Annotated in this window: 109 protein-coding genes and 1 pseudogene (2 of these 110 cut by a window edge); 72 read left to right on the top strand and 38 right to left on the bottom strand. The window is 59.5% G+C overall.

The annotated features are described in order from the left end of the window. From sctW to JFT91_RS03450, 32 genes and pseudogenes are all read left to right on the top strand, one after another. A protein-coding gene (sctW, locus tag JFT91_RS03595; RefSeq protein WP_201231591.1) for a type III secretion system gatekeeper subunit SctW crosses the window boundary here: on the top strand, positions 1–719 show its 3' portion. The gene continues 157 nt to the left of window position 1, outside the view; the window shows 719 of its 876 coding nt (coding positions 158–876); its start codon lies off the left edge, out of view; its stop codon occupies positions 717–719. Next, positions 700–975 (top strand): TyeA family type III secretion system gatekeeper subunit, encoded by a 276-nt coding sequence (locus JFT91_RS03590; RefSeq protein WP_201231590.1) that lies wholly within the window; start codon positions 700–702, stop codon positions 973–975. Before sctW ends, JFT91_RS03590 begins: the two co-directional genes overlap by 20 nt. Positions 976–984: 9 nt before the next feature. Beyond that, on the top strand, positions 985–1,353 hold the full coding sequence (sycN, locus tag JFT91_RS03585; RefSeq protein WP_201231589.1) for a type III secretion chaperone SycN: 369 nt from the start codon (positions 985–987) through the stop codon (positions 1,351–1,353). After that, positions 1,350–1,715, top strand: a complete 366-nt coding sequence (gene sctX / locus JFT91_RS03580; RefSeq protein ID WP_201231588.1) for a type III secretion apparatus assembly protein SctX — start codon at positions 1,350–1,352, stop codon at positions 1,713–1,715. Before sycN ends, sctX begins: the two co-directional genes overlap by 4 nt. Positions 1,716–1,720: 5 nt before the next feature. Then, positions 1,721–2,062: a type III secretion apparatus assembly chaperone SctY gene (gene sctY, locus JFT91_RS03575; protein ID WP_201231587.1), complete on the top strand. Its 342-nt coding sequence runs from the start codon at positions 1,721–1,723 to the stop codon at positions 2,060–2,062. Then, positions 2,046–4,172: a type III secretion system export apparatus subunit SctV gene (gene sctV / locus JFT91_RS03570; RefSeq protein ID WP_201231586.1), complete on the top strand. Its 2,127-nt coding sequence runs from the start codon at positions 2,046–2,048 to the stop codon at positions 4,170–4,172. The genes sctY and sctV overlap by 17 nt, the downstream gene beginning before the upstream one ends. Then, positions 4,169–4,603 carry an LcrR family type III secretion system chaperone gene (locus JFT91_RS03565; RefSeq protein ID WP_201231585.1) on the top strand — a complete coding sequence of 145 codons (435 nt, stop codon included), beginning with the start codon at positions 4,169–4,171 and terminating at the stop codon, positions 4,601–4,603. Before sctV ends, JFT91_RS03565 begins: the two co-directional genes overlap by 4 nt. A 42-nt stretch (positions 4,604–4,645) precedes the next feature. Then, entirely contained in the window at positions 4,646–4,924 is a 279-nt protein-coding gene (locus JFT91_RS03560; protein ID WP_207196769.1) for an LcrG family type III secretion system chaperone, read from the top strand. Positions 4,925–4,934: 10 nt separating this feature from the next. Next, the gene (locus tag JFT91_RS03555) at positions 4,935–5,867 is read left to right on the top strand and encodes a virulence-associated V antigen (protein WP_201231584.1); all 933 of its coding nucleotides are present in this window, start codon (positions 4,935–4,937) and stop codon (positions 5,865–5,867) included. A 41-nt stretch (positions 5,868–5,908) separates the two neighbouring features. Further along, positions 5,909–6,382 (top strand): SycD/LcrH family type III secretion system chaperone, encoded by a 474-nt coding sequence (locus tag JFT91_RS03550; protein WP_347340628.1) that lies wholly within the window; start codon positions 5,909–5,911, stop codon positions 6,380–6,382. After that, positions 6,363–7,527 (top strand): annotated as a pseudogene (gene sctE / locus JFT91_RS03545) (type III secretion system translocon subunit SseC family protein). Before JFT91_RS03550 ends, sctE begins: the two are co-directional and overlap by 20 nt. A 10-nt stretch (positions 7,528–7,537) precedes the next feature. After that, the gene (locus JFT91_RS03540) at positions 7,538–8,428 is read left to right on the top strand and encodes a YopD family type III secretion system translocon subunit (protein WP_201231583.1); all 891 of its coding nucleotides are present in this window, start codon (positions 7,538–7,540) and stop codon (positions 8,426–8,428) included. A 123-nt stretch (positions 8,429–8,551) separates the two neighbouring features. Beyond that, a complete protein-coding gene (locus JFT91_RS03535) occupies positions 8,552–8,995 on the top strand; it encodes a type III secretion system chaperone (RefSeq protein WP_201231582.1) in 444 nt (147 codons plus the stop codon). Positions 8,996–9,003: 8 nt separating this feature from the next. Beyond that, positions 9,004–9,249, top strand: a complete 246-nt coding sequence (locus tag JFT91_RS03530; RefSeq protein WP_201231581.1) for a T3SS regulon translocated regulator ExsE family protein — start codon at positions 9,004–9,006, stop codon at positions 9,247–9,249. Beyond that, positions 9,246–9,662 carry a YscW family type III secretion system pilotin gene (locus tag JFT91_RS03525; RefSeq protein WP_201231580.1) on the top strand — a complete coding sequence of 139 codons (417 nt, stop codon included), beginning with the start codon at positions 9,246–9,248 and terminating at the stop codon, positions 9,660–9,662. Before JFT91_RS03530 ends, JFT91_RS03525 begins: the two co-directional genes overlap by 4 nt. 254 nt (positions 9,663–9,916) lie before the next feature. Then, entirely contained in the window at positions 9,917–10,732 is an 816-nt protein-coding gene (locus tag JFT91_RS03520; protein ID WP_201231579.1) for a helix-turn-helix transcriptional regulator, read from the top strand. A gap of 213 nt (positions 10,733–10,945) precedes the next feature. Further along, positions 10,946–11,683, top strand: coding sequence for a T3SS regulon anti-activator ExsD domain-containing protein (locus JFT91_RS03515; RefSeq protein ID WP_347340620.1), 738 nt, complete (start codon positions 10,946–10,948; stop codon positions 11,681–11,683). 22 nt (positions 11,684–11,705) lie between these two features. Next, a complete protein-coding gene (locus tag JFT91_RS03510) occupies positions 11,706–12,128 on the top strand; it encodes a YscB family type III secretion system chaperone (protein WP_201231577.1) in 423 nt (140 codons plus the stop codon). Next, positions 12,116–12,541 carry a hypothetical protein gene (locus tag JFT91_RS29850; RefSeq protein WP_277953311.1) on the top strand — a complete coding sequence of 142 codons (426 nt, stop codon included), beginning with the start codon at positions 12,116–12,118 and terminating at the stop codon, positions 12,539–12,541. Before JFT91_RS03510 ends, JFT91_RS29850 begins: the two co-directional genes overlap by 13 nt. Then, complete coding sequence (sctC, locus tag JFT91_RS03505; RefSeq protein ID WP_347340619.1) at positions 12,505–13,926, top strand: type III secretion system outer membrane ring subunit SctC; 1,422 nt, start codon at positions 12,505–12,507, stop codon at positions 13,924–13,926. The genes JFT91_RS29850 and sctC overlap by 37 nt, the downstream gene beginning before the upstream one ends. A 48-nt stretch (positions 13,927–13,974) precedes the next feature. Next, positions 13,975–15,231 (top strand): type III secretion system inner membrane ring subunit SctD, encoded by a 1,257-nt coding sequence (gene sctD / locus JFT91_RS03500; RefSeq protein ID WP_347340618.1) that lies wholly within the window; start codon positions 13,975–13,977, stop codon positions 15,229–15,231. Then, on the top strand, positions 15,197–15,400 hold the full coding sequence (locus JFT91_RS03495) for an EscE/YscE/SsaE family type III secretion system needle protein co-chaperone (protein WP_207196768.1): 204 nt from the start codon (positions 15,197–15,199) through the stop codon (positions 15,398–15,400). Before sctD ends, JFT91_RS03495 begins: the two co-directional genes overlap by 35 nt. Then, positions 15,400–15,654 carry a type III secretion system needle filament subunit SctF gene (gene sctF / locus JFT91_RS03490; RefSeq protein WP_095187057.1) on the top strand — a complete coding sequence of 85 codons (255 nt, stop codon included), beginning with the start codon at positions 15,400–15,402 and terminating at the stop codon, positions 15,652–15,654. Before JFT91_RS03495 ends, sctF begins: the two co-directional genes overlap by 1 nt. Beyond that, on the top strand, positions 15,654–16,007 hold the full coding sequence (locus JFT91_RS03485; RefSeq protein WP_347340617.1) for a YscG family type III secretion system chaperone: 354 nt from the start codon (positions 15,654–15,656) through the stop codon (positions 16,005–16,007). The genes sctF and JFT91_RS03485 overlap by 1 nt, the downstream gene beginning before the upstream one ends. Then, a complete protein-coding gene (locus JFT91_RS03480) occupies positions 16,004–16,585 on the top strand; it encodes a YopR/YscH family type III secretion effector (RefSeq protein WP_201231574.1) in 582 nt (193 codons plus the stop codon). The genes JFT91_RS03485 and JFT91_RS03480 overlap by 4 nt, the downstream gene beginning before the upstream one ends. Next, positions 16,585–16,923 (top strand): type III secretion system inner rod subunit SctI, encoded by a 339-nt coding sequence (sctI, locus tag JFT91_RS03475; protein ID WP_201231573.1) that lies wholly within the window; start codon positions 16,585–16,587, stop codon positions 16,921–16,923. Before JFT91_RS03480 ends, sctI begins: the two co-directional genes overlap by 1 nt. Then, the gene (sctJ, locus tag JFT91_RS03470) at positions 16,920–17,669 is read left to right on the top strand and encodes a type III secretion system inner membrane ring lipoprotein SctJ (RefSeq protein ID WP_201232228.1); all 750 of its coding nucleotides are present in this window, start codon (positions 16,920–16,922) and stop codon (positions 17,667–17,669) included. Before sctI ends, sctJ begins: the two co-directional genes overlap by 4 nt. Further along, positions 17,669–18,310 (top strand): Yop proteins translocation protein K, encoded by a 642-nt coding sequence (locus JFT91_RS03465; RefSeq protein WP_201231572.1) that lies wholly within the window; start codon positions 17,669–17,671, stop codon positions 18,308–18,310. The genes sctJ and JFT91_RS03465 overlap by 1 nt, the downstream gene beginning before the upstream one ends. Further along, on the top strand, positions 18,289–18,966 hold the full coding sequence (locus JFT91_RS03460; RefSeq protein WP_201231571.1) for an HrpE/YscL family type III secretion apparatus protein: 678 nt from the start codon (positions 18,289–18,291) through the stop codon (positions 18,964–18,966). Before JFT91_RS03465 ends, JFT91_RS03460 begins: the two co-directional genes overlap by 22 nt. A gap of 93 nt (positions 18,967–19,059) precedes the next feature. Beyond that, positions 19,060–20,241, top strand: coding sequence for a patatin-like phospholipase family protein (locus JFT91_RS29845; RefSeq protein WP_277953310.1), 1,182 nt, complete (start codon positions 19,060–19,062; stop codon positions 20,239–20,241). 11 nt (positions 20,242–20,252) lie between these two features. Continuing rightward, positions 20,253–21,098 carry a hypothetical protein gene (locus JFT91_RS29840; RefSeq protein ID WP_277953309.1) on the top strand — a complete coding sequence of 282 codons (846 nt, stop codon included), beginning with the start codon at positions 20,253–20,255 and terminating at the stop codon, positions 21,096–21,098. 6 nt (positions 21,099–21,104) lie between these two features. Then, positions 21,105–21,515, top strand: coding sequence for a CesT family type III secretion system chaperone (locus tag JFT91_RS03450; RefSeq protein ID WP_201231570.1), 411 nt, complete (start codon positions 21,105–21,107; stop codon positions 21,513–21,515). A 62-nt stretch (positions 21,516–21,577) separates the two neighbouring features. Here JFT91_RS03450 and JFT91_RS03445 read toward each other — a convergent pair whose 3' ends face one another. Then, positions 21,578–22,747, bottom strand: coding sequence for an MFS transporter (locus JFT91_RS03445; RefSeq protein ID WP_201231569.1), 1,170 nt, complete (start codon positions 22,745–22,747; stop codon positions 21,578–21,580). Between the two features lie 307 nt (positions 22,748–23,054). Between JFT91_RS03445 and JFT91_RS03440 the strand changes: the two genes are divergently transcribed. Together JFT91_RS03440 and JFT91_RS03435 are read left to right on the top strand one after the other, a co-directional pair. Continuing rightward, positions 23,055–23,888 carry an EamA family transporter gene (locus JFT91_RS03440; RefSeq protein WP_201231568.1) on the top strand — a complete coding sequence of 278 codons (834 nt, stop codon included), beginning with the start codon at positions 23,055–23,057 and terminating at the stop codon, positions 23,886–23,888. 39 nt (positions 23,889–23,927) lie between these two features. Continuing rightward, positions 23,928–24,311, top strand: coding sequence for an MAPEG family protein (locus JFT91_RS03435; RefSeq protein ID WP_201228958.1), 384 nt, complete (start codon positions 23,928–23,930; stop codon positions 24,309–24,311). Positions 24,312–24,433: 122 nt separating this feature from the next. Here JFT91_RS03435 and mltA read toward each other — a convergent pair whose 3' ends face one another. Then, positions 24,434–25,612, bottom strand: coding sequence for a murein transglycosylase A (gene mltA / locus JFT91_RS03430; protein ID WP_201231567.1), 1,179 nt, complete (start codon positions 25,610–25,612; stop codon positions 24,434–24,436). Between the two features lie 127 nt (positions 25,613–25,739). On the opposite strand from mltA, the gene JFT91_RS03425 reads away from it, so the two are divergent. Further along, entirely contained in the window at positions 25,740–26,189 is a 450-nt protein-coding gene (locus tag JFT91_RS03425) for a c-type cytochrome (RefSeq protein WP_201228956.1), read from the top strand. 215 nt (positions 26,190–26,404) lie between these two features. On the opposite strand, the gene JFT91_RS03420 is transcribed toward JFT91_RS03425, so the two are convergent. The 4 genes from JFT91_RS03420 to JFT91_RS03405 all read right to left on the bottom strand — a co-directional run bounded on the left by JFT91_RS03420 (position 26,405) and on the right by JFT91_RS03405 (position 30,941). Then, the gene (locus tag JFT91_RS03420) at positions 26,405–26,800 is read right to left on the bottom strand and encodes a DUF1090 domain-containing protein (RefSeq protein ID WP_201231566.1); all 396 of its coding nucleotides are present in this window, start codon (positions 26,798–26,800) and stop codon (positions 26,405–26,407) included. A gap of 97 nt (positions 26,801–26,897) precedes the next feature. After that, positions 26,898–28,565 (bottom strand): NAD-dependent DNA ligase LigB, encoded by a 1,668-nt coding sequence (ligB, locus tag JFT91_RS03415; protein ID WP_201231565.1) that lies wholly within the window; start codon positions 28,563–28,565, stop codon positions 26,898–26,900. A gap of 171 nt (positions 28,566–28,736) precedes the next feature. After that, entirely contained in the window at positions 28,737–29,927 is a 1,191-nt protein-coding gene (metK, locus tag JFT91_RS03410) for a methionine adenosyltransferase (RefSeq protein WP_016987231.1), read from the bottom strand. 18 nt (positions 29,928–29,945) lie between these two features. After that, entirely contained in the window at positions 29,946–30,941 is a 996-nt protein-coding gene (locus tag JFT91_RS03405; RefSeq protein WP_201228953.1) for an ArsR/SmtB family transcription factor, read from the bottom strand. Positions 30,942–31,199: 258 nt separating this feature from the next. Here JFT91_RS03405 and tkt point away from each other — a divergent pair, with 258 nt between their 5' ends. The 6 genes from tkt to fba all read left to right on the top strand — a co-directional run bounded on the left by tkt (position 31,200) and on the right by fba (position 37,533). Next, positions 31,200–33,197: a transketolase gene (gene tkt / locus JFT91_RS03400; RefSeq protein ID WP_201231564.1), complete on the top strand. Its 1,998-nt coding sequence runs from the start codon at positions 31,200–31,202 to the stop codon at positions 33,195–33,197. 151 nt (positions 33,198–33,348) lie between these two features. Continuing rightward, positions 33,349–34,401 (top strand): erythrose-4-phosphate dehydrogenase, encoded by a 1,053-nt coding sequence (gene epd, locus JFT91_RS03395; protein WP_201231563.1) that lies wholly within the window; start codon positions 33,349–33,351, stop codon positions 34,399–34,401. A 12-nt stretch (positions 34,402–34,413) separates the two neighbouring features. After that, entirely contained in the window at positions 34,414–35,577 is a 1,164-nt protein-coding gene (locus JFT91_RS03390; protein ID WP_201231562.1) for a phosphoglycerate kinase, read from the top strand. Positions 35,578–35,611: 34 nt separating this feature from the next. Next, complete coding sequence (locus JFT91_RS03385) at positions 35,612–35,833, top strand: hypothetical protein (RefSeq protein WP_007913756.1); 222 nt, start codon at positions 35,612–35,614, stop codon at positions 35,831–35,833. 57 nt (positions 35,834–35,890) lie between these two features. After that, the gene (locus JFT91_RS03380; protein ID WP_201228946.1) at positions 35,891–36,223 is read left to right on the top strand and encodes an MliC family protein; all 333 of its coding nucleotides are present in this window, start codon (positions 35,891–35,893) and stop codon (positions 36,221–36,223) included. Positions 36,224–36,468: 245 nt separating this feature from the next. After that, positions 36,469–37,533 carry a class II fructose-bisphosphate aldolase gene (gene fba, locus JFT91_RS03375; RefSeq protein ID WP_041063423.1) on the top strand — a complete coding sequence of 355 codons (1,065 nt, stop codon included), beginning with the start codon at positions 36,469–36,471 and terminating at the stop codon, positions 37,531–37,533. 76 nt (positions 37,534–37,609) lie between these two features. On the opposite strand, the gene JFT91_RS03370 is transcribed toward fba, so the two are convergent. The 4 genes from JFT91_RS03370 to JFT91_RS03355 all read right to left on the bottom strand — a co-directional run bounded on the left by JFT91_RS03370 (position 37,610) and on the right by JFT91_RS03355 (position 40,245). Next, positions 37,610–37,891 carry a hypothetical protein gene (locus tag JFT91_RS03370; protein WP_201231561.1) on the bottom strand — a complete coding sequence of 94 codons (282 nt, stop codon included), beginning with the start codon at positions 37,889–37,891 and terminating at the stop codon, positions 37,610–37,612. A gap of 236 nt (positions 37,892–38,127) precedes the next feature. Then, on the bottom strand, positions 38,128–38,490 hold the full coding sequence (locus JFT91_RS03365) for a DUF6124 family protein (protein ID WP_201231560.1): 363 nt from the start codon (positions 38,488–38,490) through the stop codon (positions 38,128–38,130). Between the two features lie 436 nt (positions 38,491–38,926). Continuing rightward, positions 38,927–39,352: a hypothetical protein gene (locus tag JFT91_RS03360; protein WP_201231559.1), complete on the bottom strand. Its 426-nt coding sequence runs from the start codon at positions 39,350–39,352 to the stop codon at positions 38,927–38,929. A 224-nt stretch (positions 39,353–39,576) separates the two neighbouring features. Next, entirely contained in the window at positions 39,577–40,245 is a 669-nt protein-coding gene (locus JFT91_RS03355; protein WP_201228936.1) for a polysaccharide lyase family 7 protein, read from the bottom strand. A 322-nt stretch (positions 40,246–40,567) separates the two neighbouring features. On the opposite strand from JFT91_RS03355, the gene JFT91_RS03350 reads away from it, so the two are divergent. Genes JFT91_RS03350 through JFT91_RS03340 form a run of 3 tightly spaced genes read left to right on the top strand, consistent with a single transcriptional unit; the run spans position 40,568 to position 43,549 of the window. Next, positions 40,568–42,691 carry a putative bifunctional diguanylate cyclase/phosphodiesterase gene (locus JFT91_RS03350; protein ID WP_201228934.1) on the top strand — a complete coding sequence of 708 codons (2,124 nt, stop codon included), beginning with the start codon at positions 40,568–40,570 and terminating at the stop codon, positions 42,689–42,691. A gap of 43 nt (positions 42,692–42,734) precedes the next feature. Further along, the gene (locus JFT91_RS03345) at positions 42,735–43,229 is read left to right on the top strand and encodes a M48 metallopeptidase family protein (RefSeq protein ID WP_201231558.1); all 495 of its coding nucleotides are present in this window, start codon (positions 42,735–42,737) and stop codon (positions 43,227–43,229) included. A 23-nt stretch (positions 43,230–43,252) separates the two neighbouring features. After that, positions 43,253–43,549: a winged helix-turn-helix domain-containing protein gene (locus JFT91_RS03340; RefSeq protein WP_007913779.1), complete on the top strand. Its 297-nt coding sequence runs from the start codon at positions 43,253–43,255 to the stop codon at positions 43,547–43,549. A gap of 105 nt (positions 43,550–43,654) precedes the next feature. Here JFT91_RS03340 and JFT91_RS03335 read toward each other — a convergent pair whose 3' ends face one another. Continuing rightward, positions 43,655–44,107 (bottom strand): GNAT family N-acetyltransferase, encoded by a 453-nt coding sequence (locus tag JFT91_RS03335; RefSeq protein WP_201148397.1) that lies wholly within the window; start codon positions 44,105–44,107, stop codon positions 43,655–43,657. Positions 44,108–44,362: 255 nt separating this feature from the next. On the opposite strand from JFT91_RS03335, the gene JFT91_RS03330 reads away from it, so the two are divergent. Then, entirely contained in the window at positions 44,363–45,100 is a 738-nt protein-coding gene (locus JFT91_RS03330; protein WP_201231557.1) for a substrate-binding periplasmic protein, read from the top strand. Positions 45,101–45,222: 122 nt separating this feature from the next. On the opposite strand, the gene yccS is transcribed toward JFT91_RS03330, so the two are convergent. The 9 genes from yccS to betI form a co-directional block, all read right to left on the bottom strand. Next, positions 45,223–47,415, bottom strand: a complete 2,193-nt coding sequence (gene yccS / locus JFT91_RS03325; RefSeq protein ID WP_201231556.1) for a YccS family putative transporter — start codon at positions 47,413–47,415, stop codon at positions 45,223–45,225. A gap of 220 nt (positions 47,416–47,635) precedes the next feature. Next, positions 47,636–48,814: a BaiN/RdsA family NAD(P)/FAD-dependent oxidoreductase gene (locus tag JFT91_RS03320; protein ID WP_201231555.1), complete on the bottom strand. Its 1,179-nt coding sequence runs from the start codon at positions 48,812–48,814 to the stop codon at positions 47,636–47,638. 143 nt (positions 48,815–48,957) lie between these two features. Beyond that, positions 48,958–50,295, bottom strand: coding sequence for an ATP-dependent RNA helicase DbpA (gene dbpA / locus JFT91_RS03315; RefSeq protein ID WP_242482951.1), 1,338 nt, complete (start codon positions 50,293–50,295; stop codon positions 48,958–48,960). Between the two features lie 320 nt (positions 50,296–50,615). After that, positions 50,616–52,043 (bottom strand): multidrug transporter subunit MdtD, encoded by a 1,428-nt coding sequence (mdtD, locus tag JFT91_RS03310; protein ID WP_201228924.1) that lies wholly within the window; start codon positions 52,041–52,043, stop codon positions 50,616–50,618. Between the two features lie 192 nt (positions 52,044–52,235). After that, on the bottom strand, positions 52,236–53,573 hold the full coding sequence (locus JFT91_RS03305) for a TldD/PmbA family protein (RefSeq protein WP_201231554.1): 1,338 nt from the start codon (positions 53,571–53,573) through the stop codon (positions 52,236–52,238). Further along, a complete protein-coding gene (locus tag JFT91_RS03300; RefSeq protein ID WP_201231553.1) occupies positions 53,573–55,015 on the bottom strand; it encodes a TldD/PmbA family protein in 1,443 nt (480 codons plus the stop codon). The genes JFT91_RS03305 and JFT91_RS03300 overlap by 1 nt, the downstream gene beginning before the upstream one ends. Positions 55,016–55,283: 268 nt before the next feature. Beyond that, positions 55,284–56,987 carry a choline dehydrogenase gene (gene betA, locus JFT91_RS03295; RefSeq protein ID WP_201231552.1) on the bottom strand — a complete coding sequence of 568 codons (1,704 nt, stop codon included), beginning with the start codon at positions 56,985–56,987 and terminating at the stop codon, positions 55,284–55,286. Between the two features lie 237 nt (positions 56,988–57,224). Beyond that, entirely contained in the window at positions 57,225–58,697 is a 1,473-nt protein-coding gene (betB, locus tag JFT91_RS03290) for a betaine-aldehyde dehydrogenase (RefSeq protein WP_201231551.1), read from the bottom strand. Between the two features lie 88 nt (positions 58,698–58,785). Then, positions 58,786–59,379 (bottom strand): transcriptional regulator BetI, encoded by a 594-nt coding sequence (gene betI, locus JFT91_RS03285; protein WP_201231550.1) that lies wholly within the window; start codon positions 59,377–59,379, stop codon positions 58,786–58,788. 429 nt (positions 59,380–59,808) lie between these two features. Here betI and betT point away from each other — a divergent pair, with 429 nt between their 5' ends. Further along, the gene (gene betT, locus JFT91_RS03280; RefSeq protein WP_201231549.1) at positions 59,809–61,806 is read left to right on the top strand and encodes a choline BCCT transporter BetT; all 1,998 of its coding nucleotides are present in this window, start codon (positions 59,809–59,811) and stop codon (positions 61,804–61,806) included. A gap of 252 nt (positions 61,807–62,058) precedes the next feature. Here the strand turns inward: betT and choV are convergent, their stop codons facing one another. From choV to JFT91_RS03265, 3 genes are all read right to left on the bottom strand, one after another. Then, positions 62,059–63,237: a choline ABC transporter ATP-binding protein gene (choV, locus tag JFT91_RS03275; RefSeq protein WP_201228914.1), complete on the bottom strand. Its 1,179-nt coding sequence runs from the start codon at positions 63,235–63,237 to the stop codon at positions 62,059–62,061. Then, positions 63,234–64,079 carry a choline ABC transporter permease subunit gene (gene choW, locus JFT91_RS03270; RefSeq protein WP_129395846.1) on the bottom strand — a complete coding sequence of 282 codons (846 nt, stop codon included), beginning with the start codon at positions 64,077–64,079 and terminating at the stop codon, positions 63,234–63,236. The genes choV and choW overlap by 4 nt, the downstream gene beginning before the upstream one ends. Before the next feature lie 66 nt (positions 64,080–64,145). Further along, a complete protein-coding gene (locus JFT91_RS03265; protein ID WP_201228913.1) occupies positions 64,146–65,093 on the bottom strand; it encodes a choline ABC transporter substrate-binding protein in 948 nt (315 codons plus the stop codon). Positions 65,094–65,529: 436 nt separating this feature from the next. Here JFT91_RS03265 and JFT91_RS03260 point away from each other — a divergent pair, with 436 nt between their 5' ends. Beyond that, the gene (locus JFT91_RS03260) at positions 65,530–66,906 is read left to right on the top strand and encodes an L-serine ammonia-lyase (RefSeq protein ID WP_201231548.1); all 1,377 of its coding nucleotides are present in this window, start codon (positions 65,530–65,532) and stop codon (positions 66,904–66,906) included. Positions 66,907–67,529: 623 nt separating this feature from the next. After that, complete coding sequence (gbdR, locus tag JFT91_RS03255) at positions 67,530–68,633, top strand: choline metabolism transcriptional regulator GbdR (RefSeq protein WP_007949927.1); 1,104 nt, start codon at positions 67,530–67,532, stop codon at positions 68,631–68,633. Positions 68,634–68,720: 87 nt separating this feature from the next. Here the strand turns inward: gbdR and JFT91_RS03250 are convergent, their stop codons facing one another. The 6 genes from JFT91_RS03250 to choX form a co-directional block, all read right to left on the bottom strand. Continuing rightward, the gene (locus tag JFT91_RS03250) at positions 68,721–68,984 is read right to left on the bottom strand and encodes a hypothetical protein (protein ID WP_201231547.1); all 264 of its coding nucleotides are present in this window, start codon (positions 68,982–68,984) and stop codon (positions 68,721–68,723) included. A gap of 371 nt (positions 68,985–69,355) precedes the next feature. Beyond that, complete coding sequence (locus tag JFT91_RS03245; RefSeq protein ID WP_201231546.1) at positions 69,356–70,519, bottom strand: gamma-butyrobetaine dioxygenase; 1,164 nt, start codon at positions 70,517–70,519, stop codon at positions 69,356–69,358. A 24-nt stretch (positions 70,520–70,543) separates the two neighbouring features. Further along, entirely contained in the window at positions 70,544–71,020 is a 477-nt protein-coding gene (locus tag JFT91_RS03240) for a thioesterase family protein (RefSeq protein WP_201231545.1), read from the bottom strand. Positions 71,021–71,199: 179 nt separating this feature from the next. After that, positions 71,200–72,165 carry an L-carnitine dehydrogenase gene (locus JFT91_RS03235; protein ID WP_201231544.1) on the bottom strand — a complete coding sequence of 322 codons (966 nt, stop codon included), beginning with the start codon at positions 72,163–72,165 and terminating at the stop codon, positions 71,200–71,202. A 172-nt stretch (positions 72,166–72,337) separates the two neighbouring features. Continuing rightward, positions 72,338–73,225: a 3-dehydrocarnitine:acetyl-CoA trimethylamine transferase CdhC gene (gene cdhC, locus JFT91_RS03230; RefSeq protein WP_201231543.1), complete on the bottom strand. Its 888-nt coding sequence runs from the start codon at positions 73,223–73,225 to the stop codon at positions 72,338–72,340. Positions 73,226–73,299: 74 nt separating this feature from the next. Further along, positions 73,300–74,244: a choline ABC transporter substrate-binding protein gene (choX, locus tag JFT91_RS03225; protein ID WP_201231542.1), complete on the bottom strand. Its 945-nt coding sequence runs from the start codon at positions 74,242–74,244 to the stop codon at positions 73,300–73,302. A 191-nt stretch (positions 74,245–74,435) separates the two neighbouring features. Here choX and JFT91_RS03220 point away from each other — a divergent pair, with 191 nt between their 5' ends. Together JFT91_RS03220 and JFT91_RS03215 are read left to right on the top strand one after the other, a co-directional pair. Beyond that, positions 74,436–75,383: a GlxA family transcriptional regulator gene (locus JFT91_RS03220; RefSeq protein WP_201231541.1), complete on the top strand. Its 948-nt coding sequence runs from the start codon at positions 74,436–74,438 to the stop codon at positions 75,381–75,383. A 75-nt stretch (positions 75,384–75,458) separates the two neighbouring features. After that, positions 75,459–76,442, top strand: a complete 984-nt coding sequence (locus JFT91_RS03215; RefSeq protein WP_201231540.1) for a hypothetical protein — start codon at positions 75,459–75,461, stop codon at positions 76,440–76,442. A gap of 42 nt (positions 76,443–76,484) precedes the next feature. On the opposite strand, the gene JFT91_RS03210 is transcribed toward JFT91_RS03215, so the two are convergent. Both JFT91_RS03210 and JFT91_RS03205 read right to left on the bottom strand, forming a co-directional pair. Beyond that, positions 76,485–76,907, bottom strand: a complete 423-nt coding sequence (locus tag JFT91_RS03210; RefSeq protein ID WP_201231539.1) for a DUF3010 family protein — start codon at positions 76,905–76,907, stop codon at positions 76,485–76,487. Between the two features lie 47 nt (positions 76,908–76,954). Next, positions 76,955–77,356: a lysozyme inhibitor LprI family protein gene (locus JFT91_RS03205; RefSeq protein ID WP_201231538.1), complete on the bottom strand. Its 402-nt coding sequence runs from the start codon at positions 77,354–77,356 to the stop codon at positions 76,955–76,957. A 234-nt stretch (positions 77,357–77,590) separates the two neighbouring features. Here JFT91_RS03205 and JFT91_RS03200 point away from each other — a divergent pair, with 234 nt between their 5' ends. The 10 genes from JFT91_RS03200 (at position 77,591) to JFT91_RS03155 (ending at position 93,824) form a co-directional block, all read left to right on the top strand. Continuing rightward, positions 77,591–78,568 carry a dipeptidase gene (locus JFT91_RS03200; RefSeq protein WP_194935229.1) on the top strand — a complete coding sequence of 326 codons (978 nt, stop codon included), beginning with the start codon at positions 77,591–77,593 and terminating at the stop codon, positions 78,566–78,568. 78 nt (positions 78,569–78,646) lie between these two features. Further along, a complete protein-coding gene (locus JFT91_RS03195) occupies positions 78,647–79,177 on the top strand; it encodes a DUF5943 domain-containing protein (protein WP_201149178.1) in 531 nt (176 codons plus the stop codon). A 15-nt stretch (positions 79,178–79,192) separates the two neighbouring features. Continuing rightward, positions 79,193–81,253 carry a dimethylglycine demethylation protein DgcA gene (gene dgcA / locus JFT91_RS03190; protein WP_201231537.1) on the top strand — a complete coding sequence of 687 codons (2,061 nt, stop codon included), beginning with the start codon at positions 79,193–79,195 and terminating at the stop codon, positions 81,251–81,253. 169 nt (positions 81,254–81,422) lie between these two features. After that, positions 81,423–83,372 (top strand): dimethylglycine demethylation protein DgcB, encoded by a 1,950-nt coding sequence (gene dgcB, locus JFT91_RS03185; protein ID WP_201231536.1) that lies wholly within the window; start codon positions 81,423–81,425, stop codon positions 83,370–83,372. Continuing rightward, on the top strand, positions 83,372–84,592 hold the full coding sequence (etfA, locus tag JFT91_RS03180; RefSeq protein ID WP_201231535.1) for an electron transfer flavoprotein subunit alpha: 1,221 nt from the start codon (positions 83,372–83,374) through the stop codon (positions 84,590–84,592). The genes dgcB and etfA overlap by 1 nt, the downstream gene beginning before the upstream one ends. 9 nt (positions 84,593–84,601) lie before the next feature. Further along, a complete protein-coding gene (gene etfB / locus JFT91_RS03175) occupies positions 84,602–85,372 on the top strand; it encodes an electron transfer flavoprotein subunit beta (RefSeq protein WP_201231534.1) in 771 nt (256 codons plus the stop codon). Positions 85,373–85,509: 137 nt separating this feature from the next. Beyond that, entirely contained in the window at positions 85,510–86,076 is a 567-nt protein-coding gene (locus JFT91_RS03170) for a GNAT family N-acetyltransferase (RefSeq protein WP_201231533.1), read from the top strand. A 949-nt stretch (positions 86,077–87,025) separates the two neighbouring features. Next, entirely contained in the window at positions 87,026–90,478 is a 3,453-nt protein-coding gene (locus tag JFT91_RS03165) for a GMC family oxidoreductase N-terminal domain-containing protein (protein ID WP_201231532.1), read from the top strand. Positions 90,479–90,685: 207 nt separating this feature from the next. After that, positions 90,686–92,554 (top strand): c-type cytochrome, encoded by a 1,869-nt coding sequence (locus JFT91_RS03160; protein WP_201231531.1) that lies wholly within the window; start codon positions 90,686–90,688, stop codon positions 92,552–92,554. A gap of 25 nt (positions 92,555–92,579) precedes the next feature. Further along, the gene (locus JFT91_RS03155; RefSeq protein WP_201228889.1) at positions 92,580–93,824 is read left to right on the top strand and encodes a metallophosphoesterase family protein; all 1,245 of its coding nucleotides are present in this window, start codon (positions 92,580–92,582) and stop codon (positions 93,822–93,824) included. A 116-nt stretch (positions 93,825–93,940) separates the two neighbouring features. Here the strand turns inward: JFT91_RS03155 and gbca are convergent, their stop codons facing one another. Further along, positions 93,941–95,236: a glycine betaine monooxygenase oxygenase subunit gene (gbca, locus tag JFT91_RS03150; protein ID WP_053124549.1), complete on the bottom strand. Its 1,296-nt coding sequence runs from the start codon at positions 95,234–95,236 to the stop codon at positions 93,941–93,943. A 296-nt stretch (positions 95,237–95,532) separates the two neighbouring features. Between gbca and gbcB the strand changes: the two genes are divergently transcribed. Further along, positions 95,533–96,633, top strand: a complete 1,101-nt coding sequence (gene gbcB / locus JFT91_RS03145; protein WP_160059702.1) for a glycine betaine monooxygenase reductase subunit — start codon at positions 95,533–95,535, stop codon at positions 96,631–96,633. A 119-nt stretch (positions 96,634–96,752) separates the two neighbouring features. Here gbcB and JFT91_RS03140 read toward each other — a convergent pair whose 3' ends face one another. Together JFT91_RS03140 and JFT91_RS03135 are read right to left on the bottom strand one after the other, a co-directional pair. Further along, the gene (locus JFT91_RS03140; RefSeq protein ID WP_201231530.1) at positions 96,753–97,577 is read right to left on the bottom strand and encodes an SDR family oxidoreductase; all 825 of its coding nucleotides are present in this window, start codon (positions 97,575–97,577) and stop codon (positions 96,753–96,755) included. 152 nt (positions 97,578–97,729) lie between these two features. Further along, positions 97,730–98,770, bottom strand: coding sequence for a threonine aldolase family protein (locus JFT91_RS03135; RefSeq protein WP_201228883.1), 1,041 nt, complete (start codon positions 98,768–98,770; stop codon positions 97,730–97,732). A 127-nt stretch (positions 98,771–98,897) separates the two neighbouring features. Between JFT91_RS03135 and JFT91_RS03130 the strand changes: the two genes are divergently transcribed. From JFT91_RS03130 to fdhA, 8 genes are all read left to right on the top strand, one after another. Further along, positions 98,898–99,608, top strand: a complete 711-nt coding sequence (locus JFT91_RS03130) for a TraX family protein (protein ID WP_201231529.1) — start codon at positions 98,898–98,900, stop codon at positions 99,606–99,608. A gap of 272 nt (positions 99,609–99,880) precedes the next feature. Beyond that, complete coding sequence (gene glyA / locus JFT91_RS03125) at positions 99,881–101,134, top strand: serine hydroxymethyltransferase (RefSeq protein ID WP_201231528.1); 1,254 nt, start codon at positions 99,881–99,883, stop codon at positions 101,132–101,134. Positions 101,135–101,154: 20 nt separating this feature from the next. Then, a complete protein-coding gene (locus JFT91_RS03120) occupies positions 101,155–102,405 on the top strand; it encodes a sarcosine oxidase subunit beta (protein WP_003206307.1) in 1,251 nt (416 codons plus the stop codon). A gap of 14 nt (positions 102,406–102,419) precedes the next feature. Continuing rightward, complete coding sequence (locus tag JFT91_RS03115; RefSeq protein ID WP_007913119.1) at positions 102,420–102,749, top strand: sarcosine oxidase subunit delta; 330 nt, start codon at positions 102,420–102,422, stop codon at positions 102,747–102,749. Beyond that, positions 102,746–105,763 (top strand): sarcosine oxidase subunit alpha, encoded by a 3,018-nt coding sequence (locus JFT91_RS03110; protein ID WP_201231527.1) that lies wholly within the window; start codon positions 102,746–102,748, stop codon positions 105,761–105,763. The genes JFT91_RS03115 and JFT91_RS03110 overlap by 4 nt, the downstream gene beginning before the upstream one ends. Before the next feature lie 157 nt (positions 105,764–105,920). Continuing rightward, positions 105,921–106,553, top strand: coding sequence for a sarcosine oxidase subunit gamma (locus JFT91_RS03105; protein ID WP_201231526.1), 633 nt, complete (start codon positions 105,921–105,923; stop codon positions 106,551–106,553). 223 nt (positions 106,554–106,776) lie between these two features. Then, a complete protein-coding gene (purU, locus tag JFT91_RS03100) occupies positions 106,777–107,634 on the top strand; it encodes a formyltetrahydrofolate deformylase (protein ID WP_201228875.1) in 858 nt (285 codons plus the stop codon). Between the two features lie 204 nt (positions 107,635–107,838). After that, entirely contained in the window at positions 107,839–109,038 is a 1,200-nt protein-coding gene (fdhA, locus tag JFT91_RS03095) for a formaldehyde dehydrogenase, glutathione-independent (RefSeq protein ID WP_008086916.1), read from the top strand. Positions 109,039–109,041: 3 nt separating this feature from the next. On the opposite strand, the gene JFT91_RS03090 is transcribed toward fdhA, so the two are convergent. From JFT91_RS03090 to JFT91_RS03080, 3 genes are all read right to left on the bottom strand, one after another. Then, positions 109,042–109,413, bottom strand: a complete 372-nt coding sequence (locus JFT91_RS03090) for a hypothetical protein (RefSeq protein WP_201231525.1) — start codon at positions 109,411–109,413, stop codon at positions 109,042–109,044. A gap of 209 nt (positions 109,414–109,622) precedes the next feature. Beyond that, on the bottom strand, positions 109,623–110,297 hold the full coding sequence (locus JFT91_RS03085) for an anti-sigma factor (RefSeq protein WP_201228873.1): 675 nt from the start codon (positions 110,295–110,297) through the stop codon (positions 109,623–109,625). Next, a complete protein-coding gene (locus JFT91_RS03080) occupies positions 110,294–110,929 on the bottom strand; it encodes a sigma-70 family RNA polymerase sigma factor (protein WP_201228871.1) in 636 nt (211 codons plus the stop codon). Before JFT91_RS03080 ends, JFT91_RS03085 begins: the two co-directional genes overlap by 4 nt. A gap of 149 nt (positions 110,930–111,078) precedes the next feature. On the opposite strand from JFT91_RS03080, the gene JFT91_RS03075 reads away from it, so the two are divergent. Then, positions 111,079–111,636: a DUF2780 domain-containing protein gene (locus JFT91_RS03075; protein WP_201228868.1), complete on the top strand. Its 558-nt coding sequence runs from the start codon at positions 111,079–111,081 to the stop codon at positions 111,634–111,636. A gap of 1 nt (position 111,637) precedes the next feature. Here JFT91_RS03075 and yihG read toward each other — a convergent pair whose 3' ends face one another. Beyond that, entirely contained in the window at positions 111,638–112,525 is an 888-nt protein-coding gene (gene yihG, locus JFT91_RS03070; protein ID WP_201231524.1) for a 1-acylglycerol-3-phosphate O-acyltransferase, YihG family, read from the bottom strand. A gap of 336 nt (positions 112,526–112,861) precedes the next feature. Between yihG and rloA2 the strand changes: the two genes are divergently transcribed. Beyond that, the gene (rloA2, locus tag JFT91_RS03065; RefSeq protein ID WP_201148492.1) at positions 112,862–113,365 is read left to right on the top strand and encodes a retropepsin-like aspartic peptidase RloA2; all 504 of its coding nucleotides are present in this window, start codon (positions 112,862–112,864) and stop codon (positions 113,363–113,365) included. Between the two features lie 68 nt (positions 113,366–113,433). After that, positions 113,434–113,645: the 5' portion of a two-component system response regulator CreB gene (creB, locus tag JFT91_RS03060; RefSeq protein WP_201231523.1), read on the top strand. Its footprint extends 469 nt past the window's final position; 212 of the gene's 681 nt are visible here — the first part of the coding sequence; its start codon is at positions 113,434–113,436; its stop codon lies off the right edge, out of view.

The raw sequence follows: 113,645 nt of genomic DNA, 5'->3' as shown, positions 1-113,645 counted from the left end.
TGACCTTCGCGTTCTCCGAGCGAGTGGAAAAGTCGTTGGCCAAGCGCAGCGTCAGCGACGGTCATGCGCGGCTCAGTGAAATCCTCGAAATGCTCGAAGAGCACCTCAGGAAAGTCCCGGACCTTGAGTCGCAACAAAAACTCGAAGCCCTCGTCGCGCACCTCGGCAGCGGCCAGTTGAACAACCTTGCGCAGCTCAAGGCGTACCTCAAGGGGTTTTCTCGAGAGATCAGTCATCAGTTTGTTGCCCTGACCTTTGCGCGCAAAGAGCTGGCCGACAAGACCGACGCCTGGGCGATAGTCGAGCTGATTGACCAGGCGCTGCTGGAGATGGCCCAGGAACAGGGCCACGCCATCGAGCTTGGCTTGCAGATCGGGCCGTTGGCGAAGGAGGCTGCAGAGCAGGGGATTGGAGACATCCAGTCACTGCGAGACACCTACCGCGATGCCGTCATGGACTATCGCGGCCTGAGTGCGGCGTGGGACGACATTCATGCGCGGTTCGGCAATAGCGCGCTGGAAGGCGTGACCGGATTTTTGATGAAGGCGTTGAGTGCCGACCTCGACAGTCAGCAGGCGCGGCTCGACCCGATCAAGCTCGAACGGGTAATGAGCGACATGCACAAGTTGCGGGTGCTGACGGGCCTTTCGGACCAGGTCAACGCGCTCTGGCAGGCGCTGGTAACAGGGGAGCGAGGGCATGGCATACGGGCCTTCTGACCTGATGGGAGGGTTGATCGGCCTGGTCGACAAACGCTGGGCGAACGTTCAGGACGTGCAGCGGCTGATCGTGCCGTTGGCAATCAAGGACGCGGCACGCCGGATCCATTTCTTTCGTGAGATCAAACGCCTGATCCGCCTGATCCCTACGGAAATTTTTAGCGATGAGGAGCAGCGTCAAAACCTGCTCAATGCCTGTCAGCTTGCGCTGGATCTGGCTATTGATCAGGAAGAAGACGAATGGCAGGCACAGTGAGTAAACGACATGCACTGGATTGACCAGGCATTGGCCCAGTTTTGCCAGGACCTCGGGGTGGTCGTACCCGCTCCGGCAGGGGCGCTGATTCAGCTGGAGTTCGAAGAGTCCGGCACACTGCAACTCGAGCGGCATGAGCGCAAACTTACGCTGTGGCTGGCGGTGGATCTGGCGTGGCATCAGGTTCATCAGGGGGCGATTCGTGCCTTGGCGTTGACCTTCAGCCGCACCGGGCCGGCATTGCCGATGCGATGCGCGTGGGCGAGCGGACGTCTGTTACTGCTGATCACTCTGGATGATCGGCGCGTCACCGCCCCGGTGTTGCATCAGGCGCTGCGCACATTGAGTTCGGCGCGCCGCGCGGTGCTTGAGCCGTGAGTCGGATCAGCGCCCCGCACATTGGCATTGAACAACTGACCGAGGTCGGGGAGCAGCATCGCACCAGCGTCTTGCCCGAGCGCTATGTACTGCCGCCCGATGGCCACTCAGTCGAGACTCACCTCGATAGTCTGTATCCGACGGACCTCGCCGGGCGGCGGCTGCTGGCGTTTGCCCGTCCCGACCAAAGCTTTCAGGAACTGCTGCGACCCCAGGCGTTTCGCCAGGCTCTGAAAAACCTCGAGCAGCAAATCTCTACGCCCGATGTGCCCGAGTTTCAGGCTGCGTTGGCGCTGCTCAAAGCCCGCAGCGAAGACGAGTATTTGCTGCAGATGGCCCTCCATTTGCTGCACAAGGTATGACCCCCATGATGTTGAAACCGGTACAGCAAAACCTGCTGCTACTGCTCGGCTGGTTACAGCTGCAGTGCGGCCAGCCAGGTCGGGCACGGATATTTCTTGAGGCGCTGCTGGCGGTTGATCCGACCCATCGCCAGGCGCGCAGGGCGTTGGTGGTGGCGCTGTTGCAACTGGAGGAGGGCGCATTGGCCGAACGTCAATGCGACCGGTTGCTGGCCGATGGCGAGGATGACCTGGCGCTGTGGGACTGTGTCAGTCGCGCGTGCCAGTTACAGGGACGCATGGCCGATGCCCGCGTCGCTCACGAACGGTTTCTGAGTCAGCGAGAGTCTTATGAACGCGCTGTCTGATTTCCTGAGGAAGGTGGGCGAGCGCCAGGACATCATGCTGGCCGTGATGCTGCTGGCCGTGGTGTTCATGATGATCCTGCCGCTGCCGCCGTTCCTGCTAGACATCCTGATTGCGATCAATATCACGGTGTCGGTGGTGTTGATGATGATGTCGGTCTACGTCAGCTCGCCGCTGCAATTTTCGGTATTCCCGGCGGTGTTGTTGATCACCACGTTGTTCCGGCTGGCGTTGTCGGTCAGCACCACGCGCATGATTTTGCTGGAAGCCGACGCCGGCCAGATCGTCTACACGTTTGGCAACTTCGTCGTGGGCGGCAATCTGGTGGTGGGTTGCATCATCTTCCTGATCATCACCATTGTGCAGTTTCTGGTCATCACTAAAGGTGCCGAGCGCGTGGCTGAAGTCAGCGCGCGATTCTCTCTGGATGCGATGCCCGGCAAGCAAATGAGTATCGACGGCGATATGCGCGCCGGTGTCATCGACGTCAACGAAGCGCGGGACCGGCGAGCGGTGATCGAGCGCGAGAGTCAGATGTTCGGCTCGATGGATGGCGCGATGAAATTCGTCAAAGGCGATGCGATTGCCGGCCTGATCATCATTTTCATCAACATCCTCGCGGGCATCACCATCGGCATGACCCAAAAGGGCATGACCGCCGGCGATGCCTTGCAGTTGTATTCGGTGCTGACGATTGGCGACGGCATGGTCAGCCAGGTACCGGCGCTGTTGATCGCGATCACGGCCGGGATCATCGTGACCCGGGACTCGTCAGATGGCGCCTCGGACCTGGGCAATGACATCGGCGATCAAGTCGTGGCGCAGCCCAAGGCCCTGTTGATCGGTGGTGTGCTGCTGGTGTTGTTCGGGCTTATCCCCGGATTCCCGACGGTGACGTTCATGGTGTTGGCGGCCGTGGTGGGCGGTGGCGGCTACTTCATGTTGTTGCGTCAACGCGCTCTGGTCGCCGAGAACAACCCCAAGGACTTGCCGACGCTGTTGGCGCAAGGTGCGGGCGCCGCGTCATCGGCCAGGCCCAAATCCAAGCCCTCGGGCAGCAAGCCCAAAGGCTCGCGCCTGGGTGACAAGGAAGAGTTCGCCATGACCGTACCCTTGCTGATCGATGTCGATGCGGGCATGCAGCAGGAATTTGAGGCGCTCGCCCTCAATGATGAGCTGGTGCGGGTACGACGTGCGCTCTATCTGGACTTTGGCGTTCCGTTTCCGGGTATCCATCTGCGCTTCAATGACGGCTTGAAAGACGGCGAATACCTGATTCAGTTGCAAGAGGTGCCGGTGGCACGTGGGCGCCTGCGCAGTGCGCAGTTGCTGGTGCAGGAAAGGGCCAGTCAGCTGGAGCTGATTGGCGTGCCGTTTGAAGAGGGCGAACCGGTGCTGCCGGGCCAACCGACGTTGTGGGTCGACGCCGAGCACAAAGGGCGGCTTGAGCGATCCGGATGCGCTTTCCTGACCATGGATCAGGTGCTGACCTGGCACCTGTCGCATGTGCTGCGCGAATACGCCGAAGACTTTATCGGCATCCAGGAAACCCGTTACCTGCTGGAGCAGATGGAGCACAGCTATTCGGAACTGGTGAAAGAAGCCCAACGCATCATTCCGTTGCAGCGCATGACCGAGATTCTTCAGCGCCTGGTGGGCGAGGACATCTCGATCCGCAATCTGCGGGCGATTCTCGAAGCGATGGTCGAGTGGGGGCAAAAAGAGAAAGATGTGGTGCAACTCACCGAATACATCCGCAGCAGCCTCAAACGCTACATCTGCTACAAGTATTCGAGCGGCAACAACATCCTGCCGGCCTATCTGCTCGACCAATTGGTAGAAGAGCAGATTCGTGGCGGCATCCGTCAGACCAGTGCCGGCAGCTATCTGGCACTGGACCCGGCCGTCACCCAGTCCTTCCTCGAACAAGTCCGGCAGACCGTCGGCGACCTCTCGCAAATGCAGACCAAACCAGTGTTGGTCGTGTCGATGGACATCCGCCGCTACGTGCGCAAGTTGATTGAAGGCGATTACTACGGCTTGCCGGTGCTCTCGTATCAGGAGCTGACCCAGCAAATCAATATTCAGCCCTTGGGGCGGGTTTCGTTATGAGCGGCGATCCATTGACGCACTGGCTGCAAGCGAAAGGCTATGACATTCAGCCGCATTTTCTGCGCCAGAGCTCGTTGTCGCTGGGTTGGCGATTCGTGCATGGCGGCTGTGAGCTGGCCTGGCGCTGCGAAGGTTCGCGGGTCTGGATTGTCATGCTGCGCCGCGTCGACGGGCGGCGCGGTCTGGGCAATTCCTTTGCGGCGCTTTATGTACTGGCTGAGGCGGTACTCGCGGTTCTCGGGCCGCAGGCCGGTTTGTACGGCAAGGTAGATGCGATGGCCGGAAGTCCGCTGGAGGGCCAGCGGATGGAGCGTTTCTATCGTCGCTGGACGGGCGCCGCCGAGCCGCAAGCCGGCTGGTTCGAGTTACAGGCCGGACACGTGTGTTCGCTGCAATCAATGCGAAAACGACAAAAAATCGACCGTGCCTGACAGGAAGCCAATCGCCCTGTCCCTACTATAGGAGCCATGGATATGCACGACGAAACCTACGCCAAAACGCTTCAGGCTGCCGAAAGGGCGATTGAGGACAACGAGCACCGCGAACGCTTGCTCGGTGAAATGTGGGAAGGCCTGGGGTTGTCTGCCGAGGTTCGTGATCGGGTCTTTCGATCACCGGATCAGCCGTTGGTGCAGGCCGCGGAACAAGAGCTGTTGCAGGAAGTGCAGCGGATGCGGATCAGCCGTCCGCCGGTTGCCGATGAAGGTAAACGCCTGCGTCGTCCGGCCTCGATGCGTGGACTTGTAGTGTAAGGAACCTCTTATGGATATCAGGCAATACCAGCAAGACCTTTCGGGTTTTCTGAACCAGTTGCAGACACTGCCTGCAGATGAGTTGCGGGGGCGCGGAACCGATGCGCTCGCAGAACTGCGGGCGCTGATCAGCAACCGCAAAGTCAGCTTTTCCCATGACAACCAAGCCTTGTCGTCGGCGCAGATGGACAAGCTGCTGGCCTACTTTCTGCCGCCAGTACCGATCACGAAGGGCGGCCTGTATGAGCTGCAGGTGAAGTCCGGGATCGAGTCCGTCAAGCAGCTGATCAATCAGTACGCCGATGCCAAGCCAGGCCAGCCATGGCCGCTGAAAGAATTCCTCGCCAAGACGCATTTCGGACTGACGGGTGATCGAATCGATGATGACGTTCGCGGTGTTTACGAAGAGGTTTTGCTGATACAGGACGGCAAACGCAACGAGTTGCGCGACGACCTTAAGGCGCTGACTGCCGAGCTCAATATCTTCAGCAAGATCCAGTCGCAGATCAACGCGAAGCTGGCGGCCAAAGCAGGAATCGAGATCGAACCGGGGCTCAATCTTTTTGACAAGGCCTTGTACGGCTACCCCACCGAGGAGAGCTGGCAGGCCAGCGCGGAATACAAGTTGCTGACCGGTCTCAATACCTACAGCGCGGGCAAGCCGCTGAGCATCAAGGCATTTCTGACAGGTGAACCCAAGGAAAGCGGTGCGATGAAAGACGCGGACTTGCAGAACAGCTACGCGTTCGAGAAAGAGAACAACCCCATTGCCAACTTCGCCACGACGGTGGGCGATCGCTCCCGTCCGATCAACGACCAGGTCAGTGAAAAAACCACGCTGTTGAACGATGTCAGCTCGCGCTACAACTCGGCGATCGAGGCCCTCAATCGCTTCGTCCAGAAATACGACAGCGTGATGCGCGACATTCTAAATGCCATATAGGAACGGTTGATGAGCCAGCAAGAACAAGATTTGTCTGAGGAATACGAGAAGGAACTGGAAGCTTTTTGCGCGATGGCGGCACGCTGGCCATGCTCAAAAACATCTCCGGCGACAGCCTGGAGCAGCTCTATTCCCTGGCCTTCAATCAATACCAGGCCGGCAAGTGCGAGGACGCCCACAAGATCTTTCAATCGCTGTGCATGCTCGATCACTACGACGTTCGGTTCTTCCTCGGACTGGGTGCCTGTCGCCAGTCGTTGGGGCAGCTTGAGCTGGCATTGCAGAGCTTCAGTTATGGCGCGCTGATTGACATCAACGAGCCCAGATTTCCGTTTCATGCTGGCGAGTGTCACCTGCAACTGGGTGATCTCGACGGAGCCGAGAGTGGCTTCTACTCGGCTCGGGCCTTGGCCTCGGCACAGCCGGCGCACGCGGTTTTGGCCGAGCGTGCCGGCGCCATGTTGGAAGCCGTATTAGCGAGAAAGGATCAACACAATGAATCCGATAACGTTTGATCGCGTTGCGCTTGCCACCGGGGACGTTTTTGCCAGCGACCCGGTGGCCCGTCCACGCAATGACCGAGGAGGGGACGCACTTACGGTCTCCCGGGTCGAGGCGGATGGCCGTCAGGCCCTCCACACTCAGGGTGTGCAATTGACCGCGCCTTCGGCGGCGAGTCAGCAACGACTGGATGCCAGCTCTCGGGCGGACATCAATCGTCTGGTGCAGTCGGTGCGCCAGGACACTGCGCTGGCTCAGCGCTTTATCGCTGAAACTTCTCGGCTGGGTGTGGCGCGGCTCAGCTCGGTGGAGGACTTCGAAATCGAGTTGGCCAAAGTGACCGGCGAACTGGAGTCCACGCAGAAGAAGCTCAAGATCGAAGAGATCAAGCAGGCGCGTGAGCAAAACCTGCAGAAGATAGAAGAAAACCAGAAGAAGATTCTGGAGGCGACCGAGGCGGCTAAAGAAGCGCAGAAGTCCGGTCTGATCGGCAAGATCTTTGGCTGGATCAGTGCCATTGCCTCGATCATCGTTGGCGCCATCCTGGTGGCGACGGGCGTTGGCGCGGCTGCCGGAGCACTGATGATTGCCGGCGGTGTGATGGGTGTCGTTTCCCAGGCTGTGCAACAAGCAGCGAAGGACGGATTGATCAGCAAAGAAGTGATGGAAAAGCTCGGACCGGCTCTGATGGGGATTGAAATCGCCATCGCCGTGATCGCTGCGGTAGTCAGTTTCGGGGGCTGCCGTGGGGGCGGTCGCCAAAGTGGGTGCAAAAATCGGTGGCAAGGCCGCCGAGCTCACTGCCAGCCTCGCCGGCAAAGTGGCGGATCTGGGTAGCAAGTTCGGCAACGTTGCCAGTCAGTCGCTTTCCCATGGCGCCAAACTCGGCATGCAGATTTCCGATGTGACGCTGGATGTCGCCAACGGTGCGGCGCAAACCGCCAACTCGGCGTTTCAGGCCAAGTCAGCCGTCAAACAGGCCGATGTCCTGGAGGGGCGCTCCGAGCTCACGCAGTTCCAGGCCGTCATGGACAGACTCAAGGAAGAGCTCAGTCACATGGTCGAGTCGTTTTTGCAGGTCATGGAACAGATTTTCCAGATGATCAATGCCAAGGGCGACAGCCTGCACAACCTTTCCAGCCGTCCTGCGGCTATCTGAGGAGCACATCATGATTATTGAAACAGGTTATGGCGCTCACGGGCTGAGTCAGGTTGGCAATACTCAGCCGCTGGAAAAAACTCAATCCGCCGCGCGCAGCGAAACCGTTCACGCCGCCGGCATGATGCCGCTCGGTGAAGCGAAAAAGAGCTCGGGCGTCGATCTGATCGAGCCGCGTCAAACGTTCAAGCCCGAAGGCCTGGGCAAAGTCAGCAGTGAACTCAATGGCAGTGTCGAGCTGATGGTGCTGTTGTTTCGCATCGCGCAAAAGGCTCGCGAGTTGGGCATCGTTCAGCGCGACAGCGAGAACACTTCGATCATCAACGCGCAGCAGTCCCAGGTGGATGAAATGCGCAGCGGCTCCAATTTGATGGTTGCGATGGCGGTGATTTCCGGGGTGATGGCCGTGGCATCGGCGATTACCGGTACCATCGGCGCGGTCAAGAATGGCAAGGCAATCAGCCAGGAGAAAAGCCTGGAGAAAAACATCGCCGGTCGCAACGAACTGATCGACGCGAAGATGCAGGCATTGGGTAAAACCTCGGACGCCGATCGTGTCGAAGTCGGCAAGATCTGGTCCAAGGATCAGGCAGCCGACACCAGTGCGCTCAAACTGGCCGGGCAGCGTATTGATAACCGCAATGCCAAGCTGCAAAGCATCAACGGCGTAAATCAGGCACTTGGACAGATGTCCAATAACGCGGTGCAGGTCGAGCAAACGGCGGTTCAGGCCAATGCCAAGGAAGACGAAGTCAACGCGTCGATTGCCCAGAGTGAAAAGCAGAAGGTTGAAGACAAGTTGAGCTACGACGCCAACTTCATGAAGGATATGCTGCAATTTATTGTGCAGTACACCGCGAACCACAACCAGGCATGGCGAGCGGCCGCTGGCGTAGCCTGATTTGATTTTGGTTGTAGGAAAAAAGCCGCAGTGATGTGGCTTTTTTCTTAAAAGAAAAGCCCGTCAGTGACAAAACCGCTGCATGGCCGGGTGCTAGCATTCGCCTAGCTCGAGGAGACATGCATGGATTTGAGTATCAGGGTCAATCAGCTACTTGCCGAATTTGCCAGCCGCAGTGGACTTCCCGCTTTGTCGCTGGATGAAGAAGGGGTCGCAAGCCTTCTGTTTGACGATCAGTTGGGCGTGACGCTGGTATTGCTGGCCGGACGTGACCGACTCGTCCTGGAAGCCGATGTGGCGGGGATCGAAACCTTAGGCGAAGGAATTTTCCGGCAACTGGCGAGTTTCAATCGACGTTGGTATCGCTTCGACCTGCATTTTGGTTTTGACGAGGAAGCGGGCCTGGTGCAGCTGTACGCGCAGATTCCGGCCGCCGAGCTGAACTTGTTACGTTTCGAAAGCACCTTGGCCAACCTGCTGGATCACGCCGAATTCTGGCAGAAGTTGCTGCCTGGACGGGACAGTGCCGCACTCGCGCAATCCAGACCCGCCGGCATGAGGGTTTAAGCAGAGTTATGAAAATAGACAGCGTTGGTATTCCACCCGCCGTCAAGACCGACGAGGCGCAAGTTTCCGGGAGCTTTGCCGGACGTTCGCTCAGTCAGGTGCCCAGCCGCCAGGCAGGTGTGGCCAGTGTGGCTGAACTGGGGCGCTGGCTGTCGACACAGGTGACTACCGATCATCAGATTGAGCAGCACCTGCAACGGTTGATCGATGGCGATACATCGGCCCTTTATGAGCGTCAGGTCAGGCGGCCATGATCAAAGCGCTGCTGTGCAGTGTTTTATTGGCTCTGGTCGGCTGTGTCAGTGTGTCACCCGCGCCGATAGAGCGGGTGAATGTGCAAGGCGAGGTGCGCATGCCGTCCGCTGTCACGCGCCCGGCCTATGTCAGTGTGCGTCTTTATGCGCAGGTCGAAGGGCAGCCGCGAATGATTGCCCAGGCCAGTTACCGGGTGACGGCGTTGCCTGTGCACTTTGCCTTTCGTCTGATGCCGGCGCAGGTAGCCGGCGAGGGATTGTCGTTGCGCAGTCAACTGGCCTGGTCCGAAGAGGGGCCTGTTCAAGCTAGAAGTTGGCAGCCTGTAGTGATCGATAACGACATGAAAGTACAGCTTGGACAACTACCGTGTTATCCAAAATGCACTGTCCGGCCCGCGGCGACACATCTTTGAAATGCTTTGTATTAATTTTTTGCTAATTAATTTCAGTGAGTATTCCGATACTTCGCGAGTTATACAAAAAAAGGCGTGATGCCGCTTAATAAGAGTAATTGTTCTAATTCGATAATTAACTATTACTAATGACAGCTGTCGTTGAGTTGATCATCGATCAGGGTGTCACGCCGTATTACGTCGAGGGTGAGTTTTCGTACGTTGCCTGCCTAGGCGCCGTACAAACTGTATGTGCAGGTTGGGGTCACTAAAAAATGCAAGGTGCCAGCACACGTGCTCGGAAACAGATAAAACTGTGCCGATGGGCTATTCCTACGTTTGAATTCGTATCGAACGGTGAAGCAGGAATTTATATCCTGATTGAAGGGCAGCTCACAGTTCAGGATTGTAATGCGACACTTTGCCTCATGCCGGGCGAACTAGTGTTTGCTCGCAGAGGCAACTACGTCGTCAGCACGGGCAAACATGAGTGTCGTTTACTTTGGATCCCATTATCAGTTCCGTTTTTACAAAAGTTTATTCAGCGTTTCGGCGATCTATTAAGTGAAGTCGAACGCTGGGATGAGCCCGGGGTCAGTCTTATCGCGTTTGCCAGTACGCCATTGATGGCTGACTGCATCAAGGGGCTGGAAGGCCTGATGGTGCACGAACATCCACCGATGCTGGCGCTGTTGCGGGTCGAAGAGTTGTTGATGTTGTTCGCGTTCAGCCCCCAAGGGCCGGCGCTGATGTCGGTGTTGCGCCAGCAGGGCAGTCGCCATGTCGAGCGACTGCAAGTGTTCATGGAGGAGCACTATCTCAAGGAGTGGCGGCTCTGTGAGTTTTCCCGGCAGTTTGGCATGGGGCTGACAACGTTCAAGGAATTGTTCGGTTCAGTCTATGGCGTTTCCCCTCGTGCCTGGATCAGCGAGCGGCGTATCCTCTACGCCCACCATTTATTGCTTAACAGTGAGATGAGTATTGTGGACATCGCGATGGAAAGCGGTTTTTCCAGTCAGTCCTACTTTACCCAAAGCTATCGACGCCGTTTCGGGTGTACGCCCAGTCGTTCCAGGCAAGGAAAAGAATAGCGTCGGGCTAAAAAAAATGACGTTTTTTGCAAGTTTGGTCCATTGACCCTCAGTAAGATTGGTCGCAGTGAAAGACGCTGACGGGTGTGCTACGAAACGAGATAGTCAAGGCAGAGAATGAGCCAGGAAGACCATAATCAACGCCCTCAAGCCGGTATTTTTGCTGGTCGTCGGGTCTCCGTAGTGGGACAGGATGCCCGCCGTCGAGGCAGAGTGGCAGGCTGTGTATCAGGCGGCTTGTACCGTGAATCGGGGATCATCAGCGCGCGACAGTTGAGTCTGTTACAGCGCCTGCTGCCGCGTGTGCAGCTGGAGCAGCTGTTTCAGTCCAATTGGCTGCAGCAACGCCTTGCCCGTGGAATGGCCCTTGAGCGCGGCGACATTCAACTGGTTCTGCGTCAGGCCTCCGCCCGGGGCGAGGACTGGTGCAATTGGCTGGGCGACCGAATCAACCTCGCCTCGACCCAGGCGATCATCGACTGGGTCCTGTTACCTGTTTACGGTTGGTGGGAAAGCCTGTTCGACGAAGCCATTCCCAGCTGGCGTTCTACGTTGATCGAGTATGAAACCCAGGCTCGTCAATTGCGTATCAAGGCGCAGTTCTGGCGTCAGGTGGGCTCGACCGACTCACAACTGGCGCGTCTGGAGCTGGCCAAAATCGAGCGCTGTGAGGCCAAGACCCAAGCCGATACTGCGGCGCTGGTGCGTAAGCTGAGCATGATTTCCGAGCAGGCGAGACTCGCTTGGCCCAATTGGCATCAAGGCATGGCCGTGTTGCTGGCCGATGGCAAGCTCGATGGCTTTGCACCCGTGCCGGTGGTGCTGACCTCGCTGTGGGAGCCGCTGGCCAAACTTGACGAGGACGCTGGCGCCGCGGACGCGGTGCAGCACTTCCTGCAAGAACGCAACCTGTGTCAGGCCCACGATCACTTTTACTGGCAGAGCCTCTGACTGCCAGATACGCCGAGGAATCATGGAACATTTACTGACCGGATTGGCCGCACGCACGGGCCAAGGGGCCTTTGTGGCCGATCAATCGGGCCGTTATCACCTGCGGGTCGACACGCATAGCCTGTATTTGCGCCGTCAGGGCGATGATCTGGTGCTCTCCAGTCCACTGAACTGGCAGGTTCAGGCCCAATCCCCGGCGGATCGTGAGGTGCTTCTCAACTTGCTGGGCAAGGTTACCCGCTGGAGTCGCCATCATCCGCAGGGGCTGGCGACTGACGAACAGTCCAACCTCGTCCTTGAGGCGCGGCTTGATCTGGGCACCCTCGAACTCGACGATCTGGAGCAGGCATTGACGGCTCAGGTCACCCTACTGGAAACGATCAAGCCAGACTTGCTGCTTGCAGGCCTTGAACCGCAGTGGAAACAAACGTTATGGCGTCCCTGAGTGTTTCGCGATTCTCGAGTCTGGTACTTGCGTGGCTGTTGACCACTACCGCTTATGGTCAGGATCTGGACTGGCCAGCCATCCCCTACAACTACGTCGCTCAAGGTGAAAACCTGCGCGATGTGTTGGCCAATTTCGGCGCCAACTACGACGGCTCGGTGATTGTCAGTGACAAGGTCAACGACCAGGTCAGCGGGCGCTTCGACCTCAAGGATCCGCAGTCCTTTCTGCAACTGATGGCCTCGCTTTACAACCTCATCTGGTATTACGACGGGGCTGTTCTGTATGTTTTCAAATCCACTGAAATGCAGTCGCGACTGGTCAAGCTGGAGCAAGTCAGCGAAGCCGAATTGAGGCAGGCGCTGGAAGCGGGGGTGTGTGGGAACCGCGCTTTGGCTGGCGACCGGACATGAGCGGACGGCTGGTGTATATCTCCGGCCCTTCGCGTTACCTCGACCTGGTGGAGCAAACCGCCATGGCCCTGGAGCAGCAGCACGCATTGCGCAGTGAAAAGACCGGCGACCTGGTGGTGGAAATCTTTCCGCTCAAGTACGCGGTCGCCGAAGATCGACGAATCAAGTATCGCGAGGACGACATTGAAGCCCCCGGCGTGGCGACCATCCTCGCCCGGGTGCTGGGTGACGCCAACGTGGTGGCGGTCGAAGGGCAGGACAGTCCACGTTCGCCGGTGCAGTCCGGGCGTGCGGTGGTTCAGGCCGAACCCTCGCTCAACGCCATCCTCGTGCGCGATACCAAGGAACGCATGCCGATGTACCGGCGCCTGATCACGGCGCTGGATCGGCCGTCGGCGCGCATCGAAGTCGGGTTGTCGATTGTCGACATCAACGCAGAAAACCTCGCCGAGCTGGGTGTGGACTGGCGCGTCGGGATCAGCGTCGGTCCTCGCCAGTTGGTCGACATCCGCACCAGCACAGAGAACCTCGGCGGGCCCGCGACGACCAGGGAGGCCGGTGCCAGTCTGGTGGACAGTCGAGGTCTGGATTTCCTGCTGGCGCGAATCACCTTGTTGCAGAACCAGGGTCGCGCGCAGATCGGCTCGCGGCCGACCGTGCTGACCCAGGAAAATACCCTCGCGGTGATCGATCACAGCGAAACTTATTACGTCAGACTCATCGGTGAGCGCGTGGCTGAACTCAGGCCCATCACCTACGGGACGATGCTCAAACTGACACCGCGGGTGATCCAGTTGGGTGACAAACCGGAAATCAGCCTCAGCTTGCACATCGAAGACGGCAACCAGAAACCCAATAGTTCCGGGCCTGGAGGTCTTCCGACCATCGCCCGTACCGTGGTCGATACCGTGGCGCGCGTCGGCCATGGCCAGAGTCTGTTGATCGGCGGTATCTACCGCGACGAACTCAGCGAGTCGATGCGCAAGGTGCCCTTGCTGGGCGATATCCCGTACCTGGGCGCACTGTTCCGTTTCAAGTCCAGCTTCACCCGCCGTTCGGTGCGCCTGTTTCTGATCGAGCCGCGACTGATCGACAACGGCCTCGGTCATTTCGTGGCACTGGGCAGCAAGCGTGGCTATATGGACGAATTGCTCCAGGTCGATGAGTTGTCGAACCAGAGTCTGTCGTTGCAGAAATTGCTCGGCACGACGCAGTGCCAGGCACTGGGGCAGGCCCGCGAACTGCAGCAGATACTGGCGCAGGCCGGCAAGGACTCTTCACTGACCGCCTGCGTCATGGGCAACACCACCCCGGGTTGGCGCATTTCCGAAGGTGCCTGCGTCGAAGGTGTCGATCAGTGCGTTCGCGCGCCTGAGAAGCGTTGAAATGAGTTGGAAAATCCGTTTTTACAGCGGCCTCAACCAAGGGTCGAAGTGCCGCTGGCCGAAGGGCGTGTGGTCATCGGCAGCGATCCGTTGCAAGCCGATCTGGTGCTGGTCGATGAAGGTATTGCGCCGGTTCATCTGGTCTTGGACGTCGACCCGCAAGGTGTTCGTCTGCTGGAGTGGGCCGAGGGTAATCAGCCGCTTCAGGGGGGCCAGCCGCTGGTGGGTGGCACTGCGTTGCAGGCGCTGGTCCGACAGGCTTGCGGGCCGTTGCTGTGGGCTTTTTGCGCTCAGGAGCGTCAGTTCAGCGAGCAGTTGCCCATCGCTGCCAACCCCCAGGAACGGCGGGCGAAGCTGCCTCGGGCCTATTGGGGAGGACGACTGATGCTCGCCGTCAGCGTGTTGCTGCTGGTGGGTTTCGTGGGGTTGCTTGGCGGGCCATGGTCGGGCGGCAGCGGCGGTATGACCGGCGAAGATCCGCTGGTCGCGTTGCGCAGTTTTTTACGTGATCGCCAGTTCCAGTCCGTGCAGGTCGCGGAGCCACAGGCCAATGGCAGCATCACACTCACGGGTTACCTGGAAGATAACCGCGCACGGTTGGCACTGCAGCAATACCTTGAGCGCAGCACGCTGACCTATCGGCTCGATGTACGCAGCATGGAAGAAATTCGGCAAGGAGTGGAATTCATCCTGCAGAAATTCGGTTATCGCCAGGTACGCACCGTTAATGCCGATCAACCCGGCTGGATTCGCCTGACCGGCGAGCTGGCGCTGGAAGATGATCACTGGCTACAAATCGACAGCCTGCTCAAGGCAGACGTACCCGGATTGCTGGGCGTGGAAAACCGCGTACGGCTGGCCGGCTCGCACCTCAAGCGACTCGACCAGATGCTCGCGGATTTCGGCCTTGAAACCGCATTGGCCTATGACGACAAGGGCGAGCGCATCGAGATGCGCGGGCAGCTCGATGAGGCGCAGCTCAACCAGTTTTATAAGTTGCAGCGTGAATTTCGTCAGGAGTTCGGCGCCCGCCCGGCCCTGGAACTACTCAGTCGCAACAAGCGCGCCAGTACCGATGAGCTGGAGTTCGTGGTGCGTTCGGTGTCTCTCGGCAAACTGCCTTATGTGGTACTGGGTGACGGTCAGAAATACCCGGTCGATGCGTCGACTCCGCAAGGCGTGAGGGTGTTGGCGATCAATGCCGACGCCGTGATTGTCAGTCGCGGCAAACAACAATTCATCATCAACCTGAAGGGAGAGCCACTTAGTGATGACGGCTTTGGAGGAGCGTCTGTGCGCCGCTGACGTGGATTTTGAGCGGCAGATTCGCGCGCAGTTGGAACAGGCCCAGGCCATTGGCAAGCGTCGTTTGATCAGCGGCGGTGAGCCTCGGCAATACCAGCAATGGCAGATGGAAGCCCAGGCAGTCGAGGCTGCCATCAGCATTCTCAACACCCTCAAGGGAGCTTCGTAATGGCATCGATTTTTACCAATGACAGCGCCGTCAACACCCTCGACAAAGTCGCGGACAACCTCAAGGAGCAGGCGAACAACGCCAACAAGGAAGTCGGTGATGCCATTGCGGCACTCAAGGAGGCCGCTGACAACCCGGCGCTGCTGGCCGAGCTTCAGCACAAACTCAACAAATGGTCGGTGATCTACAACATCAACTCGACCGTCACGCGTTCGATGAGAGACCTGATGCAGGGCATCCTGCAGAAAATCTGATGATGGACAGTTCATTGAAAGGGCTGATGGCAGAACTAGCCCTGGCCGGTACCGGCCACCATTGCCACGAAGAAGCGCAGCAGATTGCCAACTGGCTCGAGCAGGTTGAGGGGCAGGCGCAGGCCGCGTGCCTGATCCGTCTCTCCAGTCTGATGAATCAGGGGCATTACCAACAGGCGCTGGAGTTGGGCGAGGGTCAGCCCTGGCCGGAACTGGCACCCTGGCTGGCGTTGTGCGAATGGCGACTGGGCCTGGGCACGGCGCTGGATCGGCGTCTGGCCGAGCTGGCCGCGAGCGATGACCCGCGCCTGGTGCAGTTTGCCCAAGGCATGCGTAACCCGGAGGGGCCATGAACAAAATTGATGGGTCGTCCGCGCAGGTGCCAATGCGCAATGGACCGGACGCAAGACCCCCGGCGCCGGTCGAGCCCGCTCAGGTGCAGGCCTTCGAGGCGGCGATGAAGGGCCCTCCGGTGGCGACCCGGCCAGCGCCGGTCGATGCCGCTCAGCAACTGTGGTTGCAAGGCGCGAGCCTGACGACAGCCCTGACGGGAATGGACCGCACGCAGCAGCGCGACACCGTCTGGAAATGGTTTCGCGAGGACCTGCCGGAGTCGGCCAAGAACCGTCGTTCCGAGTTGCGTGACTGGCTCATGGACGGTCTGTCGGACCGCTTGCTGGCGCAGTTCCCGCAATCACGGGGAGGGCCTGAGCAGGATCGTCTGGCGCTCAAGGACCTGCTCAAGGAGCAGGCACCTTTTGGCAAGCAACAGGAAACGCTGTTGCTCTACGTACTGGGCGAGATCAAGGGGATTGAGGGCAGCGAGTACCTGGACACCCTGGTGCGCAGCGAGTTGCAGATCCTGATCCCGACCAACGGATTGGTCAAAAACATGATGAGCTTCACCCACTCACCCGATCTGGAGTCGTGATGGACATTAGTCAGATAAGTCAGGCCGCGGTCACCAGTCTCGATGAGCTCAAGAACCCCCAGGCCAGTGCCGGGCAAATCGCCGATTTCGAGCAGGCGATGGCCAAGGGCACCGAGAGTCTTGGGGGCAACCTGCTCAATGAAATCGGACAGATCAAAGAACGTTTCTCTCAGGCCAAGCACGACCTTGAGGTCGAGCTGTCGACCCCCGGTGATGACCCGAGCAGCCTGATGCAGATGCAGTGGTCGTTGATGCGCATCAGCATGCAGGAAGAGCTGATCGCCAAGACGGTCGGACGCATGAGTCAGAATGTCGAAACGCTGATGAAAACCCAATAAGGTGCTGCGTGAAGAGACTCAATCGAACTCTGATGTTGCTGACCGTGATGTTGCTCGCCGGTTGCAAGGTCGAACTTTATGCCGGTATCAGCCAGAAAGAAGGCAATGAAATGCTCGCGTTGCTGCGCACCGAAGGGATCGGAGCGTCCAAGCAGCCGGACAAGGATGGCAAGATCAAACTGCTGGTCGAGGAGTCGGATATTGCCGAGGCCATCGACGCGCTCAAGCGCAAGGGCTATCCGCGTGAGAGCTTTTCCACGCTGAAGGATGTGTTTCCCAAAGAAGGATTGATCTCCTCGCCGGTCGAGGAGCGTGCCAGGCTCAATTACGCCAAGGCCCAGGAGATCTCCCGGACCCTGTCGGAGATCGACGGCGTACTGGTGGCGCGCGTCCATGTGGTGCTGCCTGAAGACCGTGATGGTCTGGGCAAGAAATCTTCCCCGGCTTCGGCGTCGGTGTTTATCAAGCATGCAGCCGACATCCAGCTCGACGCCTACATTCCGCAGATCAAGCAACTGGTGAACAACGGCATTGAAGGCCTGAGTTACGACCGCATCAGCGTGGTGCTGGTGCCTTCGGCGGACGTTCGGCAAGTTCCGCTCGCACCGCGTTATGACACGGTGTTCTCGATTCAGGTGACGGAAGCATCCCGTGGACGGTTACTCGGGCTGTTCGGCTTACTGGTTGCGCTGCTGGTGGTGAGCAACCTCGGTCAGTACTTGTGGCAGCGCAGCAGGGCTTCGTAATGACGTTGTTGCTGACGCCCTATCAACTGCGATTTTGCCCGGCCCGCTACATCCACCTTACGCGTGTTCCGCCTGCGCTGATGCAATTGACGGACACACTGAGCCATTGGCGTCGGCACAGTGGAATCAACGCCTGGCTGCTGAACGAGTGTTCGCTGGACATCGACTACGAGTTACCGCCGACCCTCGCAGGCCTCGCGTTCTTTGAGCAGGCTGCGCTGGAGAAGACCCTCGGTTACTTGGGCGCACTGCTGCATGGCCACGCAATTCGCCAGGTACTGGACGCGAACAACCTGCGTCGGGTTCACGCGGTGATCGGCGAGGCAGGACATCGCTACTGCCTGGAGCAACTGGATCTGATCATAGGCGCCTGGCCGCAAGGCTGGCAGCAGCCATTGCCTGACGGTGAGCTCGGTGATTGCCTGCGCCAACGTGCACTGGCTTTCTGGTTGCAGGCCTGCATTGACGTTGCACCGGGATTTGCCCGGCGCATTGCCTTGCGCCTGGCGCTCACCGATACCGCTGCGTCCGCGCCCCCGGTGCAGTGGGCAGTGAGCAGTCACCAGCGTTCATTGGCCCAGGCGTTGTGCCTGAAAATCGCCCGACAAGTGAGCCCGCAATGCTTCCATTTATTGAAATAAAAGCCTCTGAAGTGCAGCTCGCGCCGGACCAGGTGTTGCTGCGCAGCCGCGACTATCAGGATTATCTGACAGCAGGCGAACTGGTCGAAGTGGCTCGCAAGCGCGCCGCCGAAATCGAACAGGCCGCCCATGATGTCTACGCACAACAGAAGGCATTGGGCTGGCAGGCTGGCATCGAAGAGGCACGTATTCGTCAGGCCACACTGATTCAGGAGACGCTGTTGCAGTGTCATCAGTATTACCGTGAGGTCGAACAACAGATGAGCGACGTGGTGCTACAAGCGGTGCGCAAGATTCTCCAGCACTACGACAATATCGAGTTGACGTTGCAAGTGACGCAGCAGGCGCTGTCACTGGTCAGCAACCAGAAGCAGGTGATCCTGCACGTGCAGCCGGATCAGGTGCTTGAGGTGCGCGAACAGATCTCCCGGGTGCTCAAGGATTTTCCGGAAGTGGGCTACGTCGAGGTCATTGCCGATGCCCGGCTGGATCAGGGCGGCTGCATTCTGGAGACCGAAATCGGCATTATCGACGCGAGCGTCGATGGTCAGTTGAGTGCTCTGGAGGCTGCCTTCAAGCAGGCGTGGCTGCACAAGGGCAGAGCCTCTGCGACCGCCATCGACAGTGCTGTCGATGCGCCAGCATTGACGTTCTAAATTGACAAAAATACGCCCGATATTGGAAAAGCCAAAAAAACCGTTCCCTTAGTATTGGCTCCTGTAAAGGACCAACGTTTATTGGGAGCCATTATGCTAATTCCGTCCTCAGTCAACGCGCTCGCCAGTGCCGGCAGGCAGCAGGAAGTCACCCCTCCGAAGGATTCGCAACCGGCCAAGGGCACCTTGTCCAGCCAGGTTGTGGGTCAGAGTCTGATGGCTGCGCTCAAGACCACGATTGGCATTGCCCTCAGCGCGAAAGTACCGGACATCAGCCGTGCCAGCCTGGTAACCCCACAGCCTGAAGGTACGTCGCAGTTGATCGCCGATGCGGCGGGACAGCGCAAGGTTACGCTGCGCAGTTTCGAGAACGGCGTCACCGAAGTGCAACTGGCGCGGCCGCCGTTGACCACCCTGGTCCTCAGCGGTGGTGGCGCCAAAGGCGCGGCGTATCCGGGGGCGATTTCGGCGTTGGAAAACAAGGGTGCGCTAGAGGGCATCAAGAGTATTTCCGGTTCGTCGGCCGGGGCTATCACGGCCGCGCTGCTGGCGTCGGGCATGAGCGCCGGTTCGTTCAAGACTCTGTCGGACAACATGGACCTGATCACCCTGCTCGACAGCGGTAAAAGCTGGTTGAGAAAAGTCCAGCATGTGATTTCCGGCTGCGCCTATGCAATCACCTTTGGCAGGATGGGTGTAGTCGGCAGCATTGTTCGTCTGCTGTACGACATCTTGCCACGTTCGGATTCCGAAGCGGCACCGCTGGAGAAGGTCCTGCGCGAGGAGACGAGTAAGTCGGTAATGCACCAGATCGCGGCTCATATGGACATCGCTGAGCAACCCGCCGTGAGAGCTATTGCACAGAAACTGGGGGCCGGCGGCGTGGTGACCTTCCGCGACCTGACTGTGCTCAGCCGGTATATCCCACAGATCAAGGAACTGAGCATGACCGGCACGGCCATGTACGAAGGGCGTCCGCAGTTGGTGGTGTTCAACGCCGACCTGACCCCCGACATGGACATTGCCCGTGCTGCACACATTTCCGGGTCGTTCCCGCTGGTGTTCCAGAAAGTCGCGGAAACCGCGCACCCGTTCCAGGAACAGGGCGAAGTCACGCTGTTTCAGGATGGCGGTGTCATGCTCAATGTGCCGGTTCCCGAGATGATCAATCGGCAGTTCTCGAACAGCCCGTTGCGTCAGGCCGATAACCTCATCCTCAAGTTTCCTGAGGATCCGGTGGCACAAAAAGGGCCGGGCCGGGGGCTATCAATGTGACGGAGGGTATCGTGGGTGCTCCGCTGGGAGCGCAAGCGGCACTGCAAGACCGGGGGCTTGCCGCGTTCGAAGATCAGACTGTCGTGGTGCCACTCAAGACCGAGTCGGGCGACTACAGCGGGATGCTGGGCGGAACCCTGAACTTCACCATGCCCGCCAGCGTCAAGAATTCGTTGCAGGCGTTATTGCAGAACGAAGTCGGTGACCACCTCGACAACCGTTTACAGGCCCGCGAAGCCCACACGTTTGCGACGATGGAAGGAGCGTTGCTGGCCCTTGATGACGAAATGCTTGCCAGTGTCGCGGCCCAGGATCCGGTGCGTACAGCAGACGTTGTGCAGTTCCGGCGGGAGGTTGGCGAGGCGTTATCCGGGCTGACGGTGGCGATCCTCTCGGCTGAAAACATGAAGCTGACCGATAACCTGCGTTCGGCCTTCTCGCGGCTGGATGCCTTGGCGACTACGCCGGAGCGCAAGGAATGGTTGAGCAAAACGTTGAACAACGCCGATAACACCGACCATCAACGCTTGCTCGGCGCTCTGCGCAATACACCTTTGGAGTCGCCGGTACTGAAGGCGGCGGTGGACGAAATGCGCAAGCGCGATGTAGCGGTGATTGCTGAGAACATTCGCAAGGAAGTGATCTTGCCTTCCCTGTTCCGTGTCGGACAGCCGAAATCCAACGTGGCGTTGTTGCGTCGCGTCGAGCAAAGCCTGATGCGTGCAACCACTCCGGCCGAGATCAATCGAGCGCTGGATGACCTTGCGGACAATTACGGCGCGCGTAACAAACCCTGGAGCAAGGCATTCAGTTCTACCACCGTCAACATGGCCCGAGCCTGGCGGATCAAGGAGTAAACCCTCATGACAGTTAAAGCATGGCTGGATCAATGGGATTTGGCGTTGCCGTCAGAGGCACAGCAGACCTGCCGTTTGCGCGTTGGCGACGGGCCTGAGTTGTTGCTCGAGCGCACACCCGGCGGCTGGTTGATTGCATTGCGTCTGGGCGCGCTGCCGAGGACGCTGCTGCAGGGTGTGGTCCTGCAATTGTTGCAGGTCAACAGCCCGTTCTCGCTGCTTGCTCCGGTGCGGATGACGGCAGACATTGCAGGTGATCTGGTGCTGTGGGTCGAAGCGCTTGACGGGCAGGCAGACGTTGAGCAGTTGAACACCTGGTACGGCAAATTGCTGCAAGGTCATACCTTGTTCAGCTCATTGACCGAGCCAGGAGCGACGCTGACCGATGAGCCTTTGCGAGGCGGCGTATTTGTCTGAGCTGACTGTTTGAACGACACCGGGCCTTTGCTGGCCCGGTATCATTTCAAGGTGGCGTCAACTCAGTGCGCAATGTCGGCAGCGACGTGGCGGTTGCGTTGCAGGTAGATGAAAAATACAGCGGTCAGTACCGTCAGCACACCGACCAGCGCGCCAGTCCACGGCAGATCCGCCAGATCCGCGCCGCTGGCCACCACCAGTCCGCCGATCCATGCACCGGCCGCGTTGCCGAGGTTGAAAGCGCTCTGGTTCAGCGTCGAGCCAAGATTCGGCGCTTCATGGGCCTGATCGATGATCAGCAGTTGCAGGATCGGGCACAGCGCGAAAGCAAAAATTCCCCACAGCACCAGGGTGATCGCTGCCGGCACCACCGAGCGGCTGGTCTGGCTGAATGCCGCGAGAATTACCACCACCGCCAAGGCCACGCCCACCAGTGATGGCAGCAGACGGCTGTCGGCCAGGCGTCCACCGAGCATGCTGCCGCCGGTCAGGCCAACACCGAACAACAGCAGCATCACCGTCACACCGTGCGGGCTGACCCCCGTTATGTCCTGCAGGATAGGCGCGATGTAGGTGAACACACTGAACAGACTGGTCGACGCCAACACACTCATGCCCAGAGCCAACAGCACATTGACCTTGCCCAGCACCTTGAACTCGCTGGCCAGGTTGGCCTTGTCCATCGGGATGTGTTTGGGCAGCCACAGCCACTGCGCGAGTGCCGCGATGACGCCGATCACCGAGACCGCCCAGAACGTCGAGCGCCAACCGGCGTACTGGCCGAGCGCGGTGCCCAGTGGTACGCCGAGGACGTTGGCCAGGGTCAGGCCGGTGAACATCATGGCAATCGCCTGTGCGCGTTTGTTTGGTGCGACCAGTCCGGCAGCCACCACCGAACCGATGCCGAAGAATGCACCGTGGCACAGCGCCGTGACCACCCGCGCGGCCATCAGCGTCGCGTAGTTCGGTGCGAGAGCGCAGAGTACGTTGCCGAGGATGAACATCAGCGTCATCCCCAGCAGCGTGGCTTTGCGCGGCATGTTCGCCGTGCCGATCGCCAGGATCGGGGCACCGAACACCACGCCCAAGGCATAACCGGTGATCAGCAGGCCGGCATGCGGAATGCTCACGGCGAGATCGCGGGCGACATCGGGCAGCAGGCCCATGATGACGAATTCAGTGGTGCCGATGCCGAACGCGGCAACGGCAAGTGCAAGCAAGGCGAGTGGCATGCGCAAGGTCTCTGTCGGTAGTCTTGACGCTGTGATCAGGCATACGCAGGCCAACGACCGGTCTCGGGGAGAGAGCGGGGCAGGCAGTCATTATTGGAATTTTTCTGTGCGCAACTGAGTGCGGCGTGGTCGCTTGCAGTATAAACAGCTGCTGACACATCGCGAATCAATAATCTGACTATTCGACGACTCCCTGTAGGAGCTGCCGAAGGCTGCGATCTTTTGATTTTGTTTTTTACCGGCAAGATCAAAAGATCGCAGCCTGTGGCAGCTCCTACAGGGGCTAATAAAAATAAGGAGTGTGTTTGTGCTGGCGACAGTTTTGGTATTGATGGCGGCCCTGTTGCATGCGACGTGGAATACGTTGATCAAGTTCAGCGCCGAGCGGCTGCTGGTGGTGGCGTGCATGGACACCGTGGCGCTGCTGTTCGTCGCTATCGCGCTGCCATTCGTGAATCTGCCGCCCATGGAGATCTGGCCGTGGATTCTCGCGTCGGCGGCGTTTGAGCTGCTCTATCGTTACCTGTTGATTCAGGCGTATCGGGTCGGCGATCTCGGGTTGGTCTATCCGCTGATGCGCGGTCTGTCACCGCTGGTGGTGCTGGCGTTGACCCTGATCTTCGCCGGCGAAGTGCTCACCACCCAGCAAATCTTCGGCATCATGCTGATCCCGTTCGGCATGATCTGCCTGCTTTGGCAGGGCGGCGGCGGAAAACACTTGCCGTGGTCGATGCTGCCGGTGGTGGCGCTGATCGGGCTGTGCATCGGTTGCTACACCTACATCGATGGCCAGGCATTGCGACGCTGGTCGCATCCGCTGGATTATCTGGTCTGGGTGACGTTGCTCAGCGCCTGGCCGTTTCCGCTGCTGGCGTGGGTCGCCAAGCGGCCGGCGTTCATGCTGTTCTGGCGTGAGCAATGGAAGCTGGGTTTGGCGGTGGGCTTCTGCGTGTTGGCCAGCTACGCTCTGGTGCTGTGGGCGATGCAGTTGGGCTCGATTGCAGAAGCTGCGGCGTTGCGCGAAATCAGTGTGATCCTGGTGGTGCTGTTCGGCATGCGCTATCTCAAAGAACCTTTCGGCCGACCGCGGCTCATAGCCTGTGGGCTGGTGCTGATCGGCATGCTGGTAATGAAGTTCTGAGCGCTCGCGAATTCTATAACTCGAAAAAAGGATGGCGTTATGACGGTGGCTCTGTGGTGTGTGTTGATCGCAATCTTTTTACCGTATGTCTGTACAGGCGTGGCCAAGGTCGTGGGTGGCTATCGGCTGAGTGACAACCATGATCCGCGCGACTTCATGGAAAGCCTCAACGGTCTGGCCCGACGGGCGCATGCGGCGCAGATGAACAGTTTTGAAGTGATGCCGGCGTTTGCCGCAGCGGTGATCGTTGCGCATCTGGTGGGGACGGCGCAGTTGGTGACGGTGAATGTGCTGGCGGTGCTGTTTATCACCAGTCGCCTGCTGTACATCATTTGCTATCTGGCGGACTGGGCGATCTTGCGATCGCTGGTGTGGTTTGTGGGGATGGGGTTGATCATCAGTTTCTTTGTGGTGTCGGCCTGATTATCGAGTGTCGCTGAGGGCCTCATCGCGAGCAGGCTCAATCCCGCATTTTGGAATGCGTTCCCCTGTAGGAGTGAGCCTGCTCGCGATAGCTACTTGACTGCCTCAGCAAAGCTAAAGGATTACTGCTTTACCGTGTCGGCCACCTGCGGCACTTGCGGCAGTGCTGCGCCTTTGGGCCAAAGCATCCAGATCTGCCCCTGCTGTTTCATATCTCCCGCCAGTTGCCCGGCGGCATCTCCGGTGCCCCAGAACAGATCCGCGCGAACCTCGCCGGCAATCGCGCCACCGGTGTCCTGCGCCGCAACCGGGCGCACCAGTGCCGTGCCGTCCGGGCGCGTGGTCGACAGCCACAACAGGCTGCCCAGCGGAATCACCTTGCGATCCACCGCTGCGCTATAGCCGGCCGTCAATGGCACATTCAGCGAGCCGCGCGGGCCTTCGTTGCTGTCCGGGTTACGGGTGAAGAACACGTAGCTCGGGTTGCTGCCGAGTAACTCCGGGATACGCGACGGATTGGCTTTGGCCCAATTGCTGATCGCGCCCATGGTCACGTCTTCTTTCTTCAGCTCACCTTGCTCGACCAGCCAGCGGCCAATCGGCCGGTAGGGGTGGCCGTTCTGATCGGCGTAGGCAATGCGCAGCTGTTTGCCGTCCTGAGTCTGAATACGCCCGGAACCCTGGATCTGCAGGAACTGCAAATTCATCGGATCGGTGAGGTAAGCCACTACCGGGGCTTTTACGCCTTTCGATTCGATGGTCGCTGCGTCGTCGTAAGGTTTGAGCACTCGGCCTTCGAGGCGACCGCGCAGGCGCTTGCCTTTCAATTCCGGGTAAATGCTGTCCAGCGAGACAATGATCATGTCTTCGGGTACGCCGTACACCGGCACATTGGCGGTGTTGGTGGGCGTCAGGCTGCCGGGATAAACCGGCTCGTAGTAACCCGTGATCAGACCGTTGGGATTTTCGTTTTCAGCACGCAGACCGTAGACGTCGAGGTTCTGCTTGAGGAACGCGCGAATCTCGCCGGCACTTTGCGGCACATTGGCTGCTGCGGCGCAGGTGGTGCCCCAGACTGCATCAGCCTTGAGCCGCGTGCAGGCGCTGCGCCACGAGCCGAAACCGGCAACCAGATCGCTATCGGACACCGCGGGCAATGCTTCCCACGTGGCGTTGGCATAAGTGGCCAGTGCGTGAGTTTTCGGCTTGGCGCTGTCGCCACCGGTGCAGCCAGCGAGGATTGCCAGCAGCGGAAGGGTTGCGATCAGCGGATGACGCCAGGCCTTGAAACGGCTGTTCATGGAGTGATTCCTGTGCCGGTCGCCCGAGTGCTACATGCGCTCAGGCAACCCGTATTTTTAATAGGGCTATTGGTGTTTGGCGGTGACGCGAGGATACTGGCCGCCGATTCCGTGACCTGAAGCCACCATGACTCTTAAAAGAATTGCTGTTGTATTGCTGGCCTGTCTGACCTTGTCCGCCTGTGGCGGCGTCGATCCTAATTCGCCGCTGGGGCAACGCAAGGCGATCTTCAAGCAGATGCTCAAGACTGGCGAAGACCTCGGTGGCATGTTGCGTGGGCGCATTCCGTTCGACGGGCCGAAGTTCGCCGAAGGCGCGGTCAAACTCGATGCGTTGTCTCATGAGCCGTGGAAGCATTTCCCGCAAGTTCGCGAAGAAGATCACACCAGTGCCAAGGATGATGTCTGGCAACAGCAAGCCCGTTTTCAGGAAATGGCCCGCACCCTCGAAGCCGCCACCGGTGAATTGGTGATTGCCAGTCAGGTCCAGCCGTACAAGGCCAGCAACCTCGGCCCTGCGGTGCAGAAAGTTGAAGATGCCTGCAGCGCTTGCCATAAACAGTTTCGGGATCATTGACTGGGACTGCCGTGACCGCTGAGATATTCAGGAATGCTCAGCAACTGTGGCGAGGGAGCTTGCTCCCGCTGGGTTGCGCCGCAGCCCCGAAACCATTCAACCGAGTTGTTTCAGGCGGACTCGGTTGGCCGGATTTACGACGGCTGCGCCGCCGGGCGGGAGCAAGCTCCCTCGCCACAGGGTTCTTCACCTGGCCACACTTTCAGTGCTGCTGATTACTTGTCGATTTCGTCCAGCGCGTCCTGCAGCTCTTTGCGTGACTCGGCGAGTTTGTCTTTGCGCTTGTTGATCTTCTCCGGGTCGCCCTTCTTCATCGCCTTGTCGAGATCGGCCTGGCGCTGGCTGACTTCGTGTTTGGCCTCAAGCACTTTGTTTTCGCGTTCTTTCTTAAGGCCGGCGTCGGTGCAGTGTTCGCTCACTTCGCTCAGGGCTTTTTCCAGGCCGGCTTGCTGATCGGCATTGCCGCGCGACTTGGCCTGTTCAATCTGGTTGATGATGCCCTGCTTCTTGGCCGCGCAGCCAGTCAGCCCCGGGGCGTCTTCGTCGGCCATCACAGGGGCGGCCATCATGCCGCAGAGGGTCAGCATGGCGAGCGGTGCGAGAAATTTCATAAAAGCTCCATGTGCAAAGGCATTCGGGTCGGTTGGGCACTGCGCTGTTGGAGCGCTTCGGCGGCCGTTGGGTTCCCGGCGGGCCGGGATTGCTTGTTCAGAAACCGTCGATTCCGGCGGCCTGTAGGATTTCGCTCAAGGCTAGCACCTGCGGGTCGCGAAAGAATGCGCTCAATTGCGCCGCGCGACCGGGGCCGATACCGGCTTCTGCCTGCCATTGTTCAGTGTCACGTTGTGCCAGTGCCTGCCATGAGTCAGCCAGTTGTGCCTGACCCGTCGGCGGCAAACCCAGCGCTTTGAGCCATTGTGCGAACGGCTGTTGCCGGGCGTTATGGAAGCTATGCATCAGGCGCGTGCTGCTGCGTTCGCCAAAGCCGGCAATCTTAGCAAGCTCTGGCGCGTCGAGGGTCAACCAATCCAGCAGGTTGTTCAGGTGGCCTGTTTCCAAAAGTTTCTCCCAGGTGCCTCGACCGACATGCTGCATGGCCAGCCCTTGCTTGCTACTGAGCCAGGTCAAGCGGGCGAGAAACTGGCCTTCGCAGCCGGGCGTGGGTTGCCAGCAACTCAGCGCGTGAAAGTCGTCTGCCCGGGGGATGTTGAGGTCTGTGCGTTCGGTGGCACGCAGCACCACACTGTCGAGCCGTGGAATGGTCAGGCCGGCGAGGCTGATTGCCACTTGATCACCGGGGCGAATATCCAGGTCTTGCCAGCGCTTGAAGGAGCCGGCGCTGACCCGTTTGATCTCACGGTCATCGAGCATGACGGATTTGAGCTCGAGTACTGGCGTGATGCGCCCGGTTCGACCGACTTTGAAGTTGACCCTGCGTACTTCAGCCAGCGCCTGGGCAAACGGATACTTCCAGGCAATCGCCCAATACGGCGCGCGAGCCTGCCAGCGCTCGGCAGGTGGACGCTGACTCTGACGCAACACCACGCCGTCTGTGGCGAAGTGCAGGGGGGAGCGATACCAGTGATCACGCCATTTCTGTGCGGCAGCGAAGTCGGTGACGGGATGGCTGTAGGGTTCAATTGTGGCGAAACCCAGTTTTGTCAGCGCGGCGATTCGCTCGGGCAATTGCGCTGGGCCTTGGGGCCAGTCCCAAACGAACAGTCCAATCCCGGAGGCTTGCTCTGCATCCAACGATTTTCTCCCCATCAGGCCGGCGACGATGGCGCGAGCGTTAACGCTGCCGGATCGGGCTTGCACGTGCTCGCTCAGGTGCCAGTAGAGTTCGCCCTGCACCAGCAGATCCAGCGGTTGTGTCAGGCGTTGAGGGATGGCGTCGATCTTGCGCGCCGAAGCCGTCCAGTCCTGACCACTCACCCCATCCCCGCGACTGATTGCCTGCTGCAAAACGCCCTTGCGATAAATCAGCGTCACCGCGACGCCATCGATTTTGGGTTGTATCCAGACATCCTTGCGCTCGCGTAGCCAGGTTTCCACGGCCTCGGCTTTGTGAATTTTATCCAGACCGGTGTGGGCGATGGGGTGCGCGATTGAGCCTGAAGCTGTACGCAAAGGATCGGTTGGCGAGGACAGTTTGAAACACGCTCGCCATTCGTTCAGTTGCGCAAGGGATTGGTCGTAGAGTTCATCGGCAATCAGCGAGCGGCCTTCGCGGTGGTAGGCGTTGTCCCATTGGTTGATCTGGTTTTGCAGGGCGGTGATTTCGCGCTGGGCTTGGGTGGGCGTCCAGTCCGGGCATTGAGACGCGTAGCCAGTCAGGCATAGGAGGTGCAGCAAAACAAACAAAAACCAATGCATCGTGAGCGTCCTTGCTCATGGGGGTTTTTGAAGGTTAGTCAGGATTTTGAGCGAGGTCGGGCGGGTGTTTTTCGGGGTGTTGCGGGACATTAAAATCAAAAGATCGCAGTCCATGAAAAAGCCCCGCACGGCGCGAACCGTACGGGGCTTTTGGGTAACGCCGGGGAAATATTACAGACCAGCAGCAGAACGCAGAGCGTCGGCGCGGTCGGTTTTTTCCCAGGTGAAGGTGGTGAAGGTGTCTTCGCCAACGGTTTTGGTTTCTGGAGTGCGACCGAAGTGGCCGTACGCTGCAGTTTCCTGGTACATCGGGTGCAGCAGGTCGAGCATGGTGGTGATTGCGTATGGACGCAGGTCGAACACTTCACGGACCAGTTTGACGATCTTGTCATCGCTGATCTTGCCGGTGCCGAAGGTGTTCAGCGAGATCGACGTAGGCTGGGCCACACCGATCGCGTAGGAAACCTGAATCTCGCAACGCTCGGCCAGGCCGGCAGCGACGATGTTCTTGGCAACATAACGGCCAGCGTAGGCAGCCGAACGGTCAACCTTCGATGGATCCTTGCCGGAGAACGCGCCGCCGCCGTGACGGGCCATGCCGCCGTAGCTGTCGACGATGATCTTGCGACCGGTCAGACCGCAGTCACCTACCGGGCCGCCAATGATGAACTGGCCGGTCGGGTTGATGTGGAACTGGGTGTCTTTGCTCAGCAGTTCGGCAGGCAGCACGTGCTTGACGATCAGCTCCATCACGCCTTCGCGCAGGTCTTTGTACGACACTTCAGGGTTGTGCTGGGTCGACAGAACAACCGCGTCGATACCGACAACCTTGCCGCCTTCGTAACGGCAAGTCACTTGCGACTTGGCGTCCGGGCGCAGCCACGGCAGCAGACCCGATTTGCGGGCTTCGGCCTGGCGCTGCACCAACTGGTGCGAGAAGGTGATCGGCGCTGGCATCAAAACGTCGGTTTCGTTGCTGGCGTAGCCGAACATCAGGCCCTGGTCGCCGGCGCCCTGATCTTCAGGCTTGGCACGGTCAACACCCTGGTTGATGTCCGGGGACTGCTTGCCGATGATGTTCATCACGCCGCAGGTCGCGCCGTCGAAGCCGACGTCGGAGCTGTTGTAGCCGATGTCGAGAATCACGTTACGCACGATCTCTTCCAGATCGACCCAGGCGCTGGTGGTGACTTCACCGGCAACGATGGCCACGCCAGTCTTGACCAGGGTTTCCACGGCAACACGTGCGTGTTTGTCCTGGGTAATGATGGCGTCCAGCACCGCATCGGAAATCTGGTCGGCGATTTTGTCCGGATGTCCTTCAGACACGGACTCGGAGGTGAAGAGGGAGTATTCGCTCATCTCGATGTTTTCCTGAATTTACCGATGGTGAGTGTCGCCAGCCGGTCGCTGAAAGTGGCGGACCTGGATCTGGAAACCATTACGTAAGCCTACATAGAGGCTTTCCCCGGGAACGAGTCCCGCAGCGGTGGCCCAACGGGCCAAATCGTCCTGTTCAAACCCCAACCACAGATCACCGCAGGCCTCCCTGGCCCAACTCTGGTTGTGGCTACATAACTCTGTCACGAGCAGGCTACCGCCCGGTTGCAGCAAGTCGGCCATGTGCTTGAGCGCTTCGGCCGGCGCGGCGAAATGGTGCAAGACCATATTCAGTACAACGCAATCGGCCTGAAGGCTGGTGCCGTTCAATGCATCGGCCAATTGCAGGCTGACGTTAGCCAGCTGTTCACGTTCACATACCTGACGCGCCAGTTCGAGCATCGCCGGGCTGTTGTCCAGCGCGGTTACGGTGCCAAAACGACGCGCCAGTTCCGGCAGAAAAGCACCATCGCCGGGGCCGACTTCAATGGCCGTGGCAGCACCATTGAAGTTCAGTTTGTCGAGCAGGGCCAGCACGCTTTCACGGTACTGCGGCAGGCCGGCAATCAAGTCTTGCTGGGCGCGAAATTTCTCCGCAACCCGGGCGAAAAAATCCTGGCTGGCGGCGGCTCGTTGCGCGTGAACCTGAGCGATGCGCGCCAGGACATCGGCGGGCAGGGTCAGGTTGTCGACTTCTTCAAGCAGCGCGGCATGCAGCTTGCCGCCGAGCAATTCGGTGTGCGGCAGGGCGCGGCGATAGAAGATCGCGTTGCCTTCGCGGCGCGTCGCCACCAGATCGGCCTGCGCCAACACCTTCAGGTGATGACTCATGCCGGACTGGCCGATACCGAAAATCTGCGCCAGTTCCAGTACACCAAACGAATCGTTGGCTAACGCGCGCAATACATTCAGCCGCAGCGGATCGCCGCCGGCCTTGCACAGGGCCGCCAGCTCGTCGCAATCGTCATGGCGAATGGAAGGCACGCGTAAGTTCATGGGGCAGCAGTCTAGAGACGGGGGTAAATCACCGCAAGGCCAATATCAAAAAGTTTTGATATTGCTCGATAAATGGCACTTCTCACCACGCGGTTAACTCTACAAACGAGTAGCGGAAAGGTTTCACCAACAGAAAGCGCCGCTATCCATTGGAAAAACGCCTCTGGATGACTATCTGTCATTGCCCCGAGGCGCTCCGGTGAGGGAAAATGCCCTCCTTTTTTCCGTTTCGACTTACCAGAACCCAGGAGATCAGCGATGCCTAGCCGTCGTGAGCGTGCCAACGCCATTCGTGCCCTCAGCATGGATGCCGTGCAAAAAGCCAACAGCGGCCATCCCGGTGCCCCTATGGGTATGGCAGATATCGCCGAAGTGCTTTGGCGCGACTACCTCAAGCACAACCCGAGCAACCCGTCGTTCGCCGACCGTGACCGCTTCGTGCTGTCCAACGGCCACGGCTCGATGTTGATCTACTCGCTGCTGCACCTGACCGGTTACGACCTGTCGATCGAAGACCTCAAGCAGTTCCGTCAACTGCACAGCCGTACCCCGGGTCACCCGGAATTCGGTTACACCCCGGGTGTTGAGACCACCACTGGCCCACTGGGTCAGGGTCTGGCGAACGCCGTCGGTTTCGCTCTGGCTGAAAAGGTCCTGGGCGCGCAGTTCAACCGTCCTGGCCATGACATCGTTGACCACCACACCTATGTGTTCCTGGGTGATGGCTGCATGATGGAAGGCATTTCCCACGAAGTCGCTTCCCTGGCCGGTACTCTGGGTCTGGGCAAGCTGATCGCTTTCTACGATGACAACGGCATTTCCATCGACGGCGAAGTCGAAGGCTGGTTCACCGATGACACGCCGAAGCGTTTCGAAGCCTACAACTGGCAGGTGATCCGCAACGTTGACGGTCATGACCCGGAAGAGATCAAGACTGCCATCGAAACCGCGCGCAAGAGCCCGCTGCCGACGCTGATCTGCTGCAAAACCACCATCGGTTTCGGTTCGCCGAACAAGCAGGGCAAAGAAGACTGCCACGGCGCCCCACTGGGTGACGCGGAAATCGCTCTGACCCGCAAGGCACTGAACTGGAACTACGGCCCGTTCGAAATCCCGGCCGACATCTATGCCGAGTGGGATGCCAAGGAAAAAGGTCGCGCGGCCGAAGCCGAGTGGGATCAGCGTTTCGCTGCTTACTCCGCTGCGTTCCCGACCGAAGCCAACGAACTGGTGCGTCGCTTGAGCGGTGAGCTGCCAGCCGACTTCTCCGAAAAAGCCTCGGCTTACATCGCTGAAGTCGCGGCCAAAGGCGAAACCATCGCCAGCCGTAAAGCCAGCCAGAACACCCTGAACGCGTTCGGCCCGCTGCTGCCGGAACTGCTTGGCGGCTCCGCTGACCTCGCCGGTTCCAACCTGACCCTGTGGAAAGGTTGCAAAGGCGTCAGCGCTGAAGATGCCAGCGGCAACTACATGTACTACGGCGTGCGTGAATTCGGCATGACCGCGATCATGAACGGCGTGACCCTGCACGGCGGCCTGGTGCCTTACGGCGCGACCTTCCTGATGTTCATGGAATACGCCCGCAACGCAGTGCGCATGTCCGCGCTGATGAAGAAGCAGGTGATTCACGTCTACACCCACGACTCCATCGGTCTGGGCGAAGATGGCCCGACGCACCAGCCGGTCGAGCAACTGACCAGCCTGCGCACCACCCCGAACCTCGACACCTGGCGTCCAGCCGATGCCGTTGAATCGGCAGTGGCCTGGAAAAATGCTCTGGAGCGTAAGGACGGCCCATCGGCGCTGATCTTCTCGCGTCAGAACCTGCAGCACCAGGAACGTGATGCCGGCCAGATCGCCGACATCAGCCGTGGCGGTTACGTGCTGAAGGACTGCGCAGGCGAGCCTGAGCTGATCCTGATCTCGACCGGTTCGGAAGTCGGCCTGGCTGTTCAGGCTTACGACAAACTGACCGAGCAGGGCCGCAAGGTGCGCGTGGTTTCCATGCCATGCACCAGCGTGTTCGACGCGCAGGACGCTGGCTACAAGCAAGCGGTGCTGCCGTTGCAGGTTGGCGCACGTATCGCCATCGAAGCGGCTCACGCTGACTTCTGGTTCAAGTACGTGGGCCTGGAAGGTCGCGTGATCGGCATGACCACCTACGGCGAGTCGGCTCCGGCTTCGGCACTGTTCGAAGAGTTCGGCTTCACCCTGGAAAACATCCTGGGTCAGGCTGAAGAACTGCTGGAAGACTAAGTCCGACAGTTGTGTTGTCCGGGCTGACGCCTTCGCGAGCAGGCTCGCTCCCACATCGGAATGCATTTCCCTGTGGGAGCGAGCCTGCTCGCGAAAGCGTTGGTTCGGGCAACATCGCACTGCCTGATTCACCACGGTAATCGAGAACCCCATGCCTCAACCGCGTCCCTACAAAGTTGCACTCAACGGCTACGGCCGGATTGGTCGTTGCGTCTTGCGTGCGTTGTTTGAGCGTGGCGAAAAAGCCGGGTTTGAAATTGTCGCGATCAACGATCTGGCCGACATGGCCAGCATCGAATACCTGACACGCTTCGACTCCACCCACGGCCGCTTTCCCGGCGAAGTGCGGGTTGAGGGCGATTGTCTGCATATTAATGGCGACTGCGTGAAAGTCCTGCGCAGTGCCACCCCCGAAGGCATCGATTGGACGTCGCTGGGCGTCGATCTGGTGCTCGAATGCTCCGGTGCCTATAACACCCGTGAAGATGGTCAGCGTTTCCTCAACGCCGGCGCGCCCCGCGTATTGTTCTCGCAGCCGATGGCCAGCGAGGCGGATGTCGACGCCACCATCGTTTACGGCGTCAATCAGGATTGCCTGACCGGCGATGAGCTGCTGGTGTCCAACGCGTCCTGTACCACCAACTGCGGCGTGCCGCTGTTGCGCTTGCTGGATAAGGCGATCGGCCTCGATTACGTGTCGATCACCACGATTCACTCGGCAATGAACGATCAGCCGGTGATCGATGCTTATCACCACGAAGACCTGCGCCGCACCCGTTCGGCGTTTCAGTCGGTGATCCCGGTGTCCACTGGTCTGGCGCGCGGTATCGAGCGCCTGCTGCCGGAACTTGCCGGACGAATTCAGGCCAAAGCCGTACGCGTGCCGACGGTCAACGTGTCCTGCCTCGACATCACGATGCAGACCGCCACCGCGACCGACGCCAATGAGGTCAACCGGATCCTGCGCGAGGCCGCCACCAGTGGCCCGCTCAAAGGCCTGCTGGCTTACACCGAGCTTCCCCACGCAAGCTGTGATTTTAATCATGACCCACATTCGGCCATCGTCGATGCCAGTCAGACCCGTGTTTCCGGCCCCAAGCTGGTGAACATCCTGGCCTGGTTCGACAACGAATGGGGTTTTGCCAACCGAATGCTGGACGTTGCAGAACACTATCTGCAGACAGCCATTTCAAAAAAACCGTAGGAAGTGCGACCCATGACCGTGTTGAAGATGTCCGACCTCGATCTGCAAGGTAAGCGCGTATTGATCCGCGAAGACCTCAACGTCCCAGTCAAGGACGGTGTTGTCACCAGCGACGCGCGTATCCTGGCTTCGCTGCCGACCATCAAGCTGGCCCTGGAAAAAGGTGCGGCCGTGATGGTCTGCTCGCACCTTGGCCGTCCGACCGAAGGCGAGTTCTCTGCCGAGAACAGCCTCAAGCCCGTCGCCGACTACCTGAGCAGGGCCCTGGGCCGTGAAGTGCCGCTGGTGGCCGATTACCTGGGCGGCGTTGACGTCAAGGCCGGCGACATCGTGCTGTTCGAAAACGTGCGCTTCAACAAGGGCGAAAAAAAGAACGCTGACGAACTGGCCCAGCAATACGCCGCCCTGTGCGACGTGTTCGTGATGGACGCCTTCGGCACTGCTCACCGCGCCGAAGGTTCGACCCATGGTGTCGCCAAGTTCGCCAAGGTCGCCGCTGCTGGCCCGCTGCTGGCCGCTGAACTGGATGCACTGGGCAAGGCCCTGGGCGCACCAGCTCAACCAATGGCTGCCATCGTTGCCGGCTCCAAGGTCTCGACCAAGCTCGACGTACTGAACAGCCTGAGCCAGATCTGCAATCAACTGATCGTCGGTGGCGGCATCGCCAACACCTTCCTCGCGGCGGCCGGTCACCCGGTTGGCAAATCGCTGTACGAACCAGACCTGCTCGACACCGCGCGGGCCATCGCCGCCAAAGTCAGCGTGCCGTTGCCGGTTGACGTGGTGGTAGGCAAAGAATTCGCTGAAACCGCTGAAGCCACCGTCAAGCTGATCGCTGACGTCGCCGCTGACGACATGATTCTGGACATCGGCCCGCAAACCGCAGCCAACTTCGCCGAACTGTTGAAATCGTCGAAAACCATTCTGTGGAACGGCCCGGTTGGCGTGTTCGAGTTCGATCAATTTGGTAACGGCACCAAAGTCTTGGCTCAAGCCATCGCTGAAAGCTCGGCGTTCTCCATTGCTGGCGGTGGCGATACCCTGGCGGCCATCGATAAATATGGCGTGGCTGAGCAAATCTCCTACATTTCCACCGGTGGCGGCGCGTTCCTTGAATTCGTCGAGGGCAAAGTGTTGCCAGCCGTAGAAGTCCTGGAAAGCCGGGCCAAGGCCTGAGGCCGCCCGTTTGGCCAGGCAAAGGAGTGTTTACATGGTCAAGTCGTTAGCACTGTTGTTGCTGACCGGTACGCTGGCGGCCTGCGGGAGTAACCCGAAAGCCGAAGCCACGCCCGCGCCGAGCGAGTCACAGAAGGGCTGTTATCAGGCCGACTGGCAGGCCGAAACCAACCCGGTGCTTAACAAGCGCTCGGGGCCGGACGGCCTGGACAAATACGAGACGCAAACCCCGGCCAAGGAACATGGTTGTCCTTGACGGGTCTGACTCTTTAACTCAGGGCTGGCGGTATGTGCCGTCAGTCGAGGAACACGGATGAAAGGCTTGATCGCCATTGCGGCGTTGGCATTGTTGGGCGGTTGCGCGCAGTTGAACCTGTTTCAGTCTTCCGCCCCGGCGGATAACTGGACGACCTGGACCTGCGACAGCCAGGCCAAAGTGCTGTGGCGTTACGCCGATGCCGGCCAGAAGGAAGTCGACGTTCGACTCGGTGGCGGTGATCAGGTCTATCGCCTGAAAGAAGAGCCGGGCGCCTCGGGCACGCTGTACAGCGATGGCATGCTGGCGTTTCACCTCAAGGGTGACGAAGGCCTGGTGTACTGGGTCGCCACCAATGACCTGATCGGCCGTGGCTGCAAGGCCGAGTAGTTGCAACACCTGTAGGAGCAGAGCTTGCTCGCGAAAGCGGTGGCTCAGCTTGCATCAATAGTGAATGTGCCACCGCATTCGCGAGCAAGCTTTACTCCTACAGGGGTTCTGCGCTGTTCTGAAGAATTTGCTTTATCGAATCACCAGACCGGGCCTTAACCCCCGATCTGCAATCACTTGAATAGCCGCCGCCGCTCCGGCAGGCTGGCACGATTAACGACCCTCAACCGGGAGAGACACACACAATGGCACTTATCAGCATGCGCCAGATGTTGGACCACGCAGCCGAATTCGGCTACGGCGTTCCAGCCTTCAACGTCAACAACCTTGAGCAGATGCGCGCCATCATGGAAGCCGCTGACAAGACTGACTCCCCGGTGATCGTCCAGGCTTCGGCCGGCGCTCGCAAATACGCCGGCGCGCCATTCCTGCGTCACCTGATCCTTGCCGCGATCGAAGAATTCCCGCACATCCCGGTGTGCATGCACCAGGACCACGGCACCAGCCCTGACGTCTGCCAGCGCTCGATCCAACTGGGCTTCAGCTCGGTGATGATGGACGGTTCCCTCGGCGAAGACGGCAAGACCCCGACCGACTACGACTACAACGTCCGCGTTACCCAACAAACCGTGGCCATGGCGCACGCCTGCGGCGTTTCGGTAGAAGGCGAGCTGGGCTGCCTGGGTTCGCTGGAAACCGGCATGGCCGGTGAAGAAGACGGCATCGGCGCCGAAGGCGTTCTGGATCACAGCCAGATGCTGACCGACCCGGAAGAAGCCGCTGATTTCGTCAAGAAGACTCAGGTTGATGCCCTGGCCATCGCCATCGGCACCAGCCACGGCGCCTACAAGTTCACCAAGCCACCTACTGGCGACGTGCTGGCGATCGACCGCATCAAGGAAATCCACAAGCGCATCCCGAACACCCACCTGGTGATGCACGGTTCCTCGTCGGTTCCGCAAGAGTGGCTGGCGATCATCAACCAGTACGGCGGCGACATCAAAGAAACCTACGGCGTACCGGTTGAAGAAATCGTCGAAGGCATCAAGTACGGCGTGCGCAAGGTCAACATCGACACCGACCTGCGTCTGGCCTCCACCGGCGCAATGCGTCGCCTGATGGCCACCAACCCGAGCGAATTCGATCCGCGTAAATTCTTCGGCGCGACTGTGACTGCGATGCGCGATGTGTGTATCGCTCGTTACGAAGCGTTCGGCACTGCCGGTAATGCTTCGAAGATCAAGCCGATCTCGCTGGAAGCGATGTTCCAGCGTTATCTGAAAGGTGAGTTGAACGCCAAGGTTAACTAAGCCTGAGCGTTAAGCTGCTGATTCAAAAAACCCGCCGTGAGGCGGGTTTTTTATAACTCCGGTACAACGCTGAGTGTTACTTTTGTAAATTTACAGGCGCACTATAAGGTGAGTATGTATTGAGATCATTTTTAACTACATAGGACTGGGCCTGAACTGTAACCCACTGATCAGTATTCGAGAGGTCCACGTCGATAGCCCATTGCCCATCGGGGCCTGCGATTCCTTGTCCATATTGCACGCCGGTATTGGCTTGGATAATTCTGACCGACTGATTTGGTTCTGCTGTCCCCCACAACCGGGGAGTTGGGCCACATCCGGTACCACCTTTTCCATGGATGAGTGGTGTTTGTGCCATGTCATGTACTCCTTGAAGGTTATCTAAAAATTGTTGAAGCGCCGCTAAGAAGATGGTGGCGCTTGTACACGATAATGAAAGGAGTTCTTGCTCTTGTGACCTGTCAGATATGACAGTTTTATATATTCTTTCGCGTTATTTTCTTATTTTTTATTCCAGTCCTGTATATAGGAAAAAAAGGCGGATTAATTTTTTGGTCGTGTCCACTTGGAGGGAGACGGTTTTTTTGTGGACGACTATTCCTTCAGTTCAACGTGATCCAGTGCCTGATTCACCGCCAATTCACCGAGCATCACGACCTGCGCGATGCCCAGCGCTGTCTTGCGGTGCGAGGTACCGAGCATGGCGGCGAAGTTGTTGAGCATTTCGCTGGCTGAGCCCAGGGTTTCGCTGGCGTTGGCCAGCAGGGACTCGGTGTTGTACTTCGGGTTGGCGAGGTACATGGGTTCGGGTTTGTTGGTGCTGGCCATGATGCAGGCGGCGGGATTGAGATAGTGATCGAGTGCGCGTTCAGCCGCGTCGTGCATTTTTCTGGAATCGAGTGATTCGTACGGAGAGGCCGGATCAGTGTCCGGCGGGTTCGGCGTTATTTTGAACATAAGCTGAAAACTCCTGATGGAGCCGCTTCGCCTCCTCTACTAAATGAAGGGAGGCAGCTATGCGCAGGTTAGTCGACCGGTGGAAACAAGGTTTTCCGGCGCACCCGAAGGTGCCCTGCACACAGCCACCATCAAGTCAGTAGCAATAACCGACCGATGCGCTTGGCACATAACTGAAAAACACCGCGGGCTACTAAACCCGATCACTGAGATTCAGTGACGCGAATCAAGTTACCGATGGCATGCCAGGCGCACAAGCCGGCGGATTCTGGCGTAGTCGTAGGCAACGGCGCAAGGCGTTGTAGCCTTTCGGAAATAACCGCCTACAGATCTAAACAACACCGTTTAAATGTAGGAGCTGCCGAAGGCTGCGATCTTTTGATCTTGCTTTCTATTCTGTAAAACAAAGTCAAAAGATCGCAGCCTGCAGCAGCGCCTACAGAGGCGATTTGGCGTCGATGTTCTCGCGTGTGAACTGAAGGAATAATCCTGTGCGAAGCGGTTTTGTTGCACTTGATTGAAGGGGTTTCGCTTGTGGGTGCGGCGGCTTTTGCTTCAGGTAATAACCGGTCAGGGAGTGCCGCCCATACTGTAAAACCCGCGTGCGGATGACGCTAAGGGTTGGAGAGCCTTGAAGGCTGTCGATTTCTCCCTGCCAACTGTCGATGACGGCAGCGCGTTGGGTGGTGAACCGGACGTCAATGTAGGTGTTGTCTCGCTGGGAACAGGTTCCAGTAACGGGATAACTCTGACCACCTTCCTCCCAGATACCGCCGATCTGCCCGCTCTGTTCGACGAAATGAGAGAGGGTGATGCAGAAGCTGTTGTCGTCGTTGCAGAACTTTCCGAGCGGGTTATTCATGGGGTGGGTCCAGGATCAATGGTCTTGGCCCACGCTATCGATATTCGTTGAGAGCGCCAACTGTCAGGTCTGACAGGTTTTTATACCGATTTTGCTGGCTTCCACGGTTTTTAAATCCACAAACTGTAGGAGTTGCCGGAGGCTGCGATCTTTTGATCCTGCTTTTAATTGAAAGAGTAACGTCAAAGGATCGCAGCCTGCGGCAGCTCCTACACGAGGGTGGTTTATTTGTCGTGATCGATGTCGAGTTTGCTGAAGGTTACCTGCCCACCTTCGCTGGTGTACCCGGTGTTGTCCTGCACATAAACCCCTGCCTTGAAATACAGCGGCTTGTTGCGCCACGTCGCGCTGATCTGTGAATCCCACTGATAACCCGCCGCGCTGATGCCGAGTGCGCCGCCGGGGCTCAAGTGAATGAGGTAATTGAATTCGCGATCCAGTTTGATCCCGGTCGCCAAGGTGATAACGCGGCTTTCGTCCTCGTCCGGGTGCATGCGCACTTTGATCACCAGGTTGCCGGTCTCGGTTTTGGTCTTGTATTGGTACTCGAGTTTGACCAGCGGCTTCTGGCTCTCATACGCGTGAATCTGGCCGATGACGATCTTCCCTGAGCTCGGCACTTTGTTGACCGTCACCGTCGCGCGCAGCAGGTTATCGGCGTCCGGGTAGTACCAGTTACGCAGCGTGCCGTTGCTGAAGGTCTCACGCAGTTCCGTACGTGGGTAAATCGCATTTTCGGTTTTTGACCCGGTAACCGGTGACCAGAAGAACAAGGTGCCGGTGTCGGAATGGAAGTACTGATCTTTGAAGCCCTTCACCAGTTTTGAGGTTTCGACGGTGTACGGCGGGCTGCCGACGGGAACGCTGAGGTTCCAGGTTGCGAGATCGATCATGTCGGTTCTTCCACTCAGTTCATCCTGAACGCGGGTGCCAGAAGCTCTAGTCCGCGCCTTTTAAGGGCGGCCTTTATAAGCGTAGAGGTGTTTTTTGTTAACGCCCGTTTGGCAGATGATTGGCGTCAACATCCTGTCGAAATGCCATCTATCCCGGTTTCCGGGGGTTGTAGCGGTGACCGTTAGTCGGTAAATCGAGGCTTTGGTTAAATGATGGCCTGATGACAGCTACTGCTTTTACAGATCCCGGACTAGAGTGAAGGCTCAGTATGTGTACGGTTTTTAACCGGAACCGACCTGTAGTCCCGACAAGAGAAGCAGCATGGAATGCGCGCAACCCCAGCCAGGTGAAGGCAGCTCTGTCTTATTGATCGTTGATGATTACCCTGAAAATCTGATCAGCATGCGCGCGTTGCTGCAGCGTCAGGATTGGCAGGTCATCACCGCCGCTTCCGGTTTCGAGGCGCTCAATCTTCTGCTTGAACACGACGTCGACCTGGTGCTGCTGGACGTGCAGATGCCGGGCATGGATGGCTTCGAAGTCGCGCGGTTGATGCGCGGCAGCCAGCGCACGCGGCTCACCCCGATCATTTTCCTCACCGCCAACGAGCAGTCCCAGGACGCCGTAATCAAAGGCTACGCCAGCGGTGCGGTGGATTACCTGTTCAAACCTTTCGATCCGCAGATTCTCAAGCCCAAGGTGCAGGCGTTGCTGGAGCACCAGCGTAATCGGCGCGCCTTGCAGCGACTGACTCATGATCTGGAGCTGGCCCGTGCGTTCAACGCCTCGGTGCTGGATAACGCTGCCGAGGGCATTCTGGTGGTGGGTGAGGACGGCCTGATCCGTTTCGCCAATCCGGCGATTTCGCGGTTGCTCAATGCGCCGGTAAAAGAGTTGGAGGGTCAGGAGTTTCTCGATTACTTGCAGAAACCGCATATCCCGTTGTGGGCCGATTCCGAGTTTTATACCGGTTATAAGCGTGGCGAAACGCTGCGACTGCACGATGCGTTGTTGCGCACCGCGCCCGGCCAGCAAGTGCCGGTGGCGTTGTCATGCGCCGCGTTGCCTGCAGAACAGCATGCGATGGTCGTCACCGTGCTGGACATGTCGGTTGTGCGCCATTTGCATCAGCAACTGGAGTTTCAAGCGGTCACGGATCCTTTGACCGGGTTGCTCAATCGGCGAGGCTTCTATCAGACCGTGGAAAACCTGCTGTTGCGCGGCGAACGCAGCGACAGCAGTTGGGTGTTGTTGTACCTGGATCTGGACGGCTTCAAACGCGTCAATGACTCCCTCGGCCATGATGCCGGCGACCGCGTGTTGCGCTGGGTCTCTGAGCAATTGAAAGCGTGCCTGCGGCCGTTCGACATTCTTGCGCGCATGGGCGGCGATGAATTCACCGCGTTGCTGGATCTGGAGTTCCCCGAGCAAGCGGCGAAGATTGCCGAGAAACTCATCGAGCGCGTGTCGATCTGTCAGCAAATCGAGGGGCTGGATATCGCCCTCGGTGCCAGTATCGGCATCGCGACGTTCCCGGACTGCGGTTCGAACCTCGACGGTTTGCTGCGCGCCTCCGACATCGCCATGTACGAAGCCAAGCGTGCCGGGCGTCAGCAATATCGTTTCTACGACCACGAAATGAATGGCCGCGCCCGCTCGCGCTTGATGCTCGAAGAAAGCGTGCGCACCGCCATCGAAAACCGCGATTTCAATCTGGTGTATCAGCCGCAGGTGGCTATTGATAGCGGGCAGATACGCGGTTTTGAAGCGTTGTTGCGCTGGCAGCATCCGAGCGTCGGCGACGTCCCGCCGGGGCTGTTCCTGCCATTGCTGGAAGAGGCGCGGCTGATCAGTCGGCTGGGCAGTTGGATCTATCATCGCGGCGCCGGTCAGCGCAAAGCCTGGGAAACCTTGTTTGCCGAAGATCTGGTGCTTGGCGTGAGCTTGAGCAACACCCAGTTCAGCCTGCCCAATCTGGTTACCGAGTTGCGTCAGGTGATGGAACGTCATGCCTTGCAGCCGCGGCAGCTGGAAGTCGAAGTCACCGAAGAAGCGCTGATGCAAAACCCGGATGAAACCCGCAAGCAACTGCGTTTGTTGCGCAATCTTGGGGTGCGCGTGGCGCTGGATGACTTCGGTTCCGGGCCATGCTCGTTGGCGCATCTGCGCGATCTGGAGTTGGACACGCTCAAGCTGGATCGTCACCTCATCGCCCGATTGCCGGACTCTGCCCGCGACGCCTCATTGGTCAGCAGCGTGATCAACCTGTGCAAACAATACGGTTTGCTGGTGATCGCCGAAGGGGTCGAAACCATCGAGCAATACCAATGGCTCCAAGCCCACGGCTGCGAGTACGTGCAAGGTTTCCTCGTCGCGCGGCCGTTGATCGCCGAAGACGCGGCAAGCTTCGCCGAGCCTTTCGACTGGAGCGCGCTGCCCGGTTGAATTCGCTACACTGGCGCACATTTTTTAACCGTGTCGCCCGTCCATGACTGTCTTGAAGTACCTCCAGGCCTATCCCGCGCAACTCCAGGATCAGGTACGCCAATTGATCGCCGACGGGCGTCTGGGTGAATACCTGGATCAACGTTATTCGGGGCGGCACGACGTGCAGAGCGACAAGGCGCTGTACACCTACGCGCTGGATCTGAAGCAGGAGTACCTGCGCAATGCGCCGGCCATCGACAAAGTACTGTTCGACAACCGCCTCGACCTGACCCATCGCGCGCTCGGTTTGCACACCACGGTTTCGCGGGTGCAGGGCGGCAAGCTCAAGGCCAAGAAAGAGATTCGTATCGCCTCGTTGTTCAAGGAGGCTGCGCCGGACTTTCTGAAAATGATCGTCGTGCACGAACTGGCGCACTTCAAGGAATCGGATCACAACAAGGCGTTTTATAAATTGTGCGAGCACATGCTGCCGGGGTATCACCAGATCGAATTTGATCTGCGCGTGTACCTGACATGGCGGGATATGCAGGCTTAACAGTACGCAACAAGGAAGGTGTGATGGACGTAAGCAAGACCAAAAGCAGCTTTTACCGCCGCCTCTATGTGGCGTACCTGATCGACAGCGGCCTGGCCCCCAGCGTACCGACGCTGACCGAAGTCACCGGCATGCCCCGGCGCACCGCACAGGACACGATTGCGGCGTTGGCCGATCTGGATATCGTTTGTGAATTCGAGCAGGAAGAGGGCGCGCGCAATCATGCCGGGCGCTATCGGATTCGTGAGTGGGGGGCGATTGATCGCGGGTGGATCGAGCGCAATCTGCGGCAGATCAAGGCTGTGTTGGAGTATCCATAAGAGTTGCTTCGCCTGAACTGACGCCTTCGCGAGCAGGCTCGCTCCCACATTTTGACCGCATTCACCCGATCTAATGTGGGAGCGAGCCTGCTCGCGATGAGGGCCTTAAGAGCGGCGCATGCCGATATGCGGAATGCCGTCCTCCACATATTCCTCGCCCGCCACCACGAAACCGTACTTACCGTAATACCCCTGCAAATGCGCCTGCGCCGACAGATAGATCGGCACTTGCGGCCAATGCTTCTCGGCCTGTTTCAGCGCCTGCTCCATCATTTCGTGGCCCAGCCCCTTGCCTCGCCCTTGCGGCGCGGTGATCACGCGGCCAATCACCACGTCGCCGCCCTGTAGTTCCGGATCCAGCAGGCGCAGGTACGCCATCAACTGATCATCCTCCCAACCCATCAAATGGTGGGTATCACCCTCCAGATCCTGGCCATCGAGATCGGGATACACACATTTCTGTTCGACCACGAACACTTCCGACCGCAGCTTCAGCAAGGCGTACAGCTGCTCCTTGCCCAGATCACTGTGATGTTTGCAGATCCACTCGATTGTCATTTTTCGATTCCTTGAACGTGTCGCCCGATACTAAGCGCCCACGTCAAAGATGTCTGTATGGCGTAAGAGTCTGTGACAAAGGTCAAAATGCCATCATTCCTTTCTCGCGCCGCTGTCTTCTTTGTGTAATCTGCTGGAGAGCGCTGTGCACTGGCTCTATTGAGCTAATGTTAGTGCCTGGGTTTTGCCGGTACGGGGCCTTGGGGTTTTGACTGAAAACATGCTGGGCGAACCGCCCGCTAAGGATTTTCAAGCATGCCGCGATTGCATCGAGCCTTTGCTTTGATCGGATTGCTCCTGCTGGCTCAGACCGCTGTCGCGGATAAGCTGAGGCTGGTGTTCGATATCTGGCCGCCGTTTACCGATGACACGCTGGTCAATGGTGGGTTGGCCACCGATATCGTCAGCACTGCGCTGGCCCGCGCCGGTTATGCCAGCGGCTATGAACAAGTACCGTGGGCACGGGCGTTATTGGGGGTTGGCGAAGGGCGTTACGACGTCTTGGTCAACGCCTGGTACAACGACGAGCGCACCAAACTCGGAGTTTTTTCCGGTGAGTACCTGCTCAACCGCATCCGCTTTCTCAAGCGTAAAGACACCCCGCTCGATTACAGCAACTTGCAGCAACTGCACACTTATCCGATTGCGGTGGTGCGCGGTTACGCCTATTCGGCGCCGTTCGATGCCGACACCGCGTTGCAGAAAGTCCCTGTGCATAACTTCGCCATGGCCGTGCGCATGTTGGCGGCGGATCGGGTCAAGTTGACGCTGGAGGATGAGTTCGTCGCGCGTTATTACCTGGCGCGGGAATCACCGAAAGTGCGCAATGCGGTGGAGTTTTTGCCCAAGCCGTTGAGCGAGAACAGTCTGCATATTCTGGTCAGCCTGAAGAACCCGCAGCATGAGCAGATTGTGGCGGGGTTTGATCGGGCGATTGCGGCGATGAAGGCGGATGGCAGTTATGAGCGGTTGCTGCGGCAACATGGCATGTGAGTTGCTGATGCAGAATTTTCTGTGTGGCTGATGGCCTCTTCGCGAGCAGGCTCGCTCCCACAAGGGTTGTGTGTCGTGCACAAATTCACTGTGGGAGCGAGCCTGCTCGCGAAGGCGTCCTGTCAGCCAGCGTTAACCTCACTGGTGTCCTTTATCAGGTGCGCCGCCAAGGTACGCAACGGCCCCAACTGCCGGCAAATCAACGCCAATTGCGTCTGCACCAACCGCTGCCCTTCATCGATCTCATCGGGCATCTGCTCCAGTTCGTTGGCCAGCGCCTCTTCTTCATCACTCTGAATCGCCACCGGTTGCTTGTTTGCCAGCCCTTGGGCGATTTCATCGATGCTTGCCGCGAGTTTCACCCCGGCGCCATCAATCAAATGCTCGCGCACTTCTGCCGGCAATTGGGTTTCGCGATGCGCGCCCAGGCCTGACAAGTAACTGAGCAATGTGTGCGACAGCACCAGAAAACGGAAGCCGACATCCGCTTCTTTACGGAAATGCCCCGGCTCCATGAGCATGTTCGCCAATGTGGTCGACAGCGCCGCATCGGCGTTGTGCGCGTTGCGGCGGGCCAGGCGATAGGCGAGGTCGTCGCTTTTGCCGGCGGCGTATTGCTGCATGATCTGCCGTAGATAGATGCTGTTGCAGCTCAGGGTGTTGGCCAGCACTTTGTTCAGACGTCGACCCTGCCAATCCGGCAGGAACAGGAATACCGCCAGACCGGCAATCAAACTGCCCAGCAGCGTATCGAACAGCCGAGGCAGGAACAGCCCATAACCGTCACCGACCTGGTTGAAGCAGAACAGCACCATGATGGTGATCGCGGCCGTCGCCAGGGTGTAGCGGGTCGTGCGGTTGGTAAAGAACACCACGCCGGCGGCGATGGCGAAACACGACTGCACCAGCGGGCTCGGAAACAAGTCGAACAACGCCCACGCCACGGTCAGGCCGATGGCGGTGCCGAAGATCCGCTGACCAAGCTTGCGTCGGGTTGCGCCGTAGTTCGGCTGGCAGACGAACAGCGTGGTGAGGATGATCCAGTAGCCTTGCGACGGGTGAATCAAATGCACCATGCCATAACCGATACTCAAGGCCAGCGGCAGGCGCAGGGCATGGCGGAACAGCAGGGAAGTCGGTGTCAGTTGTGTGCGCAGGCGTACCCAGACGTCTTTGAAGTTGCGCGGTGAGCGGTCGAGCAGGCTGCTGTCGGTCGCGTCGGCCAAGGCATCGGGATTGCTTGCGTCACTGAGCAAGCGGTCGAGCGTGCCGAGGTTGGCAGCCAGCGCACGCAGTGAGCGCAGCAGTCCGCGCCACGCCGGATTGCTCTGGATGCGCAGGTGTTCTAGGGAGGCGTCGAGGTCACTCAGGGCTTCGGCGAAATTCGCATCGTAGATGAACGGTTGGCGCATCTGAATCGATTCGGCCAGTGCCCGACAGGCCTTGCCTTGCTGGCGCAGCAGACGCTGGCAGCGGAACAACACATCGCTGTGGAAAAAAGCATCGGCCAGCGCGTTGTACGGATAGTGCGAGGAGCTGGCGCGTTCGTGGATGTCCTGGGCGAGGAAGTACAACTTCAGGTAGCGGCTGACTTTCGAGCCGGGGCGACCGTTGCCGACCCGGTGCAGGATGATTTCCTTGGCGCTGTTCAGCGCAGCCACGACGCGGCCGTTTTGCTGGGCCAGTTCCAACCGCCGCGCTTCGACGTCCATCTGCCGGATCGGTTCGAACAGCGAGGATTTCAACTTCAGGTAAAAACCCAGTTCACGGAACAGGCGCGCCAGACTCTGCTGCACCGGCTGATTGGAAAACATCGCCTGCCACAACACTGACAGCAAGCCATACCACGCGGCACCCGCGACCAGCAGCATCGGCTCGTGCCAGAAATCGGTGACTGCGCCGCCACGCTGATCGACGCCGATCATGGTGTAGACGGACAGAATCAAGGTCGCCGAGGCAATCGCGCCATAACGCTCGCCGAGCGCGCCGAGCATGGTCAGGCCGAAGCTTGCCAGCGCGAGCGCTATCGCAAAAACGATGGGGTAGGGGAAGAGCAATTCCACCGACAGCGCGGCGATGCTGAAACACACCAGCGTCACGGCGAGGGCGTTGAGGCGGCCCTGCCAACTGTCGTCGGTCTCGGCCAGGGCGCTGGCGATAATCCCCAGGAACAACGGGATCAGCAGGCCCATTTCATCCTGATACCAACACAGCGCCATGCTGCCGGTCAGGGCGATGAACACCCGCACGCTGTAGCTGAATTTATCCAGCGCCCACAGGCGCCGCAAAGACTGACGAAACGAGGTCGAGGACATGAAGTGCGAAGGCCTTCCGAGGCGATGCCGCTAAATTGAGCCAGTAATGACGCCGACGCAATGGCGCCGATCACATCTGACAGCAAAAAGTGTTCCTTGATCGCCCGCTACCCCTGTAGGAGCTGAGCTTGCTCGCGAAGACGGCCTCACATTCAATAAAGTTGCTGACTGTCAGATCGCTTTCGCGAGCAAGCTCAGCTCCTACAAAAGGCGGTTGTCATTAGGCGTACTGCGCGGCGGCGTAGCCGGAGGCCCAGGCCCACTGGAAGTTGAAACCGCCCAGATGGCCAGTGACGTCGAGCACTTCACCGATGAAGTACAGGCCCGGGCTTTTCAGCGATTCCATGGTCTTGGACGACACTTCGCGGGTATCGACGCCACCGAGGGTCACTTCGGCGGTGCGATAGCCTTCGGTGCCGGCCGGCACGACTTTCCAGCTGCCCAGCTTGTCGGCGATTTCCGCCAGTTCGGCGTGGGTGTATTGCTTCATCGGTTTGGAGACGAACCAGTTGTCCGCCAACAAATTGGCCATCTTCTTGGTGAAGATCTCGCCAAGCAGGGTTTTCAATTCGCTGTTCGGACGCTCGGCGACTTGTTCCTGCAGCCACGTAGCAGCGTCGTGATCGGGCAGCAGGTTGATCTCCACCGTGTCGCCAGATTCCCAAAACGAAGAGATCTGCAAAATTGCCGGGCCACTGAGGCCACGGTGAGTGAACAGGATGTTCTCGCGAAAGCTCTGATCGTTGCAGCTGACCAGGCAATCCACCGAAGTCCCCGACAGCTCGGTGCACAGTTCCTTGAGCTGGTCGGTGATGGTGAATGGCACCAGACCGGCGCGGGTCGGCAGTAATTCATGGCCGAACTGCCTGGCCACCTGATAACCAAAACCAGTGGCACCCAGCGTCGGGATCGACAAACCGCCGGTCGCGATCACCAGCGACTGGCACTGGACCTGGCCGAGAGTGGTGTCGAGCAAGTATCCGCTTTTGACTTTCTCTATGGTCTGTATCGAAGTATCCAGATGCAGCTCGACGCCGACCTGATCACACTCGGTGAGGAGCATTTCGAGGATGTCGCTGGATTTGTTATCGCAGAACAACTGGCCGAGTTTCTTCTCGTGATACGGCACGCCGTGCTTGCCGACCATGCCGATGAAATCCCACTGGGTATAACGCGCCAGCGCGGATTTGCAGAAGTGCGAGTTGTGCGAGAGGAAATTGCTCGGTTCGGTGTACATGTTGGTGAAATTGCAGCGGCCACCGCCCGACATCAGGATTTTCTTGCCGGCCTTGTTCGCATGGTCGAGCAGCAGCACCTGACGCCCACGTCCGGCGGCGGTCAGTGCACACATCAACCCAGCGGCGCCAGCGCCAATGATCACGACTTCGGTAGAGCGCAAAACGGTGTCCTCTGAAATATCACCACAAAACGAACTGTAGGAGTGAGCCTGCTCGCGATGGCGGTGTGTCATTCAACATTAGAGGTTGGCTGACAGATTGCTATCGCGAGCAGGCTCACTCCTACAGGGGAACTACGTTGTTCTTACAAAATGCGTACGCGCAGCGAACGGCCCTTGATCTTGCCGTCGTTCAGGCGCTGCAAGGCCTGCATGGCCACGGTGCGGTCAACGGCCACGTAAGCCTGGAAGTCGAAGATCGCGATCTTGCCAACCTGAGCGCCCGGAATCCCGGCATCGCCGGTCAGTGCACCGAGAATGTCGCCCGGACGCACTTTGTCTTTACGGCCAGCACCGATGCACAGCGTGGTCATCGGCGGCTGCAACGGCGCAAGGCCCTGGGACTTGAGGTTATCGACCTGATCCCAGTTCAGCGGCGATTTCTGCAGCTGTTCGATGGCCTGAGCACGGTGTGCTTCGCCCGGTGCGACCAGGCTGATCGCAATGCCTTTCTCACCAGCGCGACCGGTACGGCCGACGCGGTGAATGTGGATTTCCGAATCGCGGGCCAGTTCGACGTTGATCACCATGTCCAGCGCATCGATGTCCAGACCACGGGCGGCGACGTCGGTGGCAACCAGTACCGAAGTACTGCGGTTGGCGAACATCGCCAGCACCTGATCGCGGTCGCGCTGTTCCAGATCGCCGTGCAGGCCGACGGCGGAAATGCCCTTGGCGGTCAGGTGATCGACGGTTTCCTGCACTTGCTGCTTGGTGAAGCAGAACGCCACGCACGAAGCAGGGCGGAAGTGGTGCAGGACTTTGGTCACCACACTCATACGGTCTTCCGGGGAAATCTCGTAGAAACGCTGCTCGATCTGCGTGTCATCGTGGAACGCTTCGGCTTTTACCGTTTGCGGATCACGCATGAATTTCGACGCCAGTTGCTTGATGCCCACCGGGTAAGTGGCGGAGAACAGCAGGGTCTGACGACGCTCTGGCGTCTTGACGATGATGTCTTCGATGGCGTCGTAGAAACCCATGTCGAGCATGCGGTCGGCTTCGTCGAGGATCAGCGTGTTCAGGCCATCGAGCACCAGCGAACCTTTGCGCAGGTGCTGCTGAATGCGCCCCGGCGTGCCGACGATAATGTGCGCGCCGTGCTCCAGCGAAGCGATCTGCGGGCCGAACGACACGCCGCCACACAGGGTCAGAACCTTGATGTTGTCTTCGGCGCGGGCCAGGCGACGGATTTCCTTGGCGACCTGGTCGGCCAACTCGCGCGTCGGGCAGATCACCAGCGCCTGGCAACCGAAATAGCGCGGATTGATCGGGTTCAGCAGGCCGATGCCGAACGCGGCGGTCTTGCCGCTGCCGGTCTTGGCCTGAGCGATCAGGTCCATCCCCTTGAGGATCACCGGCAAGCTCTGCGCCTGGATCGGCGTCATCTGGGCATAACCGAGTGAGTCGAGGTTAGCCAGCATGGCGGCGGACAGCGGCAGAGTGTTAAAAGCGGTGGCGATGGTGGTCACGGGACTGGCCTGCAAAACAAAATGTCGCGCAGTGTAGCAGCCCCGTGCCACTTTCCTCGAAAGTTCTGGACGAACAGCGACTAAAACCCGTCCCCCAGGCTCGCACAGGTTGAAGATAAACCTGTGGTGAGGGGATTTATCCCCGATGGGCTGCGCAGCAGCCCCAAATAGCTTGAATACAATCAGCCTGATGCACCGGGGTGGCTGGTTTCAGGGCTGCTGCGCAACCCAACGGGGATAAATCCCCTCGCCACAAAAGCCACCATGGCAAATTAATGTTCGATGTGTTCTTCAGGACGCTTGGCGCGGCGGCCGTCTTCTTTCGACAGTTGCGAGAAGATCGTCGCCGCTAGCATCGCCATGATCCCGACGGTGACGAAGGTCAGTTGGAAGGCACCGAGCACGGTCTCGACGCCATCGTTACCGACCTCTGCGGTAAACCCGCCAAGCAGCGCACCGGCGCACGCCACGCCCAGACTCAACGACAACTGCGCCACCACCGAGAGCAAACTGTTGCCGCTGCTGGCGCTCGCATCGTCGAGGTCGATCAGCGTCACCGTGTTCATCGCCGTGAATTGCAGCGAGTTGATCGCGCCGAGCACCGCCAGCAGACACAGGAGCAGCCAGTACGGCGTCTGCTCGCTGACCAGACCCATGCTCGCCAGCATGATCCCCAGCGCCAGCGTGTTGCCGGTGAGGACGATGCGATAGCCAAGCCGTTCGATCAGCGGCCGCGCCACCCACTTGGCGATCATCGCCGCAGCCGCCAGCGGCAGCATGCTCATCCCCGCTTGCGACGGCGAATAACCCAGCGCCACTTGCAGCAGCAACGGCACCAGAAACGGCAAGGCACCGCTGCCCAGGCGCGCGAACAGGTTACCGAGGATGCCAACGGCAAAGGTCCGCGTTTTGAACAGTGATGGCGAGAACAGCGGGTTTTCAATGTGCCCGGCGCGCAGCCAGTACGCCGCCAGACAGGCCATGCCGCCGAACAACAGCAACATCACCCGCAGGTGCGGCAAGTGCAGTTCGCCGAGGCCTTCCATGGCGATGGTGATCAGGATCATCGCCGCGCCAAACAACAGGAAACCCAAACTGTCGAAACGTGTGCGCTCGGTGCCGCGCAGGTCGGGAATGAATTTCCACACCGCGTAGCACCCGATGACGCCGACCGGCAGGTTGATCAGGAAGATCCAGTGCCACGTCAGGTATTCGACCATCCAGCCGCCCATGGTCGGGCCGATCAACGGGCCGAGCAGGCCGGGGATGGTGATGAACCCCATGATCCGCACCAGTTCGGATCTCGGGTAAGCGCGCAAGACCACCAGGCGTCCGACCGGCAGCATCAATGCGCCGCCGAGGCCTTGAATCACGCGGGCACCGATCAGCATGGTCAGGCTGCTCGACAACGCGCAGAGCAGCGAGCCGAAACTGAACAGCAGGATCGCACCGAAGAAGATTTTCTTGGTGCCGAAGCGATCGGCGATCCAGCCTGAGGCGGGGATCAACAATGCCACGGTGAGCATGTAAGAAATGACCACACCCTGCATGCGCAAGGGGTCTTCGGCGAGATCACGGGCCATGGCGGGCAGGGCGGTGTTAAGAATGGTGCCGTCGAGGGACTGCATGAAGAACGCAATGGCCACGACCCACGGCAACCAGCGGGCGGTGACGGCGTCGAGAGGCGGGCGAGTGGGCATGGAACCTCTGGAGGGTGGCTAATCCGAATTCTTGTCCAAAAATGAAACCCCGTGGCGAGGGGATTTATCCCCGCTGGAGTGCGCAGCAGTCCCGTTTTTTTTTGGGGCCGCTGCGCGACCCAGCGGGGATAAATCCCCTCGCCACAGTTTCTATTCCAACAGTTGATTCCCGGTGTGCCGGGGATCTTTGTTTTACAGCGTTAGCGTGAGTCGGCTGACCAACGCGCCCGGCAGCAACGCCGACGAGGTATTGCGCTGGCTGTATGTACTCGCCGACAGCAGCAACTCGCGCTCCGCCGTCAACGCTTCCAGCTGCGAACCCAGCAGGCTATAGGCGCTGTCATCGAAACGCATGGTGCTGACCGGTGCCTGGATCTCGCCGTTCTCGACCCAGAAGGTCGCGAAACGGGTCATGCCGGTCATGCGCGCCGCCGGTTGATCCGAGAAGTTCAGGTACCACAGGTTGCTGATGTACAGCCCGGTGCCCAACTGCTTGAGGATCTCCGCTTGTGACAGATCGCCGGCCGCCATGTTCAGCGCACTTGGTGATTCACCGCCGCTGGCGCCGTTGGCCGTCAGGCCATATTCCGCCGCACTGCGCGAGCCAACCAGTTGATCGCCTGCCTTGCCTTCGACGATCAAGCGCAGATCGCTGCGCGGATAACCTTCACCGGAAAACGCGGGACTCAGCGAGTCGCTAACCTTTTCGTCCAGCGATACCAGCGGACTGAATGCCTGATCGCCGACATACAGTTTTTGCAACGGGCTGCTCTTGCTGGCAATCGACTGTGCCGAAAAACCGCCCCAGCTCAGCATGCCCATGATTTCTTCCAGCGCCGCCGGTGCCAGATAGGCACGGTACTGTCCCGGCGCCAAGGTGCGCAGTGGCCGACCGAGAAATGCCAGTTGCTCACGAGCCTGACCGAAGCGCTTGGCGAAACCCTCACTGCTCCATTCATGCCCGGCGTAGCTGGCCTTCACTGCTTCGCCGTTTTCGTGAAACAGGCTGAAGTCGAAGTTGAAGCTGTTCGCCTGATGCCAGCCAAACGCCCCCGAGGAGCTGGCGAAACCACGGCTGATCGGACCGGCAGCGTAGAAACCGACCAAATCCAGGCCTTCAGCGGCGGCGCAGATTTCATCGACTACCTGTTCAGTGTCCGGCAGCGGATGCTCCTGCACATTCCTGCTCTGCCAGCCGTTGTGGTTGAGCAGCAGATACGGATCCTGCGGCAGCAACGGCAGGGTTTCGCGCAGTTGTTGCAGACCTTCGGCGAGGCGTTGCAGGTCGGCTTCCTGATCACCGGACAGGGTGATATGCAGGTCGGCATGGCGGCCGTCGTTGATCAGCTTCAGGCCGATGTCGGCTTGCTGTACCTGTCCGGCCTGACGCACCTTGGCGTGATTGAAACGCACGAACGCCGACGATTCGGCGGCATAGCTGAGGGTGAACTGTTCCGGCTCGCGCACGGTATCGCGCAGCCAGTTGACCAGAACTTTAAAGGCCTCAGCCTGATTCTTGACCGTACTCATCAGGCGTCTCCCCCAAACACATCAACGTTGCTGAATACGCAGGCCGGCGAAGCGTGGCCGACGCGGATCACCTGGTTCGGTTCACCCTTGCCGCAGTTCGGCGTGCCCAGCACCTTGACGGTGTTGGCGTCGCCGACGGCGCGCAGGCTTTTCCAGAAATGCGCGGAAATCGCCCGGTAGTTCGGGTTTTTCACTACGCCTTTGAGTTCACCGTTTTCGATCAACTGGCCCCATTCGCAGCCAAACTGGAATTTGTTGCGCGCATCGTCGATCGACCACGAGCGGTTGGTGCTCATCAGGATGCCGTTTTCGATGCCTTCGATCAGTTGATTCAGCGGCTGATCGCCGGGCTCGATATTGAGGTTGGCCATGCGGTCGATTGGCGGACGATTCCAGCCACAGGCGCGACTGTTGGCGACGCCATCCAGGCCTGCTCGAAATTGTGACAGCGCACCGCCCAATGGGCGCAGCAACAGGCCTTCACGAATCAGAAATTGCTTGCTGGCCTTGGTGCCGTCGTCGTCATGGCCGTAGCTGGCGAGTTCTTCGGGAATGTCCGGGTCGAACGTCACGTTGAGCAGTTTCGAGCCGTATTGCAGGCTGCCGAAGTCGCTCGCCTTGACGAAACTGGTACCGGCGTAATTGCGCTCATCACCGAGGATGCGGTCGAGTTCCAGCGGGTGACCGATGGATTCGTGGATCTGCAGCATCATTTGATCGGGCATCAGCAGCAGGTCGCGCGGGCCTTGCGGGGTGTTCGGCGCGAGCAGCAGTTGCAGCGCCTGATCGGCGACTTGCGGGCCGGCGCCGACCAGGCCGCATCGGCTGATCACGTCCGCGCCGCCCTGTTGGCCGAAGTTCTCGCGGCCGAGGCTGCGGGTCTGGCTGTCGTTGCCGTCGTAGGCGGTGACGTCAAGGCCCGGGTAGACGAAACGCTGGGCCTGGCGCAACTCGGCACCGGCGCTGCTCAGGTAGATCTGTTCAACGTGGGTAATGCCGACGCTCACTTCCCAGTTCACCAGGCGCTCATCCTTTGGCACCGAGGCGGATTCCGCGCCGAGCAGGTCGAAGCATTCGCTCAGGGACGGGAAGGGTTGGTCGAGATTGGGCGAAAAGTAGTCAGCGCGGTCGCTGGAGACTCGATGATCGCGCAGATCGAGCAACGCGTGCGGCTTCAGTCGGCGGGCTTGCAATTCAGCGCGTTCAAGCGCGGCTTGCAGGCCTTGCTGCGACAGGTCGTTGGTCGCGGCATACGCCTCGACGCCATTGACGCGAACGGTGAGCATCGCCCCTTCGTCGCGGCTCAGGCTCGGCGGTTCGGCGACGTTCTTGCGCACCGACAGGTACTGGCCGGACTCGCGTACGTACCGCAGGGAAAAAAATTCAGCGCCCGTGCGCAAGGCAGCGAAGCGCTGCTTGAGCTGGGGGTGGAAATCGAACATTCGGGAACCTCCTTGTCAGGGGGAAGCGGGGTGAGGCTATTCGGCGGGGAGGGGTGAAACGGTTGCGCGAGGTCTAGAGTAGGCCTGCGTGGGGGTAGGATCAAGTGAAGAGGGGGTGTAGGAGGATTTACTGTGCAGCGGGGGAGGGGAAGTTGATTTTTAGGGCGTCATCGCGAGCAGGCTCACTCCTACAGGGGATCTGTGTTGATCACAAATCAACCGTAGGAGCGAGCCTGCTCGCGATCAGCCGTGACGCGGTGTTGCTGAATTACTGAGCAACAGGCGTGATATCACGCATCGGCTTGCCTTTGACCGGTGCATCACCCGCGACGTAGTACGGCGCGGTGCTGCGTGGCAGCGGCTGACGGCCACGGATCTTGTCGGCGATTTTCTCGGCGATCATGATCGTCGGCGCGTTCAGGTTGCCGGTGGTGATGATCGGCATGATCGACGCATCGACCACACGCAGGCTCTGCATGCCGTGTACGCGACCTTCGCCATCCACTACCGCCATCTCGTCGGTGCCCATCTTGCACGAGCAGGACGGGTGGAACGCGGTTTCGGCGTGCTCACGGATGAACTTGTCCAGTTGCTCATCGGTTTGCACTTCAATGCCCGGGCTGATTTCGCGGCCACGGAAAGCGTCCAGCGCAGGTTGTTGCATGATTTCACGGGTCAGGCGGATGCCGTCGCGGAATTCCTGCCAGTCCTGCTCGGTGGCCATGTAGTTGAACAGGATGCTCGGGTGCTGGCGCGGGTCTTTCGACTTGGCCTGGATGCGACCACGGCTTGGCGAACGCATGGAACCCATGTGCGCCTGGAAACCGTGCTCTTTCACACCGTTGCTGCCGTTGTAGTTAATCGCTACCGGCAGGAAGTGGTACTGGATGTTCGGCCATTCGAATTCCGGACGCGAACGGATGAAACCGCCGGCTTCGAACTGGTTGCTGGCGCCAATGCCAGTGCCGTTGAACAGCCACTCGGCACCAATGGCTGGCTGGTTGTACCAGAGCAGCGACGGGTACAGCGAAACCGGCTGGGTGCAGGCGTATTGCAGGTACAGCTCAAGGTGATCCTGCAGGTTTTCACCGACGCCCGGCAGATCGTGGACGACCGGAATGTCGAGGGACTTCAGCAGTTCTGCAGGACCAACACCGGAACGCTGCAGAATCTGCGGCGAAGCGATGGCGCCGGAGCACAGCAGGACTTCTTTACGGGCTTTGACTTCAACGCGCTCTTCAGCCGAACCGACCAGGTAACGAACGCCGACTGCACGCTTGCCTTCAAACAGAATCTTGTCGGTCAGGGCGTGGGTGACGATGGTCAGGGTCGAACGCTTTTTAGCGGTATCGAGGTAGCCACGGGCGGTGGAAGCACGACGGCCATTTGGCGTCACGGTGCGGTCCATCGGGCCAAAGCCTTCCTGCTGGTAGCCGTTCAGGTCTTCAGTGCGCGGGTAGCCCGCCTGTACGCCTGCTTCAACCATCGCGTGGAACAGCGGGTTGTTGCCAGCCTTCGGCGTGGTCACGCTGACCGGGCCTTCGCCACCGTGGTAGTCGTTCGGGCCGATGTCACGGGTTTCGGCTTTGCGGAAGTACGGCAGGCAGTCCAGGTAGGACCAGTTTTCCAGGCCTGGCAGTTTCGCCCAGCCGTCGTAGTCCATCGCGTTGCCACGGATGTAGCACATGCCGTTGATCAGCGAGGAACCGCCGAGGCCTTTGCCGCGACCGCATTCCATCCGGCGGCCGTCCATGTGTGGCTCGGCGTCGGTTTCGTAAGCCCAGTTGTAACGACGACCTTGCAGCGGGAACGCCAGGGCGGCCGGCATTTGCGTGCGGAAGTCGAAACGGTAGTCAGGGCCGCCTGCTTCAAGCAGCAGAACGGTGACGCCAGCGTCTTCAGTCAGACGGGTCGCCAGGGTGTTACCGGCCGAGCCGGCACCGATGATGATGTAATCGAATTCTTGGGACATTGAATGCACCCTCTTTAAATGTGGTCAGGTCGAGATCGCTGGGCCACTGCGCAATATGTGGGGAGAAGAAAATCCCCTGTGGTGAGGGGATTTATCCCCGTCCGGCTGCGCAGCAGTCGCAGAGTTAGCGACTGGGTTCTGTCTGGAGAATGGCAGTGTCTGGATGAGGGGCTGCTTTGCAGCCCAGCGGGGATAAATCCCCTCGCCACAAAGGGCCCATCCAGACTCTGGGTCAGATCAGAACACCGAGACGTAATCGCCCAGTTCGACCTGTACCGATTTGATGCGAGTGAAGTTGTTCAGCGAGCTGATGCCGTTTTCACGGCCAACACCCGACTGCTTGTAACCGCCGACCGGCATTTTTGCGTCGGACTCGCCCCAGGCGTTGATCCAGCAGATACCGGCTTCCAGTTGATGAATCACGCGGTGTGCGCGGTTCAGGTCTTTGGTGACGATACCGGCGGCCAGGCCGAAGTCGGTGTCGTTGGCGCGGCGGATCACTTCTTCTTCGGTCTCGTAGGAGAGGATCGCCATGACCGGGCCAAAGATTTCTTCACGGACGATGGTCATGTCGTCGGTGCAGTCGGTGAACACGGTCGGCGCGACGAAGGCGCCTTTGGCGAATTCGCCGTCGGTCAGACGGTCGCCGCCGCACAGGACGCGGGCACCTTGTTCTTTACCTTTGGCGATGTAGCCCAGCACGCTTTCCATGTGCGCGAAGCTGACCAGCGGGCCGAAGTTGGTGTTTTCGTCTTCCGGGTTGCCGACGCGGATGCGCGCAACGCGTTCAACGATCTTGGCTTCGAAAGCGGCTTTCAGGTGCGCCGGTACGAACACGCGAGTGCCGTTGGTGCAGACCTGACCGGAGCTGTAGAAGTTGGCCATCATCGCGGTGTCGGCCGCGCGATCGAGATCGGCGTCGTCGCAGATGATCAGCGGGGACTTGCCGCCCAGTTCCATTGTCACGTCTTTCAGCGACGAAGCCGAAGCGCTGGCCATGACCTTTTTGCCGGTGTCGGTGCCGCCGGTGAAGGAGATTTTTTCGATGCGCGGGTGCTCGGTCAGCCAGGTGCCGACTTCACGGCCGCTGCCGGTCAGCACGTTGAACACGCCGTTTGGCACGCCGGCTTCGGTGTAGATCTCGGCCAGTTTCAGGGTGGTCAGCGAGGTGACTTCGCTTGGCTTGAAGATCATCGCGTTACCGGCCGCCAGGGCTGGAGCGGATTTCCACAGAGCAATCTGGATCGGGTAGTTCCACGCGCCGATACCGGCGACAACGCCCAACGGCTCGCGACGGGTGTAAACGAAAGAAGTGTCACGCAGCGGGATCTGCTCGCCTTCGATGGCCGGCACCAGGCCTGCGTAGTATTCCAGCACGTCGGCGCCGGTAACGATGTCGACGTACTTGGTTTCGGAGAAGGATTTACCGGTGTCCAGGGTTTCCAGCGCAGCCAGTTCATCGTTGCGCTCGCGCAGGATGTCGACGGCGCGACGCAGGATGCGCGAACGCTCCATGGCGGTCATCGCAGCCCAGACCTTCTGGCCTTTTTCAGCGCTGACTACGGCGCGCTCGACGTCTTCCTTGGTCGCACGTTGCACTTGTGCGAGGACTTCGCCGTTTGCCGGGTTGATGGCTTCGAAAGTGGCATCGCTGCCAGCGTCGGAGTACGCGCCATCGATGTAGAGTTTTTGCAGTTCGAAACGGGCCATAGTGTCCTCGCAAGTGCATTAGTGGTTGGCGTTGACCGCCGCGATGAAGCTGCGGAGGCAGTGAGGGGCCGAGCGTTTTCTGTGTGCTCTAGCTCACCTTCTTGGCCAATTGGAAATCCATGTATTCGTAAGCGATCTGTTGCGCCTGCGCCGTGTCGAAAGCGTCTCCCGACAGCGCGCCGCGCAACCACAAACCGTCAATCAACGCTGCCAGTCCGCGAGCGGCGCTGCGCGCATCTTCGAGCGGCAGTACACGGCGGAACTCGCAGCACAGGTTGGAATACAGACGGTGATCGTTGATCCGCTGCAACCTGTGCAAAGACGGCTGGTGCATGCTGGTGGCCCAAAAGGCCAACCAGGTTTTCATTGCCGGGCCATTGACCTGGCTGGCGTCGAAGTTGCCTTCGATGATCACCTGCAGATGCGCCCGTGGGCTGCTGCCTGCCAACGCCTGACGGCGTGCGGTGACGTTCTCGCTGAGGACATTCATCAGATACCGCATCGTGGCGGCAATCAGGCCGTTCTTGTCCTGAAAGTAATGACTGATGATGCCGTTCGAGACACCGGCCAAACGGGCGATCAGCGCAATGCTGGCGTCCCCCATTCCGACCTGATCGACGGCCTGCAAAGTGGCTTCGATCAGTTGTTGGCGGCGGATGGGTTGCATACCGACCTTGGGCATCTTGCACATCTCCTTAGGCCTTCCGAGGGGCGAATGACGCCTATCGGATTGAGGGCCAGTCTATTTTGTTTTGATTGAACGTTCAATCAACAAAGAATAAGATCTGCGACAAATCGTCGCTGCCTACAGATTTTTCCCACGTGTAAGTGGCGATAAAACCGACATCCGAAAATGCTTGAAACCTGTATGGGGCATGGCGCGGTTCGCGATTCGATGGACGTGTTGAAAGGGCAAGACGCTCAGGGCCAGGTTTCGGATGAACGTCCGCACACCTTCGGCCACGAAAGCGATTCGCAGCGCCATTTCGGCAGGTTCGGGCTTTTTTCGGGGTGTCTTTATATCACCCGCCGGTCGGCTGCCAACTAACCGATTGGTCGGGTTCCGTGTTGCCTTGTGTTCTTCTCTCGCACTGCCTGGAGCATTTGTGCCATGAGTTCTGCCTCGCTTATAAAGACCCCGCCCGAGAAGGTGACGGTCAACGGTTGGGTGTTTTACACCTCTACCGCGCTGATTCTGTTGTTGACCGCCATTCTGATTATCGCCCCGCAAGAGGCCGGCAGACTGTTGGGTATCGCTCAGGCCTGGTTGTCGCGCAGCTTCGGCTGGTACTACATGGTGGTCATCGCCGCCTACCTGGTGTTTGTGGTGGGCCTGGCGTTTTCCTCGTACGGCAAACTCAAACTGGGCAGCAAGGATGACACCCCGGATTTCAGTTACGGCGCCTGGGCGGGGATGCTGTTCTCGTCGGGTATCGGTATTTCGCTGCTGTACTTCGGCGCATCCGAGCCACTGGATCACTACTTCAATCCGCCGGAAGGCGCATCGGCCACCAACATGGCCGCGCGTCAGGCGGTGCAACTGACGTTCCTGCACTGGGGCCTGCACGGCTGGGCGATCTATGCACTGGTCGGTCTGGCCGTTGCCTACTTTGCTTACCGTCATAACCAGCCGCTGGCACTGCGTTCGGCGCTGTATCCGCTGGTTGGCGAGCGTTGGGTCAAAGGCGCGGCCGGTCATGCGGTAGACGGCTTTGGCATGTTCGTGACCCTGCTGGGTCTGGTGACGAACCTGGGGATTGGTTCGCTGCAAGTGTCGTCGGGCCTCGAAAACCTGTTCGGCATGGAACACAGCAACACCAACCTGCTGATCGTGATCATCGTGATGAGCACCGTGGCGACCATCGCTGCCGTGTCCGGCGTGGAAAACGGCATCCGTCGTTTGTCCAACCTGAACATCGTGCTGTTCAGCGGTCTGCTGATTTTCGTGCTGTTGTTCGGCCCGACCCTGCACCTGCTCAACGGCTTCGTGCAGAACATCGGCGATTACCTCAACGGCATCGTGCTGAAAACCTTCGACCTTTATGTGTACGAAGGCAACGCCGAGAAAACCGAGCGCTGGATGGGCCTGTGGACCCTGTTCTACTGGGCCTGGTGGATTTCCTGGGCGCCATTCGTAGGCATGTTCATCGCGCGTATTTCCCGTGGTCGTACCGTGCGTGAACTGGTTGCCGGCGTGTTGTTGATTCCGTTGGGCTTCACTTTGGCCTGGCTGTCGATCTTCGGTAACTCGGCGCTGGACCTGGTGGTGAACCATGGTGCGGTGGAGCTCGGCAAGACCGCGCTCGAGCAGCCATCGATGGCGATCTACCAACTGCTTGAGCACTACCCGGCATCCAAAATTGTCATCGGTGTTTCGATTTTCGTCGGTTTCGTGCTGTTCCTGACCCCGGCTGACTCTGGCGCGGTGATGATGGCCAACCTTTCGTGCAAGGGCGGCAATGTCGACGAAGATGCGCCGCACTGGCTGCGCATTTTCTGGTCGGTGGTGATCACCCTGGTGACCATCGGTCTGCTGTTCGCCGGTAACTTCGAAGCCATGCAAACCATGGTGGTGCTGGCCGGTCTGCCGTTCTCGGTGGTGCTGGTGTTCTTCATGTTCGGCTTGCACAAGGCGATGCGCCAGGACGTGCAGATCGAACAGGAGCAGGCGCAACTGGCCGAGCGCGGTCGTCGTGGTTTCAGCGAGCGTCTGACTCAGCTGGATCTGCAGCCGAGCCAATCGGTGGTGCAGCGTTTCATGGACAAGCAGGTCAGCCCGGCGCTGGAAGATGCCACCGCGCAGATGCGTGCGCAGGGTCTGGAAGTGCAGACGCTGTTGGGTAAATCCAAGCGTTGCATGGGCGTGCGCGTCGAGATGGAAGAGGGCAACCCTTTCGTTTACGAAGTGAGCCTGGACGGCTATCTGGCGACCCCGACCGAGTCGGCCCAGTCCGATGAAGCGCGCCAGCGTTACTACCGCGCCGAGGTGTATCTGCACAACGGCAGCCAGGACTACGACCTGATGGGCTTCACGCAGGATCAGATCACGCGGGATGTGCTCGATCAGTTTGAAAGCCATCGGCAGCTCCTTGGCCGGGTGTATAGCTAAACCTTGAGGGTCGGCGGTGCAGTCAGCTGCACCGCTGAACCTTGTGGTGAGGGGATTTATCCCCGATGGGCTGCGAAGCAGCCCTGAAACCTGCGATTGCGATTTATTCGGATATCGCAGTTGCCGGCTGGGGACTGCTCCGCAGCCCATCGGGGATAAATCCCCTCACCACAGGTCCTGTGTTTACAGCTAAATAATCTGTACTAACAAAAACGCCGCGATCCTCTCGCGGCGTTTTTGTGTCTGGGGTTGTTAACCGAGGTTCTTGCCCAGCAACGCGTGATACAACTCGCTGTCGCCGAGGATCCCGACCACATGATTGTTATCGTGCAGAACCAGTTTGTTGCCGGTCTGATAACGAATCTGCAACGCATCGCGCATGCCGATATTCGAATCCACCAGCGTCGGTTTGCGCTCCAGCCCTTCCACCGCTTGTCCTGGTGCCCAGTTCTGCAGGTTCAGCACTGAACCGTTCTGCCGTGCGCCTTTGATGGTGTTGCCCTCGGCCAGATCCAGCCACGAATCGCCGCCCGGATCGAGGCACACCGAACCGTTGATGCGTTTACAGTTGTCCAGCGTGCGCATCAGGCTGCGGCCGCAGAGCACGTTGAGTGGATTGGTGTGGGCGACGAAGGTCCGCACATAGTCGTCCGCCGGGTTCAGCACGATCTCTTCCGGCACGCTGTACTGAATGATCCGGCCGTCCTTCATGATTGCGATGCGGCTACCCAATTTGAGCGCCTCGTCGAGGTCGTGACTCACGAACACAATGGTCTTGCTCAGCTTGCGTTGCAGCTCCAGCAGTTCATCTTGCAGGCCTTGGCGGATCAGCGGATCGAGTGCCGAGAACGGTTCGTCCATCAGCAGGATGTCGGCGTCCATTGCCAGCGCTCGCGCCAGGCCGACACGTTGCTGCATACCGCCAGAGAGTTCGTCAGGCTTCTTGTTGCGCCATTGCGTCAGGCCCACCAGTTCGAGTTTTTCATCGACCAGCTTGCGCCGTTCCTTCTCCGGACGGCCCTGCATTTCCAGACCGAAACTGATGTTCTCGCGCACCGTCAGCCACGGCATCAGGGCGAACTTCTGGAAGACCATGGCGATGCGTTTGGTGCGCATCATTTTCAGCTCGGCGGGTGTGCAGGACGCGATGTCGATCTGCTTGCCTTCATGCTCGACGAACAGTTTGCCGCGACTGACGGTATTGAGGCCGTTGATGCAGCGCAACAGGCTCGACTTGCCCGAACCGGACAAGCCCATCAGCACGCAGATCTCGCCTTTGTTGACGTCCAGCGTGGCTTTTTCCACGCCGACGATCTGCCCGGTCTTTTTCAGGATCTCGTTGCGGGTCATGCCCTGATCCAGCAGCTTGAGCGCCTCGCGTGGATCCTTGGAGAAGATTACGTCGACGTCTTCGAAGCGAATTATGCTCATGCGTCACCCCCTACTTTAGCGTCGGGTTGTTTGCAGATACGGTCGAGCATGATCGCCAGCAGTACGATCGCCAGGCCCGCTTCGAAGCCCAGGGCGATATCAGCAGTGTTCAGTGCGTTGACCACCGGTTTGCCGAGTCCGTCGGCGCCGACCAATGCCGCGATCACCACCATCGACAACGACAGCATGATGCACTGGGTGATGCCGGCAGCGATGCTCGGCATGGCGTGAGGCAGTTCGATCCGTGAGAGCAATTGGCGACGCGAGCAGCCGAAGGCCTTGCCGGCGTCCATCAGTTCTTGCGGGACATCGCGGATGCCCAGGTAGGTCAGGCGGATCGGCGCAGCGATGGCGAACACCACCGTGGAGATCAGGCCCGGCACCACACCCAGCCCGAAGAGGGTCAGGGTAGGAATGAGGTAAACGAAGGTCGGTACGGTCTGCATCAGATCGAGTACCGGACGCATTAGCGTGTAGAACATCGGTTTGTGCGCGGCGACGATGCCCAACGGCACGCCGATGACCACGCAGACCAGGGTCGCGAACAGCACCTGGGCGAGGGTTTCCATGGTTTCCTGCCAGTACCCAAGATTGAGGATCAGCAGAAAGGAAGCGATGACGAAAACGGTCAATCCCCATTTGCGCTGGATGAAATGCGCGAGCAGGGCGATGAGGCCGATCAAGACAAAAGGGTTGAACCAGGTGAGCGCAAACGTCACGCCGTGGATCATCGTTTCCAGCGTCACGGCGATGGCGTCGAAGGTGCTGGCGCCATGTTGCGTCAACCATTCAACGAAGCCCGCGATGTACTGGCCTAAAGGTATTTTCTGATCAATCAGCATGGTAGTGAACGTCCGCATGCAAGGAAATAAACAGCCCGGACGGCTTGCGCCGTCCGGCATAAGCGATTACTGACTCAGCTTGCTCTTCACGGCCTCCAGGCCAGGTTTACCGTCAATGGTGGTCACGCCAGCGAGCCAGGTATCGAGCACCTGTGGATTCTTTTTCAGCCAGGCCTTGGCGGCCGCGTCAGGCTTCATCTTGTCGTCGAGGATGTTGCCCATCAGTTCACTTTCCATGTCGACGTTGAACTCCAGGTTCTTCAGCAACTGACCGACGTTGCTGCATTCCTCGGCGTAACCCTTGCGGGTGTTGGTCGCCACGGTCGCAGCGCCGAAATCGGGGCCGAAGAAATCATCGCCACCGGTCAGGTACTGGATCTTGAAGCGCTTGTTCATTGGGTGCGGCGCCCAGCCGAGGAAGACCACGGCGGTGTCGCGTTTCTGTGCGCGGTCAACCTGCGAGAGCATGCCCGCTTCGGACGATTCGACGACTTTGAAACCGGCGGTTTTCAGGCCGAAGGCGTCTTTGTCGATCATGCTCTGGATCAGACGGTTGCCGTCGTTGCCCGGCTCGATGCCGTAGATCTTGCCGTCGAGTTCTTTCTTGAATTTGGCGATGTCGGCGAAGTCATGCAGACCCTTGTCATACAAGGCTTGCGGCACGGCGAGGGTGTACTTGGCGCCCTTGAGGTTGGTGCGCACGGTTTCCACGGTGCCGGCGTCGCGGTAGGCCTTGATGTCGTTCTCCATGGTCGGCATCCAGTTACCGAGGAACACGTCCATGTTCTTGCCGTCGGCTAGCGACTTGTAGGTCACGGGCACGGAGATCATGGTGGTCTTGGTCTTGTAGCCGAGGGCGTTGAGCACGACAGAGGTGGTCGCGGTGGTGGCGGTGATGTCGGTCCAGCCGACATCGGAGAAGTTAACGGTACTGCACTGCGCCGGTTCTGCAGCTTGCGCCAGTAACGGCAGACTCAGCATGGCGGCCAACAACAACGACGGGGAACCTTTCATGGATGGACTCCTTGGTGTTTTTTTTGGCAGTGTTCCGACTGTGGACCACCGCACTTATAGGTTGCGGTTGGATGGCGTTCTGGAGACAGCTCTACCACGGCGCCTTGCAATCGAGTCATAACGATCATGTACCAGTGAAAATCTGACGCCTACAGGGGGGGTCGTATCCAGTACAGGGATGGTCGTATCTAGTGTCAGTGACGTCGTTTACAGCTTTTTTCTGCCCCGAGTCACCCTCTGATCCGCATAAAAACGGCGAAAACCGGGGGTGAAAACGGCGCGGCGCTGGTGGACATGAGTGCGTCGGTGTCAGACGCCGTGCTCCCCGACAAAAGCCTGATGATGCGGGCATTCCGGCGGATTGCAGCTTGAGCGTAGCAGCTCCGCCAGCGGGCGCTTCACGCCCCGGATCGGCATCCTCAGGAGCTCTGCAGCAATGGCTATCAGCGTTTTCGACCTGTTCAAAATCGGCATCGGCCCGTCCAGTTCTCATACCGTCGGGCCGATGCGCGCCGCCGCATTGTTCGTCGAGTCGCTACGCAACAAACATCAACTGGAACAGGTGCGGCGGATCGAGGTGCAACTGTTCGGGTCACTGTCGGCCACCGGCATCGGTCACGGCAGCGACAATGCAGTGATCATGGGCCTGATGGGCGAATGGCCGGACGCGATCGACCCGTCGCAGATCGGCCCGCGTATTCAGGCGCTGCGCGAAACCCACACACTTTTATTGGATGGCCGCTGGTCGGTGCCGTTTGTCTGGGCGCGGGACATGCGCCTGATCGACGAAAACCTGCCGTTCCATCCCAATGCGATGACCCTGGTTGCCGAAGGCGATCACGGTGAACTGCATCGCGATACTTACTACTCGGTCGGCGGCGGTTTTGTCGTCGATGAAGCCCAGGCTTGCAGTGGCGTGGTCGATCTCGATCGCACCGAGTTGCCGTATGACTTTTCCAGCGCGGTCGAGCTGCTGGAACTGTGCAAAAAGAACAATCTGCGCGTCGCCGAACTGATGATGGCCAACGAAAAGGTCTGGCGCAGTGAAGACGAGATTCGCGCGGGACTGATGAAGCTGTGGCGCGCGATGCAGGATTGCGTCGAGCAGGGGCTGAAGCACGAGGGCATTCTGCCCGGCGGTTTGAATGTACGGCGGCGGGCGGCGAAGTTGCACCGCAGTCTTCAGGAACTGGGCAAGCCCAACGTGATCGGCTCGACGCTCAGCGCCATGGAGTGGGTCAACCTGTTCGCTCTCGCGGTGAATGAAGAAAACGCTGCGGGCGGGCGCATGGTGACAGCGCCGACCAATGGTGCGGCGGGGATCATCCCGGCGGTGTTGCACTACTTTATGAAGTTCAGCGAAGCGGTCACCGACGCCAACGTGGTCGACTATTTCCTCAGCGCGGCGGCAGTAGGGATTCTGTGCAAGAAGAACGCTTCGATCTCGGGGGCCGAAGTGGGCTGTCAGGGCGAAGTCGGCTCGGCGTGCGCGATGGCCGCGGCGGGGCTGGCGGAGATTCTTGGCGCTACGCCCGAGCAGTTGTGCAACGCGGCGGAGATTGGCCTTGAACATAACCTCGGGCTGACCTGCGATCCGGTCGGTGGCCTGGTGCAAGTGCCGTGCATCGAGCGCAATGCGATTGCGGCGGTGAAAGCGATCAACGCGGCGCAGATGGCATTGCGCGGGGATGGTCAGCACTTTATTTCGCTGGATCGGGTGATCCGCACCATGCGTGATACCGGCGCTGACATGCATGACAAATATAAAGAGACTTCGCGCGGTGGTCTGGCGGTCAGCGCGGTGGAGTGCTGACACATTTTTCTGTGGCGAGGGGATTTAGCGAAACGTCGCACCGCCCCGATGGGCTGCGAAGCGGCCCCAAATCCTGTAATTGAGTTTTGCCTGACACACCGCGGTGAATGGGTTTACGACTGCTGCGCAGCCGATCGGGGATAAATCCCCTCGCCACAGGATTTATGTTTGATTTGGAAAGATTGGAGCGCCTCAGACCAGTCAAAACTGCGCGTTAAGTGAACACGCGCATTCAAACACGCCACCTTTTAGCGCGTCGCAATCAGATAAGAGTCCTTCCCACCTGTTACACACCGTCAGCCCCTTCTACCGTCCGTCACCCGTGCCTGCGGTGACACTCCCTGCAAACGGCGCCCAGGCCTTTTCCCACAAGTGCTACCGATTTGCTCACACGCATCGGGGCGGAGCTTTCGCCAGCGCTGATGGCACTTCGAAATACCTTTCGTCGGACGGCTCGTATAGACACGTCGCGACGTCGTTTTCAGGAGTTATTGAACGGCCATTCAATTTTAGGCATGGCATTTGCTCTGTCATAACAAAGCCCGTCTCCCACGCGAGAATGCTGGCAATAACAAGAGCCTCCGCCTGAGGCCATCACCCGCTTTGTGTGAGGAGATACCGCGATGACGTCGTTCAACTCCGGGGCCCAACCCCAGAACCGTGCGCCTCAATCCATCGGCTTTCTGCTGCTGGACAATTTCACGCTGATTTCCCTGGCCTCCGCAGTAGAACCTCTGCGCATGGCCAACCAATTGTCCGGTCGCGAGCTGTATCGCTGGAGCACCCTCACCGTCGATGGCGGTCAGGTGTGGGCCAGTGACGGTCTGCAAATCACCCCCGACGCTTCCATGCACAAAGCCCCGCCACTGGACACCGTGATTGTCTGCGGCGGCATCGGCATTCAACGCACCGTGACCCGGGAACACGTGTCGTGGCTGCAAAGCCAGGCGCGCCAGTCGAAGCGCCTCGGCGCCGTGTGCACCGGCAGTTGGGCCCTGGCCTGCGCCGGCCTGCTCGACGGTTTCGATTGCAGCGTGCACTGGGAATGCCTGGCGGCGATGCAGGAGGCTTTCCCGCGTGTGGCCATGAGCACGCGCCTGTTTACTCTCGACCGTAACCGTTTCACCAGCTCCGGCGGCACCGCGCCACTGGACATGATGCTGCACCTGATCAGCCGTGATCATGGCCGTGAACTGTCTGCGGCGATTTCGGAGATGTTCGTCTACGAGCGCATCCGCAACGAGCAGGATCACCAGCGCGTGCCGCTCAAGCACATGCTCGGCACCAACCAGCCGAAGTTGCAGGAAATCGTTGCGCTGATGGAAGCCAACCTCGAAGAGCCGATCGACCTCGACGAACTGGCCGTTTATGTTGCCGTGTCCCGTCGACAACTGGAGCGGCTGTTCCAGAAATACCTGCACTGCTCGCCGTCGCGTTATTACTTGAAGCTGCGTTTGATCCGCGCCCGGCAGCTACTCAAGCAGACGCCGATGTCGATCATCGAAGTGGCGTCGGTGTGCGGGTTCGTGTCGACGCCGCACTTCTCCAAGTGCTATCGCGAATACTTCGGCATTCCGCCGCGTGACGAGCGCGTGGGTTCCAACACTACCCAGCAGGTGGCGATGCTGCCGCTGCCGCAGGCGATCGTGATGTCGCCGCTGTCGGGGCCGATGTCGGCGTTGAGTCAGGCGCGTAATGAGTCGACGTTTGCCAGTGTAAGGCTGTAGACCGCGTCATCGTTCTTCGCGAGCAGGCTCGCTCCCACATATGAATGCATTCCAATGTGGGAGCGAGCCTGCTCGCGAATGGATTTCTCAGGCGCTATGGCTTTGCTGGTACTGCGCCAGCGCCGGCAACAACTGCTTGTCGAACGCCTCGCGCACTGCCGGCAAAATCGTCGCGCTGCTGGTGTACATCTGCTTGACCATCGTGCGCAGGGTATTCGCCCGCACATCATCCAGACCGCGCACCGCATACTCGCAGGCCTGCTCGGCCGTGGCGCCGGACGGCACTTCGAAACCCAGTGACTTGAGCTGGCCCAACAGATCTTCCTGGTCAATCAAATCGGCGTACATCATCACGCAAATCCTTCTTCGGCATCGGAGGTCGTGGCTCGATTCTGGTAGTCACATGCGGTGACGGCAAGGGCGATTTGTCGCAGTGGCTGAGACGACTATGAACAGGTCGTTTTCGGCTAACTCGCCGGGGAGGGGAGTCGGCACACTGGGTTCAGCTCGCTTCACGAAGGTTTGGTCACCCTCGCCGCGCAAGCTCCTCAACAGTACCCTCTGCCCCGATCCTGTCACGGCTTGTATCGGGGCTTTTTTTGGCTGTGAATCAGATAGTGTGGTGGTGATTGATTTGACGCCATCGCGAGCAGGCTCACTCCTACAGTTGAAATGCATTCACCTGTGGGAGCTGGCTTGCCAGCGATGAACGATGACGCGGTCTAGCGTTGCAACACCAGAATCCGCGACAACAACTCATCCCGATCGATGTAGCAGCCCTGGAAATGCCGCGCCCCGGTCGCCGGGTCAAAGGCATTGCGCGCATGCAGCGTGCGGCGATTGTCGAAGCACCACAACTCGCCCGGATTGAGCCGCTGCATCAAGCGAAACCGTGGCTCGCGGGTCATCGCGATAAAGCGCCGGTAGGCGCGATACAGCAGTGGCATCTGCTCCACCGATGTATCAAACGCCCCACGCAGAAAATTCGCCATGCGAATCTCCGCGACCCGGCCCAATGTATCCAGCGCGATGACCGGCGCGAGACAGCGATAGTCGCTGTGACGATCCTTGTTGCGAAATTCCACCGGGATCTCGCAAAGGTCCTTGAACGACTCGGGGTCTTCCTGACGCAACGCATCGGCAATCGCAAATCCGTCGACAAAAATACTCTCGCCACCCTCGGCGTCATTCACCAGACAATGCAGAAATTGCAGCCCCGGTTGCAGCTCCCGAGTCGGCAGATCCGTGTGCAGCGGCAAATTGAAAGCGGTGTAGGCGTTGCTGTCGGCATCGGCCTTGGATTGCACGTTGAATAGCACGCCGAAATTGCTTTCGCGGATGAAGGAGATGCGTTGCGCAATCAGTTTCAACGAACCAGGTTCGGTCGGTACGCCGCGCACCTGGGTCAGACCGATATCGCGTACAGCAATCAGCCAATGCAGCAGCGCGGCGTTGTCGTTCATCAGCGCCGAGTAATCGAACACCGGCAATTGCAAATCGCTGCGCCACAGATAAGCCTTGGGTTTGGCGGCCAGGCGTTCGGCGCGGGATTCTTCGTCATAGGCATGTGCACGCAGCCAGCCCGGATCGAGGCGGCTCGAATGGCCGTCCTGCCAGTCGATGCGCAGGCAGCCGTCGCTATCGATGTGCGCGGCGGCAGGCTTGAGGTCATCAGCGGCATCCACAATCTCGAAAACCTGCTCGCGGGTGACGCTGTAGACGCACTGCTGACACGGGCAGTTGTCTCGCAACCAGACATGGTGAAACGGGCTGATGCGACCATCGGCCCATGCAATCGAAATGCGATCCGCCAACGTCTGCACGCCACCGAGCGCGCTGATCAACGGATAAGTACGGAAATCGGCAACAGCGGCAGCGGTGTTCATGGCGGCTCCTTGCGAGTGATGGATTTACCGGGCGGGTGGCAACGCGATCACGCGGCCGATGTAAGCCGGGGCAGGCAGATCGGCCTGCTTGGCGACGATGGCTTGCAGGCGGTTGAGAGTGTCAGCGCTGAACGGCGCCGAGCGCGGGCCGGCGAGGTCGACGTGGAGCAACATTTGCTCGTTGCCGGCCAGTTCCTGGTCGTCTCCGACTTTGTGCAGGCTGTGATAGAGGTGCAGGCGTTTGCTGTCGTGACCGATGATTTGCGTGCGCACTTCGACGTCGGTGTCGAGTTTCACTTCGTGCAGGTAATTGAGGTGCAGTTCGAGGGTGAACAGTGAGTGACCGCTGGCTTCGCGGTTGTTGCTGTCCATGCCGAGACGGTCCATCAGAGCGTCGGTGGCGTAGCTGAAGATCAGCAGGTAGAAAGCGTCGCGCAGATGGCCGTTGTAGTCGACCCAGTCGGGGATGATGCGGGTTTGGTAGGTGGTGAGGGTGGGCATGCTGAACTCCATAGGTCGCTGGCGAAATACACACTTGTGGCGAGGGAGCTTGCTCCCGCTGGACTGCGCAGCAGTCCCAAAACCTCTTGACGCGGTGTGTCAGTCAGGCCGCACTCGCTGGTTTTACGACCGCTTCGCGGCCGAGCGGGAGCAAGCTCCCTCGCCACAGGGAACTGCGTTTATTCGCTGAAGCTCATGCCATGCTTTTCCTTGGTGGTCTTCACCGCCTCAAGCACCGCCAGCAGGCAATCATCACGATAGCGCTCCAGCGCCGAAATGCTGTGATGACCGAGCTGTTCGCTGGTGCCATCGACCACATCATCGATCAACTTGTCAGTCAGCTCCGGTGCCGGCAGATACGTCCACGGCAACTGCAACGCCGGGCCGAATTGCGACATGAAGTGGCGCATGCCGGCATCGCCGCCGGCCAAGGTGTAAGTCAGGAACGTGCCCATGAACGACCAGCGCAGACCGGCGCCAAAGCGGATAGCATCGTCGATCTCGCCAGTGGTCGCCACGCCGTCATTCACAAGGTGCAGCGCCTCGCGCCACAGCGCTTCGAGCAAACGATCGGCGATGAACCCCGGCACTTCCTTGCGCACATGCAGCGGACGCATGCCGAGAGATTCGTAGACTTTCATCGCTGCCTGAACGGCCTCGGGCGCGGTGTTCTTGCCACCGACCACTTCCACCAGCGGCAGCAGATAAACCGGGTTGAACGGATGCCCGACCACGCAGCGTTCCGGGTGCGTTGAGCTCTCGTAGAACTCGCTGGGCAGCAGGCCAGAGGTGCTGGAGCCGATCAGTGCGTTGGGTTTGGCCGCCGCGCTGATTTTGCTGTGCAGTTCGAGTTTCAGCTCCAGCCGCTCCGGGGCGCTTTCCTGAATGAAATCGGCATCGCGCACACACTCTTCGATGGTCGCGACAAAGCGCAGACGATCCTGTGAAGCGCCGGACGCCAAACCGCTTTTCTCCAGCGCCCCCCAGGCATTGGCCACGCGTTTGCGCAGCGCCGCTTCGGCGCCCGGCGCCGGGTCCCAAGCCACGACGTCCAGCCCATGGGCCAACGCACGGGCCACCCAGCCACTGCCGATGACACCGCTGCCCAGTGCGGCGAAGGTTTTGATTTCGGTGATAAAGCTCATGGTGAATTCCTAAAAATATTCGATGATCCCGTGTGAGCCCGGTTCTTGTGGCGAGGGGATTTATCCCCGTTGGGTCGCACAGCGGCCCCAAGAATTTTGCGACTGCTGCGCAGCCGAACGGGGATAAATCCCCTCGCCACAATTGCGGTTCCCAAAGGGAATAGATGTAGGGTTAACCGCGCTGGGTCAGGCCCATTTTCTTGCGGCCTTCAGCAGGCGTGAGCACGCGGGCGCCGAGGCGACTGAGGATCTCGGTGGCGCGCTCGACCAGTTGGCCGTTGGTTGCCAGCACACCTTTGTCCAGCCACAGGTTGTCTTCCAGTCCGACCCGCACGTTGCCGCCGAGCAGCACCGCTTGCGCGGCCATCGGCATCTGCATCCGGCCAATGCCGAACCCGGCCCACACGGCATCCGCCGGCAAGTTGTCGACCATGGCTTTCATGGTGGTGGTGTCGGCCGGTGCGCCCCACGGGATGCCCAGGCACAGCTGGAACAGCGGGTTATCCAGCAGGCCTTCCTTGATCATTTGCTTGGCGAACCACAGGTGGCCGGTGTCGAAAATCTCCAGCTCGGCTTTCACACCCAACTCGGTAATGCGCTTGGCACCGGCACGCAGTTGCGCCGGGGTAGAGACATAAATGGTGTCGCCATCGCCGAAGTTCAGCGTGCCGCAATCCAGTGTGCAAATTTCCGGCAGAAGCGCCTCGACGTGGGCCAGCCGGGTCAACGGGCCGACCAGGTCGGTGTTCGGACCGAATTCCATCGGGTTCTCGCCGGCACCGATTTCCAGGTCGCCGCCCATGCCGGCGGTGAGGTTGACGATGATGTCGACGTCCGCCTCGCGGATGCGCTCCATCACCTCGCGATACAGCGCGACGTCACGGCTGAACTTGCCGGTCTGCGGATCACGGACGTGGCAGTGCACGACGGTGGCGCCAGCCTTGGCCGCCTCGACGGCAGCCGCTGCAATCTGTTTCGGGGTGACCGGCACGTGTGGGCTCCTGGCGGTCGTGTCGCCAGCACCGGTGAGTGCGCAGGTGATGATGACGTCGTGATTCATGGTGCGGTTTCCTTCAGGCGTGATGGGTCTGTCCGCAGCCCTTTTCGGGGCTGCGAAGCGTTATTCGTGGTGAGTTATTTGCTGGTCAACTGGAGGTTTTCAGCGGCCGGTTTGCCGTCGAATGTGGTGACACCGGCAAGCCAGCGCTGCTTGTCTTCAGGGTGATCCTTGAGCCATTGCTTGGCCGACTCAAAGGCATCCTTGTGATCGAGCAATGGCTGCATCATCCGGCTCTCGTCCTCGGCGGTGAACGTCAGGTTGGTCAGCAGACGGCCTACGTTCGGGCACTGCTCGGCGTATTTCGGCGCGGTCACAGTCCACACGGTGGCCATGCCTTCGTTCGGGCCGAGGGCGTCGTCGCTGCCGGTCAAATAGGTCATCTTGACGTTGACGTTCATCGGGTGCGGCGCCCAGCCGAAGAACACCACGGCCTCTTTGCGGCGCACCGCGCGGTCGACGGCGGCGAGCATGCCGGCCTCGCTGGACTCGACCAGTTGGAATTTGCCGAGGCCGAACTGGTTCTTGGCAATCATCGCCTTGATCTGTGTGTTGGCGCCCGAGCCCGGCTCGATCCCGTAGATCTTGCCGCCCAGTTCTTTTTCGAATTTGGCGATGTCTGCGAAGGTTTTCAGGCCGTTGTCGGCCAAGTAAGTCGGCACCGCCAGAGTCGCACGGGCGTCTTTCAGGCTTGGTGCTTCAAGGACTTTGACCTGATTGGCGTCGACGAACGGCGTGATGGTCTGGGTCATCAGCGGGTTCCAATAGCCGAGGAACAGGTCCAGGCGCTGATCGCGAATCCCGGCGAAGATGATTTGCTGGGACGCGCTGGTTTGTTTGGTGTTGTAGCCGAGGCCGTCGAGCAGGACCTGGGTCATGGCACTGGTGGCGATCACGTCGGTCCAGTTGACCACGCCCATGCGCACGTTCTGGCACGCTGCCGGTTCGGTCGCCATGACGCTGGCGCTCAAGAAAGCGGTACCGCTGAGTGCAAGAACACAGCTGCTGATCAGTCGTTTCATGTCGGGTTCCTCGGCAGGTCGTTATTGTGAGTTCCGGTGTCTGGTGCGCCGGTGATGCAAAGTTACGCAGCAACGCGCCGGTGAAAGCGCACTGCGGCGACTGGCATTTGCACTGTAGCGACCTGCGCGCTTGAATGCCGAAGACAACTGGCGTATCAACATCTCACGCTACCCGCCAACCGAGTGCGCCCATGTCCCAGGATTTTTACTTCTTGCTGATGCCGGGGTTCTCCGCCATCGGCTTTATTTCTGCCATTGAACCGTTGCGTGTGGCCAACCGCTTTCGCGGCGAGTTGTATCGCTGGCATGTGCTCAGTGCCGATGGTGGGGCGGTGCTGGCGAGCAATGGCATGTCGGTCAACGCTGACGCCGCGCTGGAGCCGCTGAACAAAGGTGCGACGTTGTTGGTGGTGGCCGGGTTTGAGCCGCTGAAATTTGCCACGCCAACGCTGGCGCATTGGCTGCGCCGACTGGACGTCGACGGCGTGACCCTCGGCGCCATCGACACCGGCAGCTTCGTCCTCGCCGAAGCAGGCCTGCTCGATGGCCATCGCCTGACCCTGCACTGGGAAGCTATCGACGCGTTCAAGGAATCTTATCCACAGCTCAGCGTGACGCAGGAGTTGTTCGAGATCGACCGCCGGCGCATCACCTCGGCGGGCGGTACGGCCTCCATTGATTTAATGCTCGATCTGATCGCCCAGGCCCATGGCCCGCAACTGGCGATTCAGGTCAGCGAGCAGTTTGTGTTGGGGAGGATTCGCCCGCGCAAAGACCACCAACGCATGGAAGTTGCCACGCGCTACGGGATCAATAACAAGAAACTGGTGCAGGTGATCGGCGAGATGGAACAGCACAGCGAGCCGCCGCTGACCACGCTGCAACTGGCGGAATCGATCAAGGTGACGCGTCGGCAACTGGAGCGCTTGTTCCGCCTGCACCTGAACGACACGCCGAGCAATTTCTATCTGCGCCTGCGCCTGGAAAAGGCCCGACAGCTACTGCGCCAGACCGACATGAGCGTGCTCGAAGTCAGCATCGCCTGCGGCTTCGAATCACCGTCGTACTTCACCCGCAGTTACCGCGCGAAGTTTGTTCGGTGTCCGAGGGAGGATCGAAGGGCTCTGAGTAAAATTTAAAGAAATTCCGATCGATGTCGATGAGCTGGTCTGGGTTTAAATCAAAGCTCAATGGAAGAGTAAGGTGTGTTGGATATGTTTTTTAATAGTGGAACTGAACTGAAGTATAAGAGTAGATCCCCGCTGACGAGTGAGGAGGTGCTCGAGGCTATTCATGAGGAGGTTTCCAACGATGAGAAAAAGAATAGAGGTGGAGCGATAGATAGAACGCTGAAGACTTATGTTGGGGATATTTTAGAAGTTCTTGAAGAGTTTAGGCGGGAAGAAAGGGATAAGAAAGAAGACGCTGAGTCAAGTGTTTGGCATGCGTTGCTGTTGTTGGCGATTATTGCAATTGTTCTGCTAGTAAATGGAACTCATGGTAATCCAGACTTTGATTGGCTAGATGAAAACAGTTTTGCATTTAAGATTTGGGGTACTGCACTTGCGATGCTTTATCTGGGAGTTCAGATAGAAAGGCTGTCAGTTTTCAGAAGTCTTTGGCAGTATGGGTTTACGAAGCTAATTGTATCAGTCAGTATTTCAGGGTTAGTGGTGTTTTCAACAGCGAAGGCTGCTAGCGCTATCAATAATGTATTCGCTGTCGATGCTTCGGTATTTTCATTCACATTGACATTTGTCTCTGCCTTGATAGTTTTCAAATATCTTTCATCATTTGTTATTGTGTTGGGTCTGGTTGCAGGAATTCATACGCTTAACTTTATTGGCTGGGTGAGATCTAAAAGTTGGAGTGATTGGTATGATTCGGTACCTATAAACTCATTCTTTTTAATTGTTTTCTCCATTGTTGTAATGGGTTTTTGTTGGGGGTGGTCGCATCGCTATTTGGATGATGAGTATATGCCTGAGAAGGTGTATAAGTTAGCTCGTGTGTTGGACTTCAATGATAAGCACGATTGCTCCAATGTTACGAGCGACATGCCGGTTGTTTTTATGGGGGCAAGCAAGGATATTGTTCTTGTGGATCCGAATAATACGCAAGTTGTTAGTGTGCAATCGTTCCTTGAAGATGGCGTAGAGGTTCCGTCTTCATTTGTTCGTAAAAAGTGTGATCTATAGGCATGAATAAAGCGATGTGGACCGTTTCGGTCCGCATCGTGATCATCTGGTGTTTTTTATAAGTGCCGAACACGCCGCTTTGTACGCCTCATGCTGATACTTGTTCAGCGTCCCGGGCAGCTCGAAATTATGCTTCTTCGCCTGCGCATTGATCGTCTGCGGCGACAACAACGTCACCTCACACCCATCCAGCAACTGAAACACACCCTCGATCTTGAACGTCGTCGGCCCACCGGCAAACTCACCCTTCTTGCTGCGCTTCTTGATCGCAATCCGATCAATCGAGTTCTCGCGCACAAACGACGCGACCTGCGCGGCGAAGCGCTTGACGTTAGCCGCCTCGTCGTCATCGTCGAGGGCGATTTTTTTTGTGCTGAGGGCAACGTGGCTCAGGGCCGAACCGTCGAGAGCGGCCACGGCGATGATCGCTTCGCTGCCTTTGATTTCGATGCCGCAGATGTTCATGTGATTACCTAGATTGGCTATAGACGGGCAGCTTACAGCGCAGATGCTTATTCCTGCCCAATCGACTCCAAAAATTCCGACCGCTCATCACTCATTCGCGCCACGCAGTCATTCTGCGCAATTTTGAACGCTTTGCTGCCTTCGGTAGCCGGGAACGCTTCCACCGCGCAATCGGCATCGCGTGTTTTCAGCCACTGCTGCTGAGCGGTCTTGATCTTCGCGGTGATGTCCGCCAATTGCGTGGCGTTTTTGCCGTACGCGGTCTGCATGCGTTCGTTCAGGCTGGCGTAGTTGTCCTTGAGCAGGTCTTCGGCGGTAGTGCGGCTGTAGGTCGAGCATTCCAGGGTCTGGACGTCGTTTTCCACCGCGTCGCACGGGTTGTTGTCGGACTCTTCGGCGGCGTGTACGCCGGTCGCAAGCAGGGCCAAGGCCAGGAAGATCGATTTCATTGATGTCGCCGCTCTAATCCAGTGGTGTATCCAAGATGCGGGAGATTCTGGCTCAAGCTTGGCGGCTTGAACAGGTGGCCGGTCGGGCCGCTTGGCGATGCTTTGTCGCGGATTGACGCTTTCGGCAATTCCCCTGTCGTTTTTGCACCCGGTCGCCCCGGCACCGAGGCATATGCTGGCCCCAAAGCGCCGGCAGACGATTCGGCGCATGAATCGCCAATAAGGGGACGCCTGATGAGCCCAGCCGAATTACACGCCGACAGCATCGTTATCGACGGTCTGATCATTGCCAAATGGAACCGTGAGCTGTTCGAAGACATGCGCAAGGGCGGTCTGACGGCGGCCAACTGCACTGTGTCGGTGTGGGAAGGCTTTCAGGCGACCGTGAACAACATCGCTGCCAGCCAGAAGCTGATCCGCGAAAACAGCGACCTGGTGATGCCCGTGCGCACCACCGCTGACATCCGTCGCGCCAAAGAGCAGGGCAAGACCGGCATCCTTTTCGGCTTCCAGAATGCCCACGCGTTTGAAGACCAGATCGGCTATGTCGAGGTGTTCAAGCAGCTCGGCGTTGGCATCGTGCAGATGTGCTACAACACCCAGAATCTGGTTGGCACCGGTTGCTACGAACGTGACGGCGGCCTGTCGGGTTTCGGTCGCGAGATCGTTGCCGAGATGAACCGCGTCGGCGTCATGTGCGACCTGTCCCACGTCGGTTCCAAGACTTCCGAAGAAGTCATCCTCGAATCGAAAAAACCGGTCTGCTACTCCCACTGCCTGCCGTCGGGCCTGAAAGAACACCCGCGCAACAAGTCCGATGAAGAGCTGAAGTTCATTGCCGATCACGGCGGTTTTGTCGGCGTGACCATGTTCGCGCCGTTCCTCGCCAAAGGCATCGATTCGACCATCGACGACTACGCCGAAGCCATCGAATACGTGATGAATATCGTTGGCGAAGATTCGATCGGTATCGGCACCGACTTCACCCAGGGTCACGGTCAGGACTTCTTCGAATACCTGACCCACGACAAGGGCTACGCCCGCCGTCTGACCAGCTTCGGCAAGATCATCAACCCGCTGGGTATCCGCACCGTCGGCGAGTTCCCGAACCTGACCGAAACCCTGCTCAAGCGCGGCCACTCCGAGCGCGTAGTGCGCAAGATCATGGGCGAAAACTGGGTCAACGTCCTCAAGGACGTCTGGGGCGAGTAAACCGCCGCACTTCTGAATCCTTTCCCCCGGCCGTCCGCGCCGGAGGCAACAAACCAAATTTTCTGGAGTTAAGTTTCCATGGCCAAGATCGCCCCGCAATTGCCAATCGAAGTCGACAGCGAGACCGGTGTCTGGACCTCTGACGCCCTGCCGATGCTCTACGTACCGCGGCATTTCTTCGTCAACAACCACATGGGCATCGAAGAGGTTTTGGGCGCCGAGGCCTACGCCGACATTCTCTACAAGGCCGGCTACAAATCCGCCTGGCACTGGTGCGAGAAAGAAGCTGAATGCCACGGCCTGGAAGGCGTCGCGGTGTTCGAACATTACATGAAGCGCCTGTCGCAACGCGGCTGGGGCCTGTTCAAGATTCAGGACATCGACCTCGACAAAGGCACGGCCAGCGTCAAGCTCGAACACTCGGCGTTCGTCTACGTCTACGGCAAGGTCGGGCGCAAGGTCGACTACATGTTCACCGGCTGGTTTGCCGGTGCCATGGATCAGATTCTTGAGGCACGCGGCAGCAAGATTCGCACGGTTGCCGAGCAAGTCTACGGTGGCTCTGAAGAAGGCCACGACGACGGGCTGTTCACCGTCAAGCCGTTGTAAGTCGAGGAACCCGCCATGGCTTTCGAAGCAATGTTCCAGCCGATCCAGATCGGCAAACTGACCATCCGCAACCGCGTGCTCAGCACCGCGCACGCGGAGGTCTATGCGACTGACGGTGGCATGACCACCGAGCGCTACGTCAAATATTACGAAGAGAAAGCCAAGGGCGGCATCGGCCTGGCGATCTGTGGCGGCTCCTCCGTGGTCGCCATCGACAGCCCGCAGCAATGGTGGAGTTCGGTCAACCTGTCGACCGACCGGATCATCCCGCACTTTCAGAATCTCGCCGACGCCATGCACAAGCATGGCGCCAAGATCATGATTCAGATTACCCACATGGGCCGGCGTTCGCGTTGGGACGGTTTCCACTGGCCGACCCTGATGTCGCCCTCGGGCATCCGTGAACCGGTGCACCGCGCCACCTGCAAAACCATCGAGCCGGAAGAAATCTGGCGGGTGATCGGCAACTACGCCCAGGCTGCGCGTCGGGCCAAGGCTGGGGGCCTCGACGGCGTTGAACTGTCGGCGGTGCACCAGCACATGATCGACCAGTTCTGGAGCCCGCGGGTCAACAAACGTACTGACGAATGGGGCGGCACCTTCGAAGGCCGGATGAAGTTCGGTCTGGAAGTGCTGAAGGCTGTGCGCGCCGAGGTCGGTGACGACTTCTGCGTGGGCATGCGTCTCTGCGGTGACGAGTTCCACCCGGACGGCTTGTCCCACGAGGACATGAAGCAGATCGCCAAGTATTACGACGACACGGGCATGCTCGATTTCATCGGCGTTGTCGGTTCGGGTTGCGACACCCACAACACCCTGGCCAACGTGATTCCGAACATGAGTTATCCACCGGAGCCGTTTCTTCACCTGGCGGCCGGGATCAAGGAAGTGGTCAAGGTGCCGGTGCTGCACGCACAGAACATCAAGGACCCGAACCAGGCCACGCGCATCCTTGAAGGCGGTTACGTCGACATGGTCGGCATGACTCGCGCGCACATCGCCGACCCGCACCTGATCGCCAAGATCAAGATGGGCCAGATCGACCAGATCAAACAGTGCGTTGGCGCCAACTACTGCATCGACCGCCAGTATCAAGGTCTCGACGTGCTGTGCATCCAGAACGCCGCGACCTCGCGTGAATACATGGGCGTGCCGCACATCATCGAGAAGTCCACAGGCGTCAAACGCAAAGTGGTGATCGTCGGCGCCGGCCCTGCCGGGATGGAAGCGGCCCGCGTCGCCGCCGAACGTGGCCATGACGTGACCCTGTTCGAGAAGAAAGAATTCATCGGTGGGCAGATCACTACTGCTTCGAAGGCGCCGCAGCGTGACCAGATCGCCGGTATTACTCGCTGGTTCCAGTTGGAGCTGGCGCGGCTGAAAGTCGATTTGCGTCTGGGCACAGCGGCCGATGCCGACACCATCATGGACTTGCGTCCGGACGTGGTAGTGCTGGCAGTCGGCGGTCATCCGTACCTGGAGCAGAACGAGCACTGGGGCGCCGCCGAAGGGCTGGTGGTCAGCAGTTGGGACGTGCTCGACGGCAAGGTCGCGCCGGGCAAGAACGTGCTGGTCTACGACACCATTTGCGAGTTCACCGGCATGTCGGTGGCCGACTTCCTCGCCGACAAGGGCAGCCAGGTCGAGATTGTCACTGACGACATCAAACCGGGCGTGGCCATCGGTGGTACGTCGTTCCCGACCTACTACCGCAGCATGTACCCGAAAGAAGTGATCATGACCGGCGACATGATGCTGGAGAAGGTCTACCGCGAAGGCGACAAGCTGGTCGCGGTGCTGGAGAACGAATACACCGGCGCCAAAGAGGAGCGGGTGGTCGATCAAGTGGTGGTGGAAAACGGCGTGCGTCCGGATGAGGAAATCTACTACGCGCTTAAAGAGGGTTCGCGCAACAAGGGTCAGATCGACGTCGAAGCGTTGTTCGCGATCCAGCCGCAACCGTCGCTGAGCGAAACGGGCGACGGCTACTTGCTGTTCCGCATCGGCGATTGCGTGGCGCAGCGCAACACCCACGCCGCGATTTATGACGCCCTGCGGCTCTGCAAGGATTTCTAACGGCTTGTGGATCCCTTTGTAGGAGTGAGCCTGCTCGCGATGAACGATAACGCGGTCTGCCTGATGTACCGCGGCGACTGAATCGCGAGCAGGCTCACTCCTACAGGAATCGGGCAAGGCATCCAGGTAGTTTGGCCTGCAAGACCCTGCGGTCTTTGGGAGCTTCACCATGTTGAACACCCTTCTTCCAATCCTGTTGTTCGCAGCCCTGGGCCTTGGCGTCCTCGGCGCGTTGCGGCGGGTAGCGATGTGGCGTCGGGGCCGGCCCTCGAAGGTCGATCTGATCGGCGGCCTGTTGGCTATGCCCAAGCGCTACATGGTCGATTTGCACCATGTCGTCGCGCGGGACAAATACATCGCCAACACCCACGTGGCCACGGCCGGCGGTGCGGTGGCGTCGATTGTGCTGGCGATTCTGGTGCACGGTTTCGGCCTGCATAACCGCATTCTCGGCTACGCATTACTGCTGATGACGGCAGTGATGTTCGTCGGCGCGATCTTCGTTTATCTGCGTCGGCGCAACCCGCCGGCACGACTGTCGAAAGGCCCGTGGATGCGCCTGCCGAAAAGCCTGCTGGCGTTCTCGGCGTCGTTCTTTCTGCTGACATTGCCGGTGGCCGGAATCCTCCCGGATAACTTCGGCGGTTGGCTGCTCGCGGTCATCCTCGGGATCGGTGTGCTGTGGGGCGTGTCGGAACTGTTTTTCGGCATGACCTGGGGCGGGCCGATGAAACACGCCTTCGCCGGCGCCTTGCACCTGGCCTGGCACCGTCGCGCCGAACGTTTTGGCGGCGGTCGCTCCACCGGTTTGAAGCCCTTGGACCTCAATGATCCGTCAGCGCCACTGGGCGTGGAAAAACCCAAGGATTTCACCTGGAATCAATTGCTCGGTTTCGACGCCTGCGTGCAGTGCGGCAAGTGCGAAGCAGCGTGCCCGGCGTTCGCTGCCGGCCAGCCGCTGAATCCGAAAAAGCTGATTCAGGACATGGTCGTCGGCTTCGCCGGTGGCACTGACGCCAAGTTTGCCGGCAGTCCTTATCCGGGCAAGCCTGTAGGCGAACACTCGGGCAATCCGCATCAACCGATCGTCAACGGTCTGGTCGACGCCGAAACCCTGTGGTCGTGCACCACCTGCCGGGCCTGCGTCGAGGAATGCCCGATGATGATCGAGCACGTCGACGCCATCGTCGACATGCGCCGTCACTTGACCCTGGAAAGAGGCGCGACGCCAAACAAGGGTGCCGAAGTCCTCGAAAACCTGATCGCCACCGACAACCCCGGCGGTTTCGCACCCGGCGGGCGGATGAACTGGGCGGCAGACTTGAACCTCAATCTGCTCAGCGAAAAGAAATCCACCGATGTGCTGTTCTGGGTCGGCGACGGTGCCTTCGACATGCGCAACCAGCGCACCTTGCGTGCGTTCGTCAAAGTGCTGAAAGCAGCGAAAATCGACTTTGCCGTGCTCGGTCTGGAAGAGCGTGACAGCGGCGATGTAGCCCGGCGATTGGGCGACGAAGCGACCTTCCAGTTGCTCGCCAAACGCAACATCCAGACCCTGGCCAAATACAGCTTCAACCGCATCGTCACCTGCGATCCGCACAGTTTCCATGTGCTGAAAAACGAGTACGGCGCCTTCGACGGTAACTACCTGGTGCAGCACCACAGCACCTACATGGCGGAAATCATTCAGGCCGGCGCGCTCAACCTCGGTCAGCACAAAGGCAACAGCGTGACCTATCACGATCCGTGCTACCTCGGTCGCTACAACGGTGAGTACGAAGCACCGCGCGAAGTGCTGCGGGCGCTCGGTATCGAAGTCAAAGAGATGCAACGTTCCGGCTTCCGCTCGCGCTGCTGCGGCGGCGGTGGCGGGGCGCCGATCACCGACATTCCGGGCAAACAACGGATCCCCGACATGCGCATGGAAGACATCCGCGAGACGGGTGCCGAGCTGGTGGCCGTGGGTTGTCCACAGTGCACGGCGATGCTCGAAGGCGTGGTCGAACCGCGTCCGCTGATCAAAGACATCGCCGAGCTTGTCGCCGACGCGCTGCTCGAAGACGCTGCGCCAGGCAAGCCGACTACGCCGGCCAAACGTGAACCTGCGGAGGCCCACTGATGAGCGACATTATCCGCCGCGACCCGCGCGCCGAATGGATTGCGCGCAACCGCCTGCATCCACTGCACGCGGCGATGCAACCGGCGCAACACAGCTGGATGGGCCCCAACGGCGTCATTCGCAAGAATCCGCACGGCATCGGCTTTATCGGTCCCAACGGCCTCAAGCGTATCGACCGCAGCGGCGCGCAACAGGGCGGGGCGGTCAAACGTTCGGCTACCGTGGAAGTGCAATTGCCGCTCCATCAAGTGCCGGCCCCGGCGTTCTACATCAGCGTGGTGCCGGACATGGTCGGTGGCCGCTTGAGCAGCCATGACCGTGACTTGCTTGGCCTCGCCCATCAGCTCGCCGGCCAGGACGGCGCGGTGTTGGCAGTGGTGTTTGGCGAGCACAAGGAAAGCGCTTTCGCCACCGCAGGTGTCGACCGCTTGCTGGTGCTGGAGGGCGAGGAATTCAGTGGTTATGCACCGGAGCAGCGAGTGCAAGGTTTGCGCGCTGTGGATAACCAGTTCAACCCGCGTCACTGGCTGCTGCCGGACAGTCGCAGCGGTGGCGGTGAACTCGGTCGACGCTTTGCTGCGGCATTGGGCGAGCGCCCGGCGACGAGGGTCTGGCAGGTCAAGGATCAAGCGTGCATCGGCCGCGCCGGTGCCGGGCTGCAAGACCTCGCGCGTCCACTGGCGCGATTGATTCTGGCGGCAGCGGAATGTGCCGAGCCGGTCAGCGAAACCCGTCATGAAGCACTGCCGGTGGAGTTATCCACAAGCGTGGTGCGCAGCCTGTCGCGAATCGAAGATCTCGGCGCGGTAGCGGTGGACCCGGCGGCAATTCCGATGGCCGAAGCCGAATTCATTTTCTCCGGTGGTAACGGCGTCAAGGATTGGCAGCTGTTCCACGAAACGGCGGCGGCGCTCGGTGCTACCGAAGGCGCGTCGCGGGTCGCCGTCGACGATGGCTTTATGGCGCGTGATCGCCAGGTCGGTGCGTCCGGCACCTGGGTTACGGCGCGGGTGTATGTCGCGGTGGGTATCTCCGGGGCGATCCAGCACCTGCAAGGCATTGGCGCTTGCGACAAGGTGGTGGCGATCAATCTCGATCCGGGTTGCGACATGATCAAGCGTGCCGATTTGTCGGTGATCGGCGAGAGCGCGGAAATTCTGCAAGCGTTGATCGACGCGGTCGCGGCTTACCGCAACGACGCCAAGCGCGATGCGGCTTAAGGAAACGCTATGAACACGAAGATTATCAGTCTGGTTTCAATCGGCGCCCACCCGACTTCCGGCAGGCCACGCCGCGCCGACCAGGATGCCCGCGCCGTGGAGCTTGGTCTGCAACTGGCTGGGGATAACCTGCAAGTGCTGCATGCCGGCGATGTCGCGGAACCGGCGCTGCGCGCTTATCTCGGTATGGGCCTGGAACAGATGCATGTGCTGGAACAACCGGCGGGTGCCGATGCATTGCCGGCGCTGACCGCGTATCTGCGGGATGCGGGGGCGCAGGTTGTTTTGACTGGCAGTCAGGCGGAAACCGGTGAAGGTTCGGGGATGTTGCCGTTTTTGCTGGCTGAGGGCCTGGGCTGGCCGCTGGTTGTCGGATTGGCACAAGTCGAGTCGATCAGTGACGGTTCGGCGCTGGTACTGCAAGCCTTGCCCCGTGGGCAGCGGCGACGGTTGAAGGTGAAACTGCCGTTTCTCGCGACTGTGGATAACGCCGCGCCGAAACCTCGGCAGAGCGCTTATGGCCCGGCGCGCCGTGGGGTGTTGAATGCCGATGACGTCGAAGTGCTGGACGATGAACTGCTGGCCGTCGCCACGTTGCAAGCGGCCAAGCCACGGCCCAAACGCCTGAAAGTGATCAAGGCCAAAAGCGGCGCCGACCGCATGAAAGCCGCCACCGCCAAAGCCAGTGGCGGCGGTGGACAAGTACTCAAAGGTGTCACCCCACAAGCTGGCGCTGAAGCGATTCTCAAGCTGCTGATCGAAGAAGGCGTGGTCCGCTGAAGAGCCCAGTGATCGCCGCCATAGGTGGGTGATCGACTGGCTGTCATTTGTTGACATGAAAAACCGCCCGTCTCCCGGTTGTTCCGGCTTTCAAACGCAGGTTAAAACAGCCGCTCAGACCTAGAGGAGTCAAGTGAATGACTGTTGAGTTTCGACCTGCCCGGCGCACGGATGCGCGCGACATTGCGCGTTTGTTTCAGATCTCCTCGGAGGGCGCCTCGGATTACATCTGGAGCCAATTGGCGGAGCCGGGCGAGCCATTGCTGGATGTCGGCGAGCGGCGTTATGCCCGCGACGATGTGGATTTTTCCTGGCAGAACTGCCTGATTGCCGAGGCCGAGGGCTGCGTCGTTGGCATGATGCACAGCTATGTCACACGCGAAGATCCAGACCCGACACCGCCCACCGATCCAGTGCTGGCGCCTTACGCCGATATGGAAGTGGCGGACACGCTGTACATCTCCAGCCTGGCGCTGCATGAAGGCTGGCGCAATCAAGGGTTGGGAGTACGCTTCCTCCAGCACGCCCAGACGCGCGCCGATCAACTCGCGCTTAAAGGCCTGAGCCTGATCGACTACGCCGCCAATACCGGTGCGCGTCGGTTCTATGAGCGACACGGCTTCAGCATCGTCAAAACCTGTCAGGTGACGCCGCATCCGATGATCCGGGTGACAGGTGAGGCGTATCTGATGCACCGCGCCTGATTTTGGTTATCCACTGACAGGGTTTTACGCACAATCCCTGTTGGCCAGTCTGTGGATAACGTGTTCGCCCTTCACTACAAGTCACGTCAACCGTGGCTTACAGACCGCAGATCAAAAAACAACCAACCTAAGTTGCGGTTTTTACGGGATTTTTCCACAGAGGGACAACGCCAGTTGCCCCCAATCTCTGTTGGCGCTTCTGTGGATAAGATGTTTGCTATCCGCTGCGGTCCTTATAAAACAAGGCTTTCGGAGGGTTGATCAATAACTGATCAAATCAGCCATTTGAATGCGCAATGCTGTTGAAACCTTCGAATTTTCACAGCCTCGGGCGTTTTTCCACAGCGCCTGTAAAGTTACCCCCGATCTCTGTTGGTGCTTCTGTGGATAACGTGTTCGCCATCCTCCGCAGACCATGTAAACCGTGGCTTTAAAAGGATTGATTAAAAAACACCCAATCGATATCGCAAAGTGTACTTCTGGATAAGTCACGGTTTTTCTTCACAAATCAGCCCGTTATTTTTCCACTCATCCACAGTTACCCCCATTTGCTGTGGGTGGCTATGTGGATAACTTGTTCGCCAAACCTCGCAAGCCCCGCTGCACATAGTCCAAACAGTAATTGGTCAGATTTCATACAGTTCTAAGTGGTTGCCTTGACTTCGATTCCTGCGCTGTCTTCACTGCAATGGCACAAGGACAGCCGTCACTTATCCACATCTGGTTCTGGGAGAACGCATGATGGATAGCCGCCGACATCGCCCAACCCCCTCGCCACGCAAGCGCACGTTACGTCGTGCGGCCAATCAACACGCTCGCCTGTAGCGCGTAAGTCCTGCCCCAACCGCTGTGCTGTCGCCGGGTTTGCCCCGGAGGCCAGGTGCTCGTTCGCCCATTGATTGCAGGCAACCGCAGAGTTGCCCCATCAGCCTGAGAAAGGATCAGTCTCATGACACGCATCGCAACGCCCATCAGCGAGATCAAGGAACATTACGACGTCATCGTCATTGGCTCCGGTTATGGCGGCGGCATTGCTGCCTCGCGCCTGTCCCGGGCCGGCAAACGTGTGTGTTTGCTGGAGCGCGGCCGAGAGATTCAGCCCGGCGAATACCCCAACACCATGATTGCCGCGACTGAAGAGTTGCAGGTGCACGATCCCGACGGCCATATCGGTTCGCGCACCGGGTTGTTCGATCTGCACGTCAACGCCCAGCAGAACGTGGTGGTCGGTTGCGGCCTCGGCGGTACATCGCTGATCAATGCCAACGTCGCCCTGGAACCTGAGCCAGGCGTGTTTGACGACCCACGCTGGCCGCAAGCCGTGCGTGAGCATCGCGACACGTTGCTCAAGGACGGTTACGCCCGCGCTCGGGAGATGCTCAAACCCAATCCCTACCCGAACACTGCACCCAACCTGCCCAAGCTCGATGCCAACAAGAAGTCCGCGGATTACCTCAAGCAAGGCGCGCATTTCTACAAACCGCCGATCAACGTGAACTTCGACAAACTGCCGAACAACCTCAACCATGTCGGCGTCGAGCAACTGCCGTGCAATCAGTGCGGCGACTGCGTGTCGGGCTGTAACAACAAGGCCAAGAACACCACGTTGATGAACTATCTGCCGGACGCCTGGAACCATGGCGCGGAGATTTTCTGTCAGGCCGAAGTGCGGCATCTGGAGCGCGACGGCGACGGCTGGATCGTGCACTTCCAGACCCTGGACAGTGGTCGCGAACTGTTCTCGGCGCCGACCTTGTTTGTCAAAGCCGACATCGTCGTGGTCTCCGCCGGCACCCTCGGCTCCACCGAAATTCTCCTGCGTTCACGGGACAAAGGCCTGGTGATGTCCGGTCAGCTCGGCGAGAACATGAGCGGCAACGGCGACATTCTCGGCTTCGGTCACAACTGCGAGCAGACCATCAACGGTATCGGTTTCGGCGCGCACCCGGCCAAGGAACTGCACCCGGTCGGGCCATGCATCACTTCGGTTATCGACATGCGCACCGAAGGTGATTGGCGTAGCCGCATGGTTATTGAAGAAGGCTCGATCCCTGGCGCGCTCGGCCGGCCGATGGTGCCGAGCATGGCCGGATTCGCCGAGATGATCGGCGTAGCCAGCGACGACAGTTTCAGCGGCAAAGTGAAATACAAGGAACGCGAAGCGGAAAGCTTTCTGCGCGGCCCGTATTACGGCGCGCTGCACAACATGCAGACCTACCTGATCATGAGCCACGACAGCGGCCAAGGGCGCATGGTGCTGGATGGCAAGGATCAGTTGCGCATCGACTGGCCGGGTGTCGGCGATCAGGAGAATTTCAAGCTCGGCAATGATCGCCTGCACCAGAGCACCAAGGCGCTCGGCGGCGTGTGGGTCGAGAATCCGATCTGGACCAAGCTGCTCAAGCACAGCATCGTCTCCGTGCATCCGTTAGGCGGTTGCGTGATGGGTGAAGACGCCGCGCAAGGCGTGGTCAATCACAAGGGCCAGGTGTTCAGTGGCGCTGCCGGCACCGATGTCTACGCCAATCTTTACGTGACCGACGGCGCGGTGATTCCGACGTCGCTGGCGGTCAATCCGCTGCTGACAATCTCTGCCGTGAGCGAACGCAACATGGGCCTGCTCGCCGCCGACCGGGGCTGGCAGATCGACTACACGCTACCGTCGGCGCCACGCAAACCGGTGGCGCCGCCAACCCTCGGCGTGCAGTTCACCGAGACCATGAAGGGCTATTTCTCCCGGGCCTTCACTGCTGCGCAAAGTACTGATCTGCAGGTTTACGAAGCGGCGGCCAAGCGCGGCGAGGCGGACAACTCGCCGATCGACTTCACCCTGACCATTACCGCCAACGACCTCAACCGCATGATCAAAGAGCCGGAGCACGCCGCAACCATCGTCGGCACGGTGAACGCCCCGGCGCTGTCGCCACAACCGCTGACCGCCAGCAACGGCGTGTTCAACCTGTTCGAGCAATTCGAGCAGCAGGTTGATACGCGCCACATGAAATACGACATGAAACTGACCGCCGAGGACGGCAACGACTACTTTTTCAGCGCCTTCAAAACCGTGCCGGAAGACGACGGCGTGCTGAACATCTGGCACGACACCAGCACTTTGTACGTGACGCTGTATCGCGGGCCGGACAAGTCTGGCGAGGTCATCGGCTCGGGGGTGATGCACATTCATCCGACCGATTTCGCCAAGCAGATGACCACCATGAAAGTGCTCAATGCGCGTAACGAACGTGAGCGCATCGAAGGGCTGGCGCGCTTCGGCAAGTTCTTCGCCGGGATCCTCTGGGAGAGTTATGGCGGGGTGTTTGCCGGCGATATCTACTTCAACCCCGACGCGCCGCCACGGCTGAAACGGCCGCTGGATGCGCCCACCCCGGCGGTGCATTTCTTCCCCACCGAGGACGACGTAGAACTGCGCCTGACTCGTTATCAGGCCGGCAGTAAAGGTCCGGTGATGCTCGTGCATGGCTTGGGCGTCGGTTCGAATATCTTCTCCACCGACACCATCCAGACCAATCTGCTCGAATACCTGTGCAAGCACGATTACGACGTCTGGCTGCTGGATTTTCGCGTGAGCATTCTGCTGCCGGCGAGCAAGAAGGAGTGGAACGGCGACCAGATCGCTCAGTACGACTTCAAGGCCGCCATCGCGCAGATTCAGCAGGAAACTCAGGCGAAAGACGTGCAGTGCGTGGTGCATTGCTACGGCGCGACGACGTTCTTCATGTCGCTGCTCGCCGGTTTGCAGGGCGTGCGTTCGGTGGTCTGCTCGCAGATTGCAGCGGATACGGTGGTTGCCACCGCCACCGGATTGAAGGCCGGGCTGCACCTGCCGGGGATGCTCGATGCCATCGGCATCAAATCGATGACCGCATACGCAGACAGCAAGGAAAACTGGTTCAACAAGCTCTACGACAAGGCCCTCAACGGCTACGCGCGGATCGAAGCGCAAGGCTATTGCACCAACCCGGTGTGCCACCGCATCACCTTCATGTACGCCTCGCTATATCGCCACGACACCCTCAACGAAACCCTGCACGACAATCTGCATGAGTTGTTCGGCGAGTCGAACATCGAGACCTTCGAGCACCTGGCACTGATCGTGCGCAAAGGGCATCTGGTGGATTTCAAAGGCAACGATGTGTACATGCCGCACTTTGATCGGCTGACCATGCCGATCTGCTTTATCAGCGGCGCCGATAACCAGTGTTATCTGCCGGAAAGCACCCTAAAGACCTACCAGCGTTTGTGCGACATGCACGGGCCGGAGCGCTATAGCCGGCAGGTGGTGCCGGGCTACGGCCATATCGACTGCATGTTCGGCAAGAACGCGGTGGTCGATGTCTACCCGATCATCCTTGAGCACCTGGAGAAAACCGCCCTGGGCTGACAGGCGTTACTGAACTTCGTGCTGAGGAGATCCCCTGTGGTGAGGGGATTTATCCCCGTTGGGTCGCGAAGCGGCCCCAAAACCAGCCAATGCGGTGCATCTGGAAAACCGTAAGTGGTGTTTTGCGACTGCTGCGCAGCCGAACGGGGATAAATCCCCTCGCCACGGGAGGAATTGCAGGTTGGTGATTAGAAGGAAATGGATGATATGGACACCTACATCCGCTGGTTTCAACGCTTCATCTGGATAGGCATTGCGATGAACATGGTGTTCGCCATCCCCGCGCTGTTCGCGCCGGGATTGCTGACATCGGTCGTCGGGTTGCCGCCGCAACTCTCCGACCCATGGCTGGAAAACGCCGGGATGCTGCTGGTCGGCATCAGCGTGTTTTACATGCCGTCGGGCTTCAACGCGCCGCGCTACGTGGTGCATTCCTGGCTGTGCGTGCTGACGCGTTTGATCGCCGTGATCTTCTGGATTTACCTGATCAACACCAGCATTCAGGGTTCGGTGTTCGTACCGATGCTAATGGGTGATCTGAGCTTCTTTCTCATCCTCGGTATTCTACTGTACCTCGGCACCACGCCCGAGAACCGGCCATGGGCGCTGCTCTGTAATGGCTGGCGCGAATGGCGCGCGGCGTGGCAGCGGCAATGGCAGAGTCACGCCTTCAAGGTCGGCACGCTGGTGGTGGTCGCGGTGCTCGGTTTCATCGGTTACGAAACCTGGTATCAGATGCTTCGTGTCGTTCCTGAGCAGGAATACGCCTCCGACGAAGACCACTACAAGTACGCCGCCATTGGCCTCGGTATCGAAGCGCGTATCCCGTATTACCTGTTCGCCGTGTTGCCGCAGATGTGCCCGGAGAAAATGCCCAAGCCCGGGGGTTGGGAAGTCTTCGGCTTTCTCTTCGAGAACGGCAAGGATCTGCCGATCGGTATGGCCAAACGGCAGATCGGCTACCCGACCGTCGAGCCCAACTGCGCGCTGTGCCACACCGGTTCCTACCGCGCGAACGCCAGTGACGTTGCCGTCAACGTGCCGAGTGCACCGGCCAACACCCTGCAACTGCAAGCCTTCCAGTGGTTCGCCTACGATTGCGCCAGCGATCCGAAATTCACCACCGATGCGGTGATGACGGCGATCAACGCCAAGTTCCAGTTGGGTTTCTTTGAAAAGATCTACAACCGCTACCTGATCATGCCGATGGCGAAAAGCGCTTTGCTCAAGCAGAAACAGGCCTACGCCTGGCAGAAGCTGCGGCCGCAACAAGGGCCGGGACGCACCGACACCTTCAACCCGACAAAAATGGTCGTGTTCGGCTTCCCGGATGACTCGACCATTGGCACCGTCGACCTGCCACAAGTGTGGAACCAGAAACCGCGGGAATCGATGTACCTGCACTGGGACGGCAATAACAACAAGATCCACGAACGCAACTACGCCGCCGCGATGGCGGTGGGCGCGACACCTGAATCGGTGCTGCCTCCAAGCTTCAACCGTGTGACCAACTGGCTGCTCGGGCACAAGGCGCCGGCGTGGCCGTGGGCGCTGGATCAGGCGAAAGTCGCGCAGGGCAAACCGATCTGGGAAACGAACTGCGCCGGTTGTCATGACTTCGGTCGGGCGGATACCGGTCAGGTCACTACCAACATCGACCAGCTCGGCACCGATCCGCATCGGCTGGACTCGTTCACCACAGGGCTGGTGGCGGCATTCCACAGCTTCAAGAAACCGCCGTTCGACTTCGGCGCCTACCGCAAGACCCAGAGTTACAGCAACACGCCGACCGACGGCATCTGGCTGCGCGCGCCGTACTTGCACAACGGTTCGGTGCCGACCCTGTGGGACTTGCTGCAACCGCCGGAAAAACGCCCGCAGGTGTTCGTCACTGGCTCTGACATCTACGACCCGGTCAATGTCGGCTTCGTCACCAGCGGCGCCCAGGCCAAGGCCTCGGCGGACTTCAAGTACGACACGCGGCTGGAGGGTAATCACAACAGTGGTCACCTGTATGGCACGACGCTGTCGGACGCTGATAAACGCGCGTTGATCGAATTCATGAAAACCCTGTGAACCCCTACGGAGAGAGGATTACGCCATGTCACTGGTCAGTCATTGGGAACACGAGTACGACAAGGTAAAAGTGCGCATTCATGGCTTGTTCACGCGCATGGAAATGGCCTGGATGAAGCTCATCAGCGAGCTGGAACCGCAGGAGTTTCAGGCGATCATCAAGCTGTTGCAGCGCGGTCATGACCAGGCGCAGTACGTTCTGAAAAATGGCGAGTTGCCGGGCGACGAACCGGCAGTGCCGTGGGAGTTGTCCCACGGCTTGTCGATCTTGCGCATCGGCAACGCCATGCCGTTACCGCAATCATCCGATCAACTGCAAACCCGCGTACTCAAGGACGGCAGCCTGCTTGGTTGTCGCAAGTGGGAACTGCTCGATCTGCTGTGGAGCGAGGCCTTGCTCAAGTGGATCGAAAATCTGCGTCATCACGCGACCTTCGGCACCGACCCCGCCGTGGTGCAGATGGATCGCGACGTGACGCTGGCAATTGCCGGTGACTGGGGCACCGGACCGTTCGACAGCCATGCGCCGGCGGTGTCGGTGGCCAATCAGATGCAACTGGCCCAGGCCGATTTCACCATTCATTTGGGCGATGTGTATTACGCCGGTAGCCACTCGCAGGAAGACGTCGACATGGTCGGCTGGCCGATGGGCAGCCACGGTTCATTCACGCTCAATTCCAACCATGAGATGTACAGCGGCGCCCACGGCTATTTCAAGGAACTGGCCAAGCGTTTTCCGGGGCAGCAGGGCACCAGTTACTTTGCGTTGATCAACGATGACTGGCTGGTGGTCGGGCTGGATTCGGCGTACGCCTCGGATGCGATGAATCTGTACATGGACGGTACGTTGAACGAACCGCAGATCGTGTGGATGAAAGGCCTGCCGAAGCGCAAGAAAATCATGGTGCTCAGCCATCATCAGGGCTTCGATATTTCCGGGCACAACAAGACTGCGCTGTATCAACCGGTGTGCGATGCGCTGGGGCGTGAGCCGGATTACTGGTATTGGGGGCATTTGCACAACGGCATTGTCTACGCAACGCAGGGCGGTTTGCATGCGCGCTGTGCGGGGCACGGGGCGATTCCGTATGGCAATGCCAGCGAGCTCGATGGGCATTCGCGGGTGCTGTGGTCGGAGACGCAGAGTGCGAAGGACCCGGCGTATCCGGATCGGGTGTTGAACGGGTACGCGAAAATACGTTTGGTGGGGGAGGATATTTTTGAGGAGTTTATTGGTGAGGATGGATCGGTGAGGTGGTCATCTAAGTAACACGGCGACTGTGATGACGCCATCGCTGGCAAGCCAGCTCCCACAGGTTTTGCGGTGTACACGGATTCTGTGAACACCATCAACCACTGTGGGAGCTGGCTTGCCAGCGATGCTTTTTAGCCCTGGACGGGGACGCCTTTGAGATAGGGCGCAGGCTCGGCCCCAAGGTTGTTCAACAGGCGCTCGCTGTACCAGTCGACAAAGTTGACCACACCAAACTCATAGGTCTTCGAGTAAGGCCCAGGCTGGTACGCCGTGGAGTTGATCCCGCGCTGGTTCTCTTCCGCCAGGCGCCGGTCCTGATCGTTGGTCGCGTCCCACACCTGGCGCATGCGATCGACGTCGTAATCCACACCTTCCACCGCATCCTTGTGCACGATCCACTTGGTGGTGACCATGGTTTCCTGCGCGCTGATCGGCCACACGGTGAAGACGATGATGTGATCGCCCATGCAGTGGTTCCACGAGTGCGGCAGGTGCAGGATGCGCATCGAACCGAGGTCCGGGTTCTTGATCCGGCCCATCAGTTTCGCGCAGCCCTGTTTGCCGTCGAGGGTCATCGACACGGTGCCCTTGAGCAGCGGCATGCGCACGATGCGGTTACGCAGGCCGAAACTGGCGTGGGCGTAAGGAATCTTCTCGGCTTCCCAGGCAGCGGCGGACGCGGCGACGTGATCCTTGAATGCCTGATCGGCGCGCGGGTCGGTGACGTCGTCCCATTCCAGCAGGGTTTTCAGCAGTTCCGGGTGCGACGCGTTGCAGTGGTAGCACTCGCGGTTGTTTTCCAGCACCAGTTTCCAATTGGCCTTCTCCATCAAGGTGGTGGTGATCGCCACCTTGGTGTTCTCCATGTCGTACGGTTCCATGTAGTGGTTCAGCGTCGACAGGAAGTCATCGATGGCCGGTGGGTTTTCCGCCAGGCTGATGAAGATGTAGCCGCCGGCCGTTTTCACGTTCACCGGTTTCAGGCCGTACTGCTTCATGTCGAAGTCGGCGCCCATTTCGGTGCCGGCAAACAACAGTCGACCGTCCAGCTCGTACGTCCACTGATGGTAGTGGCAGACCAGTTTGGCCACTTTGCCTTTTTCACTGGTGCACAGGCGCGAGCCACGGTGGCGGCAAACGTTGTGGAACGCATGCACCACGCCCTCGGCGCCACGGATGACGATGATCGGGTTCTTGCCGATTTGCAGGGTCAGGTAGTTGCCCTTGGCCGGGATCTCGCAGGTCATGCCGGCGATCAACCACTCTTTCTGAAAGATCTCCTGCATGTCGATATCGAACAGCCGCTCGTCGCTGTAGAACGGCTGTGGCAGCGAAAACGTACGCTCGCGCTCCTGGAGCATTTGTGCGGTGGCCTTGCGTGCGGGTTCCAGCGGATCGCCCAGGCTGATTTTTGCGGTGACGTCCATCGATGTGATCCTCATGGCCATCTGCGTGGCCGGCGAAAGTGGCTAATCAGGTGTGCTGCAAACGGTTGCTACGCAAGGTGTAAAGAATCTGTCTTGGTGTTGGGCCGAGTGTGGGGCCGGCGCAGGCGGGAACCTTATCCATGGGCGACATGGTGCAATCTGTTCCCGACGCGCAACCCCCGGTGGTTGGGGGCTGGTCGCGATAAGTATGTCAATGTCGCGGATAGGTAAACGGGCGGTCTGCGCTATACGCAGAATCGCCGACATGAGGCCGACAGTCGGCCGTGGAGAACAGCATGTCCAACAGCTTCCTGAATCCGGTCACCACCCAGACCTGGGCCAATGGCCGACACATCGTCCGTTGCGTCAAAGTCATCCAGGAAACCTGGGACGTGCGCACCTTCTGCTTCATGGCCGACCAGCCGATCCTGTTCTTCTTCAAGCCCGGACAGTTCGTGACCCTGGAGCTGGAAATCGAAGGCCAGCCGATCATGCGTTCGTACACGATCTCCAGTTCGCCGTCGGTGCCGTACAGCTTTTCGGTGACGATCAAACGCGTGCCCGGCGGTAGGGTTTCCAATTGGCTGCACGACACCCTGCATGAAGGCCAGGAGCTGGCGGTGCACGGGCCGGTCGGGCTGTTCAATGCCATCGACTTTCCGAGCCCGAAAGTGCTGTACCTCAGCGGCGGTGTCGGGATCACGCCGTGCATGTCGATGGCGCGCTGGTTCTATGACACCAACGCCAACGTCGACATGACGTTTATCCACAGCGCGCGCTCGCCGAAAGACATCATTTACCACCGCGAACTGGAGCACATGGCGTCGCGGATCGATAACTTCAGCCTGCACCTGATCTGTGAGAAGCACGGCTTGGGTGAGCCGTGGGCCGGGTATCGCGGCTATCTGAATCACAAGATGCTCGAACTGATGGTGCCCGACTTCCTTGAGCGTGAAGTGTTCTGCTGCGGCCCGACGCCGTACATGAACGCGGTCAAGCGCCTGCTGGAAGTGGCTGGTTACGACATGTCGCGTTACCACGAGGAATCCTTCGGTGCTACGCCGCCGGAAGCGCGTGCCGATGCGGTAGAACAGGCCGAACAGGCAGCGGATGCACCGGAGATCGATGCGGCGGATCTGCATCAGGTCGAGTTCACTTCGTCCGGCAAGAGCATTCGGGTGGCCCCGGGTGAGACTGTGCATGCGGCGGCGGCCAAGCTGGGGTTGATGATTCCGAAAGCCTGCGGCATGGGTATTTGCGGGACGTGCAAGGTGCTCAAGCTGGGCGGCGAGGTGGAGATGGAGCACAACGGCGGGATTACCGAGGACGACGAGGCCGAGGGGTTTATTTTGTCGTGCTGCAGCGTGCCTAAAGGCGATGTGCGCATCGATTTCTGACGGGCGCTGAAGATCCCTGTAGGAGTGAGCCTGCTCGCGATAGCGTTAGGTCAGTCAACATCTTCGTTGAATGTTCCGGCCCCATCGCGAGCAGGCTCACTCCTACAGGGGGCAGTATTTCAGTCAACGAACAAATCCGGCATTAGTGCCGCGTCGCTTTCTCGATCAAAGCGATATTGACCGAACTCCGTCACACCGCTTTCCCGCAAAACCTCCTCATCAATCAACAACCGCCCGCTGATCTGCCGTCCGCTACTACTCAAAATCACATGCGCCGCATCCGCCATGATTGCCGGCGTACGGGCGTGCTTGAACGACTCCCGATTCCCCAACTGAAACTCGATCGCCGCCGTGGCAATCATCGTCTGCGGCCACAGTGAATTGACGCTGATCCCGTACCCGGCAAATTCCTCGCTCATCCCCAGCGTCAGCATGCTCATGCCGTACTTGGTCACCGTATACGGGCTGTACTGCGCAAACCACTTGCTCGCCAGATTCAACGGCGGCGACAGGTTGAGAATGTGCCCGGCGGATTTCTTCAGATAGGGCAGGGCGGCCTGGCTGCACAGCAGCACCGCGCGGGTATTGATCTGGTGCATCAGGTCGAAACGCTTGAGTTCAATGTGCTGCACGCCGGTGAGCTTGATCGCCCCGGCGTTATTGATCAGCGCGTCGATGGCGCCGAAATGTTCGTTGGCCTGAGCCAGAGCCTGACGCACGCCGTCCTCATCGCGCACATCCACCTGCAACGCCAAAGCTTTGCCGCCCGCCGCTTCGACTTCGGCGGCGACGCTGTGGATGGTGCCGGGCAGTTTGGCGTGCGGTTCGGCACTCTTTGCGGCAATGACGATATTGGCCCCGTCCCTGGCGGCCCGCAGCGCAATCTCACGGCCAATGCCACGGCTGGCGCCGGTGATGAACAGGGTTTTGCCTTTTAGCGACATGCCAATGCTCCTGCTTATTGTTATGTGAGCGGAAGGCTCGACAGACAATGTAGACCAAGAGGCAAACGCGGTAGGTGGGGTGTAACTTTGTGGCGAGGGGATCACCTCATTGAAGGGGGTCCCCAAATCAGGGAGTGCATTGGCTGTGAGAGTCAGGCAGACATAACTTCGCGGATGTCGCGGGCCAGTTCGCGGACGCGTTCTTCTTCGGTGTCCCACGAGCACATGAAGCGCGCGCCGCCCTTGCCGATGAAGGTGTAGAAGCGCCAGTTCTTTGCGGTTAGCGCAGCAATCGCCGGTTCCGACAGTTGCAGGAACACGCCGTTGGCCTGCACCGGGAACATCAGTTCAACACCCGGAATGTCGCTGACCAGTTCGGCGAGCAACTGCGCGCAGTGGTTGGCGTGGCGGGCGTATTTCAGCCAGGCGTCGGTTTCGAGGATGCCGACCCACGGTGCCGACAGGAAGCGCATTTTCGACGCCAGTTGCCCGGCCTGTTTGCAGCGGTAATCGAAGTCTTCGGCCAGTTTGTGGTTGAAGAACAGAATCGCTTCACCCACGGCCATACCGTTCTTCGTGCCGCCGAAGCACAGCACATCAACGCCGGCCTTCCAGGTCAGGTCGGCTGGCGAGCAGCCGAGGAAGGCGCAGGCGTTGGAGAAGCGTGCGCCGTCCATGTGCAGGTGCAGGCCCAGTTCCTTGCAAGTCGCGCTGATGGCGCGGACTTCTTCCGGGGTGTAGACGCTGCCGACTTCGGTGGCTTGGGTGAGGGTCACCACGCGGGGTTTCGGGTAGTGAATGTCCTGACGCTTGAGGGCGACTTCACGGATCGATTCCGGGGTGATCTTGCCGTTTTCTGTGCGGGCGATCAGCAGTTTCGAGCCGTTGGAGAAGAATTCCGGAGCGCCGCATTCGTCGGTTTCGACGTGGGCGGTTTCCGAGCAGATCACGCTGTGGTAACTCTGGCACAGCGATGACAGGGCCAGCGAGTTGGCGGCGGTACCGTTGAAGGCGAAGAACACTTCGCAGTCGGTTTCAAACAATTTGCGGAAATGATCGGACGCGCGCGCGGTCCATTCATCGTCGCCATAAGCGCGTTGGTGGCCGTGGTTGGCCTGTTCCATGGCAGCCCAGGCTTCAGGGCAGATACCGGAATAGTTGTCGCTGGCGAATTGTTGGCTCTTGTCGGTCATGGCCGGCTTCCGTGATCGAAACGCTTGTGGCGCCTCGTTGGTCAATGATGGTGCGCACTTTACCGAAGATCTTCCGGGGAGCACACGGGATGTCGCTGTCAGAACATTACATGGACGCCAGCCGATTATGCACCTGAGAAAACGCGACGGCGCGCTGGATCTGCTCAAGTGGCTGGCGCTGCTGAGCATGCTGCTCGATCACCTGCGATATGTCGGGTTCTCCGCCGATTGGCTGTATGTGCCGGGGCGGTTGGCGTTTCCGTGGTTTTGTCTGGCGATGGCGGCGAATCTTTCCCGGGCCGGGGCGCGGAAAACCGAATGGCGTTATCTGGGCTGGCTGTTGGTGTTCAGCGCCGTGAGTGAAATTCCTTACCGCTTGTACATCCCTGATCCCGATACCTTGAATGTGATGCCGACGTTGGCGCTGGGATTGTTGGTGGCGCGGGGCTGGCAGGATCGGGCAGTGGCTTCGCGACTGCTCGGCGGCGTCAGTCTGCTGCTGGCAGTGCTGTTCTCGGATCGACTGATGTTTGGCGTTTTTGGTGTGCTGCTGCCGTTGGCGATGCTGCTGGTGTTTCGCCTTCCGTGGTATTTCAGCTTGCTTCCAGGGTTGGTGTGTCTGGCGGCGAACCAGTGGCGGACGCTGTTCGAATCGGCGCAATTCGGCAATGAGGTGGCGATCTTCGGCATTGCGACATGCCTGATTGCGCCACTGCTCGGAATGTTCCTGTTGCGACATGCGCGACATCTCCAGGCTCCGCCGATGAGGCGCTGGGCGTATGCCCTCTATCCCGCGCATTTCCTCCTGTTGCTCGCAATCCGCCAATCGATCGCATAACCCCTGTAGGAGTGAGCCTGCTCGCGATGGCGGTGTATCAGCCAACATTTGCCCAGCTGACTCACCGCCATCGCGAGCAGGCTCACTCCTACAGGGGATCTGTGCAGATTCAACCGGGCATTTCCTGCCATGTCGTAAACGCACCTTTGCGTGGCGTCCGTAGGCATTTGAGCTGTCTGCGCCGGTCATACCATCGGCATCAAAGGGCACTGCCGTGATTGCCGGTGCCTGACCGAGACGAATGGCGCACAGATGCCGCTGGGAGAGACGCGATGTTCAGCAAGCAAGACCAGATCCAGGGTTACGACGATGCACTGCTGGCGGCGATGAATGCCGAGGAGCAACGTCAGGAAGATCACATCGAGCTGATCGCGTCGGAGAACTACACCAGCAAACGCGTCATGCAAGCGCAAGGCAGCGGCCTGACCAACAAATACGCCGAAGGCTATCCGGGCAAGCGCTACTACGGCGGTTGCGAGCATGTCGATAAAGTCGAAGCGCTGGCCATCGAACGCGCCAAGCAGCTGTTCGGCGCCGATTACGCCAACGTCCAGCCGCACTCCGGTTCGTCAGCCAACAGCGCCGTGTACCTGGCGCTGATCCAGCCGGGTGACACCATTCTCGGCATGAGCCTGGCCCACGGCGGTCACCTGACCCACGGCGCCAAAGTGTCGTCCTCGGGCAAGCTCTACAACGCTGTGCAGTACGGCATCAACACCGACACCGGGCTGATCGATTACGACGAAGTCGAGCGTCTCGCCGTCGAATCCAAGCCGAAAATGATCGTCGCCGGTTTCTCCGCTTACTCGAAGACTTTGGACTTCCCGCGTTTCCGTCAGATCGCTGACAAAGTCGGCGCGCTGCTGTTCGTCGACATGGCCCACGTCGCCGGTCTGGTTGCCGCTGGCCTCTACCCGAACCCGCTGCCGTACGCCGACGTGGTCACCACCACCACGCACAAAACCCTGCGCGGCCCGCGTGGCGGCTTGATCCTGGCCAAGTCCAACGAAGAGATCGAAAAGAAGCTCAACGCCGCGGTATTCCCCGGCGCTCAGGGCGGCCCGCTGATGCATGTCATCGCTGGTAAAGCCGTGTGCTTCAAGGAAGCGCTGGAGCCGGGCTTCAAGGCCTATCAGCAGCAAGTGATCGACAACGCTCAGGCGATGGCGAGCGTGTTTATCAAACGTGGCTACGATGTAGTGTCCGGCGGCACCGACAACCATTTGTTTCTGGTCAGCCTGATTCGTCAGGGGCTGACCGGCAAAGATGCCGACGCCGCCCTTGGCCGTGCGCACATCACCGTCAACAAGAACGCCGTGCCGAACGACCCGCAGTCGCCGTTCGTGACTTCCGGCCTGCGTATCGGCACCCCGGCGGTGACCACGCGCGGCTTCAAAGTGACCCAATGTGTGGAGCTGGCCGGCTGGATCTGCGACATCCTCGACAACCTCGGTGATGCCGATGTCGAGGCCAATGTCGCCCAGCAGGTTTCGGCCCTGTGCGCAGACTTCCCGGTTTATCGCTGAGCGGTTTTGGAGTAACGACTATGCAACGCTATTCAGGCTTCGGCCTCTTCAAACACTCCCTCAGCCACCATGAAAACTGGCAGCGCATGTGGCGCACGCCGACGCCGAAAAAGGTCTACGACGTGGTCATCGTCGGCGGCGGTGGGCACGGTCTGGCAACGGCTTACTATCTGGCGAAAGAACACGGCATCACCAACGTCGCCGTGGTCGAGAAGGGCTGGCTGGGCGGCGGTAACACCGCGCGCAACACCACCATCGTGCGCTCCAACTACCTGTGGGACGAGTCGGCGCACCTCTACGAACACGCGATGAAATTGTGGGAAGGCCTGTCGCAGGATCTGAACTACAACGTGATGTTCTCCCAGCGTGGCGTCTACAACTTGTGCCACACCCTGCAGGACATCCGTGATTCCGAGCGTCGGGTCAGTGCCAACCGCCTCAACGGCGTCGATGGCGAACTGCTAAACGCCAAGCAAGTCGCTGACGAAATCCCGTACCTCGACTGCTCGAAAAACACCCGTTATCCAGTGATGGGCGCAACCGTTCAGCGTCGCGGCGGCGTCGCCCGTCACGATGCCGTGGCGTGGGGCTTTGCCCGTGCCGCCGACGCCTTGGGCGTGGACTTGATTCAGCAGACCGAAGTGATCGGTTTCCGCAAGGAAAACGGCGTGTGCATCGGCGTTGAAACCAACAAGGGTTTCATTGGCGCCAAACGCGTCGGCGTGGTCACCGCCGGTAACTCCGGGCACATGGCCAAACTCGCCGGTTTCCGCCTGCCGATCGAATCGCACCCGCTGCAGGCACTGGTGTCCGAGCCGATCAAACCGATTATCGACAGCGTGATCATGTCCAACGCCGTGCACGGTTACATCAGCCAGTCCGACAAGGGCGACCTGGTGATCGGCGCCGGTATCGACGGCTACAACGGCTACGGCCAGCGTGGTTCGTACCCGGTGATCGAACACACGATTCAGGCCATCGTCGAAATGTTCCCGGTGTTGTCCCGCGTGCGCATGAACCGTCAGTGGGGCGGCATCGTCGACACCACGCCGGATGCCTGCCCGATCATCTCGAAAACCCCGGTACCGAACATGTTCTTCAACTGCGGTTGGGGCACCGGCGGCTTCAAGGCCACACCTGGCTCGGGCAACGTGTTTGCCGCGAGTCTGGCCAAGGGTGAAATGCACCCGTTGGCCGCTCCGTTTTCCATCGACCGTTTCCACAACGGCGCACTCATCGACGAACACGGCGCTGCTGCCGTCGCCCACTAACAGGAGAAATCCCCATGTTGCATATCTTCTGTCCTCACTGCGGCGAACTGCGCTCCGAAGAGGAATTTCACGCATCCGGTCAGGCGCACATTCCGCGCCCGCTCGATCCTGGCGCCTGCACTGATGAAGAGTGGGGCGACTACATGTTCTTCCGCGATAACCCGCGCGGTCTGCACCACGAACTGTGGGATCACGTCGCCGGTTGCCGCCAGTACTTCAACGTCACCCGCGACACCGTGACCTACGAGATTCTCGAAACCTACAAGATCGGCACCAAGCCGCAATTCACCGACAAGGCTGATTCGGCGAAAACAGCCACGACGGCGCTGGGAGAGAAGGTATGAGCCAGACCAATCGCCTGTCCAACGGTGGACGGATCGACCGCAACAAAGTGCTGAGCTTCACCTTCAACGGTCAGACCTACAAAGGCTTCGAGGGTGACTCGCTGGCCGCCGCGCTGATTGCCAACGGCGTCGACATCATTGGCCGCAGCTTCAAGTATTCGCGTCCTCGCGGCATTTTTGCCGCCGGTGCCGAAGAGCCGAACGCCGTCCTGCAGATCGGCGCCACCGAAGCCACGCAAATCCCCAACGTGCGCGCCACGCAACAGGCGCTGTATCAAGGTTTGGTCGCGACCAGCACCAATGGCTGGCCGAGCGTCAACAACGACATGATGGGGATTCTCGGCAAGGTCGGCGGCAAGCTGATGCCACCGGGTTTCTACTACAAAACCTTCATGTACCCGCAATCGTTCTGGATGACGTACGAGAAGTACATTCGCAAGGCTGCCGGTCTTGGCCGTTCGCCGACCGAAAACGATCCGGACACCTACGACTACATGAACCAGCACTGCGACGTGCTGATCGTCGGCGCCGGTCCTGCGGGGCTTGCTGCTGCACTGGCCGCTGCGCGCAGCGGTGCTCGCGTCATCCTCGCCGATGAGCAGGAAGAGTTCGGCGGCAGCCTGCTCGACTCGCGCGAAAGCCTCGACGGCAAACCGGCGATGGACTGGGTCGCCAGTGTGATCACTGAACTGAAGAACACCCCGGACGTGCTGCTGTTGCCTCGCGCCACGGTCAACGGTTACCACGACCATAACTTCCTGACCATTCACGAGCGCCTCACCGATCACCTCGGCGACCGTGCGCCGATCGGTCAGGTGCGTCAGCGCATTCACCGGGTTCGTGCCAAGCGTGTGGTGCTGGCGACCGGCGCTTGCGAGCGTCCGCTGGTTTACGGCAACAACGACGTGCCGGGCAACATGCTTGCCGGTGCGGTGTCGACTTACGTGCGCCGTTACGGTGTGGCTCCAGGTAAGAAACTGGTGCTGTCGACCAACAACGATCACGCCTACCGCGTTGCATTGGATTGGCTCGACGCCAGTCTGCAAGTGGTGGCTATCGCCGACGCCCGCAGCAATCCGCGTGGTGCGCTGGTCGAAGAAGCGCGCGCCAAAGGCATCCGCATCCTCACCGGCAGTGCTGTGATCGAGGCCCGAGGCAGCAAGCGTGTCAGCGCTGCTCGCGTTGCCGCGATTGATGTGAAAGCACACGCCGTGACCAGCCCGGGCGAATGGCTCGACTGCGACGTGGTCGCGACTTCCGGCGGTTACAGCCCGGTCGTCCACCTGGCGTCGCACCTCGGTGGCAAGCCGACCTGGCGTGAAGACATCCTCGGTTTCGTACCGGGTGAAGCACCACAGAAGCGCGTGTGCGTGGGTGGCATCAACGGTGTTTACGGCCTCGGCGATTCGCTCGCTGACGGTTTTGAAGGTGGCGTGCGCGCTGCCAGCGAAGCCGGTTTCGCTGCGGTCGAAGGCACTCTGCCGAAAGCCCTGAGCCGTCTCGAAGAGCCGACGCTGGCGCTGTTCCAGGTGCCACATGAGAAGGGCACTGCGCGAGCGCCGAAGCAATTCGTCGACCTGCAGAACGACGTCACCGCTGCTGCGATTGAACTGGCAACCCGCGAAGGTTTCGAGTCGGTCGAGCACGTCAAACGCTACACCGCGCTGGGCTTCGGCACTGATCAGGGCAAGCTCGGCAACGTCAACGGTCTGGCCATCGCCGCCCGTTCGCTGAACGTGACCATCCCGCAGATGGGCACCACGATGTTCCGTCCGAACTACACGCCGGTGACTTTCGGCGCCGTGGCCGGCCGTCATTGCGGGCACATCTTCGAACCGGTTCGTCACACCGCGCTGCACGCCTGGCATGTGACGAATGGGGCCGAGTTTGAAGACGTCGGTCAGTGGAAACGTCCATGGTACTTCCCGAAAAACGGTGAAGACCTGCACGCCGCCGTTAAGCGTGAATGCAAAGCCGTGCGCGACAGCGTCGGCCTGCTCGACGCCTCGACCCTCGGCAAGATCGACATCCAGGGCCCGGATGCCCGCGAGTTTCTTAACCGCGTGTACACCAACGCCTGGACAAAACTCGACGTGGGCAAGGCCCGTTACGGCCTGATGTGCAAAGAAGACGGCATGGTCTTCGACGACGGTGTCACGGCATGTCTGGCCGACAACCATTTCGTCATGACCACCACCACGGGCGGCGCGGCCCGAGTGCTGCAATGGCTGGAGCTGTACCACCAGACCGAATGGCCGGACATGAAGGTGTACTTCACTTCCGTCACTGACCACTGGGCGACCATGACCCTGTCCGGGCCGAACAGCCGCAAGCTGCTCAGCGCCGTGACCGACATCGATCTGAGCAACGAAGCGTTCCCGTTCATGACCTGGAAAGAAGGTCTGGTCGGCGGCGTGCCGGCGCGAGTGTTCCGCATCTCGTTCACCGGTGAGCTGTCTTATGAGGTCAACGTGCAGGCCGACTACGCGATGGGCGTGCTGGAGAAAATCGTCGAGGCCGGCAAGCAGTACAACCTGACGCCTTACGGCACCGAAACCATGCACGTACTGCGCGCCGAGAAGGGTTTCATCATTGTCGGTCAGGACACTGACGGCTCGATGACCCCGGACGACTTGAACATGGGCTGGTGTGTCGGTCGCACCAAACCGTTCTCGTGGATCGGCCAGCGTGGGATGAACCGTGAAGACTGCGTGAAGGATCAGCGTAAGCAACTGGTAGGCCTGAAGCCGATCGATCCGAACGTGTGGCTGCCGGAAGGCGCGCAACTGGTGTTCAACACCAAACAAGCGATCCCGATGACCATGGTCGGCCACGTGACCTCCAGCTACGCGCACAACTCCCTCGGTTATTCGTTTGCCATGGGCGTGGTCAAGGGCGGTCTGAAGCGCCTCGGCGAGCGGGTGTTTGCACCGCTGGCCGATGGCAGCGTGATCGAGGCGGAGATTGTTTCTTCGGTGTTCTTCGATCCGAAGGGTGATCGCCAGAACATCTGATGGTTCGGCGCCTGGGGAGGGCAGTTGCACCGCGGTGACTTCATCGCGAGCAGGCTCGCTCCCACAGTCGACCGTGTTCCCCTGTGGGAGCGAGCCTGCTCGCGAAAGCGGCAGATCAGCCACCGCAGGAACCAACAGAATTCAGGAAGGGTGCTTTATGACCACAGCCAATGTTTACCAACAACGCCCGACCACCGGGGCCAAGGCCGAGTCGTCGCTGCACCATGCCGACCTCGCCAGCCTGGTCGGCAAGGGCCGCAAGAACGCCGGCGTGATCGTGCGTGAAAAGAAACTCCTCGGCCATCTGACCATTCGTGGCGATGGCCACGATGCCGCGTTTGCTGCGGGTGTGCACAAGGCCCTGGGCATCGAATTGCCCGGCGCCCTGAGCGTCATCGTCAAAGGCGAAACCAGCCTGCAATGGATGGGCCCGGATGAGTGGCTGCTGATCGTGCCGAGCGGTGAAGAGTTCGTCGCTGAACAGAAACTGCGTGAAGCCTTGGGCGATCTGCACATTGCGATCGTCAACGTCAGCGGCGGTCAGCAGGTGCTCGAACTGAGCGGGCCGAACGTGCGCCAAGTGCTGATGAAATCGACCAGCTACGACGTGCACCCGAATAATTTCCCGGTCGGTAAGGCCGTGGGCACGGTGTTCGCCAAGTCGCAGCTGATGATTCGCCATACCGCTGAAGACACCTGGGAATTGCTGATCCGTCGCAGCTTCTCGGATTACTGGTGGTTGTGGTTGCAGGATGCATCGGCCGAGTACGGCCTCAGCGTCCAGGCCTGACACTGAATGGCTATCGTGCCTGCTTCTGTGGCGAGGGGATTTATCCCCGTTGGGTGGCGAAGCCGCCCCAAATCAATCACCGCGGTTTATCAGGTAGATCGTATTCATAGGTTTTGCGACTGCTTCGCAGCCGAACGGGGATAAATCCCCTCGCCACAAAAGCAGGTCAGCCCAGTTCAGAGTTCACTCTGCTCACCGTTGTTGTAACAGGAGTCACCGCACCATGAGCCGCGCCCCAGACACATGGATTCTGACCGCCGACTGCCCCAGCGTTCTCGGCACCGTGGACGCGGTGACGCGTTTTCTGTTCGAGCAGGGTTGCTACGTCACCGAGCACCATTCCTTCGATGATCGCCTCTCCGGCCGTTTCTTCATACGCGTGGAATTCCGCCAGCCCGACGGTTTCGATGAGCAGTCCTTCCGCGCAGGCCTCGCCGAACGCGGCCAGGCCTTCGGCATGCTCTTCGAGCTGACCGCACCGAATTACCGGCCGAAAGTGGTGATCATGGTCTCCAAGGCCGATCACTGCCTCAACGATTTGCTCTACCGCCAGCGCATCGGCCAGTTGTCGATGGACGTGGCGGCGGTGGTTTCCAACCACCCTGATCTCAAGCCGCTGGCCGACTGGCACCAGATTCCTTACCACCACTTCCCCCTCGACCCCAATGACAAACCGTCGCAGGAGCGTCAGGTCTGGCAGGTGATCGAAGAGTCCGGCGCCGAACTGGTGATCCTTGCCCGCTACATGCAGGTGCTGTCACCGGAGTTGTGCCGCAAGCTCGATGGCAAGGCGATCAACATTCATCACTCGCTGCTGCCGGGTTTCAAAGGCGCCAAGCCGTATCACCAGGCTTATAACAAAGGTGTGAAACTGGTCGGCGCGACGGCGCATTACATCAATAACGACCTCGATGAAGGGCCGATCATTGCCCAGGGCGTCGAGGCGGTGGATCACAGTCATTACCCCGAGGATTTGATTGCCAAGGGGCGCGATATCGAAGGCCTGACGTTGGCCCGCGCCGTGGGCTATCACATCGAGCGGAGGGTTTTTCTCAACGCCAATCGCACCGTCGTTCTTTAGATCGCTTTCGCGAGCAGGCTCGCTCCCACAGGGATTTGTGTTGAAACACAGATCTGTGCCACACCGAAGATCAACTGTGGGAGCGAGCCTGCTCGCGAAGGGGCCATAACTGACAACGCAATACCAACAAGCAGTAACCCGAGCACTTAACGCGCTGCCTGCCTGGGCAACGCGGTTCCATAAAAACAACAGCGAGGTGAAAGCATGTCTGGCAATCGTGGTGTGGTGTATCTCGGCGCTGGCAAGGTCGAAGTACAGAAAATCGACTATCCGAAAATGCAGGACCCGCGCGGTCGCAAGATCGAGCACGGGGTCATTCTCAAAGTGGTTTCCACCAACATTTGTGGCTCCGACCAACACATGGTGCGCGGCCGCACCACGGCGCAGACCGGTCTGGTGCTGGGCCATGAAATCACCGGTGAGGTGATCGAAAAAGGCTCCGACGTCGAAAACCTGAAAATCGGCGACCTGGTTTCCGTGCCGTTCAACGTCGCTTGCGGGCGCTGTCGTTCCTGCAAGGAGCAACACACCGGCGTCTGCCTGACCGTCAACCCGGCCCGTGCCGGTGGCGCTTACGGTTACGTCGACATGGGCGACTGGACCGGCGGCCAGGCGGAATACGTGCTGGTGCCATACGCCGACTTCAACCTGCTGAAACTGCCGGACCGCGACAAGGCCATGGAGAAAATCCGCGACCTGACTTGCCTCTCGGACATTCTGCCGACCGGTTATCACGGCGCCGTGACGGCGGGCGTGGGTCCGGGCAGCACTGTTTACATTGCCGGCGCTGGCCCGGTCGGACTGGCCGCTGCGGCTTCTGCGCGTTTGCTCGGCGCTGCGGTGGTGATCATCGGCGACGTCAACACCATCCGCCTGGCACACGCCAAGGCGCAGGGTTTTGAAATCGTCGATCTCTCGAAAGATGCACCGCTGCACGAACAGATCGCTGCGCTGCTGGGCGAGCCGGAAGTGGATTGTGCGGTGGACTGTGTCGGTTTCGAAGCCCGCGGCCATGGTCACGACGGCGCGAAATCCGAAGCCCCGGCCACAGTGCTCAACTCGCTGATGGGCGTGGTGCGTGTTGCCGGCAAGATCGGTATTCCAGGCTTGTACGTCACCGAAGATCCGGGTGCGGTGGACGCGGCGGCGAAAATGGGCAGCCTGAGCATTCGTTTTGGTCTGGGCTGGGCCAAGTCGCACAGCTTCCACACCGGGCAAACCCCGGTGATGAAGTACAACCGCCAACTGATGCAGGCAATCATGTGGGATCGCATCAACATCGCTGAAGTGGTCGGCGTGCAGGTGATCAGCCTCGATCAGGCGCCGGAAGGGTATGGCGAATTCGACGCGGGCGTGCCGAAGAAGTTTGTGATTGATCCGCATAAGTTGTTCAGTGCGGCGTAAGGTTCAATGGTGAAAAAAGGGCAACCCTCGGGTTGCCCTTTTCTTTGAACTATTTCTTTTCTTTTTTTCTTCAAACGAGCATTTACTGGCATCACCTTTCTCGGCTACACAATCATCTTTCTTCCAATTTTCAGTGGTGGCTTCAACTGGAGTGCCATTCCTGTACCCGACCGAGGCGCCGAGGTCGTCCTTGCCTTCATATCGGCAAATGACAACTGAATTGGGAGTGTCTTTGTCTTTCAGGCGTGCAGAGGTGAAAGTGAGATTTTCGGCTTCCTGAGAGTGGGTCACTGAGAGTGTCGGGCAAGTTGCTGCATAGGCGGTGCTCATCATGGCCAAGCTAACCAGAACACCAGCGGCAATTTTCAGCTTCATCATTTGTACTCCATTACGTAAGGGGAGCAGAAATGTTGGCGGTGTTACAGGCTTGTGCCAACTGTCAAATCTGACAGGTTTTCTAGTTTTTTTAGAAATAATCAAGAGCGCTTTAAGAAGAAACGGGACTATAAAGATCGCAGCCTTCGGCAGCTCCTACACGGTCTCTGTAGGAGCTGCCGAAGGCTGCGATCTTTTGATCTTTGCAATCAAAGGGCTGCCAAAGCACCCTGATAGAGAACCGGCCCCGTCGGCTGCCCAGTCGGCGAACCACCCTTCGGCTCCAGACTCACCGCCAGCGCAATCGGCTTGCCGATCAGCGCTTTCTGCGCCTCGCTCAACTCAACTTTGCCTTTGCCTCCCGCCGGAATCACCCCGAGGGAAATCGGTTTGCCATCCGCCGGAATCGCCCACAGTTCAAGGCTTCGATCAGGCTCGACCGCCGCCAATGTCAGCGGCTCGACCTGCAGATAATCCGCATGCGCCTCGACCTTCAGCGCCGGTTGCGCATCGGCGGTCAGCAACGTGGCGTGGTAGCGGGCGTCGTCACGGTTGTACAGCGAACCAAGGAACACCAGCACTACGATTGAGCAGGCTGCCGCCGTCACTCGCAGCCAGTTCCAGAACGGCCGTTTCTCGGGCACATGCAGCACTTGCGGTTCGATGCGCGCGGTGATGCCTTGCCACACGCGGTCAGGCACCGGCTGTTCCGGCAGGGATTCGGTGAGGCTCGCGAGCGTTTCCTGCCACTGCGCCACTTCCGCTCGCAATGCTGCGTCATCCAGCAACAATTGCTCAAACCGTCGACGCGCAGGCGCAGACATCAAACCAATGGCGTAATCGGCGGCGAGGGCGCGGCGCAGGGCAGGGGTCTGGTAGTTCATGATTCAAGGCACCGGCGCAGACGTTCCATGCCACGGCGGATCCACGATTTGACTGTGCCCAGTGGCGTGGCCAGGTGTTCGGCGAGTTCCGAGCAGGACAAACCCTGAAAGTACGCCACGCTGATCGACTGGCGCTGCATGCCTTCCAGCGTCTCGAGGCAGCGGTTCAATGCGTGGGCCTCGCGGGCGCTGCTGAGCTGGTCGTGTGCCGAGGGGCTTTCGTCCGGCAGGGCGTCTTGTTCCAGATCGCTGAGCGGCCGGTCGCGGTGTTTGCGCAACTGATCAATGGCCTGATGGCGGGTGATGTTGATCATCCAGGTCAGCGGCGCCGAGAGATGCGCTTCGTAGCGCGAAGCGTTGTTCCAGATGCGCACGAAGCTTTCCTGCAGCACTTCTTCGGCGAGATCGCTGCGCCCCATAAACCGCAGGGCGACACCGTGCAGGCGTGGGCCGACGCTGCGGTACAACGTTTCGAAGGCGCGCCGGTCACCCAGTGAACACTGGGCCAACAGCTGTCGCAACTGATCGGTGTCGGCGATGGAAATGACGTCTCTCCAGGCAAAGGTCGGGCGACGAGGGCGATTCTCGGGCTGATCACAGGCTAGTTCAGCGACAGCAGTTGTGCCATTCATCGCGGGATTTCCAGGGTTTCACGATTCATATACGTGGCTATGCTGAAAATGGATGCGCAGGTTTGGAACATGCCGGCGGATGCCCGGTCAAACCGGCAGTTTCGCCGCCCGTTCAACGGGTGGTTTTCACAGCGCAAGAGGATGTCTGAATGAAGATTTCACGCGGTATTGCCATGGCTTCGCTGATGACCCTCGCGGCCAGTCCGGTCTTCGCCGGTTTCAGTCTGGACGATGTGACCAAGGCTGCTTCGAGCATGCAGGGCGGCAACGCTGCCACTGCCGCCGCGCCGACCTCGGAAACGGCCGGTCTGCTGCAAGCGGTCACTGGTCTGGGTGTTACTCCCCAGCAAGCCGTCGGCGGCACCAGCGCCATGCTTGGCCTGGCCAAGAACCAATTGAGCAGCACCGATTATTCGCAGCTGGCCAAAGAAGTGCCGGGCATCGACAAGCTGTCGGGCGGTGGCGGCAACATGGCGGCGTTGAGCGGCTTGCTGGGCTCCTCGGGCAAGTCCGCGGGGCTGGAAAACGCGCTGGGCAACGTCAAGAACACCAGCGATCTGAACAATGCCTTCGGCGCGTTGGGCATGGACAGCGGCATGGTCGGCCAGTTTGCCCCGGTGCTGCTCAAGTATCTGGGTGATCAAGGCGTTGGCGGCCCACTGCTGCAAAGTCTGGGCAGCATCTGGGGCGCCGGCACCGGTAGCTGATTCAGCGGCGCTCGCCGCGCAGTTCGGCGATGCGCTGATCTTTCTCGTTCCAGAGTTGGTTGACCCAGCTCTGGACCGTCTGGCGAAACGCCGGATCATTCTCGTAATCGCCTTGCCACAGCGCCGGGTCGAGTTCGCGGGTCTGGATGTCGATGATCACGCGCGGCACGTTACCGCTGATCAAATCCCAGAACCCCGGGATTTTCGCCTGTGGATAAACCACGGTGACGTCAAGAATCGCATCCAGTTGTTCACCCATCGCCGCCAACACAAACGCCACGCCGCCAGCCTTGGGCTTGAGCAAATGCTTGAACGGTGACTGCTGTTGCGCGCTTTTTGCGGCGGTGTAGCGCGTGCCTTCCAGATAATTCACCACGGTCACCGGCTGACGCTTGAACAGCTCGCAGGCCTGTTTGGTGATTTCCAGATCCTTGCCCGCCAGCTCTGGATGCTTCGCCAAAAACGCCTTGGTGTAGCGCTTCATGAACGGGTAATCCAGCGCCCACCAGGCCAGGCCGAGGAATGGCACCCAGATCAGCTCCTTCTTGAGGAAGAATTTGAAGAACGGCGTGCGCCGGTTGAGAGTCTGGATCAGTGCCGGAATGTCGACCCACGATTGATGGTTGCTGATCACCAGATACGAGGTGTCACCGCGCAGGTCTGCGCCGCCGCGAATGTCCCACTGGGTCGGAATGCACAGGCGAAAAATCAGCTTGTCGATTTCGGCCCAGGTCTCGGCGATCCACATTACCGCCCACGACGCGTAGTCACGCCAGCGGCCCGGCGCCACCAGTTTGAGCAGGGCAAAGACCAGCAACGGTCCAATCAGGATCAGCGTGTTGAGCAACAGCAGCAGGGTGACGAAACAGCCGGTGAGCAGGCGGCGCATAAGCAACTCTTTGAAAACGGATGGGCGCGCCATGATAAGCAGCTTCGCGCGACAGGCCAAATCGGTGGTGACGAATGTTTCACTTTAGTCGCGCTAATCTTCAGTGCTTATGCAAAACCCTGTGGCGAGGGAGCTTGCTCCCGCTGGGCTGCGAAGCGGCCCCGAATTCATGCGCCTCGGTGTGTCAGCTTAATTGCGCATACAGATCTTACGACGACTGCGTCGCCGAGCGGGAGCAAGCTCCCTCGCCACAAAAGGTTGCTGTTGCTTCAACTATCGTGATTTTCCGCGGTCTAGAATTCGGCGCTGAGCCCACTCTTTCAGGAAGCCCTTTACGTGAAATCCCTCCTTGCACTGTTTGCCCTCGTCGCCCTGCCGGTCATGGCCGCCGAGCCGACCCTGTACGGGCGCTACGAATACATCGCGCTGCCGGAAATCGGCGGTGAAGTGCTCAAGGCCAAGATGGACACCGGCGCGCTGACCGCCTCGCTGTCGGCCAAGGACATCGAGACCTTCACCCGTGATGGCGACGACTGGGTGCGTTTCCGCCTCGGCACCAAGGACGCCGACAACAAGGTCTACGAACACAAAGTCGCGCGGATCAGCAAGATCAAGAGCCGCTCGGATGAAGAGGATGAGGGTGAAAACACCGAAGTCGCCAAACGTCCGGTGGTCGACCTGGAACTGTGCCTGGGTAACGTCAAGCGTACCGTGGAGGTCAACCTGACCGACCGCAGCAACTTCAACTATCCGCTGCTGATCGGTGCCAAGGCCTTGCGTGAGTTTGGCGCGGCCGTGAACCCGGCACGGCGTTTTACCGCTGATAAACCGGACTGCTAAGTGGTCTCATTGACGTAGCAGCACGCTTGGGGCACCGTTCGCGCACTTAACCCACGGGCTCGGACGCCATGCCTCATATCCTGATTGTCGAAGACGAAGCGGCGATTGCCGACACGCTGATTTTTGCCTTGCAGGGCGAGGGTTTCACCACCACGTGGCTGAGCCTCGGCGCGGCGGCACTCGAACATCAGCGGCAAACGCCGGCCGACCTGATCATCCTCGATATCGGCCTGCCGGACATCAGCGGTTTCGAGACCTGCAAACAGCTGCGGCGCTTCAG

The sequence above is a fragment of the Pseudomonas sp. TH08 genome (genome assembly GCF_016651275.1).
Taxonomy (GTDB): Bacteria; Pseudomonadota; Gammaproteobacteria; order Pseudomonadales; family Pseudomonadaceae; genus Aquipseudomonas.
This window is presented reverse-complemented; position numbering and strand designations above follow the sequence as displayed.

What these genes read in the sequence shown, in the direction of transcription:
- JFT91_RS03590 (WP_201231590.1), top strand. Translation starts at nt 700, where the DNA reads ATGGCATACGGGCCTTCTGACCTGATGGGAGGGTTGATCGGCCTGGTC.
- sycN (WP_201231589.1), top strand. Translation starts at nt 985, where the DNA reads ATGCACTGGATTGACCAGGCATTGGCCCAGTTTTGCCAGGACCTCGGG.
- sctY (WP_201231587.1), top strand. Translation starts at nt 1,721, where the DNA reads ATGATGTTGAAACCGGTACAGCAAAACCTGCTGCTACTGCTCGGCTGG.
- sctV (WP_201231586.1), top strand. Translation starts at nt 2,046, where the DNA reads ATGAACGCGCTGTCTGATTTCCTGAGGAAGGTGGGCGAGCGCCAGGAC.
- JFT91_RS03565 (WP_201231585.1), top strand. Translation starts at nt 4,169, where the DNA reads ATGAGCGGCGATCCATTGACGCACTGGCTGCAAGCGAAAGGCTATGAC.
- JFT91_RS03560 (WP_207196769.1), top strand. Translation starts at nt 4,646, where the DNA reads ATGCACGACGAAACCTACGCCAAAACGCTTCAGGCTGCCGAAAGGGCG.
- JFT91_RS03555 (WP_201231584.1), top strand. Translation starts at nt 4,935, where the DNA reads ATGGATATCAGGCAATACCAGCAAGACCTTTCGGGTTTTCTGAACCAG.
- JFT91_RS03540 (WP_201231583.1), top strand. Translation starts at nt 7,538, where the DNA reads ATGATTATTGAAACAGGTTATGGCGCTCACGGGCTGAGTCAGGTTGGC.
- JFT91_RS03535 (WP_201231582.1), top strand. Translation starts at nt 8,552, where the DNA reads ATGGATTTGAGTATCAGGGTCAATCAGCTACTTGCCGAATTTGCCAGC.
- JFT91_RS03530 (WP_201231581.1), top strand. Translation starts at nt 9,004, where the DNA reads ATGAAAATAGACAGCGTTGGTATTCCACCCGCCGTCAAGACCGACGAG.
- JFT91_RS03525 (WP_201231580.1), top strand. Translation starts at nt 9,246, where the DNA reads ATGATCAAAGCGCTGCTGTGCAGTGTTTTATTGGCTCTGGTCGGCTGT.
- JFT91_RS03520 (WP_201231579.1), top strand. Translation starts at nt 9,917, where the DNA reads ATGCAAGGTGCCAGCACACGTGCTCGGAAACAGATAAAACTGTGCCGA.
- JFT91_RS03510 (WP_201231577.1), top strand. Translation starts at nt 11,706, where the DNA reads ATGGAACATTTACTGACCGGATTGGCCGCACGCACGGGCCAAGGGGCC.
- JFT91_RS29850 (WP_277953311.1), top strand. Translation starts at nt 12,116, where the DNA reads ATGGCGTCCCTGAGTGTTTCGCGATTCTCGAGTCTGGTACTTGCGTGG.
- JFT91_RS03495 (WP_207196768.1), top strand. Translation starts at nt 15,197, where the DNA reads ATGACGGCTTTGGAGGAGCGTCTGTGCGCCGCTGACGTGGATTTTGAG.
- sctF (WP_095187057.1), top strand. Translation starts at nt 15,400, where the DNA reads ATGGCATCGATTTTTACCAATGACAGCGCCGTCAACACCCTCGACAAA.
- JFT91_RS03485 (WP_347340617.1), top strand. Translation starts at nt 15,654, where the DNA reads ATGATGGACAGTTCATTGAAAGGGCTGATGGCAGAACTAGCCCTGGCC.
- JFT91_RS03480 (WP_201231574.1), top strand. Translation starts at nt 16,004, where the DNA reads ATGAACAAAATTGATGGGTCGTCCGCGCAGGTGCCAATGCGCAATGGA.
- sctI (WP_201231573.1), top strand. Translation starts at nt 16,585, where the DNA reads ATGGACATTAGTCAGATAAGTCAGGCCGCGGTCACCAGTCTCGATGAG.
- JFT91_RS03465 (WP_201231572.1), top strand. Translation starts at nt 17,669, where the DNA reads ATGACGTTGTTGCTGACGCCCTATCAACTGCGATTTTGCCCGGCCCGC.
- JFT91_RS03460 (WP_201231571.1), top strand. Translation starts at nt 18,289, where the DNA reads ATGCTTCCATTTATTGAAATAAAAGCCTCTGAAGTGCAGCTCGCGCCG.
- JFT91_RS29845 (WP_277953310.1), top strand. Translation starts at nt 19,060, where the DNA reads ATGCTAATTCCGTCCTCAGTCAACGCGCTCGCCAGTGCCGGCAGGCAG.
- JFT91_RS03450 (WP_201231570.1), top strand. Translation starts at nt 21,105, where the DNA reads ATGACAGTTAAAGCATGGCTGGATCAATGGGATTTGGCGTTGCCGTCA.
- JFT91_RS03445 (WP_201231569.1), bottom strand. Translation starts at nt 22,747, where the DNA reads ATGCCACTCGCCTTGCTTGCACTTGCCGTTGCCGCGTTCGGCATCGGC.
- JFT91_RS03435 (WP_201228958.1), top strand. Translation starts at nt 23,928, where the DNA reads ATGACGGTGGCTCTGTGGTGTGTGTTGATCGCAATCTTTTTACCGTAT.
- mltA (WP_201231567.1), bottom strand. Translation starts at nt 25,612, where the DNA reads ATGAACAGCCGTTTCAAGGCCTGGCGTCATCCGCTGATCGCAACCCTT.
- JFT91_RS03425 (WP_201228956.1), top strand. Translation starts at nt 25,740, where the DNA reads ATGACTCTTAAAAGAATTGCTGTTGTATTGCTGGCCTGTCTGACCTTG.
- JFT91_RS03420 (WP_201231566.1), bottom strand. Translation starts at nt 26,800, where the DNA reads ATGAAATTTCTCGCACCGCTCGCCATGCTGACCCTCTGCGGCATGATG.
- ligB (WP_201231565.1), bottom strand. Translation starts at nt 28,565, where the DNA reads ATGCATTGGTTTTTGTTTGTTTTGCTGCACCTCCTATGCCTGACTGGC.
- metK (WP_016987231.1), bottom strand. Translation starts at nt 29,927, where the DNA reads ATGAGCGAATACTCCCTCTTCACCTCCGAGTCCGTGTCTGAAGGACAT.
- JFT91_RS03405 (WP_201228953.1), bottom strand. Translation starts at nt 30,941, where the DNA reads ATGAACTTACGCGTGCCTTCCATTCGCCATGACGATTGCGACGAGCTG.
- tkt (WP_201231564.1), top strand. Translation starts at nt 31,200, where the DNA reads ATGCCTAGCCGTCGTGAGCGTGCCAACGCCATTCGTGCCCTCAGCATG.
- epd (WP_201231563.1), top strand. Translation starts at nt 33,349, where the DNA reads ATGCCTCAACCGCGTCCCTACAAAGTTGCACTCAACGGCTACGGCCGG.
- JFT91_RS03390 (WP_201231562.1), top strand. Translation starts at nt 34,414, where the DNA reads ATGACCGTGTTGAAGATGTCCGACCTCGATCTGCAAGGTAAGCGCGTA.
- JFT91_RS03385 (WP_007913756.1), top strand. Translation starts at nt 35,612, where the DNA reads ATGGTCAAGTCGTTAGCACTGTTGTTGCTGACCGGTACGCTGGCGGCC.
- JFT91_RS03380 (WP_201228946.1), top strand. Translation starts at nt 35,891, where the DNA reads ATGAAAGGCTTGATCGCCATTGCGGCGTTGGCATTGTTGGGCGGTTGC.
- fba (WP_041063423.1), top strand. Translation starts at nt 36,469, where the DNA reads ATGGCACTTATCAGCATGCGCCAGATGTTGGACCACGCAGCCGAATTC.
- JFT91_RS03370 (WP_201231561.1), bottom strand. Translation starts at nt 37,891, where the DNA reads ATGGCACAAACACCACTCATCCATGGAAAAGGTGGTACCGGATGTGGC.
- JFT91_RS03365 (WP_201231560.1), bottom strand. Translation starts at nt 38,490, where the DNA reads ATGTTCAAAATAACGCCGAACCCGCCGGACACTGATCCGGCCTCTCCG.
- JFT91_RS03360 (WP_201231559.1), bottom strand. Translation starts at nt 39,352, where the DNA reads ATGAATAACCCGCTCGGAAAGTTCTGCAACGACGACAACAGCTTCTGC.
- JFT91_RS03355 (WP_201228936.1), bottom strand. Translation starts at nt 40,245, where the DNA reads ATGATCGATCTCGCAACCTGGAACCTCAGCGTTCCCGTCGGCAGCCCG.
- JFT91_RS03350 (WP_201228934.1), top strand. Translation starts at nt 40,568, where the DNA reads ATGGAATGCGCGCAACCCCAGCCAGGTGAAGGCAGCTCTGTCTTATTG.
- JFT91_RS03345 (WP_201231558.1), top strand. Translation starts at nt 42,735, where the DNA reads ATGACTGTCTTGAAGTACCTCCAGGCCTATCCCGCGCAACTCCAGGAT.
- JFT91_RS03340 (WP_007913779.1), top strand. Translation starts at nt 43,253, where the DNA reads ATGGACGTAAGCAAGACCAAAAGCAGCTTTTACCGCCGCCTCTATGTG.
- JFT91_RS03335 (WP_201148397.1), bottom strand. Translation starts at nt 44,107, where the DNA reads ATGACAATCGAGTGGATCTGCAAACATCACAGTGATCTGGGCAAGGAG.
- JFT91_RS03330 (WP_201231557.1), top strand. Translation starts at nt 44,363, where the DNA reads ATGCCGCGATTGCATCGAGCCTTTGCTTTGATCGGATTGCTCCTGCTG.
- yccS (WP_201231556.1), bottom strand. Translation starts at nt 47,415, where the DNA reads ATGTCCTCGACCTCGTTTCGTCAGTCTTTGCGGCGCCTGTGGGCGCTG.
- dbpA (WP_242482951.1), bottom strand. Translation starts at nt 50,295, where the DNA reads ATGCTGGCTAACCTCGACTCACTCGGTTATGCCCAGATGACGCCGATC.
- mdtD (WP_201228924.1), bottom strand. Translation starts at nt 52,043, where the DNA reads ATGCCCACTCGCCCGCCTCTCGACGCCGTCACCGCCCGCTGGTTGCCG.
- JFT91_RS03305 (WP_201231554.1), bottom strand. Translation starts at nt 53,573, where the DNA reads ATGAGTACGGTCAAGAATCAGGCTGAGGCCTTTAAAGTTCTGGTCAAC.
- JFT91_RS03300 (WP_201231553.1), bottom strand. Translation starts at nt 55,015, where the DNA reads ATGTTCGATTTCCACCCCCAGCTCAAGCAGCGCTTCGCTGCCTTGCGC.
- betA (WP_201231552.1), bottom strand. Translation starts at nt 56,987, where the DNA reads ATGTCCCAAGAATTCGATTACATCATCATCGGTGCCGGCTCGGCCGGT.
- betB (WP_201231551.1), bottom strand. Translation starts at nt 58,697, where the DNA reads ATGGCCCGTTTCGAACTGCAAAAACTCTACATCGATGGCGCGTACTCC.
- betI (WP_201231550.1), bottom strand. Translation starts at nt 59,379, where the DNA reads ATGCCCAAGGTCGGTATGCAACCCATCCGCCGCCAACAACTGATCGAA.
- betT (WP_201231549.1), top strand. Translation starts at nt 59,809, where the DNA reads ATGAGTTCTGCCTCGCTTATAAAGACCCCGCCCGAGAAGGTGACGGTC.
- choV (WP_201228914.1), bottom strand. Translation starts at nt 63,237, where the DNA reads ATGAGCATAATTCGCTTCGAAGACGTCGACGTAATCTTCTCCAAGGAT.
- choW (WP_129395846.1), bottom strand. Translation starts at nt 64,079, where the DNA reads ATGCTGATTGATCAGAAAATACCTTTAGGCCAGTACATCGCGGGCTTC.
- JFT91_RS03265 (WP_201228913.1), bottom strand. Translation starts at nt 65,093, where the DNA reads ATGAAAGGTTCCCCGTCGTTGTTGTTGGCCGCCATGCTGAGTCTGCCG.
- JFT91_RS03260 (WP_201231548.1), top strand. Translation starts at nt 65,530, where the DNA reads ATGGCTATCAGCGTTTTCGACCTGTTCAAAATCGGCATCGGCCCGTCC.
- gbdR (WP_007949927.1), top strand. Translation starts at nt 67,530, where the DNA reads ATGACGTCGTTCAACTCCGGGGCCCAACCCCAGAACCGTGCGCCTCAA.
- JFT91_RS03250 (WP_201231547.1), bottom strand. Translation starts at nt 68,984, where the DNA reads ATGATGTACGCCGATTTGATTGACCAGGAAGATCTGTTGGGCCAGCTC.
- JFT91_RS03245 (WP_201231546.1), bottom strand. Translation starts at nt 70,519, where the DNA reads ATGAACACCGCTGCCGCTGTTGCCGATTTCCGTACTTATCCGTTGATC.
- JFT91_RS03240 (WP_201231545.1), bottom strand. Translation starts at nt 71,020, where the DNA reads ATGCCCACCCTCACCACCTACCAAACCCGCATCATCCCCGACTGGGTC.
- JFT91_RS03235 (WP_201231544.1), bottom strand. Translation starts at nt 72,165, where the DNA reads ATGAGCTTTATCACCGAAATCAAAACCTTCGCCGCACTGGGCAGCGGT.
- cdhC (WP_201231543.1), bottom strand. Translation starts at nt 73,225, where the DNA reads ATGAATCACGACGTCATCATCACCTGCGCACTCACCGGTGCTGGCGAC.
- choX (WP_201231542.1), bottom strand. Translation starts at nt 74,244, where the DNA reads ATGAAACGACTGATCAGCAGCTGTGTTCTTGCACTCAGCGGTACCGCT.
- JFT91_RS03220 (WP_201231541.1), top strand. Translation starts at nt 74,436, where the DNA reads ATGTCCCAGGATTTTTACTTCTTGCTGATGCCGGGGTTCTCCGCCATC.
- JFT91_RS03215 (WP_201231540.1), top strand. Translation starts at nt 75,459, where the DNA reads ATGTTTTTTAATAGTGGAACTGAACTGAAGTATAAGAGTAGATCCCCG.
- JFT91_RS03210 (WP_201231539.1), bottom strand. Translation starts at nt 76,907, where the DNA reads ATGAACATCTGCGGCATCGAAATCAAAGGCAGCGAAGCGATCATCGCC.
- JFT91_RS03205 (WP_201231538.1), bottom strand. Translation starts at nt 77,356, where the DNA reads ATGAAATCGATCTTCCTGGCCTTGGCCCTGCTTGCGACCGGCGTACAC.
- JFT91_RS03200 (WP_194935229.1), top strand. Translation starts at nt 77,591, where the DNA reads ATGAGCCCAGCCGAATTACACGCCGACAGCATCGTTATCGACGGTCTG.
- JFT91_RS03195 (WP_201149178.1), top strand. Translation starts at nt 78,647, where the DNA reads ATGGCCAAGATCGCCCCGCAATTGCCAATCGAAGTCGACAGCGAGACC.
- dgcA (WP_201231537.1), top strand. Translation starts at nt 79,193, where the DNA reads ATGGCTTTCGAAGCAATGTTCCAGCCGATCCAGATCGGCAAACTGACC.
- dgcB (WP_201231536.1), top strand. Translation starts at nt 81,423, where the DNA reads ATGTTGAACACCCTTCTTCCAATCCTGTTGTTCGCAGCCCTGGGCCTT.
- etfA (WP_201231535.1), top strand. Translation starts at nt 83,372, where the DNA reads ATGAGCGACATTATCCGCCGCGACCCGCGCGCCGAATGGATTGCGCGC.
- etfB (WP_201231534.1), top strand. Translation starts at nt 84,602, where the DNA reads ATGAACACGAAGATTATCAGTCTGGTTTCAATCGGCGCCCACCCGACT.
- JFT91_RS03170 (WP_201231533.1), top strand. Translation starts at nt 85,510, where the DNA reads ATGACTGTTGAGTTTCGACCTGCCCGGCGCACGGATGCGCGCGACATT.
- JFT91_RS03165 (WP_201231532.1), top strand. Translation starts at nt 87,026, where the DNA reads ATGACACGCATCGCAACGCCCATCAGCGAGATCAAGGAACATTACGAC.
- JFT91_RS03160 (WP_201231531.1), top strand. Translation starts at nt 90,686, where the DNA reads ATGGACACCTACATCCGCTGGTTTCAACGCTTCATCTGGATAGGCATT.
- JFT91_RS03155 (WP_201228889.1), top strand. Translation starts at nt 92,580, where the DNA reads ATGTCACTGGTCAGTCATTGGGAACACGAGTACGACAAGGTAAAAGTG.
- gbca (WP_053124549.1), bottom strand. Translation starts at nt 95,236, where the DNA reads ATGGACGTCACCGCAAAAATCAGCCTGGGCGATCCGCTGGAACCCGCA.
- gbcB (WP_160059702.1), top strand. Translation starts at nt 95,533, where the DNA reads ATGTCCAACAGCTTCCTGAATCCGGTCACCACCCAGACCTGGGCCAAT.
- JFT91_RS03140 (WP_201231530.1), bottom strand. Translation starts at nt 97,577, where the DNA reads ATGTCGCTAAAAGGCAAAACCCTGTTCATCACCGGCGCCAGCCGTGGC.
- JFT91_RS03135 (WP_201228883.1), bottom strand. Translation starts at nt 98,770, where the DNA reads ATGACCGACAAGAGCCAACAATTCGCCAGCGACAACTATTCCGGTATC.
- JFT91_RS03130 (WP_201231529.1), top strand. Translation starts at nt 98,898, where the DNA reads ATGCACCTGAGAAAACGCGACGGCGCGCTGGATCTGCTCAAGTGGCTG.
- glyA (WP_201231528.1), top strand. Translation starts at nt 99,881, where the DNA reads ATGTTCAGCAAGCAAGACCAGATCCAGGGTTACGACGATGCACTGCTG.
- JFT91_RS03120 (WP_003206307.1), top strand. Translation starts at nt 101,155, where the DNA reads ATGCAACGCTATTCAGGCTTCGGCCTCTTCAAACACTCCCTCAGCCAC.
- JFT91_RS03115 (WP_007913119.1), top strand. Translation starts at nt 102,420, where the DNA reads ATGTTGCATATCTTCTGTCCTCACTGCGGCGAACTGCGCTCCGAAGAG.
- JFT91_RS03110 (WP_201231527.1), top strand. Translation starts at nt 102,746, where the DNA reads ATGAGCCAGACCAATCGCCTGTCCAACGGTGGACGGATCGACCGCAAC.
- JFT91_RS03105 (WP_201231526.1), top strand. Translation starts at nt 105,921, where the DNA reads ATGACCACAGCCAATGTTTACCAACAACGCCCGACCACCGGGGCCAAG.
- purU (WP_201228875.1), top strand. Translation starts at nt 106,777, where the DNA reads ATGAGCCGCGCCCCAGACACATGGATTCTGACCGCCGACTGCCCCAGC.
- fdhA (WP_008086916.1), top strand. Translation starts at nt 107,839, where the DNA reads ATGTCTGGCAATCGTGGTGTGGTGTATCTCGGCGCTGGCAAGGTCGAA.
- JFT91_RS03090 (WP_201231525.1), bottom strand. Translation starts at nt 109,413, where the DNA reads ATGAAGCTGAAAATTGCCGCTGGTGTTCTGGTTAGCTTGGCCATGATG.
- JFT91_RS03085 (WP_201228873.1), bottom strand. Translation starts at nt 110,297, where the DNA reads ATGAACTACCAGACCCCTGCCCTGCGCCGCGCCCTCGCCGCCGATTAC.
- JFT91_RS03080 (WP_201228871.1), bottom strand. Translation starts at nt 110,929, where the DNA reads ATGAATGGCACAACTGCTGTCGCTGAACTAGCCTGTGATCAGCCCGAG.
- JFT91_RS03075 (WP_201228868.1), top strand. Translation starts at nt 111,079, where the DNA reads ATGAAGATTTCACGCGGTATTGCCATGGCTTCGCTGATGACCCTCGCG.
- yihG (WP_201231524.1), bottom strand. Translation starts at nt 112,525, where the DNA reads ATGCGCCGCCTGCTCACCGGCTGTTTCGTCACCCTGCTGCTGTTGCTC.